Genomic DNA, 113,106 nt, shown 5'->3' on the forward strand with positions numbered 1-113,106 from the left:
ATAACGCGCAGGGCATTTTGGGCTATGTGGTCCGCTGGATCGATCAGGGAATCGGCTGTTCCAAGGTTCCCGACATCAACGATGTCGGCCTGATGGAAGACCGCGCGACACTGCGGATTTCCTCGCAGCATATGGCCAACTGGATGCTGCACGGCGTCTGCTCGGCCGAGCAGGTCGATGCCGCTTTGCTGCGCATGGCAGCCAAGGTCGACGGGCAGAATGCGGGCGATCCTCTCTACCGGCCCATGGCCCCCAATCCGGATGCCAGCCTGGCCTTCCAGGCAGCCCGCGATCTGGTGTTCAAGGGTGTCGAGCAGCCGAGCGGCTATACCGAGCCGTTGCTGCACGCCTATCGGCGGAAGCTGAAAGCGGTCGGTTAGGAGAGCAGCCGGGCAAGTTCGACGAACTCGGACACGGCGAGAGTCTCGGGCCGGCGCTGGCTGTCGATGCCGGCCTGCTCGAGCGCTTCGAGGCCACCGGGAAGCTTTTTCAGGCTTTGCCGCAGCATCTTACGCCGCTGGCTGAAGGCGGTCTGCGTCAGGACTTCCAGCTTGGCGAAATCGACGCCTTCGGGCTGCGCCTCGGGCGTGATATGGACGACCGCCGACATGACCTTGGGCGGCGGCGTGAAGGCTGAGCGGTGGACGGTCATGGCGAGCTTGGCCGTGCTGCGCCACTGGGCCAGGATCGACAGGCGACCATAGGCGCTTGAGCCGGGCTGGGCGATGATCCGGTCGGCAACCTCGCGCTGGAACATCAGGGTCAGCGACTGCCATTGCGGTGGCCATTGCGGAGCGGAGAGCCACTTCACGAGCAGCGCGGAACCGACATTATAGGGCAGGTTGGACAGGATATGGAACGGACCGTCAAACAGGCTGCCATGATCCAGCGCGAGCGCATCGTCGTTGATCAGCGTCAGCTTGTCCGGAAAATGGCCGGACAGTTCGGACAGGGCGGGCAGGCAGCGTTCGTCCCGCTCCACTGCGGTGACATGGGCACCGGCCTGCAACAGGGCGCGGGTCAGGCCGCCGGGGCCGGGACCGACTTCAAAGACGGACTGGCCGTCCAGACTGCCCGGCACCGCAGCGATCCGCTCGAGAAGCTGCATGTCGAACAGGAAATTCTGACCCAGCGCCTTGCTCGCGGTCAGGCCGTGTTTCTTGATTACCTCCCGCAGCGGGGGCAGGGTAATATGCTGGCTCAATGGCCGTGAATCTGTCGGTTGGTTACGGCGGTAGCGGCCATCTGGATCGCGGCGATCATCGATCGCGGATCGGCAATGCCTTGTCCTGCGATGTTGAACGCGGTTCCATGATCGGGTGAAGTCCGGACGATAGGAAGGCCGAGCGTGATATTGACACCATCAAAGAAATGCAGGGTTTTCAACGGGATTAAGGCCTGATCATGATAGGGGCAGAGCGCGACATCATATTTGCCCCGGGCTTCCTCATGAAACATCGTGTCGGCAGGCAGTGGATCGGTAATGTCCATGCCTTCCTCGCGGAGCTCTTTGATCGCCGGTTGCATGATCCGCTGTTCTTCATCGCCAAGATTGCCATTCTCGCCAGCATGAGGATTAAGTCCGGCTATGGCGATCCGGGGCTTTTCTATTCCGAAATTCCGGATTAGCGCTTTCTCAGCGGCGCGTGCGCGGGCGAGGATGAGTTGTTTGGTGATATGCTCCGGCACGTCCTTCAGAGCCATATGAACCGTCATCGGGACAACGCGCAACGATGGACCAGCCAACATCATCAGGGCATTTTCTCGCGCAATGCCGCAGCGTTCCGAGACGAATTCGGTCTGACCAGGGTAGCGGAAGCCAATCTTGTACAGTTGCGATTTGGATATGGGCGCAGTGATAATCGCCCCGGCGTCCCCCGACCGCGTCAGCCCGCAGGCAATCTCCAGAGCGTGAAGCGAGCATTGCGCACCGTCCAGAGTTGCCTTTCCGGGGACTGCCGCCGCTGCCTCATGGATATGGAAAACCGGCAAGGCGTCGTTGAACGTGTCGTCGGTCTGTGCCGGTTGATCAATTTTTCTGGCCGGAACACCGGGAAGGTTCTCAAAATCGGCAAAATTGCCAATAGCAAAAAATGGTCGTAAACCGGCTTGCACTCGCTGTTTCCAACTCTTGCCAATAATCTCCGGCCCGATGCCAGCGGGATCACCGCAAGAAACTGCTAACGGCTTGGCGTTCCAACTAGCCATTAATTATATTCGATGATGGCGTCGCGTCTCAGATCGCGCAGATAAATTTGCGCTCGTTTGTTAACGCGATCATTTTCTAAACGGGACATGATGGCATCAAAAGATGGCGCCGATGCTGTCTGCGGGTCGTCCCGCCCACACAGGATCAGCACGCGAACGCCGTCTTCGACCGAGCCGAAGGGCTGGCTTGCCTGACCAATTTGCAGTTGCTCAATGGTGCCTTGCAAGGGGGTAGGAAGGTCGCGAAGTCTTACCTGGTCATTGTCGACGACGCTGGCACCCAATTGCGCGGCAACTTCATTAGCCGCCCCGCAACCTTTTATTCCTTGAGTAGCCGCAGCAAATTGTGCCGCTTGCGCAGCGGCTTGCGATTCAGTGATCCCTGCGGGGAAACTGATCGCCAATTGTTTGAGGCTGAGCAGAGCGTTGCGGGGATCAGCGGTAAGTACCTGGCGCGAGTCGATCAGATAGAGAATCGAAAAGCCGCCGGGTACTTCGATCGGGCCGACCACCTGACCGACTTGCATTTGCTGGGCTGCATCGGCAAGCGATTGCGGCAGTTGGGCAGGCCGGACCCAGCCCAGGTCACCGCCAGTTGCAGCTGTTGATGCTTCCGAAAACTGGCGGGCGTATGCAACGAAGGAGCCACCGTTGCGGATCTGGTCCAATATCTTGCGCATGTTTTCGGCAACTTGCGCTGCTGTTTCCTGGGACGCAGACATGTAGATTTCACCGATACGGAATTCGCTTGTACCCTTGGACGCGTTCAGGCGCTCGATGATGGCGTTCACTTCCTCATCGCCGACATTGATGAAAGGCTGGATATTACGGCGCAGCAGGCGGCTCCATGCCAATTCACCCTTGATCTGGCGTTTCAGCGTATCAGCAGAAGAACCTTGTGTTCGCAGATATTGATCAAACGCGTCGATGTCCTGTTTGAAATTCTGCTGTGCTACCTGACGGAAAGTGGCTTCAACTTCTTCATTGGCAATGATGATTTCATTGGCTTCCGCTTCCTGAATCTGCAGCGTTTCGTCGATCAGGTTTCTAAGTACCTGCAGCCGCAGCCGCTGTTTCTCTTCATCGGAAACTTCGCCGCCATTGGCAGCGATAATAAGGGCAAGACGATGACTGACATCTGTTCCGGTTATAATATCCCCGTTAACAATCGCTGTCGCGCGTCGAATGTTGGGGTCATTATTGCCAAATATTGTCAATTCGTCGGGAATATTCAATCCGGTTTGCGGCAGCGAACCATCTGCGACCGTTTGGCTGGCAGATGGAGAAGCGCCTGCTACGGCTAGCGCTGCGATCAACGTCACCTTGGTTTTAAAACCCTGAATTTTCATATTCAATAAATTCATTTCTTATATCTTCTCAACTACTAAGAGTAATTTTCGTGCAGTAAATAACAAATATCTGCTGAACCCACTATGAGCGGATCAGCCGGTTTAAAAATCCTCTACACGCCCAAATTGCGCAAGGCCAGCCGGAACAGGAAAGTACTGCCACGCTGGGCATCACCGGTATCTTCATAATCATAGCGCCAGGTGACGCCCATCGAGAGACAGCCGTCGTCGTAAGCCACGCCCAGACGATGCCTCACCGGATCATAACCATCGGCTATCGAAAGAGGATCTTCGCTACGGTCCGTCAGGTCAATGATCGCGGAACCGAAAACCGACCAATATTTATCAATTTGATAGCGTCCCCCGACCCGCACTTCTTCACGGTCTCTGAGATCTTCAAGTTCTGATCCGATATTGCGGTTCAGGCGCAGATAACCGATTTGGGCATAAGTGCTTTTCGATCCAACTGTCGCGTCAATTTCATTGCGGCGAATGGCGAGATTGTCCTTATCCAGCCGGTAGCGATGAGTGAATTTCACAATATCCTTGAACCGGACATTGGTACGACCGACGATATCGGAAAAACGATCCGATAACCCGGTGCCCGAAGGCACGATATTGCTGTTATTCTCCAATCGATAGCTCTGGCCTGCGATCATGTTAACTTGCAGATTGGGGCGATTGATTTCCCATTCCAGCCCGTAGGTCGCGCGGACATTGTCTTCGTAGCGGTCATAGCCCGGGAAACGATTAAGCGCGAAAAGATTGCTGTCTTCCAGATCAACGGCTCGAGAATCTTCATTGGGCAGCGAAAGATTGGCCAAGCCGGGACTAGCCACAATCTGAAAGCGTGGTGTGATCGTCTGGGTTCCACCAAAAGCCTCGCCGATGAGCGGCCATTTCACATCAATTGCAGCCGTAGCAACAGCGCGTGTCTGCCAGCCGCCCAGACCACGATAGATGGCCGTTTCGTTCAGCGCATTATCGTCACTATGATACACATCGCCGCGAACGAAGCCGGTGAAGGTGATTTCCTGACCCCAGTCGGTGAGTTTTCTCAAATCCCAGCGGGCTGATCCGAACGCGCGTTGCGTATCCTGTCCTTCGCTGCGTCCAATTGCCAGGCTGTTCGCCTGTATCTGCAGTCGACCGCCCAATATCGGATCATCAAACCGCTTGCGATAATCGATCACCGGCAGAGCCACTGGGACACGGTTCTGCGGATCGTCGACACGTAGCGTTTGAAAAGCCCAGCCGGCGAGGGAAAAATAGCTGCTATCGCTGATCCGTTCGAGGTTGATCGTCGAGCGAAGGCTATCGTCATCGCTAATGTCGTAGCGTCTCAGAAACGTACGATCGGATACGATGCGGGCCGATTGGGAAACCGTCCATTTCTCGTCAAGGCGGAACCGCCCGCTCGTTGCAAAATAGCCGCGAAAATCGTTCTCGGCATTGGGTAATATATCCGATGCCCCTGCCGGAATGCGCGAACCATAGGTGGCATAGCCGGTAATTTGGAAAGCGCCTTTCTGATCAAGACTGCGAAAAGTCCCGCTGATCAATGGGGCAACATCGGTAAATACTTGCGCGGTTACCGTAGCATCCTGATTGGGCGCGATGCTGATATAATAAGGCAAAGTCACGCCGACGCCGTTCACCGTATCAAATTTGACGTCCGGGACTAGAATACCGCTGCGGTTTTCGTCACTTATAGGGTGTGAGAGGCCGGGTAACGGTATGACCGGCAAACCAAAGATTTCGATGCGGGCGCCTTCATATTTCACGCGCTTTTTTACCGGATCGTAAATTACTTTTACGGCCTTGATCTGCCAGCTAGGCTTCTTCGGGCACCCCTCTTCGGTCGTAACCGCACATGCGGTGTAAGCCGCATTATGAAGTGCAACCGATCCGTCCGTAAAACGCTCGCTGCGCTGGGCAGCCAACCGACTGCCATCGTCGAGGACGAGAAGAAGATTCTCAATAGCGCCATCGCGCAGGCTGTCGGTCAATTCAATACGGTCGCCATAGGCTATGTCCCCATCGGGACTGGTTGACCGGATATTGCCTTCTGCGACAACCTGTCCTGTTTTCCTATCCCACACGACCTGATCTGCCCGCAATTTATAACCATCGCGGTCGAGAATTACATTGCCTTTGGCGGTGACGACGTCGTTTGTGAAATCATAGTCGAGCGTATCGGCCTTGAATTCAATTTCCTCATTTTGCTGATCTGAGGCTATCGGCGCGTCTGTTTGCGTTTGGCCGATGGCCGAAGCCGGCATTACAGCAGCCAAGAATAGGGTGAAAAGGGCGGGTGAAGATTTCATCGACTGGCTTAACCTGCTTTTGGACCCACTTTGGACAGTGTTGAATATCTCACTGTCCAGCTTCCGAACGCCTATTGCACCTGTGCGCTTAGTCTGCAAATTTTCTTTGACAGATTCTGATGAACAGATGCTTGACCAAAAAACCCAGACGGTGCAGCAACGGCCTTCGATAGGATAAAAGTCGGTCTATTGAACAACGAGTCGGATCGACGAGTGGATCATCGCAGCTATCCACTTCTCTCCTCCAAAACACAAAAAAGGACAGTTTTCCGATGAATTTCAATTTTGCCAATGAGCGGCCTGCCGATGCGGATACGATCATATTTGCGATTTCCAAAGATGGCTTGCAGAATTTTGACCCTGCCCTGGAACAGGCCAACACGGTGAAAGCCGCCGCAAAAGTCGCGCGTTTTGCGGGGAAGCTGGGTGATCTTTTTGAAACCTTTGTAACCGAATCCGGCAAAACATTGCGGATTGTGCTGACTGGTCTGGGCAAAGGTAAGGCGAAAGATGCGGAATCTGCGGGTGGTTCTGCGATCGCCAAGATTCTGACGTCAGGCGCCAAGCATGCGGTCATTGATCCATCCGGTCTTGACGATGAACATCTGGCAAAACTGCTCTTTGGCGCGAAATTGCGCAGCTGGCGTCACGACAAATATCGCACGACCATGCCTGAGAAGCAGAAGGTTACCCTTGAGGATATCACGGTGCTTGATCAGGATTTGGAAAGCGCAAAAATCTGGCAGGATCTGTCCGCAGTCGCCGATGGCGTTGCTCTAACCCGCGAACTGGTCGCGGAACCGGCCAACGCCATCTATCCCGAGAGCTTTGTCGCCCGATGCGAAGAACTGAAAGATCTCGGCGTGGAATTCACTGTGCTCGGCTGGGACGAGATGGAGAAGCTGGGCATGGGCGCGCTGCTTGGCGTCTCTCAAGGCTCCGAGCGCCCGCCGCGCTTGCTAGCGATGCGCTGGGACGGCACCAATGGCGAGCAGAAGACACCGCTCGCTCTGGTCGGCAAGGGCGTCACCTTTGATACCGGCGGTATTTCGCTGAAACCCGGTGCTGGCATGGAAGAGATGAAATGGGATATGGGCGGCGCTGGCGCCGTCGCCGGTACCATGAAGGCATTGGCCGGTCGCAAGGCCAAAGCGCATGTTGTCGGCGTTTGCGGACTGGTCGAGAATATGCCGGACGGTAAAGCCCAGCGCCCTGGTGATGTCGTGACCAGCATGAATGGCCAGACCATCGAAGTGATCAACACCGACGCCGAAGGGCGGCTGGTCTTGTGTGACGCGATGGAGTGGACGCAGGAGACGTTCAAGCCGGAAGTGCTGATCGATCTGGCGACCCTGACCGGCGCAATGATCATTGCGCTCGGCAACGAACATGCCGGTTGTTTCAGCAATGATGATGATCTCGCCGAAGACCTGATCGATGCCGGGAAAGACGCCGGCGATCCGCTCTGGCGGCTGCCGGTTGGTCCGGCTTATGACAAGCTGATCAACTCGCCGATTGCCGACATGAAAAACGTGGGACCCCGCGGTGCCGGATCGATTACGGCGGCGCAGTTTCTCAAGCGGTTTGTCAAGGATGGGGTGAAATGGGCGCATCTTGATATTGCCGGAATGGTCTGGGCCGACAAGCCGAGTCCGGTCTGGGACAAGGGCGCAACCGGCTATGGTGTTCGCCTGCTTAATCAATATGTTGCCGACCATTTCGAAGATTGATTGCGTTGACAGGATGCGTTGCGGTCTGATCGGAAGTTTGCGAAAGTGCCGCGGTGCGTGTTGATTTCTACCATTTGACTCGCGATCCGGCGGAAAAGCTGGTGTCGATGCTGGCCAGCAAGTCTCTGGAAGTTGGCAAAAGAGTGCTTCTGGTGACGCAAAGCGAGGCACAATGTGTCGCGTTCGGCAATGCCTTGTGGAGCGATGACCCGGCCAGCTTCCTCGCTCATGACTTCGCCGGATCGGAGCGGCAGGCGGATCAGCCGATCCTGATCTCCGATCAGTGTGATGCGGCAAACGGCGCATCCTATATCCTGCTGTCCGACGGTCAGTGGCGGGACGAGGCGCTGGCGTTCGAGCGGGCGTTCTTTCTTTTCACCGCCGACCATATCGATCAGGCGCGCCAGGCCTGGCGCGCATTGGCCGCCAGGGAAGACGTAACCCCGCGTTACTGGAAACAGGATGGCGGGCGATGGGTAGAGGGGCCCTGATCCGGCGCACGGAATGGGGGCCGTTAATGTGCCTCGATCCGCGTCGTCGAATTTGCACTGGCCCCGATTGTCCGATATGTCCCCAACCGGTCGTGCCACCCTTTCCGGAGCTTTCCCGATGCACAAATATATTGTCCTGCCACTGAGCCTGGCGATTGTTGCCTGCGGGAGCAGCGGCGAAGAAATGGCCGCGAGTTCGTTCGATAACGGCGACGCTGGCACGGGCAGCTATGCCCCGACCCGAGAGGAAGCACATAGTTCAACCGTCGCGGAAGCCGACCAGAGCATTGTGCGGATCGCAATGGGCGACAAGGCCGTCGAGGATTTACCGATGGATATCAAACTCTATCCCGGCGCTGATATCCAGACCAGCATGGCGGGCATAGGGGAACAAAAGTCCGGCGCAATGATCGTTTTTACGACCAGTGATAGCGTAGAAGATGTCATAGACTTCTATCGCAAGGAATTGGAAAGCAAGGAAATTGGGTTTAAAAAAGAGATCCGGTCCGGCGACAAGCAGACGATCAGCGGTGAGCGGACGAGCGGTGAGGGGGTCCATGTCACCGTCACCCAATCGCCCGATGGTATCACGACTGCGACGATTGTAGCCAGCGGCACCAGCTAGCTTTCAATCGAAACCTTGCCTTGCTCCGGTGCAGCGGCTAAGGGCGGCGCAACTTTTGAATATCCCTAAATCATTGGAGCAATATCATGGCCGTGACACGGACATTTTCAATCATCAAACCTGACGCTACCCGCCGCAATATCACCGGTGCTGTAACCAAGATGCTGGAAGACGCCGGCTTGCGCATTGTCGCCTCCAAGCGCATCCGCATGACCAAGGAACAGGCCGAAGGCTTTTATGCTGTGCATAAGGAACGGCCCTTTTTTGGCGAACTGGTTGAGTTCATGACCAGTGGCCCTTGCGTCGTTCAGGTGCTCGAAGGTGAAAATGCCATGCAGGCCAACCGCGACATCATGGGCGCGACCAATCCCGCCGATGCCGCTCCCGGCACGATCCGCAAGGAACTGGGCGAAAGCCTCGAAGCCAACACGGTTCACGGCAGCGACAGCGAAGAAAATGCCGCGATCGAAATTGCCTATTTCTTCAACGACGATGAAATCGTCGGCTAAGCCTCCCGTTTGTTTTTAGCGTTTCAAACGCCCGGTTGCAGAAATGCAGCCGGGCTTTTTTTCTGCGTTCGTTTGGGAAGGCGAAGGCAGGACTGGTATCTGCCTTTGGCACCGAGCCATTCAACTGCGAAATCAGATGTCTTTGGCCGAAGCCGGTTCCTGCGGAAGCCACAAATTTACCGCGGTGCCACCATCATCCGGATTTTCGATTGTCAGAATCCCGTTCAAAATCGCGGCGCGTTGATGCATGAATTCCAATCCCTTTCGGCCTTCATTCTCCTCCGCGTTAAACCCGATCCCGTCATCAATGATGCTGATCAGAACGCCGGATTTGCCGTGCAGCCGGCTTGATTTGCACGAGAGAATTACCGTGCGTGCGCCGGCATGTTGAAGGACATTGCTGAGGGCTTCCTGCAACAACCGCAGCAGGTGAAGGCTATGTCCGGCGTCCATCCACGCAAGCGGAGCGCTATCCTCAACTTTCCAGATGCTTTTTATGCCGGCCTGGGCAAGCTCCTGTTCCATCCGGTGGCGCAGATTGGCGAGCAGGGTGACCACGTCGCCTTCAATCGGTGCCAGCGAGTCGACCGTGATCTTGAGATCGCTGATCGCCCTTTGAAGCGTGGTAATGGTTGATGCCGGGTCTTTACGCTGGCGCGCGACAGCCAGTGCGGTCACAAGACTGGAGCCGATTCCGTCATGCATTTCCCGCATCAAACGCTCGCGCTCGGTTTCCAGCGCCCGCTCCACTTCCATTTGCCGTTGCGCCTGCTGGCTGTCTGCCAGCGCGTCGGTTGCTTCCCTTACGCGCTTTTCCAGATGGACATTTGTCTCTTCAACCAGGCTGAGCGCCCGGAGAAAGCGGCGGGCGAGCGACAGTAGGAACACCAGAAACAGGAAGAAACCGATATAGGGCTGGAAATGAAATCCGACACCGTTCCACCAGTCGATATTGGGAATCCGTCCAATGTCGTGCACGCCGGTAAGCGCCGCAAGAGATAGGAGAATGAGAAGCAACCAGCTTTCCGGCGATTGGGTTTTCACTGCGTGATGTGCCAAAATTAGCAGGAAGGAACCAAAGAGAGCGACCGTCAGCAGGCTGCTCACCATGTCGGTACGGTCGGTTATCGTCAGGAAAAGCCGCGACAGGCTCAGAAACACGCCGATGCCGAACATCGTGACAATGATCGCCTTGCGATGGCGCAATTTCAGGAATTCGGCGCAAAAGGACAGGGTGACAGCAACCGCAAAATAAATCGAATAATAGGTGATTTGCTGAAATAGCAGCGGTTTCACAGGGACAGCCGCGGCGAAAAAATGGTAATTTCGGACAAACCAGAACAGGCCGGTGAGGGATAGCCACAGCAGTTCCATTTCCTGCCTGCGTCCCAACCACATGACGAAGATAAAAACGGACAGCAGCAGCATCGTCCAGTTCAGCGTCTTGGGCGCGTCGATTCGGAAAAAATACTGGCTTTCGAAGTGCGGGCCCAAGGCGTTGTGGCTGCCCACGGCGATGGTGCCGATACCGAGAGAATGGTGACGACCCGATTCCGTGCGGATGATGATTTCGTTTGTGCCCGGTTTCAGCAACGAACCGGATAGCGGTATCAAATAGGGATGGTTCCAGCCCAGTATCGATTGCCTGTCATCGGCAAAATTTCTGAAAATATCGATTCCGTTGATCGAAACGGAAATGCGTTCGCGATTATTCTCCGTGAATATGGAAACAGCATCCTGTTCCAAAGCCGAGCGATCGAACCTTACTCTCGCCCGGACCGACAAATCGCCACTTTGCGTCATGCGGGCCTCGTCTGACAGCCACAGCGCCGGAAGCGTACGATGATGCCAGTCAGTATCGGGAATTTCGCTGTGTTCCGAAAAGGAAAAATCCGCGTCTACAAAACGGATGATTTTCCCGGCGTCTGTTGTTTGCACGTCAAAGCGATTGTTGGACAATTCATCCTGCGCCTCGACTGGTTGTGATGTCGCCAAGAAGCCGATGAGCCAGAACAACCATAAAATGCGAACCATCAAATCGCTAGGCTCCCAATATTCCGCGGTTGGATGCTTCGAATACGGCCTCGGCACGGGAATTGACTTCAAGCTTCCGGTAGATATGTTTGACGTAGGTTGCCACCGTATGCGCTGAAATATCCATGATTTCGGCCGATTCAGAATAGGAAAACCCGCGCGACAATAGATTGAGTGTCTCCAACTCCCGTTTGGACAGGGCTTCTGCCAATTGCTCCACGGGTTCGGATGCGGGTTGCAGTTGTTTCAGTACCAGTCGGGCGATGATCGGGCTGATCGGGGAGCCACCAGTCCGGATTTCCCGTATCGCGTTGACGCAATTTTCAAGCGGCTGCTCCTTGAGCAAATAACCCCGCGCACCGGCCCGGATTGCGTTCAGGACCTTCTGGTGATCGGCAAACATGGTCAGCACCATGATATCGATTTCATGCTGCCGTTTGGATGCCATCCGGATAAGATCCGTTCCATCACCGTCCGGGAGTCCAAGATCGCACACCAGAACATCAAACCCGCCATTGGCCACCAGTTTTTTTCCGGTAGCGAAATTGGTGGCAGACGCGACAAGCTCCATGTCTTCGGCCAATGCAATTGCGGCGCAGATATCGGCGAGAACAGGGGGGTCATCCTCCACAACGGCAACTTTGGAATATCCGGGTCGCATAAAATACCTCCCAAGCGGCTCATTTGCGGAGAATGACCTGTCGCAGGGAATAAATCAAATCGTCCGTGAATGGCCATCCCATGAACTGGGGATGGCGCTCGACCCTCGCATCCTTCATTTTCCGGTTGATGGGCAAATGCTTGGGTCGGGCCATGCCTTTTAGTGTGAAGGGATCTTCGATGAAGACATGGATGAAAGTCGTTTTGGGCATATTTGCGGCGATTGCCCTTCTGGTTGGCTTTATATTCTGGCTGACCAGTGATGTGACCAAAACCGGAGACGATTTTTTTGCCGCAGTGCAAAATGAAGATATAGACGCCGCCTATGCATTGCTGTCGGACGATTTCAAGGCGGGAACAAGCAAAGACGGTCTGGTTTCCTATCTTGCCGCCAATGCTCTGAATAATCCCAGGGAGATATCCTGGGGGAGCCGGATGATGACGGGGGGTGTCGCGGAGTTAAAGGGCACGATCACGACGCAAGGCGGGAGCAAGATACCCTTGAAACTGGGCCTGATTGACTCCGACGCGGGATGGCGCATCAACACGATCGAAAAGGAAATTGCGGGGTTCAGGAATAGCAGCGGTGACGATGTCAGGGCCGTTCCATCCGCTGAGAAGCAACAACAAATGTTCCGGAAGACGATCCGTGTCTATGCCGATTCGCTGGCTGACAAGAGCATGAAAAAATTATGGGATTTTTCGTCGCCCACGTTGCGCCGGCAGATTTCCCTGGATAAATTCAACGAAGCCTACAAATATAATTTCCAATTTTCTAAAGATTATGCGCAAATCAGCCAGTTCTCGCCGATAATCGACAGCAGCGAAGTCACGGAAGACGGATTGCTGCATATCTGGGGCCATTATACGACAAAACCCAAACCCGTCCACTTTCATCAGGTCTACATATATCAAGGCATCGGCTGGAAGCTGAGTGGACTGATCAGTCGGGTAGGAGCTCCGCCGACATGACCGGACACCGCAGGCGCTGGAACAGGAAGAGGCTGGATTGTCGAATGACGCCGGTGCAGGCTTCTGCGATCCTTAACCAGCCGTCGCGTGATGCCCTTCGGTTATCGCTGCCCCGGTTGCCTCTTCCGAGCGTTCCCAGTCGTGGACGGCGTTGCGGCGGACAATGATCCAGCTGCCGTCGCGTTTTTCCAGCGTATCGCAATAGCGGCCGGCGACGATCCAGTCGGTGGCCTTGCTGCTGCCGTTGCAAGCATGAAAATCCGGATTGCCCGCCTCGATATAGTGATAGGCGACAAAATTGGCCTCGGTGGTGGCGCTGTTGCCGTCTTCCGATAGCGTGATATGGATATTCGCGAGTGAGTGGTGGGTGCCGGGGATATTTTTCAGCGTTTCACTGGCAAAACCGATAAATTCGTCCGGCGGCCCTTCGTAATCGCCATGTTTGTGGACATGGTCATCGGCAAAGCAGGAGCGGACCAGCGCCCAGTCGCGACGATCGATGCCCTTGCAATAGCGATGCAGGACATCGCGGATTTCCTCGCGGGCCGACAGTTGCTCCAATGTGTACATTTCTGATCTCTCCTAATTTTGTCAGTCGTTATTATTTGACTCCGGTCCTAGCCTGAAACCAGTATCTGATGAGGAGATAAAGCATGGGCAGACTGCAAGGCAAAGTGGCAATAATAACAGGAGCAGCCAAGGGACTGGGCGAGGCCGATGCGCGGATATTCGCGCGCGAGGGTGCGACCGTGATCCTGACCGACATGGATGCCGATAACGGCAACCGCGTGGCCGCAGAAATTGGCGGTTCTGCGGAATTCCAGCTCCAGGATGTTGCCGATGAGCAGGGGTGGGAGGATCTGGTGGCCGATGTCGTTTCCCGTCATGGCAAGCTCGACATATTGGTCAATAACGCCGGTGTGGTTGAGCCGGGAACGATCGAGACGCAGACTGCGGAAGAATATCGCTTCGTCATGTCGGTAAGCGCTGATGGTGCCTTTTTTGGCTGCAAATATGCCGTTCCTGCGATGAGGGCATCGGGTGGCGGCGCGATCATCAACATGTGCTCGATCGCCTCGATCATCGGCGAACCGATCGTGGTCGCTTATGCCATGGCCAAGGGGGCGATCGAGAGCCTGACCCGCAGCGTCGCCGTGCACTGCGCGAACAACCAGTATAATGTCCGTTGCAACAGCGTTCATCCCGCAGGCATCCTGACTCCGATGGTGGAGGGGATTGGGCCCAAGGTCATGGGCCGCGACGATCTGCGGCCGGCGAGTGAGGGGCCTGCGCCAAGCGCGCTGGGTGAACCGGACGACATTGCCAATACGGTGCTGTTTCTGGCCTCTGATGAAAGCAAATTCATCAATGGTGCGGCAATCCGCGTCGACAATGCGAAGTCGGTGGTCGAGGGCGTGGTGCCGTGATGTTCCGGGGCGGGAGGTCTCTGACGGCGGGACCTCAGTGCCTCTTGCGCATATTATCAATAAAACGATTAATGTAATTGTATAATTGAATTTGTGTAAGTGTAATTTTCAAGCTAGACGTTCCTGACAATCAGAAAGGAACAATCATGAGCTTGCATATTGGTGACATCGCCCCCGACTTCACCGTCGATACCCAGAACGGAGAAATCAGCCTGCACGAATGGGCGGGGGACAGCTGGATATTCTTTTTCAGCCATCCGGCCGACTTTACCCCTGTCTGTACCACGGAAATGGGCCGCACGGCGCAGCTTGCCGGCGAATTCGAGAAGCGGAATACCAAGCCGCTTGGTCTGTCGACCGACACGGCAGAAGAGCACCGGAAATGGATCGAGGATGTTAACGACACGCAGAATACGGATCTGAAATTCCCAATCGTTGCCGATGCCGATCTGTCGATCGCCAAATTATATGACATGATCCACCCCGACGAGAGCGCGACCGCTGCGGTCCGGTCGGTGTTCATCATAGATCCCGACAAGAAGATTCGCCTGACGATGACCTATCCGATGAGCGTAGGCCGCAATTTCGATGAAATCCTGCGGGTTATCGACGCGCTGCAACTGAGCGATGAGAAGCGTATCGCTACGCCGGCCGACTGGCAGGTTGGCAAGGATGTGATCATCCCCCCTTCGATCAGCAATGAAGAAGCGAAAGGGCTGTTCCCGCAAGGATGGACCGAGCACCGGCCCTATCTGCGGACAACCGATGTAAGCGGGTAATTTCCGCTTTCGCTCCAGTCCGGCGAGACGCTGTTCCGTTTGTCGGAGCACCATCTCGCCTTTGGGCCGGGTCGATCCCGATTTGAACAGCAGATACAGCTGACACAGCAGAAACAAGGGCACGTGATGGCTTTGATCGAAAATAAGGAAGAAAAATGCCAGGCGATCCAGAAGCGGATCGAGGAGGGGCAGGGCGTCTGCGAAAGTTGCCGCGAGATCGGCGTTTCGGAGAAGACATTCTATCGCTGGCGCCGCGCCAGGGAAGATGCCGGCCAAGGCTGACTGGCCCGCGCCCTAGCGATTTCAATATCGCGCCAGGGCTGGAACTTCACAATCCATATTTGTGAGGGAACATCATGCGATTTCTGAAATCCGCCATCCTGTGCACGAGCGTGCTTGCTCCATTGCCGGCGATAGCCGGTTTGCGCGATTGCTTGCCTTCAACCATAGATGTCGGGTAGCCTGACGATATGGCGCGTAAGCAAAATCAGAATACAGAACAGCTTGTCATCGAGCAATCGAGCATGCCGAAAGCTTCGGTCATGGCCTTGATCGAAAAAAGCCCCATCGCCTCGGTGGTCAGCAATCCGCGATTGCCCGATAATCCGATTGTCGCCATCAACGACGCTTTTGAGGACCTGACCGGCTATGACCGGTCGTTCATTATCGGCCGAAATTGCCGGTTTCTGGCGGGAGAGGCAACCGAATCCTGGCTGACGGATGAAATCCGGCGTGGACTGCAGCAACATAAATCGGTTTTGGTCGAAATCCTGAATTACAAGAAGGACGGCACGCCCTTTCAAAATGCCGTTCTGGTCGCGCCGTTATTCGACGAAGCTGGCGAACTGGAATATTTTCTCGGATCACAGGTTGAAATAGATGCCGATGTGCCAAGCCTCGCGAAGGCGCGCCGGATGCGGGCCATTGCGATTGTGAAGGATCTTTCAAAACGGCAGAGGGAGGTGCTGCAATTGATTGCCAAGGGACTGCTCAACAAGCAGATCGCCCACGAACTGGGGCTTAGCGAGCGGACCATAAAAATGCACCGGTCGATCCTGATGAAGCGGCTCGACGTGCCGAGCGCGGCGGATATGGTGCGGCTGGCCGTTGAAGCCGGGATGTAGGATTGTCGTGCATACGGCCAAAGGGCCGTATCGATAATATGGGGATGTTGGCCTATCCGCCCACCCGTATCACGGGTCGGAATTTCTTTCTCCCGGCCGGCTCATATATATTTTTGGGCAACATCACTCCCTCCTACATGTTGTCCAAGGAGTTTCGGCCCGTGGTGCATTCTTCCCTAAAATTGATCCGCAATGGCGATCAGTCTGGTGAGCCGTTTGGGTGCGACCAAGCACCAGCTCTTGTACAGCCATTGTTCGATATGCTCCCAGTCCGTGCGACCGGTATTCAGGCGAATAGCGATCCAGCCTGACGGACCGTAAAATTTCGGGGAATAATAAAGTTCCGGATCAGCATCGATCAGCGCGGCCTGCTCATCCGGGCCACTGGTCTTGACCAGCAAGCCGACGCCAGCTTCGCCGTGCAATTTCTGGGTGAAATAGGCGAAATATTTTCCGTTCTTTTCACTTCCGACCCGCCAGCCGGGTGAACCGAAACTTTCCCGTTCATGGGTTTCGGCCAAATCCAGAGCGCGCTGACGGACCTGATTCAAAATCCATTCGGGATCGGCCTCGCGGGTGACATAGCGGGCGACAGTCGCTGGATAGAGCTGATGTTCGGCAATAAGGGTCCGGCTTGCCAATGTGTCAGCATCATCACCGGGCAGGATTGCCACCTCGGTCTGGGCGAGTACCGGCCCGTCGTCCAGTTCAGCCGTTACCAGATGCACGCTGCAACCCGCGACCTTGTCACCGGCATCAATCGCGCGCTGATAAGTGTCGAGACCCTTGTATTTTGGCAGCAGGCTCGGATGGATGTTGAGCATCCTGTCGGTCCATTTATTGACAAATCCATCGCTCAGGATCCGCATGTAACCGGCCAGCACGACATATTCTGCACCGGAACGGACGATGGCTTCGTGCATGATCTGATCATGCGCTTCGCGTGACAGGCCCTTGTGCGGATGGGCGAAGGTGGTGATGTTCTCTGCTGCGGCGAGTTGCAGGCCGGGGGCCGCGGGATCATTGGAGGCCACGAGCATGATGTCATAAGGGCAGTCGGATGATTTGGCAGCGTAGACGAAGGCCGCCATATTGGATCCTCGTCCGGAAATCAGAATCGCGATTTTGGCTTTGTCAGCCATTATAGGTGGCTGTCCAGTTGTCCGTTGCCGACCAAGTTCCGCGATTGCCGGTTACGGAACAGCCTTTGATCCCGTCACGGACATCGCCGATTCGGTGGACTTTTTCGCCCGCTGCGGCGAGGTCCGTGGACAGGGCGTCCGCTTCTGCGGAAGAAACAGCCAATACCATCCCGATTCCGCAATTGAATGTCCGTGCCATTTCCTCCGGCTCGATATTGCCCTGCGCCTGCAGAAAGGCCATCAGCCGGGGCTGGTCCCAGCTTGTCGCATCGACATGGGCGTGCAGTCCGCCCGGCAATACGCGGGGGATATTCTCCAGCAAGCCGCCGCCGGTGATATGGGCAAGCGCCTTGATTCGTCCGGATTGCATCAGCGGCAGCAAGGACTTCACATAGATTCGCGTCGGAGCGATCAGCGCTTCGATCAACAATATGTCCGGGTTGAACAGGGCAGGGCGATCCATTTTCCAGCCCTTGTCCGCTGCCAGCCGGCGAACCAGCGAAAAGCCGTTGGAGTGAACGCCGGAGGATTCGAGGCCGAGCAGGACATCGCCGGATTCGACATTCGCTCCGGTCACGACTTTGTCACGCTCCACGGCACCGACGCAGAAACCGGCCAGATCATAATCGCCTTCGGCATACATGCCGGGCATTTCCGCGGTTTCGCCGCCAATCAGTGCGCAGCCGGACATCTTGCAGCCATCGGCGATTCCGGCGACAACCCGTTCGGCAATGCCGTTTTCCAGCTTGCCGGTGGCAAAATAGTCGAGGAAGAACAAGGGCTCTGCGCCTTGCACGATCAGGTCGTTGACGCACATTGCCACGAGATCGATTCCGACCGTGTCATGGCGGTTATAGTCAATCGCCAGCTTGAGCTTCGTGCCCACGCCATCATTGGCGGCGACCAGAAGCGGGTCGTCATAGCCCGCTGCCTTCAGATCAAAAAATCCGCCGAAGCCGCCGAGTTCCGCGTTGGCGCCCGCGCGCGCCGTGGCTTTGGCCAGTGGCGCAATCGCCTTGATCAGGGCGTTGCCCGCGTCAATGGATACACCGGCTTTCGCATAGGTGTAGTTATCTGGCTCATTTTGCTTTTCACTCATAACTTGAGCGATTAGACAACTCCCGGCTGGATTTCCACGCCATAATCGTCAAAAGGGCGCAAATGAGTATTTTGACTGACTTCAGGATCAAGATTGCTGCGACCATCGCGGTTGTGACTATGCTCGCGGCAGCGGTTGTCTATGCCCAGCTGGAGGGCACAGAACGCGGCGTCGCACCGCTTGCGAGCACCGGTGACTTTGAGGTCACGGGCATAAAAGTAGACGTTCATGGCGACAATGCCTTTGATGCCCGGAAAAAAGGCTGGGAAGAAGCACAGCGCAAAGCCTGGAAGATGTTGTACAAGAACAAGCAGGGCGGCGATAGCGCCGGTCTGTCGGATAGCACGCTGAATACGATCGTATCTGCGATCATCGTCGAGCAGGAGCAGATTGGACCAAAACGCTATATCGCAACGCTCGGCGTGATGTTTGATCGGGCCAGAGCAGGATCCATTCTGGGCGTTAGCGGAAGGCGTTTGCGGTCTCCGCCGATGCTGGTCCTGCCGATCATGTGGAGCGGAGGCTCCCCGCAGGTATTCGAAAACCGCACCGAATGGCAAAAGGCATGGGCCCGTTTCCGCTCGGGCGAAAGCGCGATTGATTATGTCCGGCCTTATGGATCGGACAGCGAATCGCTGGTGATGACCGCCGGGCAGGCCAATCGCCCGAGTCGCCGCTGGTGGCGCAACATATTGGATCAATTCGGCGCGGCGGATGTCATCATCCCTATCGTCCGGCTGACCTACGAATATCCCGGTGGTCCGGTCAAAGCGCGGTTTACCGCCCGCTATGGTCCTGACAACAAATATATCGACAGCTTCGCGCTGAAAGTGGACCGTAGCGAAGATATTCCCAAGATGCTGGATCAAGGCATCGCAAGACTGGACAATATCTATGCAAGCGCCCTGTCGCGCGGTATCTTGAAAACCGACAAGTCGCTGATCATCGAGGATCCGTTCAATATTGATGATCTGGATCTTGCCGATTTCGATCTCGATGACGATTCCGAGACCGGAAGCGCATCCAGCGAATCACCGGAAACAGCTGTCACCGCCGGCGGCACCGAAACCACCAGTGAAACGCCAGCGGCGACGCAGGCGGCGGTAACCAGTATTTCCTTGCAGTTTGATACGCCGGATGTCGGAGCGGTGAGCCGCGGCGAATCGTCTGTGCGCTCGATTCCCGGGGTTGCCTCGGCTTCAACATCAAGCCTCGCGCTGGGTGGTGTTTCCGTCATGAGCGTATCCTATCGGGGTGACATTTCCACTCTTGCCCAGGCGCTTCGGGCGCAGGGCTGGCAGGTGCAACAAGGAGCGGGCGCCTTGCGCATCAGTCGTTCCGGCCAGTAGGTAACAAGATCGTGAGTCAGATTGCTCTCCCTCTTGAACAAAGCCCATCGGCGGAACAGGGCGGATATCTGGTGACCGCTGCCAATGCCGAGGTGCACCGGCAACTACAGTGCTGGCGCGACTGGTCGCATCACACGATGATTTTAATTGGTCCCGAAGCTTCCGGCAAAACGACCATGGCGACGGTGTTTGAAACGGAGAGTCAGGGGCTGTATCTCGACGATGCTGCCGAACAAGAAGATACTGACATATTCCATCTCTGGAATCGCGCCAACAGTGAGAAAAAGCCGCTGCTACTGGTGTCGGAAAAGCCGGTTGCCGATTGGGGGGTTTTGCTTCCCGACCTGAAATCCCGTCTCGCCGCATCGCTGTATCGGGAAATCGGTCCGCCTGATCAGGCGATGATCGACGGACTATTCCAGAAATATTTCGCCCTGCGCGGATTAACCATATCCGAAGACGTTTTGCGCTATCTCGAAAAGCGGATGACCCGGTCCTACGCAATGGTAAGACAGTTGGCGAAAAAAATGGATGCCCTTGCGATCGAGACCAAAAAACCGATAAATCTGGCTATCGCGAAATCTGCGCTCGGATTTCTGGATGCCAGCGATGCAAAGATGGAAATATAGCCGATGGATAATCCTGCTGCAGCGTCGCCCGACGCGGACATGGTAACCCGACGTGACGGTGCCGGCGCTTTGCTGGAAGATGGTAACAAACGCTATTTCAATCGCGAAATAAGCTGGCTGGGGTTCAACGAACGGGTTATCGAAGAGGCTGAAAATACCGCGCATCCATTGCTCGAACGGCTGCGCTTCCTGTCCATTTCCGGTAGCAATCTGGATGAGTTTTTCATGGTTCGCCTGGCCGGACTGGTGGGGCAATATCGTCAGAAAATCGAAGAACGTTCGGTGGATGGCCTGACTCCGACACAGCAGCTGGAGGCTATCGCGACCCGCGTCGACGGATTGTTGGAACATCAGCAGCGAGTCTGGTCGGCCTTGTCAAAAATCTTGGCGGACGAGGATATTCTCGTTTCGCCCATCGATGAGCTTGCCGATGATTCAAAAGCCTGGCTCCGGCAACATTTTCTCGACCAGATATTTCCGGTACTGACTCCACAAGCGCTCGACCCGGCCCATCCCTTTCCTTTCATCCCCAACAAGGGATTGAGTCTGGTTTTCGATCTGGTCCGGGAATCGGATAATCAGGGGATCCGGGAACTGGTGATGATTCCATCCGGTCTCCCGCGCTTCATTCGGCTGCCCGGTGAAGCGGCGATCTACGTTTCTATCGAGACCGCCATCCAGGAATTCTCCGACATTCTTTTTCCTGGCTATGCGGTGAAAAGCAGCGGCCTGTTCCGGATCATCCGCGACAGCGATATAGAAGTGGAAGAAGAGGCAGAAGACCTCGTGCGCTATTTTCGCAGCGCAATCAAACGTCGTCGTCGTGGCGATGTGATCCGGCTCGAAATGGGGCCGAAACTCACGGAACCGGTCGTAGCGATGCTACGCGAAAACCTTCTGCATAATGGCGCGACCGAAAGTCGGATCAACGGGCTGGTTGGCATCAGTGATCTTGAGATTCTGGTCGACGAAGACCGTCCGGATCTGAAATTCACGCCTTATAGCCCGCGTTTTCCGGAGCGTATTCGCGAACATGGGGGGGACTGTTTTGCGGCTATCCGGGACAAGGATATCCTTGTCCATCACCCTTATGAATCATTCGAGGTGGTGATTGAATTTCTGCGGCAAGCGGCCGCTGATCCGGATGTCGTCGCCATCAAGCAGACCCTTTATCGGGCTGGCAAGCAATCCGCTGTTATCCGGGCGCTGATCGACGCTGCCGAAGCCGGCAAATCGGTAACCGCAATTGTCGAACTCAAGGCGCGTTTTGACGAAGAACAGAATCTGTACTGGGCGAGCGCGCTGGAACGGGCGGGCGTGCAGGTGGTATACGGATTTATCGAGTGGAAAACCCACGCGAAAATATCGATGGTCGTGCGCAAGGAGCAGGAAGGCTATCGCACCTATTGCCATTTCGGTACCGGAAATTATCATCCGATCACCGCCAAAATCTATACCGATCTCAGCTTCTTCACCGCTGATCCGCGTGCCGCGCGCGATGCGGCACAATTGTTCAACTATATCACCGGTTATGTCGAGCCCAAGGAACTGGAACTGATCTCCATGTCGCCGCGCAACATGCGCAAGGATTTGATGGCACTGATTGATCAGGAAATTACCAATGCCCGTGATGGCAAGCCGGCCATGATCTGGGCGAAGATGAATTCGCTGGTAGACCCGGCGCTGATCGAAAAGCTGTATCAGGCGAGCAATGCCGGGGTAGAAATTGATCTGGTGGTCCGGGGAATCTGCTGTCTGCGGCCGCATGTGCCGGGCATGTCCGACCATATCCGGGTGAAATCGGTGGTTGGCCGTTTTCTGGAACACAGCCGCATCTGGGCCTTTGGCAATGGCAAGGATTTGCCCAATGATGGCGCAAAACTCTATATTTCGTCGGCCGACTGGATGCCGCGCAATCTTGACCGGCGGGTCGAATATATGATGCCGATTACCAACCCGACCGTCCATGACCAGATACTCGACCAGGTCATGGTCGCCAATTTGATCGATGACGAGCAGAGCTGGGAACTGAATGCGGACGGCGGCTACACGAGGGTCGAGCCGTCAGACAAGCCGTTCAACCTGCACCGCTATTTCATGACCAACCCGTCGCTCTCCGGACGTGGCAAGGCGCTCAAGAAGAGCAACGCCGTTCCCCGCCTCAGTTTGCGGCGCCGCAAGGAAAAAGCGTGACCGACATATTCGTCCAAACACCGCCGTTTTCCGATTTGGTGCCCAAGAAAAGGAGGCAATCCAACCGGCGTACGGCTATTGTTGATATTGGTTCAAACTCTATCCGTTTGGTAGTTTATCAGGGGCCGGCAAGGGTCCCCGCCATCCTGTTCAACGAGAAGGTCATGGCAGGGCTGGGGAAGGAATTGGCGACCACCGGCGCGATTGGCGAGGATTCGATGCAGCTTGCGGTGCGTGGTCTGAAGCGCTTCCATCGCCTTTGCACGGATATGGAAGTCGATAGCATCATGAGCTTCGCCACCGCGGCGGTGCGTGACGCCAGCAATGGCGGCGACCTGCTGAGGGTCGCGCGCGAGATCGGCTATGACGTTGCGGTGCTGCAGGGCGAGGAAGAGGCGGAACTAGCCGCGCTGGGGGTTATTTCCGGCATACCGGATGCAAACGGCATTGTGGGCGATCTGGGGGGCGGCAGTCTGGAACTGGCGATGATTGAACGGGGCGAGGTGAAGGAGCGTTTTTCCTTTCCCTTGGGGGTGCTCCGGGTCGCGGACCTGCGCGCCAAGGGCAACGACAATTTGAAAGCGCAGATGCGCAAGATGCTCAAGAAGACCGGATGGGAGAAACAGGCGCAGCAACTGCCATTCTATCTGGTTGGCGGTTCGTGGCGTTCGCTCGCCCGGCTTGATATGTCCGACAGCAATTACCCGCTCCCGGTCATCCACAATTACGAGATGGAACCGCGTCGCGCCCAGCGGCTGGTCAGCCGACTGGCACATTTGAACAAAGACAAGCTCAAGAGCGTGCCCGGTCTTTCCACGTCGCGCATCCCGACGCTGAATGATGCCGCGTGGCTTTTGTCGATGCTGGTGCGTTATCTGAACAGCAGCAAGATGGTCATTTCCGCTTATGGTGTGCGCGAAGGCGTATTGTTCCAGAATATCAGCAAGCAGGAAGCGGCGAAGGATCCGCTGTTGCTGGCGACGGAAGACGCCGGAACCGCGCAGGCACGATTTCCCGCAAACAGCAGATTGCTCGGCGAATGGATCGGCGATATTTTTTCCGACGATCCGGTCGAGTGGCACCGTATTCGTCAGGCCGCCTGCAATCTGGGCGATGTTGCGTGGCGGGCGAATCCCAATTTTCGGGCAGAGCGGGGACTGGAAATCGGATTGCATGGCAACTGGGTTGCGATCAGCGGACCGGAACGCGAAATGCTGGGGCAGGCGCTGTTTACCAGTTTCGGGGGCGGCAATCGTATCTTCCTTGGCGGGGGAAAGCTGGCGGACGAAAAGGCGACGAAGCGCGCCATCTGTTGGGGGCTTGCGATGCGTTTGGGACAGCGGCTCAGCGGTGGAACCCGCAACCCGCTGGAACAGACCGCCATCCGGAAAAGCGGCAAAAAGCTGGAGCTGACCATTGCCCGTGATTTGGTCGATCTTTACGGGGATGCGGTGGCCAAACGGCACGGGCATCTCGCGAACATGATGGGTCTGGAACCGGTGATGACCGCCGTTTGACAGGTAATGACGCCGGGCTATTCTGGTGCGACGTCGCCTTCCTGCTGGTGAGTCATTTTCAATTTGCCATCCTTCACCGTGAAGCTCACCCGGCCTTCGATCAGATCGAGGGCATCGCGACCAAATTCTTCGTAGCGCCAGCCCTCGAGCAGGGGCACATCTTCCCGTTCTCCGGCGACGATGCTTTCCAGATCGTCGGCACGGGCGAGCAGGCGAGAGGCGACATTCATTTCGGCTGAACGGATTTTGAGCAACAGCTTGAGCAGGTCCGTCACCAGCGCGTTGGATTTTCCATTTTTGGGACGCCGGCCGGTTTTGATCGGCAGATCGTCCCGCGACAGCGGCTTTGCCTGCTTGATGACTTCCATCAGGCGGGCGCCGATATCATTGTTTTTCCAGCCTGCCGAGAGGCCGCGAACCTGTCCCAGCTTGTTCTGATCCTGCGGCGGGTGGGCCGCGATATCCGCCAGCGTTTCGTCACGCATGATCCGTCCACGCGGAAGATCCTTGGACTGCGCTTCGATTTCCCGCCACGCGGCTATCGCCTTCAGTCGCCCAAGCATCTCCAGGTTTCGGCCCTGCGATTTGATCCGCAGCCAAGACTTTTCCGGATCATTGACATAATTGTCGGGATCGGCGAGCTTTTCCATCTCGGCATTGATCCACATGCCCCTACCGGTTTCACGTAATTTTTCCAGCATCATCGGGAAAATTGTGGCGAGATGGGTGACGTCGGCGATGGCATATTCCAGCTGGCGTGCGTTCAGCGGCCGTCGCGACCAGTCGGTGAACCGCGCGCCCTTGTCGAGCGTGATGCCGAGCCAGCTGTCGACGAGATTTGCATAGCCAATCTGTTCGCTCTGACCGATGGCCATCGCCGCAATCTGAGTGTCGAAAATGGGATGCGGGGTCTTACCGGTCATATTGTGGATGATTTCCACGTCCTGGCCGCCGGCGTGAAAAATCTTGAGGACATTTTCGTTGTTGACCAGCAGATTGAGAAGAGGATCAAGATCGACGCCCTTGGCCAGCGGATCGATCGCCGCCGCTTCCTTTCCGTCGGAAATCTGGATGAGGCAGAGAATAGGCCAATAGGTATTCTCGCGCATGAATTCTGTATCAACTGTTACGAAATCCGCAGTCGCAAAGCGTGCGCAGATGTCAGCGATGTCCTGATTGTCAGTCAGCAAATTATGGATGTGCATTTTTGTCCTATACATCGGGCAGGTCATCCCGCAAACAATTCGTCGATACCGGATAAAAATGGGGGGATAAATCATGACATTTTGGTCACTGATTCCAATCGTCATATTGGCGCTGCTGTTGCTCGGACAGGTGATGGCACTGTGCGGCGATGCCTGTCTGGCGATCGCCGATCCGCGGCCGATTGGCGGAAAGACTATCGAAATCACGATATTGGCCTGGGGCTTCGCGTCCCGGCGCGGGCGATCCCTCCAAGCTGATGACTGTTCGCGGCTGGGTATCAACGATATGCGGTTTTTCATGACCCGAAAGGCGATTTTCGTCTGCCTGCTGACCTTCGGATTCGTCCGTACGGTGAGCATTGCCTATCGCTGTTACGCGGGCGATTTCGATGTGGGAGAGGCCTGATGGCACGAATCGTTCATCTCGGCCACCAGATCTGGAACAACTATCACCAGACCGCTGCTTGCAATCTGAAGGACCGGATTGAGCTGTCCAACAGCGATGAGGTCAATGGCCGGGCGCATCTCAAAGGGGTTGCCGAAACGGTTCGGGAGCTACTTTCCGAAGCGAAACAATATCAGATTCCGGTGCGCCCTATTGGTGCGGGCTGGTCGCCAGCTCCGATTAATGTGGTCGAGGATGGCTGGCTGGTCGAGACCTTGCGCCTCAACCGGACCTTCAAGCTGTCGGCCAGTGACGTGCACGCCGATAGCGAATTCGGTGCCGAAGCCTTGCTGCTGGTGCAGGCCGGCGCGACCGTCGATGAAGTCTATGAAAGCGCCGAGGAATTGGGGCGGTCGCTACGCACAGGCGGAGCGAGCAATGGCCAGAGCTTTGCCGGGGCCTGTGCCACCGGCACTCATGGCAGTGTCTGGCAGGCGGGTGGTATTCAGGATCATGTCCGGGCTATTCAACTGGTGACGCCGGAGCGGATATTGTGGATATCGCCGAAGAAGGCGGTGCTGTCGGATGATTTCATCGCCCAGACCGGATCGGAGATCATCCGCGATGACCGGATATTTGCCGCTGCGCAGATCCATGTTGGCGCGATGGGTTTTGTTACGGCAATGCTGATCGAGACGGATCCCATCTATATGGTGCAGAATATCCAGAAGGCCGCAAAGATAAAGCGTGAGCATATCGACTGGCTGTGCCGTGGCGAGTTCAGGAAATTCTCCTGCGAGTTTGGATTGAATGAAGTGCCCTATTTTCAGCAGCTTATAATAAATCCCTTCGACCCTTTCGATAAAAGGAGCCTGCTGCGTTTTCTCTACAAGCGCCCCTTCGATGCCAGCATCCCGCCACCTCCCCCCGGAGATATGGGCGCCGGCTATGACGCCTTGACCCTCCTCGGTCGGGCGATGGCAGAGAGCGACTGGTTCAAGGCAGAAATTTTACAACTGGCGATGGAGCAAGCCTATCCTGATAATCGCGATGTCGATGATCCTCCGGCGATCGCCACCTGGGGGCATACGACGGAAGAACATTCCCCAATTGCCAGTCTGTTCAACGGGTCAGTGACAATGGACCGTAGAAAGCTGAGCGAAGCCTTTGATTTAATTATCGATAGTTTCAGGCGCGGGGGAGGGGGCACAGTTGTCACCCTGCGCTTCGTTCGCCAAGCCCAGGGTCTGCTCGCGCCCGCGCATTGGCCGGACAATGTCGTGATCGACTTTGACGGCCCCAATGTCGAAACCAGTCACAATGGCTACAAGAAAGTCGTCGAGGCGCTCGATGATGCCGGGATTGCTTTCACTCGTCACTGGGGCAAAACCAACAATCTCGACGAGCAACGCGTGAAGCGGGATTATGAACAGAATTTCGCCAACTGGAAATGGGCGCAGGCCCAGGTGATGCCCGACCCGGCCGACCGGCGGGTCTTTGCCAATGACGAATTGGTGAAGCTCGGGTTGATCTGATGTTCTCGTCAAACGATGTGCCAAAAGCGCAAATATTTGGCCAGGTCGAGAAGTCCGACCGGCAGGTCATATCTGTGAATCGGGTCCAGAACTGAAGGTTTCCTTGATTTCTGCGCCATGTCCGGCAAAGTGTCAGTGATATGGTATTTGAGAGCTGCGCTGATGAATTTCCTTCCCGCTGCCGCATTGGCGGCATTCGTAATGGCCTGTCAGACGAGCGCTACTGCAGACGAGTTCGTAGATACTGACGTAGCCCATGAGGAGCAGCAACAAGCTCTCACAAACAACGACGCTGATTTCGGCTGGCTTGACGGTATGTGGTATGACGATTGCGATCAAAAAACTCCACTGATCATCATCTCCGTCAACGCCGATAATATCTACGCGATCATGAACCCGAATGACGGGGAGCATATTGATCCCGCTCGCACAAAAACGGGGAGAATCGAACGGCGTGCAGACGGATTCATCGACATTATACCTGGCGAAGCGAGCAACATTTTTCTTCGTGTCAGGCGAGATATCAATGGCCATATTGTCGGTGAACTGATTGAACGTTTTCAGGATACCGCTGTTGCCATGGAGGCAATTGCCGCGACCCAGTGTCCGACCCCGATCAAGCGAAGGTAGATGGCTGTCATGATGACCAGATATTCCCCATGAGCGATCATATTTCCTCTGTTCACCCGCAAGAGGTGAGTCGAAAGCATGTCTGACCGGAAAATGATGATCGAGCGGGTGCTCGCCGGCGCAAGATTGCTCATATTTGGTGCCGCGCTTTCTGGTGGAGCGGTGACGGCTGGCGAGCATGCGGAGCTCGACTGGGAAACCGCCATCGCCGCTTTTGCCGTCGGAGAACAGCAATCGCCAATGGTATTCAACATGAAGGACGCTGCGCGCTGCAGAGGGCGCTGGATGCTCCATGCCGATGCGGTGGATGACGGCGCTTTTCCAGAAGCAGCTATCGACGCCATGATAGACCAGTTACGGCTCCCGGCCGCTGTGAATGCGATCGATTTTTTCCTCACGGAGGATCGCGACCATCCCGCCGCTCGCGATGCTGCCAGTGAGGCTGAGCGCCTGCTGACACGTACATTGGCAGGTGATCCGGCGGCGGCCCGCACCTATTTCGAAAATCTCGGCCTGTGCTCCACTCTACCCGAAGCGGTGCAGGATGGCCCCGCAGTGGCCACGGACGCGGAAGCGACGGCCCAACAACCGGTGGAACCGCCGCTAATCGAGCCTGCAGCGAGCGATTTCGATGAGCCTGTAAACCAGCAAAGGCTCGCCTTTGTCGAATTTTTCGCACAGCGATTACGCAACGGCGCGCCAGTTGCCGACCTTTTCAAGCCCAGGCTCGCCTTCTTCTACATGGACGAAAGCGATCGTGCGGCGCTCACCACCGGCTATGTCGACGGGCTACCCGCCAGTGATGTCGATAACGGGATCACGTTTGAGGCGACATACTCTTGGAAAAATCCTGATTGTTCCGTGCCCTCCGAGCTTGTTTCCGTGGAAGGTTTCAATCTGGCCGCAGTCATATCGCGGTGGGATGCGATAGAGGTTGCTGTGGACGATCACAATTTCGCCGATTTCGTATTCCAGGATGAAGCGAGAAACGACTATCTGCTCATAAGCATCGAACCTTATCGCAAAGGCTATGCCGTCTCGCGGATCGAATATCATCTCAAGCCGTTCTGACGACAGAGATGTACGCATAGCGGCTGGCAAGGAGCGCCAGTGTCCGCTCTTGGCCAGTGTCCGCTTTAGGCCAGTGTCCATTTTAGGGTTGCCGCTGACGTCCAAAAACATTCAATGACCGGTTGCTAGTCGGGCGATGGATGCGATTTGGGGTTGCGGACTCCCCGGACCGAAATTTTATGGGAATCGCTTGATGGGGCGTCATGAACGACGATAGCGTTGCCCCCAGCCAAAACTCCGTATCCAGTGCGGCACACAGCCTGTTCCGGCAATCTCTGGCCTTGACAAATGGCGCGCAGACCTGTGTTACGCCTGCAATCTTTCCATAAGGGAAAGCACCCAATTCCAAAGGTCCATCATGCACGCATATCGCTCCCATAATTGTTCCGAACTTCGCTCTTCGCACGTCGGCGAGGAAGTCCGTCTGTCCGGCTGGATCCATCGCAAGCGCGATCACGGCAATCTGCTGTTTGTCGATCTGCGCGATCATTTCGGCCTGACCCAGATCGTCAGCGAAACCGGCAGCGAGGCTTTCAAGACGCTCGACGGCGCACGGGTTGAATCAGTCGTCACGGTGACCGGCAAGGTTGTTGCCCGCGACGCCGAAACGGTGAACAAGAATCTGCCGACCGGCGATGTCGAGTTGGTCGCCGATACGGTCAGCATGCAGGGCCCGGCCGACGAATTGCCGATGCCGGTGTTCGGCGAACAGGAATATCCCGAGGATATCCGTCTGCGCTACCGTTTCCTAGATCTGCGGCGCGAAAGCGTTCACGCCAATATGATGCTGCGCTCGAAGGTTATCGCCAGCCTGCGCAACCGGATGACCGAACAAGGCTTCACCGAATTCCAGACGCCGATCCTGACCGCGTCCTCACCGGAAGGCGCGCGCGACTATCTCGTGCCGAGCCGCGTCCATCCCGGCAAATTCTACGCGCTGCCGCAGGCGCCGCAGATGTTCAAGCAGATGTTGATGGTCGCCGGTTTCGACCGCTATTTCCAGATCGCGCCCTGTTTCCGCGACGAGGATGCCCGCGCCGACCGTTCGCCGGGCGAATTTTACCAGCTCGATTTCGAGATGAGCTTTGTCACCCAGGAAGATGTGTTCCAGACGTTGGAACCGGTTCTGGCAGGCGTGTTTGAAGAATTTGCCAACGGCCGCTCGGTCACCCCGGCCGGTGAATTTCCGCGCATTCCCTATAAGGAATCGATGCTGAAATATGGCAATGACAAGCCGGATCTGCGCAACCCGATCATCATCCAGGACGTCAGCGAGCATTTCAAGGGCTCGGGCTTCGGTCTGTTCGACAAGATCACCTCGACCGGCGGCACGGTGCGCGCCTTTGTCGCGCCGGAAGCCGGCAAGAACAGCCGCAAATTCTTTGACGCGATGAATGACTGGGCGCGCAGCGAAGGGTTCGCGGGCCTCGGTTATATCAATATGAAGGATGGCGCGGCTGGCGGGCCGATTGCCAAGAACCACGGCGAAGAAGGCACCGCCAAGCTGCTCGCCGATCTCGGCTGTGGTCCCGATGACGGGGTGTTCTTTGCCGCTGGCAAGGAAGCCGAAGCGGCAAGGCTGGCCGGTCTGGCGCGCACGCGTGCTGCCGAGCAGCTCGGCCTGATCGATGAAAATGCGTTTAAATTCTGCTGGATCGTCGACTATCCTATGTTCGAATATGACGAAGAGCTGAAGAAACTGGATTTCTCGCACAATCCATTCTCGATGCCGCAGGGCGAGCTGGATGCGCTGGAAAACAAGGATCCGCTCGACATATTGGCGTGGCAATATGATATTGTCTGCAACGGCATCGAGCTGTCCTCCGGCGCGATCCGGAACCACCGGCCCGACATCATGTACAAGGCGTTTGAAATCGCCGGTTATACCAAGGATCAGGTCGACACCGAATTTTCCGGCATGATCAACGCGCTGAAATATGGCGCGCCGCCGCATGGCGGGTCTGCGCCGGGCGTTGACCGGATCGTGATGATGCTGGCGAATGAACCGAATATCCGCGAGGTTGTCTTGTTCCCGATGAATCAGAAGGCCGAAGACCTGATGATGAACGCGCCAAGCCCGGTTGCCGCAAAGCAATTGCGTGAATTGCACATCCGCGTGGTCGAGCCACCAAAGGAAGGATAGAATCAACATTATAGCCAGTTCCGTTCGTGTCCAGCGTAGTCGAGACACGCTGGGAAGATGGCGATCTCTCCCGATGGCGCTCGAAACGAACGGAGTTATGAATTGACCAGTTTCATCCCCGAACAACATCATTTCGCATCCTCCCACGGCGAAATCTGCTATTTCGAATGGGGCAGGGCTGGCGAGGGTCCTTCGATACTCCTGCTTCATGCGACCGGCTTTCATGCGCGCTGCTGGGATCAGGTCGTTGATGCGTTTCCCGATGGTGTTCATGTTATTGCCGTTGATCAACTGGGGCACGGACGCAGCGCCAAGCCGGAGATCACCGACTGGTCAATGATTTCCGGCGCGACGGCAGAGTTGCTGAAATCGCTTGGAACGAATTTCACGAGGGCGGCGGGGCACAGCATGGGCGGTTGTTGTCTGGTGCAGGTCGTCGACCGGTTGCCCGATCTTGCTGGGCAGCTGGTGCTGATCGACCCGGTGATTATGGAACCGGAGGCCTACCAAAATCCGGCAGATTTTAGCGCCACGTACGAGATGGTTGCCAAGCGTCGGAACAGCTGGACCGGACCGGATGCCATGTTCGAGCGGTTCAGGGACCGTCACCCGTATAATCTCTGGGATCCGCAAGTGCTGCGGGATTATTGTGAATATGGCCTGTTGCCCGATGGCAAAGGCGGGTTCGAACTGGCCTGTCCGCCTCAAATCGAAGCGTCGATCTATGCGACCAGTACATCGGTTGATCCCTGGCCGATGATCGAGAAGATCACCCAGCCGGTGACCGTCCTGCGGGCAGCACAGATCAAGCAGGATGGTGCCTTCGATTTCGCTTCGTCACCGACACCGCCGGGCCTTGCAGAGAATTTCGCCCATGGCACCGATATCTATCTGCCTGACCTGACCCATTTCATGCCGATGCAGGACCCCGGCCGGATTGCAGGATTGATCATCGGTGATTAATGTTACACGCGGATAATATTGGATATTTTTGACGAACGAACATCGGGGGGATGGACATGAACAGATTTTTGACCGCCGCGATTGGTGCATTTATCGCACTATCCGGCTTTTCTACCCTGGCCCGGGCGGAAGTGTTGACCATAGACGGAATGTCACCGGCTCAATCTCCCGAATTTACCGAAATTCAGTCGATTGCCATCGAATACTTCGGTGGCCGTGACGGGCGGGCGCTGGCGTTTGAGCTGGAAGACCGGCTTTCAGCGATCCGGGTTTTCGACCAACCCTATTTTGACATCATCGGGGGACGCTCTGCGGTACAATCCGATGCGATAATGTCGGGGAATGTGACGGCAGGAGTCGAGCAATATGACTCGGTCGCGAAGCGGCGGCGCTGTGTAAAGCGTGACGAGAAGGACAAATGCATCACCTACAAGAATATCAAGGTCGATTGTCTGACCCGTCGCATCGATTTCCGCGCCCAGGTGCGGGCAACGCGATATAGTGATGGCCGCAGCATCTATACCGAAAGCTTTCCGCACCAGAATGAACAGATGATATGTGCCGGCGATGACGAGGATTTTGTAAGCAGTGAATCCGTGATCCGGACGATGTTGTCCGACACCGCCAGCGCTGTCCGCAACGATCTGGCCCCGAGAGTATATCGTATCGATGTCCGCATCCTTGAAAGCCGCAAGGGGATGACGAAAGTGGAAGGAAATTTCTTCAAGGCAGCGATCAAGATGACCAAGAGCGATGCCGAGGAAGCTTGCCGGATGTGGGATGACGCGGCGCAGAACGGACAGGTCCATATCTCGCTGGCATTCAACCGCGCGTTGTGCGCGGAGCAGCGCGGTGATCTCGAGTCAGCGCTGGTGCTTTATGAAAAAGCAGACGCATTGTCGCCCGGGAAATTCGAAGTGACCCAGGCGATCGAACGCGCAAACGGGCATCGACAGGCGCTGGATGAGTGGGAATTGCGGCAGTCCGGACGACGCGACAGGTAAAGTTCGCGAACAGGGTTAACCGGTTGGTCCATTTTACGATATTATAGTATATCGTCAGGCTGAACGTGGCGTGGCGCACCGAGCGTCTGGCAGCGACGGATAGAGCCAACAACCCAGGACCCGGGGATCAATTGCGGGATGATGGAGCATAAATGACGATAGATCTGTCCGACTATGAATCCGGCGACAAATTTGACTGCGATTATGGTGACGAGCTGAAAGCGCTGCAGGATCGGCTCGCGCATATTCATTTCAAGCATATCATCCACGGCAGCCGGTCGATCATTGTGTTCGAGGGCTGGGATGCGGCAGGCAAGGGGGGGACGATTCGCCGGATGACGGGCGAATGGGATCCGCGCTATTATGATGTCTGGCCGATTGGCGCCCCGACCAAGGAGGAGAAAGACCGCCATTTCCTCTGGCGCTTCTGGAAGAAACTGCCGGGTAGCCGCGAAATCGGTGTATTTGATCGCAGCTGGTATGGGCGCGTCCTGGTCGAACGGGTCGAGAGTTTCTGCACCAAGGTCGAATGGAAACGCGGCTACGACGAGATCAACGAATTTGAAGCGCAGCAGATTGACGGGGGCACCAATCTGGTGAAGCTCTTTTTTCACACCACGCAAGAAGAACAGGACAAGCGTCTCGCCAAGCGGCTCGACACGCCGCACAAGCGCTGGAAAATTACCGCCGAGGATTTCCGCAACCGCGAAAAGCGCGATGACTATCTCGAGGCGATGCGTGACATGTTCGAAAATACCAACACGCGCTGGGCACCGTGGCAGGTGATCGATGGCAATGACAAGAAATCCGCGCGCATCGCCGCCATGACCCATGTCGCCGATACACTGGAAGCGGCATTGCCAAGGGATTTGCCAGAGGCCGATCCCGAACTGGTGAAACTGGCAGAAAAGGCATTTGGCTATGAGGCCAAGGATTAGTCCTTTTTTGCGTCGATATCAGCGACTGGCGGGGTAGCCGCTTTTCTGTCCGGTTTGGACGCGAAAAGCGGGCGTAAATCTGGCAAGCAGCGGTTCGAGATTATATCTGGCTGGCTTCCTGCAACGCGGCGTCACGCAATTCCTTTGCCAATTTCTTGTCCGGCAGGGTTCGTGCCAGTGTCATTCCGCCGACGCAGAGAGCGGAGAGCGTCAGCGCGCGCTGTCTGCTTCCGGGCTTGCCTTCACCCAAACATTGCTCGAACAACCATAGCATCGACTCGAGCAAGCCCTGATAGGCAGTTCGTACACTGTCATCCGCACGCGCCGCGTCCGATGGGAGCGCAATCATTGGACATTGGCCGTCAACATCACCCAGATGTTCGTCGGACAGGTAACTTTTGACCATATTCTGGACCATTTCAGGGGAGGGCGATTGCATGTTGACGCCGGCCTCGGTTCGTCATTGAGCGCCGCGCCCCATCAAAAAACTGGCGACTGCCTCGCCATAAAGAGCCTGTTTGTTCTTGAAATGATTGTAAAATCCGCCACGGGTTAGTCCTGCGGCATCCATGATCTGGTCTATCGTAACATTTTCAAAACCATGACGATTGAACAATATCCGTGCCGCCTCGACAATCTTTGTCCGCGTCCGGCGTTTATGTTCTGCGCTATATGGCATGGCTGATGTCTCCTGCTTTCAGGAGAATAGCATAATGTAAAATATGTTCTTTAACATATTAAAAGTCATGTCAGTTTGTTGCTTGTCGTAAAAATCGAACTCAATGAAAGGACTATGGAATGCCGAAATTTGTGTTTGCCTATCATGGTGGACCTTCTTCTCTCTCTCCCGAGGAAGGCCAGGCGCATATGGGAGAATGGGTGGCCTGGATTGAAAGCATGGGCGACGGGGTTGTTGATCGTGGTCTGGCTGTCGGCCAGTCCAGAACGGCAGGTCCGGATGGTATCACCCGGGATGGCGGCGCGAATCCCCTGTCGGGATATACGGTTATCGAAGCGGCAGACATGGATGTCGCGCTGCAGATGGCAAGTGCGTCTCCGCACATCAAAGTCGGGGGGACGATAGAGGTCGCGCCGGTAATGGATATGGCAATGTAAGGGCAGGACAGCCCGGCCCGTCATTCTGACGCCTGCTTTCTCGTGAGCAGATATTATATTTGCGGGACCAACCAAGCTTGCTGCCGGTTAGGCCGGAGCCCTTCGTTGTTGTGATTCTCGCATAACCATCGCCGCAGAGTGTTGCGTATCACCCGCGTGCAATATTCTGCGGCTCGCTTTGCCCCACCGGGCCGGTGCAGCCCCATTCGGACATCAATCCTTTTTCGTAATGCTTTTTCAGGAGTCTCAGATATGAATTTGCCAATCACCACCATTTTCGCTGCCATCTTTGTGCTCGCATTGATACCTCTCACGATTCAGGTCGGTCTGAAAAGGTTAGCCATCCGGATGTTCTTCGGGGACGGCGGTGATCTGGCGCTCGCGCAACGTCGTGCAGCGCAAAGCAATTATCTGGAGCATGTGCCGATCTTCCTGGTCGCGCTCGCCATTTGCGAGATCACCGGCGCGCCTGCGCTGCTCTTGTGGAGCGCAGGCGGATGCATGCTTGTTGCCCGGACGGTCCACGCTTATTGCATGTTGTTTACCAACGGGATCGGCGATAGCCGTGCCGTCGGCATGATGCTGACATTTGCTGCCCATTTAGCCCTCGGCGGTTTTTTGGTCGCGAGAGCATTGGGCTGATTATCGCGGTCTCTCATTCCGATCGATGAGCAGAAAGCCAGATCGTGCAACCGGCAAATAATGTCGCAACAGAGCCGCTTGCTCCGGAAAATGGCACTGACCCGAACCCCAAATGGACGGCTGCGATATTCAGGGCCATGGCTATCACGCCGGCAAGCATGCTGAGGACCCCGACCGCTCGGCCAATGGCATTGCCGTTGCGAAACAGCGCTAATCCGAAAATCAACGCGGCGAGGCCGAGGATGGCCTTGGCGAGATTGTAGAACAGAAATGATCCGGCCAGCAATGTGCCCATAAGTGGTGCAAATTCGGCACCGGCTTTGGCGGCTGGCAGGAACATCGAAAGGCCGATGCCCGACTGAACCACGTTTATCAGTCCGGATACCAGCAGCGCGGCCCAACCCCATTGCATGTCCGAAGACCGGATCAGGCCGACGAGCGACGCAATGGAAATGCCGGTAAACAACATGAGTTCCATGGTCCAGATCGTGGATCGCAGAGGCCAGCCTTCGACGATTCCGACGCCGCTGAGCGTCGCCACATATAGCGACTGGGTCGCCACGGTAAGCAGAAGCATGATCGATACTGATATCGCTATATTGCGCGTGGACTGTGGCATAAATTCTCCGGAATTCTCAACGATTCAAAGGCCATTCAGGGCGGATGGGCAGATTCGTTACAGTCCCGACAAAAAAATTCGGATTGCCGTCTTAAGCGGAGCCCGGTTTCGCCGTTAACGGAAGGTGATAAGGAGGGAATCGAAGGAATTGGGAGATGCTGCGTAAAATCCAGACCAGCCAACTCGAGTTGGGAATGTTCATTCATTCCATGGAAGGCTCGTGGTTCGACCACCCATTTTGGCGATCACGGTTTTTGCTGGATGACCAAGCGCAGATAGAGCAGATTCTATCGAGTGACGTGACCCGGGTTACGATTGATGAATCGCGAGGCAAGAAATTGTCGCCATCGCCAAAGTCCGAAGCGCTTCTCGAACCCGGTGAAGCCAAAGTTTATTCGCCAAAACTGGCGAAGGCGCTCGAATTGTCGGCCAGCGACCGACCCCGCTCCTATTTGCGGGACGTTACGGAACCGGTCTTCAATCGGCTGTCTCCGCGCGAGCATGCGGCGGAGGTCCGCAAGGCCACTGCCACGATCAAACGGTCGCGGAAGGTGGTTATGGCGTTGTTTGAAGACGCGCGCCTCGGCAAGCCGGTCAAGTCGCGCAAATTGGTCCCTCTGATTGAGCAGATATCGCGGTCGGTCAATATCGATCCGACCATCATCCTCAACATCGCCCGTATAAAAACCAAGGCTGAATATACTTATTTGCATTCCGTCTCGGTATGCGCGCTGATGATCAATCTGGCCCGCAAAATGGGTTTTCCCGAGTGGCAGATGCAGGATATCGGTATGGCCGGTCTTCTACATGATATCGGCAAGATGACTATTCCGGAAAATATCCTGTCCAAGCCAGGTAAACTTGACGAGAGCGAATGGGAGGTGATTCGCAGCCATCCCCAGCGGGGGCATGACATATTGTCAGCATCAAAAAGCCTGAGCGATATCGTGCTCGAGGTCTGTCTGCAGCATCATGAGAAAATGGACGGAACCGGGTATCCGGCGGGGATATCCGGTGATGAGCTCAGTATCTTTACCCGGATGGCGAGCATCTGTGATGTCTATGACGCGATTACATCCCGGCGGCCCTATAACGATCCCCTGTCGACGTCGGAAGCGCTCGCAGAAATGATGTCGTGGTCGGGCCATTTTGACCAGCTCATTTTTTACGATTTTGTCGAAAGCCTTGGCATATTGCCTGTCGGAACGCTGGTTCGTTTGGATCACGATGAACTGGCGATCGTGATTGGGGAATCACCGTCCAACTATTCCGCGCCGATTGTGCGAAGCTTTCACTCTCTCGACAAAGATACCCCTATTGCTCCCAAAAATATCGATCTTGGTAGCGAAAGATCAAGACAATTGATCGCGGTGGAAGACCCGATAGACAGGGGCTTTTCTGACTGGGCGGACTTTTCCGCAGCGCTGCTGAGCAACGCGTCCGCCTGATCATCGCTTGAACGCAATCGTTCTGGTCAAGCCGATCTGACGTGCCACAATCGAGCACCGGTCGTGCCGGCACCTTCCTGCCGCCGCTTGCCTGAAGCGACCTTTACCCCCGACTGTTTTTCCCGATATAGCGCGACAGGGGCGTTTCGCTGCGAATGGTTGGGCCATGCGGGTTCTTGGTGTCATAGACCACCGCATTTTCAAGCACGCGTTTGACATAGTTGCGGGTTTCCGAAATCGGAATGTCCTCAATCCACTGAATCCAGTCGATGCCGCCCATGCGCGGGTCGCCGTTGGCGCGGAGCCATTTGTTCACATTGCCGGGGCCAGCATTATAGGCCGCGACGGCGAGCGGGTAGCTGCCGCCATAATAATCCATCATCCGCTGGATATAGCCGCTGCCGAGACGGATATTATATTGCGGGTCGTCGGTCAGAGACGAAAGGTTATAGGACAGGTTCGCCTTGCCGGACTGTTCGCGGGCGGTGCCGGGCATTAACTGCATCAGGCCGCGCGCGCCGGCATGGCTGATTGCGCCTTCGGCGAACTGGCTTTCCTGCCGGGTGATCGCGTGGATGAGTGTCCAGCTGCTTTCATGGCCGGAAGGAACCTCCATGGTCGGGAAGGTGGTTTCGTCGATCGCACCGACACCGGCACCAAGCGCGCTGATTCCCTTGATGACGCCGAGATCGCGCGCACCGATGCGGGTGGCAAGGTCGCTGATCAGCATATAATCTTTCGCGGTCTTGGCATTATAGGCGAGAGCGCGGTGGAAGCGGATTTGTTCCTTCCAGGGGCCGGTACGGACCGATGCCTTGGTCGCTATAACCAGCGGTTCCTTGTCAAAGGCGCTGCGTTCGGCGTCCGTGATTTCCACGGCTGGCTTGCGATTGAACACCGGCAGCGGGCGTCCGAGCCGCTCCAGCGATAACTGGCCGTAGAAATAATCAGGATAGACCGCCGCTTTTTCGAAATAGGCATTGGCCTGTGCCGTCTGGCCGGCTGCTGCCGCCGCTCTGCCGGCCCAATAATAGCCCTTCGACGTGATATTGGGCGAATCATAGGATTGCGCATAGAGATCGAACATCGCGATGGCCTTGGCTGGCTGGCGCATGCCGTTGAGCGCAGACGTGCCTGCTATCCATGCAAGATCGGAATATTTATCGCGCACGCGGCTATTCTGATCGGCGATCCTGGTTGGCCTATCATAGGCATCCTCAATTTTCGACGCGATATCATAGGCCGTCGTCCATTGCCGGTCATTGGCCGCGGCTTCTGCATTGAGAAGCAGGGATTCAAACCATGTTTCGGGGAGGGCGGGCTTGACCCGCAACGGCAATCTGGTCGCCAGCAACTGGCGCGCCGCATAGCTTTGGCCCTGGTTTCGCAAATAGCGAGCGCGGTCCGCCAGATAGCCTGCATCGTCACGGGCAATCGCGCCGACGGCGCTGGCCTGTGCATTGGCGTCGGACGATTCCGTCAACTGGGCCAGACGCGCAGCAAAAACGGGTCGTCTGGCAGGCGAAGTGAAGCTTAACTGGCCAGCAGCGTCGCGCGTTGCACGGGCCCAGAGCAGCGCGTCCATTCGCGCATCATGATCGTCGATCGTCAGGACCGAACTGAACCGCGAGATCAGGGCCGCTTCGTCCTCATCGGTCAGCGTGCCGCCACGCCAGGCCTGTTTCGCCATGGCATTGGCTTCTTCGCGCTGTCCTGACGCTTGCAGAGCAACCGCATATTTGGCGGCACCGGCGTTGATGGTTGGTGGAAATTTTTCAAAATAGGCAAGCACGCGACTGGGCGAGAAACTGTTGATGTTGATCGCTTGCTCGGCATTGCGCTGCATCCGCGTGTCTTCCGGCCAGCCCGGATAGGTTACCAGAAAACCGGCATAATCCTCGAAGGAATAATTGTCTGACTGGGTCAGTACCCGCCAGCGTTGCAGGCCAAGGATGGCATTGCCACCGGTTGGATCGGACAGGCCGCTATCGGCACTTTGCCAGCCAACTTGTTCGGCTGCCATACAGGTGACAGGTGATAAAAGCAGCGCTCCAATGAGAAATCTTGATACCATGCTGGACATTATGGGGCTAGGCTCCTTATCAGGCGCTGAACGGCGCACTATATCGCTGTTAATAATGCAAATGACTTGGTAACGGCTTTGCCCATTTCCGAGGTAAATATAAAGGATTATTCCATGTTTTCCGGCTCAATTCCGGCTCTGGCGACGCCCTTTCGCGACGGATCGTTTGCTGAGGACCAGTTTCGCGCTCTGGTGGACTGGCAGATTGACCAGGGCAGCAGTGCCCTGGTGCCCTGCGGGACCACGGGAGAAGCATCGACATTGTCCAATGCCGAGCATCATCGGGTCATCGAAGTCTGTATCGAACAGGCTGCCGGCCGGGTGCCGGTCATCGCCGGTTGTGGGTCCAATGATACCACCAATGCCTTGCTCCATCTTACCTTCTCGAAAAAATGCGGAGCAGCAGCGGGTCTGGTCGTGGCGCCTTATTATAACCGTCCGAATCAGGAGGGCATCACTGCCCATTTCACAACCCTGACGCAGAATATCGATTTGCCTCTGGTGCTTTATAATGTGCCGGCCCGCACGGTCACCGATATCTTGCCTGATACGGTTGCGGCATTGTCCGAGCTGCCCGGGATCGTCGCAATCAAGGATGCCAGTGGTGACCTCGACCGTGTCACCGAACATCGGCTCAATTGTGCAGAAGATTTTGTCATGCTTTCGGGAGTCGACGAACTGTCGCTGGCGTTTAATGCGGCGGGTGGTGTTGGCTGTATTTCAGTCACTGCCAATGTCGCGCCGAAATTATGCGCGGAATTTCAGGCGGCCTGTGCTGCGGGCGATTACGCCAGAGCGCGCGAGCTGAACGATGTGCTCTATCCATTGCACAAGTCGCTATTCTCCGACGCTTCGCCGGGGCCGATCAAATATGCGTTGTCCCGGGTCTTGCCCGACTTTTCAACCGACCTGCGCTTGCCGATGACGCCGCCGTCCGAAGCCAGCCGTAAAGCCGTGGATGCTGCTCTGGAAGGGGCAGGCCTGGTCTGATGGCAAAACCGCGTCCGGAAGAATTCGACAAGCAGAAGGTCGTCGCTGAAAACCGGCGCGCGCGCTACGACTATTTTCTGGATGACAAGTTTGAAGCCGGAATCATGCTGACCGGCACCGAAGTGAAATCACTGCGCTTTGGGTCGGGGACGATCGCCGAAAGCTATGCCGAGGTGAAGGACGGCGAGGTCTGGCTGATCAATGCCAATATTCCGGAATGGAGCCATGGCAACCGGTATAACCATACCCCTACACGACCACGCAAATTGCTGCTCAGCCGGCGCCAGATAAACAAGTTGCACGGAGCGGTAATGCGCAAGGGCATGACGATTGTGCCGCTGTCGATCTATTTCAACAGCAAGGGCCGGGCGAAACTGGAACTGGCCCTGGCCAAGGGCAAGAAGGCGCCGGACAAGCGCCAGACCGAAAAGGATCGTGACTGGAAACGGCAGCAGGGCCGGCTAATGCGCGAACATGGATAATTCGGATTCTAACCCTCCACCAAAAGATTGGGGCGCGCGAACGATCAAGCGTTTTTCGGTCTGGATGGATAAAAAAATGCCGACCCGCGCGAGCATGGCCAAGAATAAATATCTGAAGCCCATCGCGCACCGGTTTTTGCGATCTGATCTGTGGCATTTTAATCGTCGTTCTGTTCCGCGTGGGGTTGCTCTGGGCATGTTGGCCGGGTTTCTGGTTCCTTTGGGAGGCCAGACTTTTGTTGCGCTTTTTCTGGCTTTGCCGATGCGCGCCAATGTACCGATTGCAGCAGTAGCCACATTCATTACCAATCCATTCACCTATCCGTTCTGGATCGCTATCGCCAATCAGATCGGGAAGTCGATGCTGCAAGTCGAACCGGGGACAACCCGTTCGACCGTTCACGAAGTGGTCGATACGCAATTTGTGAGCGAAGTGGCCCAATGGCTGGGCTGGCTCGGGCGAGAAGCGGCGGTTACATTTTTTGGATTTGCCGTGTTGGCCATCGTGTTTGCTGCGGTCGGATATGTCGTGAGCAGCTTTGGCTGGCGTTGGTGGATCGGTCGAAAACGACAGGCAGAATTGGCAAAAAGGGAATCGGAATGGCTAGGCGATGGCGAGTAAATCTCCGCAAGGCAGCGGGTTGTTGAATTCCAGTCCCCGCAAGGCGCAAATCAGTGTGCAGGTCAGGGGCGCATTGATGGTTATGGCGGTGTTTGCATCTGCCGGTCTGCTCTACTGGCAAGTGCAGAATATTGCCTTGATCACCGCTTTTCTCGCTCTGGTGATCAGCATGGCGGGTGTCGCCTTTTTCCTGCGTCCGCAAGCGGACGATTTCGATCAGGACCAGTCAGATCCCGGGGACTGGGCGGTCACACGGATGGTCGCGGACCAGGCGGACATCGGTCTGGCGATTACCGATCGCGCGGGACGCCTTGTCTGCGCGAATGAACTTTTTACCAAATGGTTTAACGGCCCGGCGGTCCCTCCTGAATTGCCGTTGCAGGCAGGGGGTAATGAACTGCTTGCGACGGCGGGCCGGACCGCCTGGCGGGATGGACGCGGCTATGCCGAAGGCCTGAAACGCGGTGTCGCCGAATATAGCGCAAAAGTCGTCCGCGCGGGACAGGGCGACGAATATCTGCTGTGGCAGATGATACCGCAAATTCAGGCTGACATATTGGATGACATGGTTCGTCTGATTAGCGGTGGCGGCGGTCGCGCCTTTTCCGAAGCGGGTATATTGGCCAGCGTGATTGGCGGCGAAGGACGGATCCGGGCTTCAAATCAGGCTTTTGCGTTGCGTGCAACCGGCCGGGTTGACGCCAATATATCGGGTCGCAATTTTATCAATTTCCTGCGGTCCGATGACAAGGGCACGATCTTTTTCGAACGCGAAGGCCGTCATGGCACGCCGGTCCGCCTTTTCCACATCCCGCTGGACCGGGAAAAGGAAAAAGCCCCTGCGCTGATCCTGCTGATTGACGACGATGGCGGAATGGTCGAGCGCGGCAAGGCGCTGGAACAGGTGGAATCGATGCTATCGCTGCTTCCTCTGGGCCTCGCGCTGACCGATCGTGACGGTCGTTTTCTCTTCTTCAACGAAGCCTTTGCCAAGACGGCAGGCATCGGGGAAAATGAACAGCCTCTCTATCCCGGTGACCTGGTGATCCGGGATGACAAGTCGGCGGTCGCCGATGCTGTGCGCCGCCACGCCAGCGGTCCGCCACTGGCGGGTGATCTGGCGGTGCGTCTGCGCAACGGCGGTGAAGAGTCGGTCGCGCTGGGGATTGCCGGCGTTCGCGGACTGGGGGAAGCCGCGGTATTATTGTCGATCCGCGACAATAGGGAAGAATCGAAATTGAAGAGCCAGGTGGCCCAGGCGACCAAAATGCAGGCGGTTGGCCAGCTGGCCGGGGGCGTTGCCCATGATTTTAACAATATTCTCACCGCCATCATCGGTCATTGCGACCTGATGTTGCTGCGTCATGCGCCGGGTGACAGCGACTATGACGACATTCAGCAGGTCAAGAATAACAGCAATCGTGCTGCCGGTCTGACCCGGCAGTTGCTTGCCTTCTCGCGGCAACAGACCCTGCGGCCGCAAGTGCTCCAGTTGCCGGACGTGGTGGCGGATGTCTCGAACCTGCTCAAGCGATTGCTTGATGAAACCATTGAGCTGGAAGTGCGCCATGGTCGCAATCTCGGACTGGTTCGCGCGGACCCCGGACAGCTTGAACAAGTGATCATCAATCTGGGCGTCAACGCCCGTGACGCCATGCCCAATGGTGGCAAGATCTCGATTTCGACCCAGGCGGTGGTCGCCGCTGATGTCCGCGCGCTGAAAAGCGAGATTCTGCCGATTGGTGACTATACGGCGTTGATATTTTCCGACTCGGGCAAAGGTATTCCGCCGCATATTATCGGCAAGATTTTTGAACCGTTTTTCACCACCAAGGAAGTCGGCAAGGGCACTGGTCTGGGGCTTTCCACGGTCTACGGGATCATCAAACAGTCCGGCGGTTATATTTTTGCCGATTCCAAAGTCGGCGAGGGTACGACCTTCTCGATCTATTTTCCGGTGCATCATCCCACCGCAGAAGATGCTGCGCGCGCGACATTGGGGTCACCGCCGGTGAAGGCGACGGCACGAAAGGAATTGTGGGGAAGCGCCCATATCCTGTTGGTCGAGGACGAGGATATGGTGCGGGCGGTCGCGGAGCGAGCGCTAACCCGGCAAGGCTATACGGTGGTGACCGCCGGTGAAGGCGAGGAAGCTTTGGGATTGCTCGCCGCTCAGGCGGACGGCGAACAGCAGTTCGACATGATCGTGTCCGATGTCGTGATGCCCAATATGGATGGTCCGACCATGGCCAAACATGTGCGCAAACATTATCCGGAATTGCCGATATTGTTCATGTCCGGCTATGCTGAAGAGCAATTGCGCAAGTCGATCAATCTAGACAAGGTCAATTTCCTTCCCAAACCGTTTTCTGTCGCGCAAATAGCGGAAGCGGTCGGAGCGACATTGGCCGAACATGCCAAATCAAATTAGAATCTGGCAGAAATTCAATTTATTTTCAGATAAGTAACCCAAGTATAAAATATTTTCGTTCCCCTCTTGTTCTATGAGAACAAATGCGGTACATCATCACAATCATTGATTGATGGTGGTTAAGCATTTAGCGAAGGGGACAGGCAAATGGCCGGCAATTTAAAAGTCGTAGAATCGGATAATCAGTTGAACTCATCAGACAGACAAAAAGCGTTGGACGCCGCATTGGCGCAGATCGATCGTGCCTTTGGCAAAGGCTCGGCCATGAAACTGGGTCAGCGCAAGGCATTGGAAGTAGAGGCTATCTCGACCGGTAGCCTGGGGCTGGATATCGCGTTGGGAATCGGGGGATTACCAAAGGGACGCGTGATCGAAGTCTATGGACCGGAAAGCTCGGGCAAGACCACGCTTGCGCTGCACGTTATCGCCGAAGCACAGAAAAATGGTGGCACCGCTGCCTTTGTCGACGCGGAACATGCGCTCGATCCTGTCTATGCCAAGGCACTGGGCGTCAATACCGATGAACTCATCATCTCTCAGCCGGATACCGGTGAGCAGGCGCTGGAAATTACCGACACATTGGTCCGCTCCAATGCGATCGACATATTGGTGGTCGATTCTGTTGCCGCTCTGGTGCCGCGTGCTGAAATCGAGGGCGAGATGGGTGATACTCATGTCGGTCTGCAAGCGCGCCTGATGAGCCAGGCTTTGCGCAAGCTGACCGGTTCGATCTCCCGTTCGAAGTGCATGGTGATCTTCATCAACCAGATCCGTATGAAAATCGGTGTGATGTACGGCAATCCGGAAACCACTTCGGGTGGTAATGCGCTGAAATTCTATGCATCGGTCCGGCTCGACATCCGGCGGACCGGCCAGATCAAGGAACGCGATGATATTGTCGGCAACAGCACTCGCGTCAAAGTGGTCAAGAACAAGGTCGCACCGCCGTTCAAGCAGGTCGAGTTTGACATCATGTACGGTCAGGGCATTTCCAAGGTTGGCGAGATTATCGATCTCGGCGTGAAGGCCGGCGTTGTTGAAAAATCGGGCGCCTGGTTCTCCTATGACTCGGTGCGGATCGGGCAGGGGCGTGAGAATTCGAAACGCTTTCTTCTGGAAAATCCCGAAATGATGGCCAAGCTGGAAAATCAGATTCGCGGCAAGCAGGAAGAAGTGGCCGAGGAAATGATGACGGGCCCGATTGGCAAAGCCGATGACGGTGATGACGAAAAATAGGGGAATGGATCATCAAGGTGGTGACTGAAGCCGCCGCTTTGATGATTGTCCCTTTCGTTTGAACATCGCCTCTGGCGACCCGTCGGGCGATGCGGCGAATATATGAAAATATTACAAGTTTTGCCGGATCACTCTCCCCCGAGGCGATCCCTGGCATAGGGCCGTCCTTTTGTCCCCCGACTGCAGGACGGCCCATTTTTTCGCGGTCTTCTAAACATTTGACAAATTTCACAATTGTGGGATGCCTTGGTCAGGCAGCAAGGCTCAACCAGTTTGGAAATCGATATGACGATCATTGTTCATCATCTAGAAAACAGCCGTTCCCAGCGTATTATCTGGCTGCTCGAGGAACTGGGCCTCCCATACGAAATTAAACGCTATGAACGGGATTCCAAAACACAGAAAGCGCCCGACAGTCTGAAAGCCATACACCCGCTCGGCAAATCGCCGATGATCGAGGATGACGGGGATATTATTATCGAGACCGCTGTGATCGCCGAATATCTCGTCGCCAAGGCTGATGGCAGGCTTGGCGCGCCGGATGATGCCAGAGATGCTCGCCTCTATAAGCAATATCTCCACTTTGCAGAAGGATCGATGATGCCGCCACTCTATGGATTGCTGGTGGTCGGTCGCCTCGGTCTGCTCGGTCTGCCGGCACGCAAGCCGGTTGGCCAGATGGTCACTGATTTGCTCGTCTGGCTCGAAACCGAGCTCGCGGATCGCGATTATTTTGCCGGTAATCAGCTTACCGCTGCCGACATCATGATGAGCTTCCCGCTCGAAGCCTGCCAGTCGCGGGCCGGGCTGGACGAACGCTATCCCAATCTGCTGGCATGGCTGAAGCGCATTCACGCCCGACCGCAATATCAGACGGCGCTCGAAAAAGGCGGACCTTATGCCTATGCCTGACAGCCTTCTGGCTATCCCACCGGCTACCAATCGAGCGATTATCGTGAGGCAGCTTGCGTTACATGCTGGCGGGACCAAGTTTTGATCCATTCTCGGGATTGTCAACGGGAGATCGCTCGCCTAAGTCGAATTCATGCAAACCACCAATGATATAAGACGGTCTTTTCTGGACTATTTCGCCGCTGAAGGTCACGAGATCATTCCGTCTTCGCCGCTCATTCCCTATAATGATCCGACGCTGATGTTCATCAATGCGGGGATGGTGCCGTTCAAGAATATCTTTACCGGCGCGGAGAAGAGTCCCTATTCAACCGCGACTTCCAGCCAGAAATGTGTTCGGGCAGGAGGGAAGCACAATGATCTCGACAATGTCGGTTATACCGCGCGTCATCATACTTTCTTCGAAATGCTCGGCAATTTTTCCTTCGGCGATTATTTCAAGGAGCAGGCGATTGTCCACGCGTGGGCGCTGGTCACAAAGGTCTGGGGCATCTCGCCCGACCGGTTGACGGTGACCGTTTATCACACCGATGACGAAGCCTTTGACCTGTGGAAGAAAATTGCCGGACTGCCCGACGAGCGGATCATCCGTATCGCGACCAATGACAATTTCTGGTCGATGGGCGATACCGGACCTTGCGGGCCGTGCAGCGAGATATTCTACGATCATGGCGAGCATATCGCGGGAGGCCCTCCGGGCAGTCCCGATGAAGACGGCGATCGCTTTGTCGAAATCTGGAACCTGGTGTTCATGCAATATGACCAGCGCGGCGAAGGCGATCGTGTCGATCTGCCCAAACCGTCGATCGATACCGGCATGGGACTCGAACGGGTCGCCGCTGTCATGCAGGGCGTGCACGACAATTATGACATCGACCTGTTCAAGGCGCTGATCGCCGAGTCCGGGTCGCTGACCGGGACCGCGACAACCGGTGATAATCAGGCGAGCCACCGGGTGATTGCCGACCATCTGCGCGCGTCATCGTTTCTGGTCGCCGACGGTGTTCTGCCATCCAACGAAGGACGCGGCTATGTGCTGCGCCGGATCATGCGGCGGGCGATGCGCCATGCCCATCTGCTCGGCGCGAAGGATCCGCTGATGCACCGGATGGTTGGCTCGCTGACCGGTGAGATGGGCAATGCCTTTCCGGAGTTGATCCGGGCCCAGCCGCTGATCGAGGAAACCCTGCTGCGTGAGGAAACCAATTTCCGGCAGACGCTGGCCAATGGTCTGAAATTGCTTGATGCAGAAATCGAGGGCATGGGCGAGGGCGACATATTGCCCGGTGAGACCGCATTCAAACTCTATGATACATATGGTTTCCCTTACGACCTGACCGAAGATGCCTTGCGCGCCCAGTCGCTTGGTGTTGACCGGGAAGGTTTTGACAAGGCGATGGCGGAACAGAAAGCCGCTGCCCGTGCGGCATGGAAAGGTTCCGGCGATCAGGCCTCGGATTCGGTCTGGTTCGATATTGCCGAGCGCGAAGGCAGCACCGAGTTTACCGGCTATACGTCCGAAGAAGGTGAGGGCGTCGTCGTTGCACTGGTCAAGGACGGCGTCGAAATCGAAACGGCTGCTTCCGGCGATACGCTCACGCTGCTGACCAACCAGACACCTTTCTATGGCGAAAGCGGTGGCCAGATGGGCGACGCTGGCCAGATTTCCGATGCGGATGGTTTTGCGGCCACTGTGACCGATACAAGAAAGCCGCTGGGACGGCTTCACGCCCACCAGATTGAAATCCAGTCGGGCTCGGTGTCGGTCGGGGATATGGTGCATCTGCAGGTAGATAAAGACCGGCGCACAGCACTTCGTGCCAATCACAGCGCGACTCACTTGCTGCACAAGGCGCTTCGCCATCATCTCGGCGACCATGTCACACAAAAGGGCAGTCTGGTCGCCCCCGATCGTCTGCGGTTCGATTTCTCGCATTTGTCCGCTTTGACCGAGGCTGAAATACAGGCTGTTGAGGCCGATGTGAACGCGCAGATTCGCGGCAACAGTCCGGTGACAACACGCCTGATGAGTCCGGATGACGCGGTGGAAGCCGGAGCGCTGGCACTGTTTGGCGAAAAATATGGTGACGAAGTCCGCGTATTGTCGATGGGCCGCGAAGCGGATCTCGATTATTCGGTCGAGCTATGCGGCGGCACCCATGTCCGTGCACTGGGTGATATTGGACTGATGGTGATCATTTCCGAATCTGCGGTCTCCAGCGGAGTCAGGCGGATCGAAGCGCTGACCGGGGAAGCGGCGCGACTATGGCTTGTTGATCGCGATGCCAAACTCAAATCTATCGCCGCAACACTCAAGGCTTCACCCGAAGAAGCGGCGGATCGAGTCGCGACATTGGTGGAAGAACGCAAGAAGCTGGATCGTGAATTGGCTGAAGCGAAAAAGGCATTGGCTTTGGCAGGAGAAGGTGGCGGATCACAATCAGCAGCACCGGAAACCGTTGGTGACGTGGCCTTTAGCGGCCAGGTTATCCAGGGCCTGAACCCCAAGGAATTGCGTGGTCTGGTGGATCAGGCGAAGAAAGGGCTGTCCAGTGGTATCTGTGCGCTGGTTGCGGTCAATGATGGCCGGGCAACCGTTGCAGTCGGCGTTACCGACGACCTGACCGACCGATTTAACGCCGTCGATCTGGTTCAGGCGGGGGTTGCTGCTGTCGGTGGCAAGGGCGGCGGCGGTCGCCCGGACATGGCGCAGGGCGGTGGACCCGATGGCGCCAAAGCCGATGACGCGATTGTCGCTATCAAGGCTGTTCTTGCGGGCTGAGGTCATCCGGCAGCAAATCGGTAGCCGTCGCCTGTGCTGTTGAAGTGGACATGGATTTGAGCTTGGGTTCCTCCTCAAGATCGCCCTTTTCCCGAATTTGCTTGCGGTAAATATCGCGCAGTTCGTGGATCGATGCGATGACCGGACCCATGGCAACGCCATTTTCGACGAGCACTGCTTCTGACAATTGCAGGGATCCTTCCAGCGCTTCCGGCACCGCATTGGTCGCGCCAGCCTGATAGAGCTCGGCGGCATGTTCGATATCACGCGCCCTTGCAATGATCGGGAGGTCCGGCACCCAGGCGCGGACCTTCTTGACGATCTGTACCGACAAGACCGGCTCATCCATCGTCAGCACCAGTGCCTTGGCATGCCCCAGTCGCAACCGGTCGAGCATTTCGTTGCGTGATACATTGCCGAAAATCACCGAATAGCCCTCGCGGCGAGCTTTCGCGACTGTGTCGATATCGGTTTCCACCGCCAGATATTTTTGATCATGGGTCGTCAGAAGATCGGCGATCAGCTTCCCGACCCGGCCCAAGCCGATGATGATCGTTTGCTGGGGTTCAACGGGTTGTTGATCCAGTGCCGATCCACCGCTGCGCATTTCCATTCGCCGGGCGATGTCATGGCCGAAACGGGCCAGCAATGGCGTGATGGTCAGGCCAATTGCGGTGACGATTTGCCAGAATGCGGCGGTTTGTGGCTGGATCAGCTGGGCCTGCAAGGCTGCGGCCAGTACGATCAGCGTGGTTTCAGAGGGACTCGACATCAGGACGCCGGCTTCGGTGGCCGTCCCCGGACGGGCCCCGGCAAAGCGAAGCAGGCCGCCGGTAACGGCCGCCTTCACCACAACCACGCCGACAACCGCGGTGATCAGGCTTGCCCAATTCTCAAGGACAACGCGAATATCGACCTGCATGCCAACGGTGATCAGAAATACACCCAGAGCAAGGCCTTTGAACGGTTGGGTGATCACCTCGACTTCGCCGTGATATTCGGTTTCGGCGATCAGGAGACCGGCGAGCAGGGCGCCTACGATCGGTGACAGGCCGGTTGCCGCCGTCGCCAGGCTGGCCAGGATGATGACCAGCAAGCTGACCGCAAGAAACAGTTCCGGGCTCTTGGTTCGCGCCGCCTGTGCAAAAATCCGCGGCAGCATGAGGCGTCCGAGCACCAACATACCGAAAATGACGGCGCCACCAAGCAGCAGCGTCCGCCACAGGTCACCCCAGCCGCCATCGGCGGTTAGCGTCGGGGAAATCGCCCCGAGCAGGAAAATGATCGGGACAATCGCAACATCTTCGAACAATAGCATGGCCAGTGCCGCGCGTCCGACCGGACTTTTCGTGCCGGACATCGGCAGAACCAGAGCGGTCGAGGACAGCGCCAGAGCCAGTCCGAGACCCAGGGCACCGGCCGGATTTTGTCCGAGAAGATATAAAACCGAGGCAATGATCAGCCCTGACACCAACAATTCCGCTGCACCAACGCGAAAGACGAGGCGCCGTAAGGACCAGAGGCGTTTGAACGACAATTCCAGTCCGATTGAGAAGAGCAGCAGGATGATGCCCATTTCGGCGAACGGTTCGATGGCTTCGCGGTCATTGATCGTAACAAATTGCAGCCATCCATATTGACCCTGAAGCGAGCCAAGTCCCGACGGTCCCAGCAATATTCCGACGAGAATGAAGCCGATGATCGGGGTGATACGGAACCGGGCAAAGGCAGGAATGATGATCCCTGCCGCGCCAAGGATCACGATGGCGTCAATGACGGCGGGATTTCCGAGCGGACTGTGCATGGAGCGACTCTATACGCGAACAATGCTATTTGTCAGCAGGTTACATGAGCTAGATCAGAAATGATCGCCGTCGGCGGTGCTGTGCGCATGAATTCACCGGCGATGCGGTCGATCGCAATCGTCAAGCGTTTAAGCCGGAGGCCAATATTGCGGCGCATTCCCGGCCGGATTATCGGATTGGGTAAACGGACAGGGGGGCGGGCGAGAGGATATTCAATCGCCCGAATCTCCCATCATTCCGTTATGACTATTTCCAGTTTGCCATTTCCGTTTCCAGATTGGACCGGATCGCTTCAAAAAACTGTTCGGTCGTCATCCAGGATTGATCCGGCCCGATAAGGATCGCGAGATCCTTGGTCATATTGCCATTTTCGACCGTCTGGATGCACACCCGCTCCAGTGTTTCGGCGAAGCGCGTCACATCAGGCGTATCGTCAAACTTGCCACGATAGATCAGGCCACGTGTCCACGCGAAGATCGAGGCAATCGGATTGGTGGATGTTGCCTTGCCTTGCTGATGCTGGCGATAATGGCGGGTAACCGTACCATGCGCCGCTTCCGCTTCGACACAATCGCCGCTCGGTGTCATCAATACCGAGGTCATAAGGCCGAGCGAGCCAAAGCCCTGTGCAACTGTATCCGATTGAACATCGCCATCGTAATTTTTGCAGGCCCAGACGAACTTGCCGCTCCATTTCAGAGCCGAAGCAACCATGTCATCGATCAGGCGGTGTTCATAGGTGATGCCCGCCTTGTCAAACTTGTCCTTGAATTCGTCCTGAAACACTTCCTCAAACAGATCCTTGAAGCGGCCATCATAGGCTTTCATGATCGTATTCTTGGTCGACAGATAGACCGGCCATTCGCGGTTCAGGCCATAGTTCATCGAAGCGCGCGCAAAATCGCGGATAGAATCGTCGAGATTATACATGGCCATGGCGATACCGGGGGACGGGAACTGGAATACTTCCTCGTCGATTTTCGTGCCATCATCCCCATCGAAGACCAGCCGCAACTTGCCGGGTCCCGGAACCTTGAAGTCCGTGCAACGATATTGATCGCCAAAGGCATGACGACCGACCACAATGGGATCGGTCCAGCCCGGTACAAGACGGGGTACATTGTCGATAACAATCGGCTCACGGAAGACAACGCCGCCCAGAATGTTCCGGATGGTGCCATTCGGTGATTTCCACATCCGCTTCAGGCCAAATTCTTCCACCCGGGCTTCGTCCGGGGTGATCGTCGCGCATTTTACACCAACGCCATGTTTTTTGATCGCATTGGCTGCATCGACAGTGATCTTGTCATTGGTTTCATCGCGCACCTGGATCGAGAGATCATAATAATGCAAGTCAATGTCGAGATAGGGTTCAATCAGTCGTTCACGAATCCATTGCCAGATGATGCGTGTCATTTCGTCGCCGTCAATTTCGACGACAGGGTTTTTGACCTTGATTTTCGACATATTTCTTGAGTCTTTCCTGATACGGGAACCAAAGGGAGGAATGATGTTGCGAGCCTCTTAGCAAAGATTGTCATTTGTTCAACCTTGAGTTGCGGACGGGTACCCAAAACCCCGACAAGGAATTGTCGATTCATCAACGGGAGTGTTGTCAGAACAATGGGCCGTCTCTAAGTAACATCCATGGCAATTGAGAAATATTCAAACAAAGGGCTGGGAGAAGCCAAATGGGCTTTTCCTCCGATTCATCCCGAAGGCCGTAAATTTGCGGTCATCGCTGGTGTCATCACTGCGTTTTTTGCCATCATGGCATGGGAAACACTGGCTTGGCCAATGGCGGCTATTACCGTGTGGGTTTTGGCCTTTTTCCGTGATCCCAAGCGGGTTACGCCGCTCGACGAAAAATATATTATCGCACCGGCAGATGGTCTGGTGAACCTGATCATGCCGGTGAAGCCGCCCGTGGAATTGCAGGGCGAAGGCGGGCTCGCTAATGAAGAGATGATCCGTGTTTCTATTTTCATGAGCGTATTCGACGTTCACATCAACCGGACACCGATCGAGGGAACGGTGAAGCGTCAGGCCTATATCTCCGGAAAATTCCTCAACGCGGACCTTGATAAGGCGAGCGAAGAAAATGAGCGGCAACATTTTCTGGTCGAACGCAACGACGGTCTGAAGGTTGGTTTTACGCAAATCGCCGGTCTTGTGGCGCGGCGGATCATGGCGTTCGTCAAGGAAGGCGATTTTGTCGCCGCCGGACAGCGAATCGGTTTGATCCGATTTGGTAGCCGTGTTGACGTCTATTTGCCCAAGGGTACTGAACCCAATGTCGTGCTGGGACAGCGAACCATCGCCGGTGAGACCGTTATAGCGGTCATCGGGCAGATGAAAGAGATTGAAGGCGTTGGCCAATGATCATGAGGGCGGTCGTTAGCAGGCTGGTTTCGCTCTGATGGCGAATAATGGCTCCCTGAAGAGACCCGAGAGAGGGATATCGCTGAGGGCTTTTGTCCCGAATGCGGTGACGGCGCTGGCCCTTTGTGTAGGTTTGAGCGGTGTGCGTTTCGCTTATATGGACAATTGGGTGCTGGCCGCCGGAGCGATTGTTCTGGCCGGCATATTGGATGGTCTGGATGGACGGATTGCCCGTCTGCTGAATGCGCAGAGCCGGTTTGGCGCGGAACTGGACTCGCTTTCAGACGTGATCGCTTTCGGTGTCTCTCCAGCGCTGGTGATGTTTCTCTGGTCTACCCAATATATGCCGCAATTTGGCTGGGTGCTGGCGCTCACCATGGCGGTCGGCTGCGCGCTCCGGCTGGCGCGCTTCAATGCCTTGATTGATGACGAGGACCAGCCTCATAAATCGGCCGGGTTTCTGACCGGTATTCCCGCCCCGGTGGGAGCCGGACTGGCGATGTTGCCCCTATATTTGTGGATGATCACCGGTCAGGAAATTTTCCGTCACTATGCGCTGGTAGCACCCTGGATTGTCCTGATTGCCTTTCTGATGATCTCCAATACGGCGACGTTCAGCTGGTCATCGCTGCGTTTGCGGAAAAATATCAGGCTGGAAGGCATAGCCGTGGTCGCGTTGGTTGGCGTTGCCCTGATCAATTCCCCGTGGATCATGCTGGCCGCCATCAGTATCGGCTATCTGATATTGATACCCTTCAGCATCAGAAGCTACGCCAAAGTCAGGCGGCAACGCGCAACGGAGCAGGTTTCACCGCACGATTCTGAGTCATAGGCTGGGACGATTTGACTGTCCGGCGGCGATAGCTCGTCGTCTGCCGTATCGCTTCGGCCTGTCTGGCTTCCATCCCGTTTTGGATGACGTTTACAATCCTGTCACGATATTGAGAAAACATCATCGCGATGACCATTGCAGCACCGAAAAGGGCAAGAGCGAAAAAAGTGGAAATAGCGATACTGAGCATGTGATCATCCCGTTTGTTCTTCCAATAGACGCTTATTGTTCTATTTATGTTCTCCTTGTCAAGTGTTATGTGAAACATGCCGATGATAAGCATCGGAAGACGGTGCCCTGCGTGCCTCGGGATCGCACTGCGCGGCTTCGGTTGAACCGGCTGCTTATGCTTGTACCAATTCGCGACGCGCTTGCATGAACACGTCGATGCTGCCCCAGATGGCAAGGGTTGCCATGATTGCGGCGACCAGGAGATCGGGCCATGCCCGCCCTGTGCCGAGCACACCCAGTGCGGCCGCAAGAACGGCAATATTGCCGACGGCGTCGTTGCGCGAACAGATCCACGCCGAACGCATATTTGCATCCCCATCGCGAAAACCCATTAGCAACAGCGCGACGATGATATTGACGATCAGTGCCAGCGTTCCGACCAGACCCATCGTTTGCGGCTCGGGAGAGGCGCCGGCGTAAAATCCGTAAATTGCGCTGCCGATCACCCATAGTCCGAAGGCGAGCATCGTCGCGCTCTTGGCCAGTGCCGCACGTGCTCGCCAGGTGAGGGCCATTCCGGCAACAAACAGACTGACGGCGTAATTTGCCGAATCGCCAAAAAAGTCCAGTGCATCGGCCTGTAGGGCACGGGAATCAGCGGACATGCCTGCAACAATCTCTACCCCGAACATCAACGCATTGGCGATCAGGGCGAACCACAGTACCCGCCGCCAGCGCGGATCATTGTTATTGCCAGTGTCTGACGGAACATTGCAGCAGGATTTTGCCATAAGGCTTGCCTCTTGTGATTTCGAGTCGCTCACTTATATGAACCCTGTAGCTACTAAAGGGTCAAGCGATGCGTATTGGTGAACTGGCGAAGGCAACGGGTGCGAAGGTAGAGACAATACGCTATTATGAGCGAGAGGGCATCCTTCCGGCTGCGGACCGGACGGATGGGAATTACCGGGACTATTCCGCCAGCGACCTCGCTTTGTTGACCTTCATCCGGCGCGCGCGAAACCTCGGTTTTAGCATGGTGCAGGTTCGTGCACTGATAGATTTGGCGGCAGACGGTGACCAGCCTTGTGACGAGGTGGATGGCATGGCGCGCGAGCATATCGTCGAAATCGATCAGAAGATCGCCGATTTGACCGCGTTGCGCGGGGAATTATCCCGGCTGGTTAACGACTGTGATGGTGAGCGCATTGGTGAGTGTCTGATTGTCGAGGCTCTTGGAGGACGCGGTCGCTAGATGATTGCAAGTGCGTCAGGAAGGGAAGGGGGATGCCCGTCCCGAAGTGCCGCACTCCTGATATTGCCGGGCATCAGTTTGTGGTTGCATTTTTCTTCTCTTCGCCCTAACGGCACGCTCATTCCACATGGAAAGCACTCATACCGGTGCCAATGGCGGCCTTTCAGGTCGTTTGAGGTTATCAGCTTTCCAGAGGCATAACCGGATAAGGAGAAATATTATGGCGGCCCCTGTCGTCACCCTACAGCAATTGATTGAAGCCGGAGCGCATTTCGGCCACCAGACCCACCGCTGGAACCCGAAGATGAAACCATATATCTTCGGCGCCCGCAACAGCGTCCACATTCTTGACCTTTCGCAGAGCGTGCCCTTGTTTGCACGGGCTCTCGATTTTATCGCCAATGCGGTATCGGCAGGCGGCAAGGTCCTGTTCGTCGGTACCAAGCGTCAGGCGCAAGAGCCGATCGCCGAAGCAGCACGCGCCAGCGGCCAGCATTTCGTAAACCATCGCTGGCTCGGTGGTATGCTGACCAACTGGAAAACCATTTCCAATTCGATCCGCCGGATGAAAACTTTGGAAGAGCAACTCGGTGGTGATACCGCTGGCTTTACCAAGAAAGAAGTCCTGCAGATGACGCGCGAGCACAACAAGCTGGAACTCTCGCTTGGTGGTATCCGCGACATGGGCGGTATTCCTGACGTCATGTTCGTAATCGACGCCAACAAGGAAGAACTTGCCATCAAGGAAGCCAATGTTCTGGGTATTCCGGTTGTAGCGATTCTCGATTCCAATGTTGATCCCAGCAACATCGCATTCCCGGTTCCCGGCAATGACGATGCGGCGCGGGCTATTCGCCTCTATTGCGAATCCGTCGCGGCGGCGGCTACCAAGGGCGGTCAGGACGCTTCGGTTGCCGCTGGTGCCGACCTGGGGGCCGCGGTTGCTCCACCGGTTGAGCAGATTGTATCGAGCGAAGCCAATGCCAGTGCAATGGCTTCCGGCGAAGAAGCAGCGGTTGCCGACATTGCTGAAATAGCGGCGGAAATGGTACCTGCTGAAGCGGCAGTTGCCGAAACACCGGCAGAAGAGCCGAAAGCCGAAGAAAAAGCAGCTCCGAAAAAAGTCGCTGCAAAGAAACCGGCTGCCGAAAAGAAAGATGACGCAAAGACGGACGAAAAGGCCTGAACTTGAAGCGTCTTTCTGTGGTCATATATTGACTGCAAATGAAAATAACCGGGGCGGCATTATTGTCGCCCCAATTTCACATTTCCCGATCAAGAAATTGAGGAACAAATTATGGCTATTACAGCAGCAGCAGTGAAGGAACTGCGCGAGCGCACCGGTGCCGGCATGATGGATTGCAAAAAGGCGCTGAACGAAACCAATGGCGACGTGGAAGCCGCTGTCGATCTGTTGCGGACCAAGGGGCTTGCTGCCGCACAGAAAAAATCAAGCCGTACTGCAGCTGAAGGCCTTGTCGGTGTTTCGGTCAAAGGAACTCGTGGCGTTGCGGTTGAAGTCAACAGCGAAACCGATTTCGTTGCCAAGAATGACCAGTTTCAGGACTTTGTTGCCAAGGTAACCGATGTCGCGCTTGGTCTGAACGAAGATGATGTCGAAGCGCTGGCTGCTGCCGAATATCCCTCGGGCGGAACGGTGCAAGACGTGCTGACCAACAATATTGCAACTATTGGCGAAAACCAGACGATCCGCCGGATGAAAACAGTTGCCGTATCAAACGGTCTGATTGTTCCCTATGTCCATAATGCGGTCACACCGACGATGGGCAAGATCGGCGTACTGGTTGCGCTGGAAAGCACGGTTGGTGCAGATGTTCTGGAACCGCTGGGCAAGCAGATTGCGATGCACATCGCGGCTGCATTCCCGCTGGCTCTGAACGCTGAAGATCTTGATCAGGACATGCTGGCCCGTGAACGTGCCATTGCGACCGAAAAGGCCGCCGAGTCCGGCAAACCGGAAAATATCGTCGAGAAGATGGTCGACGGCGCGATGGCAAAATTTGCCAAGGAAAATGCATTGCTCAGCCAGATTTTCGTGATGGACAACAAAACTCCGATTGCGAAAGTTGTCGAGCAGGCGGGCAAGGAAGCCGGCGCGGAAATCAAACTGACAGAATATGTTCGTTTCCAGCTTGGTGAAGGCATCGAGAAGAAAGAAGATGATTTTGCAGCGGAAGTCGCCGCCGCAGTTGCTGGCTAATCGAGCAACAGATTGAATATTTCAGGCGGTAACGCTTGGCAGCATGGCGCGGACTATCTATGGTCTGCGCCATATTTGTTTTTGGGGCCGGACATTGATTCCGGCAGGATAGGATTTGCATGAAACGACCGGCGTTCAAACGAATTTTGCTGAAGCTTTCTGGCGAGGCCCTGATGGGCTCTGGCGAATTCGGGATCGACGCGGAAACGGTTAACCGCATCGCGGCTGAAGTGAAATCTGCCAAGGAGGCAGGTTATGAACTTTGTCTGGTCGTTGGTGGCGGCAATATTTTCCGCGGTCTGGCTGCGGCTGCAAAGGGTTTTGAACGTACCAGTGCCGATTATATGGGGATGCTGGCAACGGTGATGAACGCTCTGGCCGTCCAGAATGCGCTTGAGCAGATGGGCTGTGACACGCGGGTTCTGTCTGCCATTCCGATGGCGAGCGTTTGCGAACCCTATATTCGCCGCAAGGCGGTGCGCCATCTGGAAAAGGGTCGCATCGTTATTTTTGCGGCTGGTACAGGCAATCCCTATTTTACAACCGACACGGCGGCGGCACTGCGCGCGGCCGAAATGGGCTGCGAGGCGTTGTTCAAGGGGACCAGCGTTGATGGTGTCTATAATGCCGATCCAAAAATCGATCCTGACGCGACGCGCTATGAACAGCTGGGCTTCGATCAGGTATTGAGCGATAATCTCAAGGTTATGGACGCCAGTGCGGTCGCGCTTTGCCGCGAGAACAAGATACCGATCGTCGTCTTCTCAATCCGCGAGCAGGGCAATCTGGCGACCATATTGGGCGGCGGTGGAACTGCCACCATGGTCGGAACAACCGAATAAAGCTTAGAGGAAACAGCAATGGCAAAATATAACAAGGCCGATCTCGAAAGGCGGATGAACAGCACGCTGGAGGCGCTCAAACACGATTTGAGCGGCCTGCGCACTGGTCGTGCCAATATCGCCCTTCTCGATACGATCACGGTTGAGGTCTATGGTTCGAATATGCCGCTTAATCAGATTGCGACCGTATCTGTACCCGAGCCGCGCATGCTGTCGGTACAGGTCTGGGACAAGAGCAATATTCAGCCGGTGGAAAAGGCGATCCGATCGGCCAATCTGGGGCTCAACCCGATGGTCGATGGCTCCAATATCAGGCTTCCTATTCCGGATTTGACCGAAGAGCGCCGCAAGGACCTGGCGAAGCTGACCGGCCAGTTCGCTGAAAAAGCGCGCATCGCCATTCGCAATGTTCGTCGGGATGGCATGGATGACCTGAAGGCCGACGAGAACAAAAAGGAAATCAGCGAGGACGACAAGAAGCGGCTCGAGACCGAAGTCCAGAAACTGACTGATGAAATGATCGCCGAGGCTGACAAGCTTGCTGACGCAAAAGAGCAGGAAATCCTGACCCAGTGAAGCTCGCAGGTTTCAAGAATGGTGCCGAAGATTCGGCGTCAGGCGCGGCAGGGAAATCCGACCCCACTTGTGGTGTCCGTCACATTGCGATCATCATGGATGGTAACGGACGATGGGCAAAGCGCAAGCATCTGCCGCGGGCTCTTGGCCACAAAAAGGGTGTCGAAGCGGTCCGTAATATCGTGCGGGTGGCCGGCGAGATGGGCATAGAGGCGATGACGCTCTATGCCTTTTCATCGGAAAACTGGAGCCGGCCAGAAGATGAAATCAGTGATCTCATGGGATTACTGCGGCAATATATACAATCGGATATCAACGAATTTGTGGAAAATGGTGTTCGGTTGAAGGTTATCGGCAATTACAGGGCGCTCGATGCCGATATCGTCGCGATGATCGATGATGCGATTGAAAAAACGGCCAATAATGAAAATATGACGCTGGCTGTTGCGCTTAACTATGGGGCACAGGACGAAATGCTCCGGGCGGTGCGGGATATTGCGGCGACGGTCAAACGGGGCGACCTGGAGCCCGAAGAGATTCGGATTGATGATATTTCCGCTGGTCTGGATACCGCCGATTTGCCGCCGCTCGATTTGCTGGTCCGAACCTCGGGTGAATTGCGCCTGTCCAATTTTCTGCTATGGCAAGCCGCCTATTCGGAACTCTATTTTACCGATACGCTGTGGCCGGATTTCGACAAGGAAGAGCTGGAAAAGGCGCTGAAATCATTTGGATGCCGCGAACGACGGTTCGGTGGGCGCTGAACATGGATGATCGCGCTGGCTCCAAGCCCGGCAAAGCCAGTGAATTGCAAAAGCGCGTCATTGTGGGCGTGCTTCTGATTGCGGTGGCTTTGCTGGCGGGATATTTTGGCGGGATATTGATGTGGTTGCTGGTCGTGCTGATGGCGCTCGGCATAATGAGCGAGTGGGCGTTGCTGACCCGACGCGATAACAATCGCCTGCTTGCGATGTATGCACTGTCCGTGCCTTTGGCGATCATGTCCCCCTGGGCTGCCGGTGCTTCATTTCTCGCGCTTGGCCTGATCATGGGCGCAGCGATGTTTGTTGCGGTATTCGACCGTTCGCTGAAACTCGCCGCGGGCGTATTCTACGCTGGTCTTCCGGCTCTCGCGGTCCTCTATTTGCGCGATATCGAGAACGGTATCTTGATCATGCTCTGGACACTGGCGCTGGTATGGGCCACCGATATCGGAGCCTATTTCTCCGGCCGCGCGATTGGCGGGCCAAAGCTGGCACCGCAAATCAGTCCCAATAAAACCTGGGCTGGCCTGATTGGCGGTGTTGCCCTCACGACCGTGGTCAGCTTCGTGCTCCATGTCTATTGGGGACTATCTTTCTATCTGGTGTTGCTCAGCATGCCCCTCGCGGTGCTGGCGCAAATGGGTGACCTTTTCGAAAGTTGGCTCAAGCGCAAAGCAGGGGCGAAGGATAGTGGTACAATCTTCCCAGGCCATGGTGGTGTGATGGATCGCCTCGATGGTTTGATTCCGGTGGCACCGGTCGTCGCCATGATCATGCTGACAGATAGTCTGGGCGCCTTGTCATGACGAAATCGGTCTCCATTTTTGGCGCAACCGGATCGGTTGGCCAGTCGACGCTGGACCTTATTCGCCAGCAACCGGATGAATATGAAATCATTGCGCTGACCGCAAACGGCAACGCCTCCCAGCTTGCCGCGCTCGCCAAGGAGTTTTCCGCACGGGTCGCGGTCGTCGCCGATGATTCCGCTTATGATGAGCTCAGGGAGCAACTGGCGGGGACGTCGATTGAGGCCGCAAGCGGTGCTGACGCGCTGGTAGCCGCCGCTGCTCTGGGTGCAGACTGGACGATGGCGGCGATCGTCGGTTGCGCTGGACTGCCGCCAACGCTCGAAGCCTTGCGTTGTGGGAAAACGGTCGCTTTGGCCAACAAGGAAGCTTTGGTTTCTGCTGGCGCTCTGATGATCACCGAGGCGGGAAAGGCGGGTGCGACCCTGTTGCCGGTTGATTCGGAACATAATGCGATATTCCAGGCGCTGCAGGGCGGGACAATTGAACAGGTCCACAAGATTACCCTGACCGCCAGCGGTGGTCCGTTCCGGGGCTGGACAAGAGAGCAGATGGCGAGTGTGACCCCGGAGCAGGCGGTGGCCCACCCCAATTGGGATATGGGTGCCAAGATTTCGGTCGATAGCGCAACGATGATGAACAAAGGGCTGGAACTGATCGAAGCCCATTATCTGTTTCCGGTCGGTCTCGCGAATATCGAGATACTGGTGCATCCCCAGTCGGTCATTCATTCGATGGTTGAATATCATGATCGCTCGACGTTGGCGCAGCTCGGTTCTCCGGATATGCGGATACCGATTGCCAGCGCTTTGGCCTGGCCGGACCGGATGATCACCAATTCCGAGCCTCTCGATTTGGCGGAAATCGGCAGGCTCGACTTCGAACGACCCGATGAAAGCCGTTTTCCGGCGACCAGAATTGCGAGGGAGGCGATCATGGCAGGCGGCGCCAAACCGGCGATGCTCAATGCCGCCAATGAAGTAGCCGTTGCTGCCTTTCTCAACCACGCGGTTCAGTTTCTGGACATCACGGAGATTGTAACACGGCTCTTAGATAGTTATAGCCCACCGGCGCCGACCGCATTGGCGGATATTTTTGCGATAGACAAAGAATCCCGCGTTCGGACCGAGCAACTGGTCGAGGAATTGAAAGTTTGACGGATAATCCCGGTATTTTGATATATTTGCTAGCATTTCTGATTGTTATTGGTGTGCTCGTATTCGTGCACGAGATGGGTCATTATCTTGTCGGCCGCTGGTGCGGCGTGAAGGCGGAAACCTTTTCAATCGGCTTTGGCAAAGAGATTGCCGGATGGACGGACAAGCGCGGGACCCGTTGGAAAGTCTGCATGTTGCCGCTGGGAGGTTATGTCCAGTTTGCCGGGGACATGGATCCCTCGGGCATGAAGAGCAAAGAATGGCTCAATCTGCCGGCAGCCGAACGCAATCAGACCTTCCAGTCCAAATCCCTCTGGAAGCGCGCGGCGATCGTATTTGCCGGGCCAGCGATCAATTTCCTTTTTGCCATATTGATCATCACCGGTTTTGTGATCGCTTACGGAACCAGCTCAACCTTGCCGGTTGCGAGCGCTATTTCGGAAAATTCGACAGCCGCCGCGATTGGGATGAAGCCCGGCGACCGGGTGGTTTCTGTCGACGGCGAAAAAATCGAGCTGTTTGAAGATCTTCAACAGAAAATAATATTGATCCCCGATCAAAAAGTAGAAATTATATACGAGCGGGACGGCCAGCCTATTGCAAAGCAGGGCACGATTGGCGTCAACATAATGAAGGACCGTTTCGGAAACGAATATCGCCTTGGTTTGTTGGGAATGGCCTCCAGCGAAGTGGAATGGCGGGAAGTCAGTCCGATAGAAGCTCCTGTTATAGCGGTTGAGAAAACGATCGGTATAGTGGATCAGATCACGACAACGCTTGGGCAGGTCATCACCGGCAAACGTTCAATAAAGGATCTCGGTGGCCCGCTTAAAATTGCTCAGGTCTCGGGCGAACAGTTCAAATTGGGGCTGGAAGCTTTCATTCTCTTTGTGGCGTTAATCTCAATTAACTTGGGGTTCATCAACCTGCTGCCAATCCCGATGCTCGATGGAGGGCATCTGATGTTCTATGCAATTGAAGCGGTTCGGAGAAAACCGGCTAGCCCAAAAGTCCAGGAATGGGCGTTCCGTTCCGGGCTCGCCTTGGTCATGGTGTTCATGTTGGTGGTGACATTCAACGATTTGACGTCTTTTGGTCTGTTCCGATCTGTCACTGGCTGATTGACCATTGATTGATTCGCTGCATTGGGGCAGGGGGTTCGCGAAGTCGGTGCGTCGGCGCCGGTTTCATTTTATTTTTTGGTTTATGGTGTGAAAGCGAGTTTGTCTGTGGATCATAAAAAGCGGCTTCTACCCTTGTTAATGTGCGGTACCATTTTGGGTGGCACAGCTCTTCCTCTTCAGGCGCAAACACAAGAAGCGGCTTCAGCCGCACCAGCCACGCCGGCAGTGTCTGCCGATCAAACCATAAGTTCCATCGTGGTTAACGGCGCCCAGCGGCTGGAGCCGACCACGGTCTTGTCCTATATGCAATTGCGCGTCGGTCAGCCCTATACGCAGGAAGCAGCCGATCAGGCCTTGAAGGATCTTTTTGAAACAGAATTGTTCAAAGATGTCAGTATCCGGAACAATGACGGTGCTGTCATTATCGAGGTGGTCGAAAATCCGGTGATCAACCGGATTTTGCTTGAGGGCAACAAGCGGATCAAGGAAGATAAAATCTATCCTGAGATCCGGCTGGCCCCACGACAGATATTCACGCGTTCGAAGGTCCGGGCCGATGTCGCCCGCATCGTCGAGCTCTATAAACGCAAAGGTCGTTTTGCGGCCAATGTTGAACCCAAGATGGTTCAACTGGACCAAAATCGCGTCGACATCGTTTTCGAGATCAATGAAGGGCCAAAATCCAAGGTCCAGCAGATCAACATCATCGGTAATGAAGTATTTTCTGACGGCAAGTTGCGCGGTGAAATGGTTACCAAGCAATCACGCTTCTATCGTTTCTTCAGTTCGAGCGACACTTATGATCCGGACCGGCTGGCATTTGACCAGCAGAAACTCCGCCAGTTCTATCTGACGGAAGGCTATGCCGATTTTCGGGTCATTTCAGCGGTGGCTGAACTGACACCGGACAAGAAGGACTTCATCATCACCTATGTGGTTGAAGAAGGTGATCGTTACAAGTTCGGTGACGTGACGGTGGAAAGCGATATTCGCGATTTTACACCTGAATTCCTGACCCCTCAGCTGCCGATGAAGACTGGGGATTATTATGACGCCAAGCAGGTTGAAGATACGGTCGAGCGCCTGTCGGAAACCGCCGGATTGTTCGGTTATGCCTTTGCTGACGTCCGTCCGCAATTTACGCGGAACAAAGAAACGCTAACCATGGATATCCTGTTCCAGGTGGCGGAAAGTGATCGTGTGTATGTCGAGCGGATCGACATTAACGGCAATACACTGACGCAGGACAAGGTGGTGCGTCGGGAATTCCGTTTGAATGAGGGTGATGCCTTTAACAGCTTCATGGTCAAACGTTCCGCCAACCGCATAAAATCACTAGGTTTTTTCCAGGAAGATCTGGAAATCGAACAAAAGCAGGGCAGTGCTCCTGATCGGATCATTCTGGAAGCCAATGTTGAAGAAAGGGCGACCGGCGAGTTGCAGCTTTCGGCAGGTTTTTCCAGCGTCGAGAATTTTATTCTTCAGGCCTCCGTCAGACAACGAAATTTTCGCGGTAAAGGACAGGAGTTGCGTGCCAGCGTCAGCTATTCCAGCTATTCGCAGTCGATTGAACTTGGCTTTACGGAGCCCTATTTGTTCGACCGGAATATTGCCGTGGGCGCGGATGTGTTCCGACGTGATTTGAACAGCTTCAATTACGTCAACAGCGATCGCCAAACCACTTTCGAACAGCTGACCACGGGTTTCCAGATCCGCGCCGGTGTGCCGATTACCGAATATCTGTCGGCATCGCTTCGTTATGGCCTCAGTCAGGATGATGTGACGCTGGAGCCAACGCTGTTCTTTACGGACAGCAACGATGACGGCATTCGCGGTAACAGCGCCGCCGATGTTTGTGACCCGCTGCTTGCCGGACGCTATTTGTGCGATGCTCTGGGCAAGCGCACAACATCCTCGATCGGCGCATCGCTAATTTATGATGACAGGGATAATCGCATCCGCCCAACCCGGGGGCAATCAATCGTCGGTAGTCTCGATTTTGCCGGATTGGGGGGTAGTGTCAAATATCTCCGTGGCCGTCTGAATGCATCCAAGCACTGGCGTGTCTTTGGCGACTTTATTTTCACGGTTAGTGGTGAGGGTGGATATATCCATCCCTTGGAAGATCGCGGCAGCGCGGCCGACGGGATTGATGATGTTCGCCTGACCGACCGCTTCTTCCTCGGTGAACCGCAAATCCGCGGTTTTGATATTCGCGGTGTCGGTCCCCGTGTCGTGCGTTCTTCGACCATTCCCGGGCTCGATGCCAACGGCAATCCGATCAACGAGATTGTGGAAGTAACCAACGGTACGCAGACAGACGATGCTATCGGCGGGCGCGCTTATTATCTGGGGCGCGCAGAGCTGGAAATTCCACTTGGTTCCGGTGCTCGCGAACTGGGTTTGAGACCTTCCATTTTTGTTGATGTGGGTGCCGTTTTCAACGTAGTTCAACCGTTACTCTTGACGGACTTGCAAACGCAAGCGTCGGGAACAGTCGCGACGCGTGATGCTTCTGGCGCCGCAATTACTGATAGTACCGGCGCTATCGTTACCGCTACCGGGCCGCTATATTTGAGCCTCGACGATACAGGACAAGCTGTACAAGTCGTGGATGCCGTCAACAGCAGCGGCATAGCCAATCCGATTGCGACCAGCTTCACGGAGCGTTTCTTTGGTGATACAATGAGCCCTCGGCTATCTGTAGGCTTTGGCGTGAACTGGAATTCACCATTCGGTCCGTTCCGGATCGATATAGCCAAAGCGCTGTTAAAAGAGCCTGGTGATGACACCAAATTATTCACATTTAACGTAGGAACACAATTCTGATGACACGTTTATTAAACAAAGCATTGACGATCTTTGCAATTTCGACCCTGCCTCTGGCTTTTAGTTCGGCTGCGACAGCACAGGTTTCCGGCATTGCCACAGCTGATCCGATGATTGCCATCGCCAAGACCAAGGCATTCTCGGCTGCATATTCGCAAATTGGGACTCAGTATAAGGCCTCTTTTGACCAGATTGACGCGCATAATAGAACGCTCAACGGCTTGCGGGCGCAGCTGGATACAGACAATAACAAGCAACTGACCCAGGAAGAGCTGGACGCGGCGGTCAAGGCGAATAACCCGGTTTTGAAGAGTATCGAAACCGAAGAAACAGCAATTCAGAAACTGCAAACGCCGGCGATCAAGGCGCAAATGTATGCGGTTGAGAATATTTTTAACGAATATTCCAATGCCCAGCAGCAGGTTGTTTCGGACAAGAAAATCGGTGTTATTCTGAGCCAGGATGCATTTCTTTATGCGCCGCCACAGGTAGACGTGACCAACGCTATCACAGCGGTGCTGGATACAAGGGTTCCGTCGGTCAGCACGACCCCGCCAGCGGATTGGCAGCCACAGCGCAACACGGTTGCTCTTCACCAGCAGCTGCAGCAATTGCTGGTAGCCAGTGCCCGTAACCAGGCCGCGCAACAGCAGCAAACCCCGGCGGCCGCTCAGCCAGCCAGCCGTTAGTTGACCATTGATGACGACCGAATCGCTGAACTATGATGTAACCAAGGTGATGGCGGTGCTGCCGCACCGCTATCCCATGCTGTTGGTTGATCGGGTGGAAGAACTCGTGAAGGATGAATCGATCCGGGCGATCAAGGCCGTCACCATGAATGAAGGATTTTTTCAGGGTCATTTCCCTGGACGCCCGATCATGCCTGGTGTCTTGATTGTCGAAGCGCTGGCGCAAGCTGCCGGTGTTTTGGCGATGGAGAGTTTCGATTTGGTTGGATCGGGCAAACTGGTTTTATTCATGGCAATTGACGGCGCGAAATTCCGTCAACCCGTGGAACCGGGTTGCTTGCTGTCGCTGAACGTGAAATTTGCACAAAAACGCGCGCGTGTGTGCAAATTTTCCGGGCAGGCGATGATCGGCGACAAGCTCGCGGCCGAAGCGACCTTCACCGCGATGATCGCCGACCCACCTTCTGCATAAGCTTTTGCAAAAGAATCTTGCCCTTTTCCCATTCGGCGGTTAATGCGCCGCTTCCGTTAAATTTATTCGCTTTGGGTCTGGTCGGTAACCAGCCTGTTTAGGAGCCGAAAATGAAACCAGATACGCATCCCGATTACCACATGATCAAGGTCCAGATGACCGATGGTACAACGTTTGAAACCCGCTCCACATGGGGCAAAGAGGGTGATACGTTGCAGCTCGACATTGATCCTTCATCGCACCCAGCATGGACCGGCGGCAATCAGCGCCTTCTCGATCAGGGTGGCCAGGTGGCTCGCTTCAACAAGCGTTTCGGTGGACTGTCGCTTAAAAAGAGCTGATCGTTATCGGGACTATGCAATAGTCCCGATATTCTACCACAGATCGATCTGGCCCAGCCAGGAAGACAGCAGGGAGAGTTTCTCCCGATGGATTTCTGTCGCTCGCTCCGTTGTGGTTTGCACAAACTGAACTTTTGATCCCGGTCCCAGTTGTCCTATCAAGTGGCGATCGGCGCGGATTACCTGTCCGATCCGGGGGTAACCTCCGGTCGTCTGTGCATCGGGGCCCAGCAGATAGGGTTGCCCGCTCGGGGGCATCTGAATTGTTCCGGGAAAGACGGCCGCACTCTGCATATCTGCCGATTTTCTTGCGCTGAGAGGGTTGCCTTCCAGTGCGATGCCCATCCGGTTGGCGCGTGCACTGACTGTATAGGGACTGAGACACAGGTCATCCAACACCCCGTCGGTCGGTTTGCGGGCTTCCGGTCCGGGGGTAACCCGCAGCACATGGTCGTTGCTATAGTGCGGTCTGAGATTTTCTGGTGTGACCCGCTCCACCTCGCGGACCAGTGAAACCTGCGAGAAGGCGATGACATCACCGCTCTTGAGCGCACGACCGTGGTAGCCGCCGAGACCCGCGGCAAGATAGGTTGATTGACCATCCAGCAGCTTCTCCGCCTCAATCCCAGAAGAAACAGACAAATAGGTACGGCACCCCGGGCGGCTGGGGCCAATGTGGAGCGTGTCTCCGGCATTGATCCTCAAGCTCTGATGCTGGGGATGGTCCTCGTCATTGATACGGACATATTCCGCGGCCCCCACTACAGCGATCGAACAGGGTTCGTTCATTTGGAAAATCGCGTCTGTAAGCGTGTTTTCCAACGCGATTTCGCCGAATGATTTGCCGACGAGAATATTCGCCAGCGCCAGTGAAAGGCAATCGGCGGCACCGGTGGTGGGCATCCCTAGATGCCGATGTCCGGCATAGGGTGCCCCCTGCAAGCTGGTTTGCAGTCCGGCCTTCAATACCGTCATGCTCACGGGTTCGGTTCCTGTTGCCAGCTATCAAATGCGTCCTTCGAGATCGATTCGAAGTGAATATTCTGCCCGGCCGACAGCAGAGCTGGTCGTTTTCTTGATGGATCGAACAACCGGAGCGGCGTGCGGCCGATGATAGGCCAGCCACCCGGACTGTCGAAGGAATATATACAGCTCTGTCGCCCGATGACGCCGATTGAGCCGGCTGGGACCAATTGTCTTGGGCTGTCGAGCCGTCCAATCGTGGGCGTGTCATCCATGCTGTCGAGATAGGCAAAGCCGGGCATGAATCCCAGCATGGCGACGCGATGCCTTTGCATTATGTGCCAGGACGGTAACGCTTCGGTAGCGATCCCTAGCCTGTCGGCGATATGGTCGCGGTCAGGCGCAAATTCCGGAGCATAGCAGACAGGAATGGTCAGCGTGTCGCCGGAAATGCTTGTCACCCCCCGCAGATCGGCGAGCTGGTCCAATATGGTCTTGGCGGCGTCCTTCGGCCAAATAACAGCCGGGTCGAACTGGACGGCGATACTGTCGAGACCCGGTACAATCTCGGTCCAATATTTGCTGGAAGACAACGCGTGTTGTGCCGCAATGACCGAATCCCAGTCGGGTAATGTGACGCTGACCCAGTCATCGCAGATGTGGATCGTCGGATCATGCTCAGCCACTATCCCGCCGGTCCGATCACGATTCCGGCCTTCTCCAGCGCCAGCCGCATTCGTCTCGCGGTACCGAGCGCGCCATCGCTGTCGGAGTGGAGGCACAGGCTTTCGGCTTTCAGGATAAGGCTGTTGCCGCTTTGCGCTGAAAACGCTGTGCCTTGTGCTAGGCAGATACCTTGGGAAATTCGGTCGTCTTCATCTGTAATCACTGCGCCTGCCTGACTACGGGGAACCAGTCGGCCATTGTCGGTATAGCGCCGATCGATGAAGGCTTCGGCGATAAAGGCAATGTCGTTCTCACCAGCCTTTTTCTGGATCAGCGATCCGGGCATTCCGACCAAAGCAAGATTTTCCCGCGCCGCGATGTCGACCAGCAGAGTGGCAAGTATCGGGTCATCCTGTGCGTCATTATACAAGGCACCATGCGGCTTGATATGGGTCAGCAATATATCGACTTCCGCCGCAATCGCGGCGATTTCATGTAATTGCCGCGTCAGGCTGATCTCCAGATTCTCCAGCGATATATCCATCGTTTGGCGACCGAAGCCGGTACGATCCGGATAGGATGGGTGGGCCCCCGGGGCAATGGACCGGGCCTTTGCAGCTTTTAGCATGCGCCGCATGGTATCGGGCGATCCGGCGTGGCCACCGCAAGCGATATTGCAACTGGAGACGATATCCATGATCCCGACATCGCGGGCAATGCCCGCTGGTTCTTCATCTTCGCCAAGATCAGCATTCAGGTCGATCATGGATGTCATGGCCAGAATCCCAACGCTCTGGCGATCAATCGGAAGCCCAATGCCGTAGTGATCAGCAAAATGGCTGCACCCAGAAGATTGGCCTTGAGACCATTGGCATGTGGGCCGAGAAGATTCTTGTCATTGGCCAGTTTTAGAAGAAAAATCGCGACGATGGGCAGCAACAGTCCGTTGGCAATCTGGGCCACGAAGATCAGTTCAACCGGACGATATCCCAACAGCGAAGCGAATGTACCGGACAGGATCACGATCAGCGCGCCGATTTTAAACGGTGCCCGCGAGCGGGAGGATTTGAAAATCTCCTGCACGATATAACCGGTCGCCAAGGGCGCCGTGATCGCAGAAGTCAATCCCGCTGCGAACAATCCTGTGCCCAGCGTAACAGTGGCCATGCTGCCAAACAGGGGGCTGAGCTGCTGCGCCATATCAACCGCATTTTCAATTGTCTTGCCGCTACCGAACAGGCTGGCCGCCGCAGTCGCCAATATGGTCATCGATACCAAGCCGCCGATGCCAATTGAAACGGTCGTGTCCAGCTGCGCTTCGGGCAGTTGCTCCTTGTCCCAGCGCTCGCGCACGCTGGCCGCATGAAGAAACAGATTATAGGGGACAATTGTCGTGCCAATCAACGCGATTGCGGTCATCAAGCCTTCATCCGGTATGGTGGGAACGAAGCCTTGCAATACGGCCCCAAGGTCCGGACGGATCAGCAGAAAGGTCAGAATGAAGGCTGCGCTCATCAGCATCACCAGCAGGATCAGGATATTTTCTATCCACTTTGGTTTTGTGAAAACCAGCATGGTAGAAGCGAACAGGCCTATGGTGATGATCACCGGCGCTATGCCAAAGGCCAGAGGCGCGCCGTTGATGGCTTCCAGTCCCAGCGCGGCGCCGGACATATTGCCGGCCTCATAAGCGGCATTGCCCAAAACGAGTGCGGAAATCAGAAGCAGGGCCGCGAGAGCGCGTAGAATTGGCGACGCGACAGATTTTAGCATTGCCTCCGCCAGTCCCAATTGGGTAACCAATGCGATGCGGACGGCAAAGGACTGAAGAATGATCGTCGTCAACGTTGCAAATACGAGAGCCCAGAGCAGGGCGAAGCCGAAATTCGCTCCTGCCAAAGTGCATGCGGTGACGGTTCCCGGGCCGATGAAGGCCGCCGAAACCATCATGCCCGGGCCGGGACGGTAGCGACTGAGTTTCATTGATTTTTCTGCAACTGTTTCAACCATTCCATGGCCACGGTTTCTCGCGGTACCATTTTGTAATGACATATTTTGTACCACTTCGAACCTTCATGCCGTGGTGCAGCGTCCAGTTGTTGACGCTACCATCGATATTGCGGTTATTCCAGCACAGCATGGTTCCGGTTTCCGGAGCAAAATTCTTTTTGAAATGTGTGAAGCGTGTGTTCCCACCCGCTGCCGGCTTGTTGAGGTAAATCATGAAGGTCCATGATCGTTGTCCGGAGACCGAACAATATTTTTTATAATCCTGTCCGCCCGGATCGAAAAAGTCCGTGTGTGCCTTGAATTCTTGCCCGACTGCATAGCGTTGTCCCTGCAGCGGTTCGCCAAACTTCTTGTCGATATCCGCAAAGGCGCAGATTTTTGCATCAATCTCGGCGACAAAATCATCCTCATGGTCGAGATCGCAGGTCTCACTGGTGCGAAAATAATCGTCACCATTGGGGTCGGCGATATCGGACGGCCGCCGTTTCTGGTCGATCATGTCCATAAGCCTGATGCATTCTTCGGGATTGAGGAAGTTTTTGACGATACATAATTCTATTTCCTTGCGGGGAAAACGCTGCACCTTGCCCAATGACACGAGATAGCCAGCCGATGTATTATTGGCTTCTGTCATATCAACGTCCAAAACTGTTCCTAACGACCTCATGGTACGATAAATGAATCCCTGTTGATCGCAACCGCTGTTTGCGGCTCGGGCCAATCTGAATATAAGCGAGGCTGATGGAAAAAACTCCTGCCGAATCCCGCAATCGCAACGGCTTCACTCTGGTCGAGATGATGGTCGCGCTGTTCATTTTTGCGATGTTGTCGGTGGCAGGGGTGGTCATGTTGCGGTCAGCGGTCGATAGTGACGAGGCGACCGCCGAAAAGCTCGGCGAGATGGCAGAAATGCAGCGTTTCGTTTCCTTGATGGAAGCAGATTTGAGCCAGACGTTGCCGCGTACATACAGGGATGATCGCGGTGACCGTATGCCGGCCTTTGCGAGCGAGACCGGAGGGACAGAGAAAGCGCTCCTGAAATTCACCAGGGGTGGACAAAGCAACATCAACGGTCAGGCCCGTTCCAATCTGGAACGGGTCGAATATCGGCTGCAGGATGGAAATCTCGAACGCTGGCGTTATCGGATGACCGATGGTGGATCCATCGATCAGCCAGCGGTCCTGATCGCGAACATAGGTTCATTTGAATTGCGCTTTCGTGACAAGCGAGGCCAGTGGTCGAGTCGCTGGGAAACCGAGAGATTGACCGACCTGCCGCGGGCGATCGAAATACAGTTTGAGCAGGATGGGCGGCGTTATCGTCACCTGTTTCTGGTCGGAACAGGTTATCTGTGAGCAAATTCCAGGAAATTGGGACCGAAAAGGAACGCGGCGCGGCTCTGTTGACGGTCTTGCTTCTGGTGGCGGTGATCGCGATACTCGCGTCGCACGGGATTGACCGGTTGGCGGGGGCTACCAAGCTCGCTTCCAACGCACGGGAACTATCACAGGCCAAGGCCTATCTGATTGCTGCCGAATCCATCGGAATCCAGACCGCTGAAGAGATTGTGTCGGCTTCTCCCGGGCGGACGATCAATGTTGGTGGTTGGAACGGTCGGGAGCAGAGGTTCCCGGTGCCCGGCGGGATAGTGTCTGCGACACTTGCTGACGGTGGCAATTGTTTCAACATCAACAGCCTTGTCACGCAGCAAGAGGCACTGTTGCTGGCAAGGCCGGAAGGTATGGCGCAATTCTCCCGCCTGATGGTCATGCTGGGCATATTGGATGGCGATGCCGCCGATATTGCGCAATCGGTCGCTGACTGGATCGACAGCGATACGGTAGCAGCACCACGCGGGGCGGAAGATCAATATTATCTCCAACAGGAAGAACCCTATCGAACGGCCAACACGCTGATCGTCGATGTCAGCGAATTGCGCACGATCAAGGGCGTGACCGAAGAGCTGTTCGTTGCCCTTGCGCCGTGGATATGTGCCTTGCCGACCACCGACCTTTCACCGATCAACATAAACACGCTGCGGCCGGAGCAGGCAATATTGCTGGCGATGCTGGGAGCGGTTCCTTCCGATCTTACAGCGGCGCGCCAATTTCTCGGGCGCAGGCCGGAGCTTGGATATGGCAGCCTGAATGACTTCTGGGCGCAATCCTATCCGGCCAGCCTGGGAGCAACATCCGAAGTCCAAAGTCAGGTCAAACTAACAACGCGCTGGTTCCGGGCCGACCTGACCGTCGAGATGCAAAGTGCGCTGGTCGAGGAACGGGCGTTGATCGATGCGGCGCGCCGACCGGGCCGCCTTGTCCATCGCCAGCGCGGAGATGTGCTTTAATTCATTATTGCCCCGCTAAACGCTTGACGATTGCTACACGCTAACTCTATGGACCGCGGCGCAATGCGGCTATATAGTGCGCGGCTTGTGGCGATCGTAGCTCAGTTGGTTAGAGCGCCGGTTTGTGGTACCGGAGGTCGGGGGTTCGAGACCCCTCGATCGCCCCATTTTCCCCAGAGAATCATGAAAGCATGAGGTCAGCACCACTGGGCCTTGGGGAAAAGACTTGCTTTATTTGTAATTAAGTTGCGTCTATACGATATTTAATTACTTCAATTTGTTGGGGATGACAGCCATGAGCGTGATGTGGGATTTGCCGGATTTTGATGACCATGAAGCGGTCCATTTTTTCCATGATGCAGACACTGGCCTCAGCGCGATTATTGCCCTCCACAGCACCCATCTTGGCCCCGGCGCGGGCGGAACCCGTTTCTGGCACTATGAAAACCGCGAAACCGCGGTGACCGACGCGCTGCGTCTGTCGCGCGGCATGAGCTTCAAGAATGCGATGGCCGGTCTGCCGCTGGGTGGCGGTAAAGCAGTTATCCTGGCCGACCGCAACCGAACCAAGACACCCGAAATGCTCGCCGCTTTCGGCCGGATGATCGAATCGCTCGGCGGCCAATATGTCACCGCGGAAGATGTCGGAATCACCGCAGCGGACATGGTCGCTTTGACCAAGGAAACCAAATATGTCTCCGGCCTGCCGGTCAGCAACAGCGGCGAAGCTGGCGGCGATCCCGGGCCCTTTACCGCGATGGGCGTCTATCTCGGCGTGAAGGCCGCAGTGACCTACAAGCTTGGCCGCGAATCCATGGCCGGCGTCCATGTCGCGATCCAGGGCGTCGGCAGCGTCGGCGGTGGTCTTGCCCGTTTGCTGGCCAAGGATGGCGCGAAGCTGAGCATCGCCGATATCAACAAGGACCATGCGGCCGCGCTGGCGAAGGAAATCGGCGCGACGGTCGTCGGCCTCGACGAGGTCATGCGGATCGAGGCGGATGTCTTTAGTCCCAATGCCTTGGGCGCGATACTGGATAAAGTCTCTATCGCTCATCTCAATGTTCCGATCGTTGCCGGTGGTGCCAATAACCAGCTGGCGACCCCCGAAGACGGACAACGGATTTTCGACCGCAACATCCTGTTCGCGCCGGATTATGTGATAAACTCCGGCGGTATCATCAGCGTCGGTCTGGAATATCTCGGTGAAGGCGATGTTCAGGAAGTCAATCGTCGGGTCGGTATGATCCCGCAGCGTCTGACCGAAATCTGGCAGCAGAGCGCGGCCCAAAAATTGCCTGACTCCGATGTTGCCGACAATATGGCGATGGCCCTGATCGGACGGGGTTGAGCATAGCGCGAACCTTACACCATCTGGTCGTTTTATTTTGTGTGACCTTTGCGTGACAAGCCCGGTTTTCTGACATTGTCCGATCGCCAGTCCGGTTCCTAGTGTGACTTTTTAGTCTCGCGGGGTTCTGAAGGGCCGGCGAACTATTTCATCTCGTTCAAATGTCAAAGAGCCTGTCCTGCGCATGGCGAAGGGCAGGCCGGAGGATAAGGGATCGGGGCGGCTGTAGGAAAGAATTTTCGATGGGAAGGCGGAAGAGAGGCCCGCAAAAGCACTCCCTTCCATTCCAATCTTCAGGATCAAGGCGCAACCGCAGCCTTGATCTTCGACCAGCTTACCAGCTTGAAATTCTGCGTGCCGCCTTCGTTGGCACCATCCTGCATAACCATCAGGCCTTCGGGATAGGCCGGACCGAAATCACCCAAGATGACTTCAATGCCGTCTGTTTCCGAGGTGCCGTCGATGGCGCCGTCGACGAGACGGAAGCGGTTTACATAGGCGCCTGTGGTCAGGTCATAGAGCACATAGGCATTGTCGCCCTGGCTGGAGGCGACCAGATAGCCGCCATTCTCGCCTTGGGGAGCCAGCGCCAGCCCTTCGACATCAGCGACCAGTTCGCGGCCGTTGATATTGGCAAAGCGCTGTGGCGCGAAATTGTCGGCATTCAGATCGAACAGCCATATGCCGGCATTTTCCTCGCCGACATAGAGGCGTCCGGTGCGATCATCGACAACGCAGCCTTCCGGCTGGGTGGCCAGCTTATATTCGCGGGTGAGGCGGGCGCTCGGCGTGCCATTGTCAAAGGCCAGAGTGATCTCGCGGACGAACCCGCTTTTCTCGATCATATAGGCGAAGACTTCGCCGCCGTGATCCTGGCCAAAACAAAAGCCGTAAGCTTCGCCGGGACCGGCTGGATATTTGCCCAAAAGCGACAATTCAGCGGTTTCCGTGTCGAGCTTGTAGAGACCGACATGGGCATTGACCGGGTCATTGCGGATGCTTGCGCCGACAAGCACAGTCTTTTTCCCGTCAATCATGATTTCGCGCAGATCGACATTGTTGAGCTCGCCTTCGGGGAGGAAGGATTTCTTCGATCCGTCCAGCCCGTAAACATACAAACCGGCCCGCTTGTCCGTCCCGATGATTAGACTGTTCGCCGGATCAGCGGCGTTGCGCCAAATGGCCGGATCATCCGCCGCATCACGGTTGACAGTGCCGACCGGAACGGTTTCTGCGTCAGCGGTCAGTTCGAGCGTCGGCACTGAAGAGACAGTACCAGACGGGGTTGTGCAACTGGAGAGAGCGAGGCTGCCGAGCAGCAGCGGGGAGAGTATATTTTTCATCACATTGTTATCTTTGCGCCGAATTTGAATGTCGAGCCATATTCTTCATATTGCAGCAGTCTCTGGGTCGATTCGAAATTCTGATAGGCGAAATATTTGGCATTGTTGATGTTGATCCATTCCGCAAACAGCCGCACATTCTTGTTCAGTTTGAATTTCACGCTGGCGTCCAGCTGGAAATGATTGTCGACATAGCGGTCCGCGCTGGCTTCCGCACCGAGCTCGTCGAGATAGCGATCCCGATAGGTGCCCGCCAGCCGGAAATCAAACGGGCCTTTCTCGTAACCGAGTACCGCGTTGAACGTGTGTTTGGAACTGCTCGGCAGAGCGATGCTGCGCAGATCATTGATGTCACCATCTGTCGGCACTGTGCCAGTGGCGTCGGTGAACGTATAGTTGAAATTGAACAGCAATCCGTCAAACGGGTCAGGCAGGAAATTGAAGGCCTGCGCGTAGCCCAGTTCTATGCCGAAGACTTCGGCGCTGCTGCCGTTGATCGGGATGGTTGCCTCGTCAAAGGCGATTCCGAAACGGGTGCCATCTTCCTCGAGTGAATCGACGATGAAATTCTTGATGTCCTTGTAGAAGACATTGGCCGTGAGCGCGCCGTTCGAGCTGAAGTAAAATTCGGCAGAAGCGTCGAAGTTCCAGGCTTCATAAGGCTGGAGGTCCGGATTGCCGAATTCTCCTTCGCGCTCGTCGTCGTCATTTTGCTCGACAGCGAAGCGGGGGGCGAGATCGGACAAATTGGGTCTCACGACGCTGCGGTAGCCAGCAGCACGCAACACCAGATTGCGCTGCGGTTCGAAGCGGATATTCAGGCTTGGCAACCAGTCATCATAGCTGCGCGAGAAGCTGTTGGGAGCGACAACGACCGTATCCTCGGTAAACAGTACGCCACCGAAGGTCGCATCTTCCTCGACCAGAGTCACCGTGTTCGCGGAAATGACATTCTCGGTCCGTTCGAAACGGAGACCGCCGATGACGCGCAGCTTGTCGCTGTCCCAGCGACCAAGCAGATAGCCGGCGTAAATATCTTCCTGATTCACATAGTCGGAAACAGCGGAATCGAACTGGCTATCGATTTCCTGCAGCTCGAAATCGCCGAAATTGGCGCGGAAATATTCCGTTGGTCCTGTGTGGCTGGCGACCGGGCCGAGATCGGTGATGCGATAGGTTTGCGTGCCGAGCACATCGGCCAATGTATAGTTGCCGGTGCCATCCTCATAAAATTCTACATTATTGTCGTGGCTTTTTTCGCGCCAGCGGCCCTTGAAGCCGCCTTGAACGGTGAAGTCGCCGCCACCCATTGCAAAAATATGCGAGATATCCAGTCGGGCCGAATATTCTTCGTCCTGCGCGTCCGACAATGTGGTCAGTTCGACATCGTCCAGCTCATAGCTGCTGGGATCATTGGCGAGGGCCGCGCCGGAAACGATGCTGTAAAGCGGTACCCGGGGGTCGCTATAGTCGAACAGGACGCCAACGCCGTCGCCTTCGAAATTGTTGGAAAAGGTGCTCGGATCGAGCGAACCGTTTTCATATTCACTCGATTTTGACCAGCTGCCCGAATATTCGATTTTCCAGGGACCGGTCTCGGTCTTGCCGCCGAGCACGACGGACCGGATCTTCTGGGTCTCGAACCGGTCTTTTACATCGCGCTCGATCTCGATTTCGCCATCGGCGTCGTCAAACAGGGCGCTATTGGCGTCGCCGCTGCTGGCTTCCTCGTCGAGCTTGAAGGTGGTGCGGGTACGAAATTCCTGATCGTCAAACTGGCTGTAGACACCGCGAGCATATAATTCCGTGCTGTCGCTGGCGCGGAAATCGAAAGACAGCGACGCGCTGATCCGTTCCCGTTCGACATCATAGTCGCGATACTGGAGCTCTTCGGCATAGACGACGCCATCGTCATTGATGTCCCAGCCGTCGGCCTCGATATTGTCGGTCTCAAACTTGCGCTTGTAGTAAGAGAAGCCGCCCGCGACACCGATATTATCGGTAAGTCGGGTAGAAAAATCGATGCTGCCCTTTGGTGACACATGGTCGGCATAGTCGTTGTAACTGCCCTCGATCTTGCCGGTCAGAAGATCTTTCTTGCGGTCAAAGGCGCTTACGGTCTTGATTTCGATCGAAGCGCCGATCGTGTCCGCATCCATGTCGGGGGTCAGCGATTTCTTGATTTCGATCGATTCAATGAGGTCGCTCGAAATCACGTCGAGCGCGACCGACCGGACATCGCTTTCGGGGGAGGGGATACGGACGCCGTTCAGGGAGGAAGCATTGAGATTGGGATCAAGGCCACGCACCGAAACAAACCGGCCTTCACCCTGATCGTTGAGGATATTGATACCGGCAACCCGGCGGAGCGATTCAGCAACATTCTGGTCAGGAAACTGACCGATTGAATCGCGGGTGATGACGGAGGTTACGCCGTCCGCCTCGCGTTTGCGGGAGAGCGAACTGGCCTGATTGGCGCTTTGACCGATGACGAGAATTTCCATGCCGGATCCGGTCTGCAACAAGATGTTGGCGACGGTGGTGCCGGCTTCGGTCACCGTTACGCTGTTTCGACCGGTGTCTGCACCGACATAGCGCGTTTCCAGAGTATAGGTGCCGGCGGGAACTTCGGGAAATCGGTAGCTGCCATCGCGACTGGTGGTGACCACACGGTCCAGTTCGACAATGCGAACCTGTGCCGATTGCAAGCCTCTGGTTTCGCTCGGATCGCTGACCACGCCACTGACCGTACCTGCTGATGCGATGCCAGGAAGGGTCAGCAAAATGCTGGCTGATCCGATTAGTAACTCTTTGCGAAATCTAGATATTCTGGCCATGGCGCCCTCCGGTAAATCTGATGTACCGGGCCTCTAGGCGCTAATTGTGAAGGGGAATGACCGTTTTGAAGACTCCGGGATGAATCTTTGATGACGGTTCGGTTACAGGCCGGAAATTGGCAAAATCAGGGTGCCGGGTTGAGCGTTCATTCCGGGAATTCCGGCTATCGATGATCCTGGACATTGTCGGCTGATTCGGCCGGAGCGGGCCGCGCGGGCTTGTCAAAGCCGTGCAATCCCATCCACCACTGCATGGCAATGATTGCGCCTTTTGCCGGCTGCAGCAACGAACCCAAGAGAATAAGTCCCAGCACTATAATGATCGCCAGATTGGTCCACATGGAGAAATCGGTTTCGCTGATCATGTAGATGATGATCGGTGCCAGGATATGGCCGGTGAGGATGATCGCGACATAGGCGGGGAAATCATCCGCCTGTTGAGCCGTCCAGTCCTGACCACAGACGGGGCAACGCGCAATTGGCTTGAGAAGTTTGGGAAACATCTGGCCCTTGCCGCAGCTCGGGCAATGACCACGCATGCCGCGAACGGCAGCCTGAAATGCGGTCTTCGGCAAGTCGGGGGTGATATATCCATCTTCCTTGGCGGTGATATTCAACTCAGCCTTATCCTCACCGGGCATGCCGTCGACAATTCTGTCCAGTAATGTTTCAAATCCGGCCATCAATTTTATCCTGTCCAATTGTCATTGGAAATATGGGCTGACCTTGTGCCAGCCGCTTGCATTTGACAGTCGCGGGACGTGCTGTCCGCAACCGTGATGGCGATGATCGTTCCGGTCAAAGCGCGGATATCACCACCAATGTGAATGTCACCATGTTTGTTTTCTTGTCCGGATCGCTGCTTCCGAGTCACCGTCAACGATGAAAGGTCACTATACAGACTCAGAATAAATTGTTAATACTGATATTTGATGTTTTATATATGATAATGGATAGATAAATGATCACCTCTCAACAAATGCGGGCATCGCGGGCCTTATTGGGCATCGATCAGCGGCAACTGGCGGAGCTCGCCGGGCTTTCGCTGCCGACCATTCAGCGCATGGAAGCATCGGACGGACAAGTGCGCGGTGTTGTTGATACGCTGGTCAAGGTGATCGGCGCGCTTGAAAACAGCGGAATCGAATTGATTGGCGAAAATGCGCCCAGCATCGGGATCGGGCGCGGCGTGCGTTTGCGCGAAACAGTGGATGGCGAGGGGGCAAATGCCGTCGGATCCTTATTGTTCGACAAGACAAAGTCCGACGTGGAAACGGAGTGATAATTGGTCCGATGAACAGTTTTACCCCCAAAATCTTCACAACCATGCGTGAAGGCTATGATCTTAAACTTTTTAAAGCCGACTCTGTCGCCGGACTTACCGTAGCGATTGTTGCGTTGCCGCTGTCGATGGCGCTGGCTATTGCCAGCGGGGCTTCGCCGGACAAAGGCCTGATTACCGCCGTCATTGCCGGATTCCTGATTTCCTTCTTGGGTGGCTCCCGCGTTCAGGTCGGTGGTCCCACTGGCGCCTTTGTCGTCGTTGTGTTCAATGTTATTGCCCAGCACGGCTATGATGGTCTGCTGATCGCCACCTTCATGGCCGGGCTGATCCTGATTGCGGCTGGGGCGTTCAAGATCGGGCGCCTGATCAAGTTCATCCCGCATCCGGTGGTGACGGGTTTCACCGCCGGGATTGCGGTGATCATCGCCTCCAGCCAGGTGAAGGATTTTCTGGGGCTTTCGCTCGACAATGTTCCCGCCGACTTTCTGCCCAAATGGCAGGCCTATTTCGGTGCGATGACGTCGGTGCATCTTGCGACCCTGCTCGTCGGGGGCGGCGCGCTTGCCGTGATCGTCGTGCTCAGAAAATTCGCGCCGAAACTGCCGGGTTTTTTGATCGCCCTGATACTGGCTGCTGTGGTGGTCGCGGTGCTCAAACTTCCGGTCGATACGATCGGGACGCGGTTTCCAGATATGCCTACATCGATTCCGACGCCGTCGCTGCCGGATGTGTCCTGGGCAAGAATAGGTGAACTTTTACCGTCGGCATTTACGATCGCCTTTCTGGCAGGGATTGAGGCGCTGCTCTCCGCCGTCGTCGCGGACGGGATGACGGGCACCCGCCATCGTTCCAATCAGGAATTGATCGGCCAGGGCGTGGCCAATCTTGGCTCGGTCATGTTCGGTGGCTTGCCCGCAACCGGAGCGATCGCGCGAACCGCGACGAATATCAAGGCCGGCGCAAAAACGCCGGTGGCAGGTATGATGCACGCTTTGTTCATTCTGGCATTTGTCATGTTTGGCAGCAGTCTGATGGCCTATGTGCCGATGGCGGCGCTGGCGGCGATCCTGTTTGTTGTCGCTTGGGGAATGGGTGAGATCGACCGGTTCATTGCCCTGCTGCGCATGCCCAATAGTGATCGTGCGGTATTGCTGCTCACTTTTGGTTTGACGATATTGGTCGATTTGACCGTTGCGATTGGCGTTGGTGTAACATTGGCGTCGCTGCTGTTCATGGCACGAATGAGCGAGACCGTGCAGCTCGATAACGGTAATTCGCTGGATCATGATGGTGACTATGATGTCGATGACCTGACCCAGCGCGATGACCTTCCGAAAGGCGTTGAAGTGTTCCGGATTAACGGCCCGGTATTTTTCGGGGTGGCGGGTGAATTGCTGGATGCGATGCGCAGGATTGGCCGCACGCCCAAGGTCATCATCCTGCGTATGCGGCTGGTACCGATGCTTGATGCCAGCGGGGTGACGATGATCGAGGAATTTATCGAACAGGCGAGACTGTCTGGTGCCAGAATCATTCTGTCCGGTGTCCAGCCCCAGCCGCAAAAAATGCTGGCGCGCATCGGCTTGTCCGATGATCAGCCGGGGATATATTTTGAAACTGACTATGCGGCCGCGTTGCAACTCGCCGAACAATTGACAAGCGTCACGGTGCATTAGCCCGATCTGTTACGGCGGATGAAGACGGCCTTCCCGATAGCGCTCGGCGGTGGAGCGGTGATTTGTCTAGACATTGCAAATCGGAAAAACACTTGTCGCCCCGCTCTGCTTCTGCCATCGAACCCTCCTATTGATGTTGATCATCCGTAACCGAGGCAATATCGCTTTACCCATGCACGCCTATGCCAATCCCACCCGTTTCCTGTCGCTTGCCAGACCGCTGACGCCGTTTCTGTTGTTCGGGGGCATCGCCATGGTGTTGATCGCATGCATATGGGGGCTGCTGGCCACGCCGGCCGAGCGGTTGCAGGGTGATACCGTAAAGATCATCTTCTTGCATGTGCCGATGGCTTGGCTCGGCATGGCTGGATGGACGGGCATTGCAATTGCCAGTTTGTCGGAACTGATTTGGCGTCATCCGCTGGCCTCCCATGCGGCGCGCGCAATTGCCGTGCCCGGGGCGCTATTTTCCCTGCTCTGTTTGATTACGGGATCGATCTGGGGCCGTCCGGCATGGGGAACCTGGTGGGTATGGGATGGTCGCCTGACTTCGATGCTGGTGCTGTTCTTTCTCTATCTTGCCTATATCGTGCTCGCCAACGAGACGCGAAAAACCGGCGGCCAGAGCAGAATCGCCGCAATTTTCGGGGTCGTTGGTATCGTCAATCTTCCGATCATTCGCTTTTCGGTCGAATGGTGGGAGACCCAGCACCAGGGCACCAGCATCAGCCTCATGGGGAAATCCACCGTCGATGCGGTATATTTATGGCCTCTATTGGTTTCGGCGATAGGTTTTTCTCTGCTATTTGGTGCGATTGTGCTTATGCGGATGCGCGCCAGCCTGGCGCAAACCAAAGTTGATGCCCGCTTGAAAAGAATGGCCGCCGAATGAACCATGGATCTTTTGTCTTCGCCGCTTATGCCATAGTGCTGATTTGCACGGCAGCGGTTGTCGTGAACAGCTTTGTCGCGATGCGCAGGGCAGAACGCAAGGCGGATCAGTTGAGCAAGCGCAAATGAAAGCAAAACACCAAAGAATGACGCTGGCGGTGTTGGCGCTGGTTGCGCTGGTCGGTGCCGGGTTGCTCGGCACCTATGCGTTGCAGGATCAGGCCAGCTATTTCTATACGCCGTCCGATATTGTCGCGAAAAAGCCGGAAGCGGGTACGCCGATCCGGCTCGGCGGGATGGTCGAGGAAGGCTCGATCGAGCCTTCAGCCGATGGTGTGACCGTGCAATTCATCGTGCAGGACGGCACCGCGCGGCAAAAAGTCACCTATACCGGCATTACACCCGATCTGTTTGTCGAGGGTTCCGGGGTGGTTGCCGATGGCCGGCTGGACGCAAATGGCATGTTTGTGGCCGAGACCTTGCTCGCCAAACATGATGAAAATTATATTCCGCGCGAGCTGGAAGGCATTGATATGACATCCGGCAAGCACAAGACGGAGACGCTGGTCCAATGATTGCCGAAACAGGCCTGATCGCGCTCTGGCTCGCGGCTGCGCTGGCGCTCCTCCAATTTGCTCTGGGCGCGATTGGGATGCGGACGGAGCGGACCGACTATTTTGCCGCAATCCGGTCGGTTGCTGTTGCGCAGGGCGTGTTTGTCACCTTGTCCTTTCTGCTGCTGATCTGGTTATTCCTGCGATCCGACATGTCGGTCAAGCTGGTGGTCATGAACAGCGCTTCGGTGAAGCCCCTGATTTACAAATTCTCCGGAACCTGGGGCAATCACGAAGGATCGATGCTGCTCTGGGTGACGGTGATGGGCTTGGCCGGCGCGTTTATCGCGATGTTCGAGCGTTCGTTGAAGCAGAGAACTTTGGTGGCGACATTGGCGGCGCAAGCGTTCATCAGCCTGGGTTTTTACGCATTTCTGCTCGTATCCTCCAATCCGTTTGAACGGATGTTTCCGGTGCCGGCGGACGGGCAGGGACTCAATCCTCTGCTGCAGGATCCCGGTCTCGCCTTTCATCCACCGACGCTTTATTTCGGCTATGTCGGACTTTCGGTGGCTTTTTCCTTCGCCGTTGGCGCGATGATCACCCGCGATGTTGGTGCGGCTTTTGCCAAGGCGATGCGGCCATGGGTGCTGGGCGCCTGGATATTCCTGACGATTGGCATCACTGCTGGCAGCTATTGGGCTTATTACGAACTGGGCTGGGGCGGCTGGTGGTTCTGGGACCCGGTCGAGAATGCGGCGCTCATGCCCTGGCTGGCAGCAACAGCGTTGCTCCACTCCGTCACCGTTCTGGCGACTCGGGACGGATTGCGTGCTTGGACGCTGATGCTCGCCGTGGTCGCTTTCTCGATGTCGATGATCGGGACATTTCTCGTCCGCTCGGGCATTCTGACCAGCGTCCATGCCTTTGCCGTCGATCCCGAAAGAGGCAGTTTCATCCTGGCTTTGCTCGCCATCTATATCGGTGGCGCCATGGCTCTGTTCGCGCTCCGCGTCGGCACGGTCAAAGAAGGTTCGCGGTTCGAACTGGTCAGCCGGGAAGGGGCGCTGGTTGCCAATAATCTTCTGCTTTCGGTCATCCTGGGGCTGGTGTTCATCGGCACGCTCTATCCGTTGCTGGTCGAAGCGGTAACCGGGGACAAGCTGTCTGTCGGTCCGCCCTATTTCAATCTGGCGACCGGACCGCTGGCGCTGATGCTGGTCGCGGTTATGGCGGCCGGCCCGCTACTCCGCTGGCGACGCGACAATCCGAAGGCTTTGTTGAACCGCATTTCGATACCGATCCTGATTACCGCCGCCGCTCTGTTTGTGCTCGCATTGTTCACCACCGGCATGTCGGTTCTCGCCCTGCTCGGCCTTGCGCTGGCGATTGGTGTAGGTGTTGCCAGTTTCGCACCGTTGTGGAAACGCAATTTGCGGCGGACACCGCTGCACACCTATGGCATGGTAATCGCCCATTTCGGGATCGCGGTGGCGCTGGCCGGAATGGCTTGTGAAAGCAGTTTCACCGAAGAAAAACTGGTCGCGGCCAAGCCGGGCGATGAGATTGTGGTGAACGACTGGAAATTGAAATTTGAAGCGATAGAGCCGGTCGCGGGTCCCAATTGGACCGCACTCGAAGCCCGGATAACCGCGCAATATGGTGACGGTGTGTTGCATGAAATCACCCCGCAAAATCGTATGTTTGCCGCTGCCCAGACGCAAACCAGCGAAGCCGCCTTGCTGACTCGCTGGAACGGGCAGCTCTACGTTGTCCTCGGAGATGGCGACAGCGAAGGCCGCTGGCAGGTGCGGGTCTGGTGGAAGCCGTTTGTGACCTGGATCTGGTACGGTGGAATATTGGTAGCGCTGGGCGGGTTTCTGGCCATGATCGGCCGGTTGCGGCGCGGCTACAAGCAGCGCAAGCAGCGGGAATATGCCGAGGCGATAGTATGAACCGCTGGTTGCTCTGGTTGCCGCTCGTTCTTTTCGGTCTGTTCTTTGCCGCGGTCGCGACCGGCCTGATCATGCCGAAGGACAATATCATCGAGAGCAAGATGATCGGCAAGCCCATGCCGGAATTTTCACTGCCAGCAGCGATCGAGCAGCGACCGGCCTTGAGCAGTGCCGATCTTGCCGAGGGTAAGCCGACCTTGCTCAATATCTTCGCCAGTTGGTGTCTGCCCTGCATTGCGGAGGCCCCGCAATTGCTCGAGTTGCAGCAAGCCGGTGTCGAAATTAATGCAATAGCCAGCCGCGATACGCCAGAAGATATTGCCAATTTCCTCAATCGCTGGGGCAATCCCTATGCGCGGATCGGTAGCGACACGACGAGCAAGGTTCAGCTGGAACTGGGATCATCCGGCGTTCCGGAGACTTTTATCATCGATGGTAAAGGCATTATCGTCTATCAGCATATCGGCGATATCCGGGAAGAAGACGTCCCCAAGATTCTGAAATTGCTTGAGGAAGCGAAATGAAGCGCCTCCTTGCCTTGCTGTTGATGTGGGTTGCGGTCCCGCTCGCCGCCCAAACCGGTCTGCCGCCCGCGCCTTATGCTGATCGGCAGTTGCCTGATGCGCAACAGGAGGCCGCTGCGCGTGACCTGATGGAAGAATTGCGCTGTCTGAAATGCCAGAGCCAGTCTATCGCCGACAGCAATGCGCCGATGGCCGGGGATATGCGCAGTCAGGTCCGGGAAAGAATTGCCGCTGGTGAAACGCCCGAAGAGGTCAGAAGCTGGCTGATTGAACGCTATGGCAATTGGGTGTCTTATAACCCGCCAATAGCATCGGCTGTCACCTGGCCGCTGTGGATCGCGCCGATCCTGCTGTTGCTCGCCGCCTTGTGGCTGGCACGCGGGCGTTTTCGCAAAACAAAGGATGGTGAATGATGGGCTGGATCATACTTTTCCTTTTGGTGCTGATCTGTGCGGGTGGTCTGATCTGGTTCGGCAAATTGTCCCGCAGTACTTATGAAATCACCGCCGCTGCCCTGTTGATCGGTGTTGCCGGCTACGCCTGGCAGGGGCATCCCGGCATGGCGGGCGTGTCGGTCGTGCCGATCGAAAAGCCCAATAGCTTTGACGATGACCTGATCGATGCGCGCAACGATCTGGGTGAGCGGTTCGGCACCGCGCAGGAATGGCTGATTTTTTCCGACTCGCTGAATCGGGCCGGAAAGCACGGGGCTGCGGCCAATTATTTGCGGAACGGTGTGAAAGAACATCCCGACGACCCCGATCTCTGGGTCGGTCTGGGCAATGCTTTGGTCGTCCATGCTGACGGGGTGATCACACCCGCCGCGCAATTTGCCTTCCAGAAAGCGGCCGATCTGTCCCCCGAACATCCCGGTCCACCGTTTTTTCTCGGACTGGCTTATGCCCAGTCGGGCAAAATTGATCAGGCCCGGGCGATCTGGACCGAATTGCTGGCCAGAAGCAGTACGGATGCGCCTTGGCGGGAAGATCTCGAGTCGCGCTTGGCGGCCATAGAAAAGATACAACCGTCTCTCCCGGTCGAGCCAGAGGCTCCGGCAGAGCAGTAAAAACCTCATGTTATGAATGATTTGGCTTTCGCAGCCCGTCGATTTGTTGCACCTGTCAAAAGCCGGTGCTAAGCGCTCGCGCTTGCTGAAATGAATGTCAGTAAATGACTGTTGTGTCCAAATTGATCGGGGTATCCCTTAGCGGCTAACCAATGTCCGTAGAATCAACCGAAAGCGCAGGCGCGCAGGGCAGCACGGTGCAAACCCATGGCTCGCCCCAGCGTAATACAGCCATTGCCAAACTGGCCGCGGGCGCGATTGGAATCGTGTTTGGCGATATTGGTACGAGTCCGCTATACGCGTTTCGCGAGACATTTATCGGGGCGCATCCGCTGGAACTGGACCGCATCCATGTTCTCGGTGTGGTCAGTCTGATCTTCTGGTCGATGACGCTGGTGGTGACAATTCAATATGTCAGCATCACCATGCGCGCGGACAATAAGGGGCAGGGCGGCAGCCTGGCACTAGTGGCGCTGATATCCGGGGTGATGCGACGATCGAAATATGGCTGGCTGGCGATATTGCTTGGCGTATTTGCGACGGCGCTGTTCTATGGCGACAGCATGATCACGCCGGCGATTTCGGTCCTTTCCGCAGTCGAAGGATTAACCGTTGTCCAGCCCGGACTGGGCCATCTGGTCATCCCTATCGCGCTGACCCTGCTGGTATTTCTGTTCCTGATCCAGTCTCGCGGGACCGCCAAAATCGGGGCGCTGTTTGCGCCCGTGATGTTCGTCTATTTTGCCGTGATCGGGACGCTCGGGATCATTCAGATTATCGAGCATCCCTCGATACTTTTTGCCTTCAACCCCTGGTATGCAGTCCAGTTTTTTATCACGGACGGGGTAAAGGCTTTCCTTGCCCTCGGCTCTGTCGTTCTCGCGGTGACGGGCTCCGAAGCCCTGTTTGCTGACATGGGCCATTTCGGCAAGAAGCCGATGCGGGTTGCCTGGTATGGTTTCGTGATGCCGGCTTTGCTGTGCAATTATTTCGGTCAGGGCGCGATGATCCTGTCGCTTGATGCAGCTGGCGCGGCTGCCGCGATCGAAAGTCCGTTCTTCATCATGGCGCCGGAAGTGCTTCGTCTGCCGCTGGTTATCCTGGCGACCATGGCGACATTCATTGCCAGTCAGGCTGTTATTTCGGGCTCTTTCTCGGTGACGCATCAGGCGATCCAGCTCGGCTTCATTCCCCGTCTGACGATCAAGCACACCAGCGCGTCGGAAGCGGGGCAAATCTATATTCCCTTCGTCAATTGGGCGATCATGATTGCGGTCATCCTGCTGGTGCTGACCTTCCAGAGTTCGAGCAACCTGGCCTCGGCTTACGGGATTGCGGTTACCGGCGCGATGTTCATCGATACCTGCCTGCTGGCCATCGTGATGGTGGTTCTTTGGAAATGGAAATTGTGGATCACCATTCCGTTGCTGGCCGTTTTCTTCATCGTCGACGGTGCTTATTTCGCGGCCAACCTGACCAAGGTTCCCGATGGCGGCTGGTTCCCGCTGGCCGTTGGTGGCGTCGCTTTCATCATCCTGACGACATGGGCCAAAGGACGTCAGATCATGCGGAAAAACATGGCGGAAGCGGCCATGCCGATCGAGATCTTCACCAAATCAGCCGCCAACAGCGCCACCCGGGTTCCCGGAACGGCCATTTTCATGGCTTCCTCTTCGGCTGGTGTCCCATCGGCGCTGCTGCACAATATCAAGCATAACAAGGTCATCCACGAACGGGTGGTCATTCTCACCGTCAACATCAACGATGTTCCGACGGTCGATGCCGACAAACGCTGCGAGGTGAAGGATCTGGGCAACGGTTTCTACCGGCTCATTCTCCATTTCGGCTTCATGCAGGAAACCGATGTGCCCGAGGCGCTGAAAGCGGTGAAGGGCTGCGGCATGGAATTCGACATGATGACCACCAGCTTCTTCCTGTCGCGGCAGACATTGTTGCCGTCGAAAAAACCGGAGATGATGATCTGGCGGGAGAAGCTTTTTTCCTGGCTGCTGCGCAACGCGGCGACGGCGATGGAATTTTTCAAGCTGCCGACCAACCGGGTGGTGGAACTGGGCAGCCAGATGGAAATTTGACGGCGACGCGAACCGCCCTCCATCCGGCTTTTCTCCGGGTCAAATATTTGGTGGCCTATCCGGGCGCTGTCTACTAAATAGCGGCCATCTGATTCTCGCTACAGGAATTGCTCATGCGCATCGCCATTGCCTCCGATCATGCCGCCATTGATATGAAAGCCGCTCTGGTAGACTGGTTGAATGAGGCAGGCCATGATGTCACGGATCTTGGTCCGATGACCGGCGACAGCGTTGATTATCCCGACTATGGTTACAAGCTGGCCGACGAAGTGGCCTCAGGCCGCGTCGAGCGAGGCGTGGCGCTGTGCGGTTCCGGTATCGGCATTTCGATGGCGGTCAATCGCAATCCGGCCTGTCGCTGCGCCCTGGTGTCCGAAGGCTTGTCGGCGAGACTGTCTCGCGAACATAATGACGCGAATGTCATCGCCATGGGCGCAAGGCTGGTCGGCATCGAAATCGCCAAAGACTGTCTCGACATCTTTTTGAAAACCCCATTTGGCGGCGACCGGCATCAGCGCCGTGTCGACAAATTGTCCGCACCACAAGCCCAAGGAGTAAGCGCATGAGCAACGTCGCAGATATACAGGATATCAGGCAGACCGGTTTCTTCGATTTTTCGGTCGAGGAAAGTGATCCTGCGGTTGCCGGTGCCATCAACGCGGAATTGTCGCGCCAGCAGAACCAGATCGAACTGATCGCATCGGAAAATATCGTTTCTAAGGCGGTGCTGCAGGCGCAGGGCTCTGTCTTCACCAACAAATATGCCGAAGGCTATCCCGGCCGTCGCTATTATCAGGGTTGTGCGCCGTCGGATGACGTCGAAACTCTCGCGATAGAACGCGCCAAGCAATTGTTCGATTGTGGCTTTGCCAATGTCCAGCCGCATTCCGGCGCGCAGGCCAATGGCGCGGTAATGCTGGCGCTGGTCAAGCCGGGTGATACCATTCTGGGCATGTCGCTCGATGCAGGCGGCCACCTGACCCATGGTGCGAAGCCGGCCCAGTCGGGCAAATGGTTCAATGCGGTCCAATATGGCGTGAATGATGACGATCATCTGATCAATTATGAAGAAGTTGAAGCCTTGGCCAAGGAGCATCAGCCGAAATTGATCATCGCCGGTGGTTCTGCCTATCCGCGTGAAATCGATTTTGCCAAATTCCGCGCGATCGCCGATTCCGTCGGTGCCTTGTTCATGGTCGACATGGCGCATTTCGCCGGACTGGTTGCCGCCGGATTGCATCCAAGTCCCCTTGGCTATGCAGACGTCGTGACCACCACGACCCACAAGACCCTGCGCGGACCGCGCGGCGGGATGATTTTGACCAATGACGAAGCCATTGCCAAGAAAATCAATTCCGCGGTTTTCCCGGGTCTGCAAGGTGGGCCGCTGATGCACGTGATTGCCGCCAAAGCGGTGGCATTTGGCGAGGCACTGCGTCCAGAGTTCACAAGCTATTGCGCTGCCGTGATTGAAAACGCGAAAATTCTGGCAGCTACGCTCAAGGAACGCGGCGCCGATGTGGTTGCTGGCGGTACCGATACCCATCTTGCGCTGATCGATCTGTCGCCTCTTGGGGTTACCGGGCGCGACGCCGATGAAGCGCTTGAACGGGCCGGCATCACCTGCAACAAGAACAGCATCCCCAATGATCCGCAGCCTCCGATGAAGACGAGCGGCATTCGGGTTGGATCTCCTGCCGGTACGACCCGCGGCTTCGGTCCGGCAGAGTTCAGACTGATTGGAGATATGGTGGCCGATGTGCTGGACGGGCTGCGCGAAAAAGGTGAGGGCGGTGATCCCGCCGTGGAATCGGACGTGCGGGAGCGGGTTCAGGCACTGTGTGATCGTTTCCCGATATACCCGACCTAAGTAGAAAGCTCGAACATGCGTTGCCCCTTTTGTGCCCATGACGACAGTCAGGTCAAGGACAGCCGTCCGACCGAGGACAATACGACGATCAGACGCCGGCGGCAGTGCGAAGGCTGCGGCGCGCGGTTCACGACCTTTGAACGCGTGCAATTGCGCGAGATAACGGTGGTCAAGAGCGAGGACCGCAAGGAACCGTTTGACCGGTCGAAGATTGACCTGTCGGTGTCCCTCGCTTGCCGCAAGCGTGGTCTGGCGCAGGAACAGATGGATCAGCTGGTTTCGGGCATCCAGCGCCAGCTGGAAACCAGTGGCGAAACCGAAATCCCTTCCCAGAAAATCGGCGAGATGGTGATGGACGGCCTGAAGGCGCTCGACAGTGTTGCCTATATCCGTTTCGCTTCGGTCTACAAGGATTTTACCGAAGCCAAGGATTTCAAGGAATTTGCAGGCACGCTGAAAGATGTCGGCGGGGCGTGAGCAGTCATCCCGCCATCATATTGGTGAACCCGCAACTTGGCCAGAATATCGGCAAAGCGGCACGGGCAATGCTGAATTTCGGCCTGACCGAAATGCGCATTGTCAAGCCACGGGATGGCTGGCCCAATCCGGATGCCGGTCCATCGGCTTCGGGCGCAGACCAGGTTCTTGAGCAGGCGCAGGTGTTTGAAACCACGGCTGAGGCGGTGGCGGATTGTGCACATGTCTATGCCACCACCGTCCGCAAGCGCGGGATGACCAAGCCGGTGCTAACGCCCTGGGAAGCCGCCGAAGACATGGCGCAGGCAAGCGGGCAATCCGCGATCTTGTTCGGACCGGAACGGGCCGGTCTGGAAATTGTTGATGTCGAATTGGCGCGCAAGATCATTACCGTTCCGATCAACCCCGAATTTGGATCACTCAATCTGGCGCAGGCGGTCATTCTGGTGGCCTATGAAATATCCAAAATGGATAGTGCGGCCAATGTCCAGCCGACGCTGGAAAAGAAAATGGCCGAACCGGCTCCGCAGAGAGAGCTGGATATGTTTTACGAGCATCTCGAGCGTGCGTTGGACAAGAACGGCTATTTCTATCCCGCTGAACGGGCTGCAGCGACAAAAGTCACGCTTCGCAATATGCTGACCAAGCCGGCCTGGACGAATGAAGAGGTCAAGACGTGGCGCGGTGTTATATCTTCGCTGGAACGGCCGCCGCGCAAGGACAAGGCCGGAAAATAGCCACGGAAGCGTCTATTTGCGCAGCTGGTCCCATTTTTGCAATTCGTAGCTGATCGATGATTCGATCAGCATCTCCCAGATGGCCGCCATGGTTGGCACCGGAACGCCCGCTTCTTCCGCCCGTTGCTTGACGTGCTGCAAAACCGCTGCCTTGCGGTCTTCATCACGCACGATATTCCGGTCCTGCTTGATCCGCGCGGCGGCATCCATGCAGGCAAAGCGCTGCGCCATTAAAGCAATAATTTCCGCGTCGATACGGTCGACCTGCTCGCGGACATCGGTCATGGTTTCCATGGGTGGCAATGGCTGGCTATCATTCATGCTCGCGCATTAATCACCGCTCGACGGAGAGTCGAGGCTTCTGTTCCATAAATGCAAGTTTTTCGAGACCCGCTTTGCTGCTCCAAGAGTGTTGACATTGGCCGGTTTGCTCGCCATAGGCGCGCTCTTGCAATTGGCCCCGTACCCCGGTGAAGCGGCGGCCGCATCAGGACGAGTGTTTTGATGGTGCGCTCCGGGAAGACTATGAAACAGCAAATCAGGAGTCATTGATATGACCAAACGTACCAGTTCCAAGTATAAGCTCGATCGCCGTATGGGCGAGAATATCTGGGGCCGCCCCAAATCTCCCGTCAATCGTCGCGACTATGGTCCTGGCCAGCACGGTCAGCGCCGCAAGGGCAAGCTCTCCGACTATGGTATCCAGCTGCGCGCCAAGCAGAAGCTGAAAGGCTATTATGGCGACGTGACGGAAAAGCAGTTCCGTCGTGCCTATAAAGAAGCCGCAGCGATGAAAGGCGATACCAGCCAGAACCTGATCGGTTTGCTCGAACAGCGCCTCGACATGGTTGTCTATCGCGCCAAGTTTGCCCCGACCATTTTTGCTGCCCGTCAGCTCGTCAGCCATGGCCATATCCGCGTGAACGGCGTTAAATGTAATGTCGCATCGCGCAAAGTTGTACCGGGTGACGAGGTTTCGCTTAGCGACAAGGCCAAAGAAATGCTGCTGGTTATCGAAGCCCAGAGCCTGCCAGAACGCGATATTCCGGAATATGTCAATCCAGACGGCACCGACAAGGTGACCTATGTCCGTATCCCGACACTGGACGAAGTGCCTTATCCGGTGACCATGGAACCCAATCTGGTCGTCGAATTCTATTCGCGCTGATTGATTATAACGATATTTACAAAAAGGGCGGCCCCGATGGAGCCGCCCTTTTTTTTCATGCTCCGGTTATTTGGGTAGGAAATCTGAGGATTTTTGCAACATTTCGGCGCGTACACGGGCATCATGAAGGCCGTGTGTAAGCTTTGGATATTCGTAAAAGGTCACAGATTTGCCAGCGCCTTTTAGCTTTGATTCCATCAGTCGGCTCTGCGCGACATCCACATTCTGATCGTAATCGCCGTGGAAGAGCAACACCGGCGCCGTTATTTTCTCTACATTCTGCGCAGGAGATCCCTCCTTGATATGTGGCCCGCTGCCAATGAAATCCCGCTCCACAGCGCCACTGTAATAGCCTTTTGATTCCGACTTGAGTTGAGACAAATCCGTAACCGGAGCGATCGCGACGACGGCCTTGAATAGGTCCGGGGCCAGAACGGCCGATTGCAGCGCGGCATAGCCACCATAAGACCAGCCGACGATAGAGAGCGCCGAAGGTTTTGCAATCCCCTCTGCTACAAGCCAACGTCCCGCATCGGTAATATCTCCAATGGACGTTCTCCATCCCTGAAAACCGTTTTTCTGATACCAGGCATCGCCATAGCCTGAAGATCCACGGAAATTCGGTTGCAGAACCGCATAGCCCTGACTGGCAAAATATTGCGATAGCCAGTCGAATCCCCACTCATCCCGGGCTTCCGGTCCGCCATGGGGCATTACGATGGCCGGAATATTCTTGCCGGCCCCTTGCGGTGGCAGCGTCAGATAGGCAGGAACTCGGGTGCCATCCGCGGCAGAATAAACGACCGGTTTGACGATTGCCAACTTTTGCGATTCAACCAACGGGCGTATACCCAGAAGGGGCCGCATCTGTTTGCTGGTCCGGTCAAACAGATAATATTGTCCCGGATCGGTGTCGGATGCCGCCAAGAGCAGCAACTTGCTCTCATCCTGACTTGAGTCGATGAAATTGATCGATTTCGATCCACCGAGCGCTTTGCTCAATGCACTCGCCAGAGCTGCAAGTTCGGTGTCAAAATATTCACCGATGCGCTTTTCCTTGGCGTAGCTGACGCCGACCACCCGATTGGCTCGACCAATTCTAATCAGCTGGTCCACATCGACTTCCTCATCGGAAAAAATAACGTCCTCTTTGCCGATTCCATCAAGGGATTTGGCCACCAAAGCGAGTCTTCCATTGACGGGAGCAAATCCAAGGGCACGGTTTTTATCTTTTTCAACGGCATAGGGATTGAAGCCCTTGCGTTTGGCGAAATTATATTCGCCAAGAGAGAACCATTTCCCGTTAGCCTGATAAAAATATTTGATCTCGCCACTGTCCAGTTCGGTCCTGCCCAGCTTGGTCCGCATACCCTTTATCCGGACATTGCCCTGGCCATCGGTGATGAACTCCACGGCTTCTTCGGTGGGGCGCTCGACAAATTTGGATCGCCCTGTTTTGGTATCGATTTTTTCGACTGCGAGCCCCTCATCCTTGTTCCCGATCCGCGAACCGATGCGAACCTCTTCCAGATGATATCGCGTCATCAGGACCTGATTTTCTTCCTGTGGAAGCCAGTCGATCACCCGGCCACCGCTAAGGCTCAGTCCGAGAGCGGTGGAATCATGCCGTTTCGACAGTAAAACCGGATTGCTGCCATCGCTGTTTATCGCGATCATTCTGCTGAACCCGTAAAGATCGCCAGAATTTTCCTCGACGCCACCGATCTGGCACGCCATCCGTTCGTTCGATACCCAGTTGCACCATTGCAGACCTTCCGGATCACCTGATGCGCGTGTCACTCTTTTCGGATTGCTCTGTGCCGCGTTCAGATCGATTGCGAATAAATCTGTCATGGTTCCAGGACCGGGCGCAATGAAGGAAACTTTCGTGCCATCCGGTGAAAGGCTGATGTCATAAACAGCCGGCACAGCGCCGAATATCTGCGCTGCACTACGCTGTTTTTCAGCATCCTGAGCAAACGTCGCTGTTGAAATAGCGCCCAGACTAAAAATTAGAAGACGTGAAATATTACGCATGACCCCCCCATTATTTTGCAATTTCGATAAATTTACACCCTCTGTAAAATTCAATCTGAACGAAGATTGCCTGTCTGACAATCGCAGTTTTCTGAACGGCGGTTTTCGTTGGATGGCTTTTCTTGCTTCCCGCGCGCCGCTCTGCCAGAGTAAGGCATATATTTTTTATCGGGAACCGCATCGAAATGAAAAAACTTCCAGTCTTGATCATGGCCGCGACAGCATTGTCGCTGTCTGCCTGCAAAAAAATAGATGATGTAGGCGAGCAATCTGCCTTGCCCGACATCGCAGCGCCCGAACTCTCCGTCGAAACCATGAAATCGATTACCGAGGAGCTTTCCTCCGATGCTTATGAAGGCCGCGCACCCGGCACACCGGGCGAGGAGAAGACGCTTGCGCTGCTGACCAAGAAATTTGCCGAAGCCGGACTGGAGCCCGGCAATGGCGATAGCTGGTTACAGGACGTACCGCTGGTCGGGATTACCGCGAAGAACATGACGCCCCTGAAAATCAGCGGCGGCACGAGCGATCTGTCATTCAATTATGGCAGCGATTATGTCGTGGCGAGCTATCAGGAACAGCCAAAGATTGATTTGGCCGATAGCGATATGGTGTTTGTCGGCTATGGCATAAACGCGCCCGAGCGAGGCTGGAATGATTATGACGGCGTTGATGTGAAGGGCAAGACCGTGGTCGTGCTCGTCAATGATCCGGATTTTGGCACAGAGAGCCTCGAAGGCGAATTTGGTGGCCGGGCGATGACCTATTATGGTCGCTGGACCTATAAATATGAGGAAGCGGCCCGGCAGGGTGCGGCAGCGACTCTGATCATTCACGATACCGATCCCGCAGCCTATGGCTGGAATGTCGTCGAATCGAGCTGGACGGGCGAACAATTCTACCCCCAGTCAGCCAATGGCGGCGCTGACCAGACGAAATTGAACGGCTGGATCCAGAAAGATGCGGCTGCCAAGATATTTGCAGCGGCTGGTCAGGATTTGACCGCGCAAATGGCGGCGGCGAAGAAAAAGGGGTTCAAGGCGATTGACCTGAAGCAGAAAGCCTCGGCTTCGCTGGAGAATGACATCAAGAAAACCGACAGCAAGAATGTCGTCGGCATTTTGAAGGGCAAAACCCGCCCGGATGAATATGTAATCTACACGGCGCATTGGGACCATCTGGGTCGCTGCAAGCCGGCGCCGGATGGCGATGATATCTGCAATGGTGCTGTCGATAACGCGACCGGTACCGCCGCACTGGTTGCTCTGGCGGAAGCCTATGCCAAGGCAGGCGCGCCAGATCGCAGTGTTATTTTTCTCGCTGTAACGGCGGAGGAGTCCGGTCTGCTCGGGTCCAAATATTATGCCGACAATCCAATCTATCCGCTGAGCCAGACGGTTGGTGGCGTGAATATGGATGCCTTCGGCATGGCCGGGCCCGCGAAAAATGTGATTGTTGTTGGCAAGGGCAAGTCCGGGCTCGACCGCTATCTCGAAGCGGCGCTGACGGTTGATGGTCGTGTCGCCAAAGCCGAGCCGACACCGGAGAAGGGCTATTATTATCGGTCCGATCATTTCAGTTTTGCCAAGCTTGGCGTGCCGATGATCTATTTCGAGGGTGGAGAAGATCTCGTCGATGGCGGCCGCGAGGCGGGTGAAGCCCTGGCCAAGGACTATACTGAAAACCGTTATCACGGCCCCAAGGATGAATATGATCCGAACTGGGACTGGACCGGCGTGATGGGCGATCTGAAAGTCTATTATACCGTCGGCCGGATGCTGGCGATGACCGAAGACTGGCCCAACTGGAACGAGGGTGACGAATTCCGCGCGGCGCGGGACAAAAGCCGCGCAGGCAGTTAAACGCGGACGCCCCGCATGACCAGATGGCCCGCAGAATGGGAGCCGCATCAGGCGGTCTGGATCGGCTTTCCCGGTAATCCCGCGGAATGGCCGGTGGACCGGGAAGGGGCGCAGCATGAGGTCGCCGCCTTTGCCAATTCGATAGCCGATGACGGTGCGGGAGAGAGCGTCATATTGGTGTGCCGCTCTGCTGCCGACGAGGCCATCGCCCGCGCACTGGTCGGGCCTTGTGTGACTATTGTCGTCGAATCTTTCGGAGACATCTGGTTGCGTGATAGCGCGCCTGTATTTGTCAGCACGGCGCAGGGGCTGCTTGGCCGGAATTTCAGGTTCAACGGCTGGGGCGGAAAATTTCGCATGGCCGGTGATCAGGATATCGGCGAGCGACTGGCGAAGCGTTTTGATCTGCCGTTAAGCGATCAGGACTGGATCCTGGAAGGCGGCGCTATTGACGGGGATGGTGCCGGTCGACTGGTGACGACGGAGCAATGCGTCCTCAACCCCAATCGCAATGACGGACTTGACAGGGAGCAGATTTCTACGCGCCTGCGCGATGCCTTTGCTGTACAGGATATATGCTGGCTGGGGGACGGGCTGGTCGCAGACCATACTGATGGCCATGTCGACAATCTTGCCCGCTTTGTGGCACCTGCTACCGTCGCAATCCCGCAAGCCGAAGGGCGGGATGATCCCAATGCCGAGATTTTCGAAGATGCGGCCGCGAGTGCAATCGCTGCGGGTTTGCAAGTCGTCCGCTTGCCATCGGCGGGCCAATATAGAATCGATGGCGCGATAGCGCCGGCAAGCTATATGAATTTCTATATCGGGAATACCGTGGTAGCGGTGCCGCAATATGGGACCGAAAATGATGCTGCCGCAGTTGATCGGATCACCGCGCTTTTCCCCAACCGCAAGGTGGTCGGACTATCCAGCCGGTCGCTGTTGCGCGGTGGCGGCAGTTTCCATTGCATCTCGCAACAGATTCCGCTGCAGGCCTAGTGCGCTCTCGCCTGTTCCGCCAATTTAGCCAGTCTATCGCAATTGCCCGAAAATTGATATTGTATCGCCCAAGACGTCCCGTAGTGATAGCGTCAGGAGAAATGACCGTGGCAAGTTTGAGAGGAAAACGAACATGAGAAATTTACTGATCGCGAGTGCGTCGCTGGCCATGTTGGGGATGACCGTTCCCGCCGCCGCTCAGCACTACCAACAAGACGGTAGCAAAATGGTCGACAGCACCCTCACAGCGGTTCTGGCCAATGATCGTCGTTCTGGTGACAAAGCGCGGGATGTCTATCGCCATCCGGCAGAGACGCTCGGTTTCTTTGGCGTCAAACCTGGGCAGACAGTCGTCGAATATGGGCCGGGCGGTGGCTGGTACACGCGTATATTGGTGCCATATATCGCCGGTAGCGGACAATATGTTGCGGTCAACGCGGACAGTTCGAAAAGCAGCTTTCCAAACCGTGCCCGTGAGGCGCGAATCAAGGGGTGGCCTGAAAGTTTTCCCGAGACAGCGGCGAAATGGACCGGTGTCGACGCCGACAAGATTTTGGCTTTCGAAAGCGACGAGATGCCCGATGAGATGAAGGGCAAAGTCGACCGGATTTTGATCTTCCGGTCGTTGCACGGCATGTTGAACAATAATCAGGCGGACTCCGAATTGCGCGCTTTACGGGATATGCTGACCGACGATGGCATGGTTGGGATTGTCCAGCATCGTGCCAAGAAGGATGCACCCTATGCGATGTCAAACGGCAGCAAGGGCTATCTGAAACAGGAATCGGTCGTGGCCCTGTTCGAACTGAACGGTTTTGAACTGGTCAGCGAGTCCGAAATCAATGCCAATCCGGCCGACACGTCCGACTATGAGCGCGGCGTCTGGACCTTGCCTCCGGTGCTGGCGTCAGGCGACACGGACAAAGCAAAATATCAGGCGATCGGTGAATCCGACCGGATGACATTATTGTTTAAGAAGCGCCCTTAAGCCGCTAATGGGGCTGCTATGACCAAATTATCCGTAGCAGTCCTGCAGCTTCCTCTGGGCGGCGATGAACAGGCGAACATCTTTGCCGTCAGCGGCCTGATTGCCGAAGCCGCGGAGCAGGGGGCCCAGATCATTCTGCCACCCGAACTGTTTGCCGGACCTTATTTCTGCAAAACCGAGGATGAAGCGCTTTTCGCTCTGGCCCAGCCAGTGGGCGAAAGCACGCCGGTGCTCGCCATGCAGAAGCTTGCCAAACAATATGGCGTGGCGATCCCCGCCAGTTTCTTCGAACGCGACGGCCAGCATCATTATAACAGTCTTGCGATGATCGGTCCCGATGGCGAGATCATGGGCGTCTATCGCAAAAGCCATATTCCCGATGGCCCCGGCTATGAGGAAAAATATTATTTCCGCCCCGGCAATTCGCGGTTCAAGGTCTGGGACCTGTTCGGCACCCGGATCGGCGTCGGGATTTGCTGGGATCAATGGTATCCGGAGACCGCCCGGGCGATGGCGCTGATGGGCGCGGAAGTGCTCTTCTATCCCACCGCGATCGGATCGGAGCCCTATGACGCGGACCTCGACACCAGCCGCATGTGGCGCCGCGCTATGCAGGGCCACGCGGTGAGCAATTGCATGCCGGTGGTTGCCAGCAACCGCATCGGCGTCGAAGAGGGGCAGGCTTTCTACGGCCACAGTTTCATCACCAATGAATGGGGCGATCTGGTGACCGAATATGGCTCGCAGGAAACTGGCGTGTTGACGGCTTCACTCGATCTTGAACAGGCGCGCAAGCACCGCGCCGGCATGGGTTTTTTCAGAGACCGGCGGCCGGAGCTTTATGGGCGGCTGGCCGAGGATATATAGGCCGCCTGCTCGAACACGTCCTCGAACATCTCTACCGTCAATCGCCGGGTATTCACATTGTACCGGCTGCAGTGATAACTGTCGATCAGGGTGCGTCCGTCGGGTAGCGCGTGCTGTGCGCCGTGGGCGAATTTGTGATCGGCGAGTTTTGCGCCGGACAGGCGAATGATGCTCTCGTGAGCGATCCTGCCTAGTGCCAGGATGATTTTCAGGTCAGGCAATCCGTCGAGCGCCTTGGCAAGATAGGGGCGGCAATTGTTGATCTCTGCGCCGGTCGGCTTGTTCTCCGGCGGCAGGCATTTGACCGCGTTGAGGATGATCGCGCCGTTCAGGGTGATCCCGTCTGCCGGGTCATTGGCGAACACACCATCGACAAAGCCATATTTGGTGAGAGTGGCGAACAGCATCTCGCCAGAGGCGTCGCCGGTGAATGGCCTGCCGGTCCGGTTTGCGCCTTCTGTACCGGGAGCGAGCCCCACGACAGCCAGCCATGCCTTCGGGTCACCAAAGGCGGGCACGGGTGCGTTCCACCAGTCTGGATGGTCTTGGCGCAAGGATTTGCGCAGGCCAACCAGTCGCGGACAGCGGCGGCAACCCTTCGGGGCTTCTGCAACAGGAAGAGGGGTAAAAAGAAGGGGGCCATGATCGCTCACAGCCCCCGCCTAATTTCAAACGGACATATCGTCCAGATGATTAGTCTTTCAGTTCAGCCGGAACGATGCCACCAGCAGCGGCAATCTTGTTCATCACCTGCTTGTGCAGCAGGATATTGTCTTCGGCCGAACCGCTATAGTCGCTGTTGCCGAGTTCCTGTGCCAGTTCCTTGCGGTTGCCATAGCTGGCGTCAATCTGGACCAGCTTCATCAGGTCGACAATCGAAGTCCGCCAATTGAGCTTGTCCGAACCCGGGATATTGTCGAGACGGGCCTCAACGTCCACTTCGCTTATCGCGGTACGAGTGGCCGGTGCGTCGGCGACGGGTGCCGACGTCACTTCGGGGGCTGCTGCCTTGGCTTCACCGCCGAAAATGGCGTTCTTGATTTTTCCGAAAATACTCATCTGTTGTTCCTCTATATATTAGGGGCCTTATAGTTCCATGATCGTCTAAACCTGCCCTTGACTGAATATCTCGGAGCTAGGGGTCGCTGAGTCAATTGCCGTTCTCCGGCAACGGCGCATATCCGCCACACCAAAGGTGTAAACACTGGTAAACCCGCGGATTGGCCGGTTTCTACCGCGAAAATATGCTAAGGACCTGACAAGGAAAGAATCGAACCATGCCGTCACGGCAATGAAGGAGAGCGACGATGAATATTATGGATATGCTGCAGCAGTCGGGCGGCATTGGAACGATGGCGAAGGAACTGGGTGTCAACGAAAGCGTCGCACAAGCGGGCGCCGCAGCATTGTTGCCTGCCATATTGGGCGGTTTCAAGAAAACCACGCAGGCGCAGCCCAGCGGTCTCGACGGACTGGGTGGATTGCTTGGCCAACTGGGCGGCGGCGGACTGCTGGACAGTGTGCTTGGCTCGGAGCCGACTCCGGTTGAACAGGGCAATGAAGTGCTCGGTCAGATATTCGGTTCGAAGGAAGTCAGCCGTACGGTCGCAGCGGGCGCGGAGCAACAGACCGGGATCAGCAGCGATCTGCTAAAGAAAATGCTGCCGGTGGTTGCAATGATGGTCGCCGGATATATGGCCAAGCAGAGTACGGATAGCGCCGGCAACGGTGGCGGCTTGGGCGGCCTGCTCGGCGGGTTGCTTGGTGGCGGCAACAACGCTCCATCTGGCTCCATGGGTGGGCTGGGTTCGCTTCTCGACCTGAATGGTGATGGTAATCCGCTCGACGATATCATCGGCATGGCCGGAAAACTTGTGCGCTAAACCAACCCCTGTTGAAGGATGAAGACTATGAATATGTTCGAAAAAGTCATGGATATGTTGCCGGAAAATTTCAGCATTGACGAAATTGCCGAAAAAGCAGGCATGACGGCCGACGAAGCGAAAAAAGGTGGTGAAGCACTATTTGCAAAGTTGCGGGATGGCAGCACCGATAAAATGACCGCTGTCAAGGAAGCTGCTGCCGAAGCCGGTGTAGACGCCGAAAAGCTCAAGGGACTTTTGCCAGCATTGGCCGAGAAATCAGGCCTTGATGGCGAAGGGAGCCTGATGGACAAGCTGACCGGTGATGATGGCCTTCTGGGCAAGGTTACCGGGTTTCTTGATCGTGATGGCGACGGCAATCCGATCAATGACATCACCAATATGGCGAAGGGCTTCTTCAAGAAATAGGTTTGGATTCCCGTTGAACGGGGTCCGCTAGCGCTTCCAGTCTGAGTATCCCGCCTTCTACGGCGGCGACCTTTGCAATCGCGCCTTTTTCCATATCGGGACCTTTTGCAGGCCATTCGCCATCACCGACTTTCACCCGCCCGCTGGTCGAGGAAACTGTCTCGACAACGGTTACGGTTGTTCCGATCAACTGTGCCGCGCGATTGTTGAGCAGCGGATTTTCGCTTTCGACCTTGTGCGTCAGATACCATCGCCGCCCGCCGAGCACAGCGGCTATGGTGGCAAGCCCGAATACGGTAAGCTGACCGGCAAAAGTCATGTCGATAAACAGCGACAGGACTCCGGTTACCGCTGCGGCGGCGGCCACCCAGATCAGAAAGACGCCCGGCACGAACAGTTCGGCCAGCGCCAGCAAGGCGGCCAGCCCCAGCCAGAGATATTCCGGATTGTTCAATGTGAGATCATCCATGGCTCATGCTCCGCCCTTTGCGGGTCCCGCTAATCCTGATTGTCAAAAGGCCCCTTTCGCCGGGGCGGGGGCGTGATCGCGTGTCCATCTTCGCCCAGCGCCTCTTTGGCGAGGGCGCCGATACCGCCGAGCGATCCGATCAGCTGGGTTGCCTCTACCGGGAACAATATGGTTTTCGCGTTCGGGGATGTTGCGAATTTCTCGACCGCCTTCACATAATCCTGGGCGACAAAATAGTTGATCGCCTGCGCATTTCCGCTGGCAATCGCTTCGGATACCATCTGGGTTGCTTTCGCTTCGGCCTCGGCTTCGCGTTCACGGGCCTCGGCATCGAGGAAGGCCGATTCCTTGCGGCCTTCTGCCTGCAGGATCTGACCCTGCTTCTCGCCTTCGGACCGTAGGATTTCGGAGGCGCGAGCGCCTTCCGCATCGAGAATATTGGCGCGTTTCTCACGCTCGGCCTTCATCTGCCGCGCCATTGCATTGACGATATCCTGCGGCGGACGGATGTCCTTGATTTCGACCCGGGTGATCTTGATGCCCCAGGGCGTGGTCGCGTCGTCGATCACGGTCAGTAACCGGGCATTGATCTCGTCGCGCTTGGAAAGTGTTTCATCAAGGTCCATCGAACCCATGACTGTGCGCAGGTTCGTGGTGACAAGATTGAGGATCGCATTGTAGAGATCATTGACCTCATAGGCGGCCTTGGCTGCATCGAGCACCTGGAAGAACACCACGCCGTCGGTGGAGATCATCGCGTTGTCCTTGGTGATGATTTCCTGGCCCGGAATATCGAGCACCTGTTCCATCATGTTGACCTTGCGACCGACGCGATAGAGAAACGCCGGATAGAAATTGAACCCGGGCTGGGCGGTCGTTGTGAAACGGCCAAAATATTCGATTGTGTAGTGATAGCCCTGCCGGACGATTTTGATGCTCGCAAAAAGATAGATGATGGTGACCAATAGCACCAGTAAAAGCAGCGGAACTCCCATATTCATTCTCCCAACCGAACCATCTCATTATCATTGATTATTTGTCGAATAATGCCAAGGAAAAAGCATATTATCTGTATTAACAGAAAGGTTATAACCGCAATGCGTATCCTTGCCCTATTGCTCTTTTCGGGTCTGGTTTTTTCCGGCGGCGCACGTGCCGAGGTGATTGGCGAGGCGGACCTGCTTAAGCATATCGAGGTTCTGGCGAGTGACGCATTCGAAGGACGAGAACCCGGTACCATCGGCGAAAACAAGACCGTCAACTATATCGCCACGCAATGGGCACAGGCGGGGCTGAGGCCCGCGGGCGAAAAAGATAGCTGGTACGCGCCGGTGACGTTGGTGGAGCGTGTTCCCCAAAGTTGGCTGATAGGCTTTCATGCGGGGAACCTGGGCAAGGCCGTCCGGGTGCGTCAGGACGAGATCATCTTGCGGGGGCGTGGTCCGTCCGTCCGGCTATCCGGTGTGCCGGTGGTCTTCGCCGGTTATAGCGATCCCGGGCACGGGACACTGACGGTGGCAGGGAAACTTGTTCTTTTGCCCAGCGAGCCGCCAGAAGATAGCGATAGCCTGTGGGCCTTTCGCAATCGCAAACTTCAGCTGATCGAGAATGGAGCGGTCGGAGTGATATCCATCATTGAAGAGGAAGGTCGCTGGCCCCGATATCAGCGCTTCTACCAGCGAGGGGCGACGAGTTTATCTGATCCTGAAAACCACGCGCTGCTCGAAGGCGCGATGAGCTACGGCCAGTTCAGGAATCTGGTAGAGCAATTCGGCCTGGATGCAGAAAAAATGCTGTATGACAGCGAGTCCCTTTCTATTGTCGATCTTGGCCTGAGCGCGGACGCGAACGCGACAACCGATGTCCGGTCCTATCTGTCTCACAATGTGGTCGGGAAGCTTCCCGGTATTGATCCCGCCAGCGGTGCTGTGCTCTTCGTGGGGCATTGGGATCATTTTGGTATATGCCGCGTCGAAGATCCGCAGGAACCTGACAAGGACCGGATTTGCAATGGAGCGGTTGACAATGCCAGCGGTATATCCTTGCTGATCGAAGCCGCCAAAGTCTTGGCCGGCGAAGATCATGACCGCGATATATATTTTCTGGCTACCACCGCCGAGGAGAAAGGCCTGCTTGGCGCCCGCGCTTTTGCGGCGCATCCACCGATCGCGCTGGAACAATTTATTGCAGTGTTCAACGTCGATACGATCGCGCTTTCGGATGACGGCAAGAAAATCGCGGCCGTTGGCATAGGCGAGTCGAGTCTCGATCAGGATATCGAGCTCGTCGCCGAGCAGGAAGGGCGTGAAATTGACCGCAGCGGCAAGGCGGATGCCTATCTTGTACGGCAGGATGGCTATGTTTTTCTCGAACGCGACATCCCAGCCTATATGATTACCAGCGCTTTTGCTGATGAGGAACGACTTCAAGCTTATATAAATGGTCCCTATCATTATGTCGGTGACGAGGTGGGAGGCGCTTTGTTGCTGACTGGTGCAGCGGCAGACGCCAATTTCCACGTCGCGCTGGGCCGTTATTTTTCCTCCACCGCGACATATCCCGGAAAAGCCACTAGCGGTTCCGGCGATAACTGATTACATGGGCCGCCACAGAATCAAATTCACGACAGCGGAAAGTGGCGACAATGAGCAGCTCAGGCAAATATAAAGAAATCCGGTTGGGGCTGACCTTTGACGACGTCCTGTTGCGACCGGCTGCATCCGATATCGTGCCGAGCCAGGCCAATACCAAGACCAATCTGACCAAGCTGATCGGGCTGAATATTCCGATATTGTCTTCTGCCATGGATACGGTGACGGAATCCGACATGGCCATTGTGATGGCCCAGATGGGTGGCATCGGTGTCTTGCATCGCAATCTTACCCTTGAGCAACAGACCGCTGCCGTGCGGCAGGTGAAACGCTTCGAGTCGGGCATGGTGGTCAATCCGATCACCATCGCACCCGATGCCACTCTGGCAGAAGCGCAGGCGACCATGGAGCAGAACCGGATATCCGGTATTCCGGTGGTCGAGAAGTCGGGCAAGCTGGTCGGCATATTGACCAACCGCGACGTCCGCTTTGCCGAAAACCCCAAGCAGCTGATCTCCGAATTGATGACAAAGGATAATCTGGCGACGGTTCCGGCGGGTGTGAATCAGGAAGAAGCGCGGCGTACCCTGCACCAGCGGCGGATCGAGAAATTGCTGGTGGTCGATAATGACTATCGCTGCGTCGGCCTGATCACGGTCAAGGATATTGAGAAAGCCGTCACTTATCCCAACGCCACGAAAGACGAAACGGGACGTTTGCGCGTTGCGGCGGCATCGACCGTCGGCGAAAGCGGACTCGAACGGACCCAGGCGCTGATCGACGCGGAATGTGATCTGATCGTGGTTGATACCGCTCATGGTCATAGCGCCATGGTCGCTCGCGCCGTGGAAGATATCAAAAAGCGCTCGAACAATACCCAGATCATTGCCGGCAATGTGGCGACCGCAGCGGCGACCCGCGCGCTGATTGATGCAGGGGCGGACGGTATCAAGGTCGGCATCGGACCGGGTTCGATCTGTACCACGCGAGTCGTCGCCGGCGTCGGTGTTCCGCAGCTTACCGCGATCATGGAATGTGCGGAAGAAGCGGAAAAATCCGGCATTCCGGTCATCGCCGATGGTGGATTGCGGACATCGGGCGATGTTGCCAAGGCGCTGGCCGCCGGTGCATCAGCCGTAATGATCGGGTCATTGCTTGCCGGCACCGAGGAAGCGCCGGGCGAGACCTTTCTCTATCAGGGCCGTGCTTACAAAAGCTATCGCGGCATGGGTTCCGTCGGCGCTATGGCGCGGGGATCGGCAGACCGCTATTTCCAGCAGGATATCAAGGACCAGATGAAGCTGGTGCCGGAAGGTATCGAAGGGCAGGTGCCGTTCAAGGGACCGGCGCGCGATGTTATTCATCAGCTGGTCGGCGGCGTGAAAGCGGCCATGGGTTATACCGGTTCGGCGACGCTGGAAGATTTGCGGGAGCGGGCCGAATTTATCCGCATTACCAACGCCGGATTGCAGGAAAGCCACGTCCATGACGTCGCGATCACCAGAGAAGCGCCAAATTATCCCACGCGTTAGGACCTTTGCATGGATCTCGTAATCGAGGCGAAGATATTGCTGCTGATGTTTGTCTGGCCTGCGGGGCAGGCGGACAACACTCCGCTTTGGACAAATGATGTCTATTCGACGTTCGAAAGTTGTGAAGAAGCGGCTTCCGAGCGGAAGGCGATGGTCGAGACGGAATATGGATCGGATGCGCGGATAGTATATTATTGTTTCGACGCCGACGATCGCATGGACAAGTGACCCCTTCGGCAAGGCTGCAAGCCGCGATAGAGATGCTCGACTGGATCATTGCCGCGGCGCGCGACAATGGGGCGTCTGCGGACAATATCGCCAAGAAATTCTTCAAGGAACGCCGCTATGCCGGATCAGGTGATCGCCGCGCCATTCGCGAACTGGTCTATTCCGCCATCCGGCGCTGGGGCGACCGGCCGGAAAGCGGCCGGCAGGCCTTGCTCGGACTGGTGGAAGAACGCCCCGAATTGCGCGAGCTTTTTAGCGGTTCCAACTATGGCCCTGCGGCGATCGCAGAAGGGGAACCGGTCGCCAGCGGAGCGCAGGTTCCGGACTGGCTGGTGGACAGGTTCGCCAGTTTGATCGACGAAACCGAACGGACAGCATTGTTCGATCGTGCGCCGCTGCATGTCCGGGTCAATGGGCATCGTTCAACGGATATGGAAGTCAAATCGGCATGGCCCGAAGCCATCGCTCTTGCCTTGCCGCACGGCTATGAACTGCCTGCCGGCAGCCAGCTGGAAGACAAGGCGCTCTTTCGCGAAGGCGCCATCGAGATTCAGGATCTCGGCAGTCAGGCCATTGCCATGGCAGGCGCCGCTGCCAGGCCGCAGCTTGTTCTGGACCTATGTGCAGGTGCCGGTGGAAAGACCCTGGCATTGGCGGCCATGCTGCCTCCGGAAAGCAAGATTATCGCGGCGGACACGGATCGCGGCCGGTTGAGCCGGATAGAGCCCCGCAAGCGCAGGGCTAGTGCCCGTAATATCGAGACGATTTTGCTCGCACCGGGCAATGAAATGGAAGCGCTTGACCATCTGAAAGCCAGTTGCGATCTGGTGTTGATCGATGCACCCTGCAGCGGGACGGGAACCTGGCGGCGCAACCCCGAGCTGCGCTGGCGGATGACGCCAAAGCGGCTCGATCACACGACGGAACTGCAGCAAAGACTTATGGAACTCGGCAGCGACATGGTAAAGCCGGGGGGAAATCTGATATATGCGGTTTGTTCGTTGCTCGACGCGGAGGGTGGTGACCAGACTGACAAGTTTCTTGAAAACCATCCGCAATGGCGGGAAATATCGATTGATTTGCCGGTTGGCCGCCCATATCGTAAAGGTACACTTCTCTCACCGCATCATGACGGAACGGATGGCTTTTATTTTACGTGCCTCGAAAAATTGTGATAGCAAATCATGTTAAGCCAGCATGCAGGTGAATCTGGCTATGGTCGCGAGAGTTTAATGGAGCTGATTATGCGTTTTTCACCGGCAGTTATTGCCTTGTCCCTCGTTTTCGTCACGGTTTCCAGCGCCAGTTTCGGCCAGTCTGCCGACGTAGAAATCAAGCCACGCTCGGTTGAATATATGCAATTGGGTGAAGCGGCGCAGAAACGCGGTGAACTGGACCTTGCTGCGGACCTCTACGAAACGGCGCTTGTCGTCGATCCGCGCAACGGTTCGGCTTTCATAGCCTTGGCGCAAATCGCCCGGGTGCAGAAATTGCCCGGCAAGGCGATCCGTCTGTATCGCGAGGCGCTCATATTGGACCCCAACAATCTCGACGCCTTGGCAGGGCAGGGTGAGGCCCTTATCCAGCGGGGCGCATTGGAAAAGGCTCGGGTTAACCTGTCGCGGATTGAAACCCTGTGCCGGTCACGCTGTTCGCAAAATGATCAACTCGCTAGTGCCATCAAGCTAGCGGAGAAAAAGCCGGTCCTGTCTGCCGAAGCGGTTACGCCAAAGCCCAAAGTTGGTGATGAGGAGCCAGCAGCCGACACGCCCTGATAGCGGCCAGTTCAATCGTTCAGAAATCATAGACCAGCGTTGCACGGCTGAGTGTATCGGTTTTGATACTGCCCGCTGCAGGGTTGGTTTCATGTTCTATCGTATAGGATAAACGTGCTGAAAGAGAGCCGAGAAGCTTTGCGTCAAGCGCTGAGGTCGCCGTGAACGTTGTATTGTCACTATCTATGACGGCAGCGGCCGAAGTAAATCCTTTTGCGTCACTGGCATAGGTCCCTCCTGCATCCTGAGAAAATTTCAGATGGTCGGAAATTTTCCAGTCCAGATCCAGTCCGACCAAAGCGGCAAGGCTGCTTTTGGTTTCACCCTCGACGAAATCGGTTATCCGAATTGCGGGCCCTGCCTTGATCGTGATGCGCAGGTCCTTGTTTTTGACCAGTTCATAACCGAGTCCGCCTGACACGGTGTAGCGGGCAGAAAATCCCTGAAAACGGTCCCGCTCAAATTGCGCCAGACCATAAGCGTAAAGGCTTTTGTCGAACTTGTAATTGGGCTCGATCGTCGCGCTCAACTGATCGCGGGTCGTTACACCGGCACTGCGTTGATAGTCGGCGCGCGCCTGAAAATTCAAACGCCATTTTATGGCGTCCTTGGCCAGTTTGACGCCGCCGGAAAGACCCAGATTGCTGGTATTCCCGGTTGAACGAAAACCTCCCAGTTCCCCCTGGCCTTTCCAATGTTCAAAGAAACCGGCCTCCTGTTTCTCGCGCAGCTCGGCTTCGGCTTTCGCTGCCAGTTGCGCATTATAGCTCGACATGATGGCATCGATTTCAGCGTGATCATCCGGATTGGTGGCTTTGGCCAGTTTTGCAACAGCCTGCACATCCTGTTTGTTGCCGGACGCAATGGCCGCGTCGATCATTGCTTTAACCGGTTCCGGTAGTGCTGCACTGGCGGGCGCGGAAATGCTGGCCGCAATGATGATTACGGCTGCGGAGGCTGATCGGGGCATAGGGAATCTCGCTTACTCGAACTAAATCAGCGGCAAAAACTCTTTCAACACCGCACGATACAGATCTCTTTTGAAGGGAACGATGATATCTGGCAAGCCTTGGGGATCAGTCCATTTCCAGTTTTTGAATTCGGGATGCTCGGTCTGGATATTGATATTATCATCCTGACCGGTGAAACGCATCAGGAACCAGTTTTGCCGCTGGCCACGATATTTCCCTTTCCATATCTTGCCGAGCAGCTCGTCCGGCAGGTCGTAGAGATATTCTTCGTTGCTGCGACCGATGATCTTGACAAGATCGGTAACAATGCCGGTTTCCTCCCGAAGTTCGCGCAAGGCAGCAGCTTCGGCGTCCTCGCCTTTATCGATTCCGCCCTGAGGCATTTGCCAGGCATCGGGATATTGACTGTCAGCCGCGTCCAGCCGCTGGCCAACGAACACCCGGCCGTCCCGGTTTGCGAGCATGATACCGGCACAGGGACGGTAGGGGAGACTGCTAAAATCGATTTTACTATACCTTTCTGAAACGATGTATCGCCCTGAAAATCGGGCAAGCCGCCGACGAGTCTGCGGTCAAGTCAAACCATCGGGAGGCTCGAGCGCGATTATAGCGCATTAATCCGTACCGGTTCTAGCGATTCTTGTTTTTGAATTGAAGCTTTTGTCGAGACAGCAGATTGGTTGGATAACGCGTGGATATTTCTGGAGTATCTCCTGGCGGGGGCAGATTTATGAATCGAGAGACGACAGCAACGTTTTCCACGCTGCGATCATCTTGTCGACATCGCGTGCTGCGGATGGCACAGCTTTGCGAATGTTGATGAAGCCGTGCACAATGCCGGGCATTTCGATGAAATTGGTGTTCACGCCATTCCGGACCAGATCAGCGGCATATTCACGACCTTGGTCGCGAAGGGGGTCGAGACCCGCGGTGACGAGCACCGTCGGCGGGGATTTGGCAAGATCGCCCAAATAAGGCGAGACATAAATATCATCATCCTTTGGCGCATAATGGCGGTCAAAATATTCCATGCTTTCTTTGGTGAGCAGAAAACCTTCCGCAAATTCATTCATGGATCCGCCTTCTGCATCCATGCGGGTTGCAGGATAGATCGGAAATTGGGCGATGATCGGAACGGCAGCCGGCTCGGTTGCCAGCACTTGCCCGACCACCAAGGCAAGATTTCCACCAGCGCTATCGCCGCATGGAACCATGCCGCTGATGTTGAGCTTGAGCTTGTCCTGATTGGCAGCAACCCACCTCGTCGCCGCAAGACTGTCGAGCGGAGCGGCGGGGAATGGCGCTTCCGGCGCGAGCCGATAGTCTACCGCGACGACCGGAATATCCATTTCGCGTGCGATATAAGTGCAGAAACTATGGTGGGACTCGAGGTCACCGATTACAAAGCCACCGCCATGATAGAAGATGATGACGGGAGTTTTCGCGCTGCGCTCGGCCTGACTATCATATAGCCGCAGTGCTATGTCGCCGGCAGGACCAGGGCAGGAAAAATCTTGTATCCGCGGGAGATCGACTGGGTCGGCTTCCAGCATTGTCGCCATCATATTGTACATTTCGCGGGCTGCAGCGGGCTCGACCTCGGACATCAGCGGCTGGTCTGATTGCGCCATCATAGTCAAAACCATCTGCACATCAGGGCGCACAAAAGCATCGGTCATCTATCATCTCCAGCCATTTAATTAACCGATTAGATCAGCCTGCATTGATTAGGCAAGTGCCAATCGCGCCTGGCGTCCCAAACAAATGCTTTATCCCTATTAGTTTTTGTGGTTTGAAGGATGACGCATTGCTGCTCTAGAGCGGGTTGCGTAATAATGATAAAGGCACGGAAAATCCATTATGGCCACCGCATTGAAGCAGGAAGAATCAAATAGTCCCAACCCCGATGGCTCCGAAAATGTTGTCGTTCGTTTTGCCGGTGATAGCGGCGACGGGATGCAGTTGACGGGGGGGCAATTTACCCTGTCGACCGCGCTCGCGGGCAGTGATCTGGCGACTTTCCCCGATTTTCCAGCCGAAATTCGTGCTCCGCAAGGCACATTATTCGGCGTGTCCGCCTTCCAGATCAACTTCGGCAGTCGAGCGATTGAAACCGCAGGTGATCAACCGGATGTGCTGATCGCGATGAACCCGGCGGCTTTGAAGACCAATGTCGAAGTCTTGCGCCCCGGCGGTCTGATCATCGCGGACTCCGGCGAGTTCGGAAAACGGAATCTCGACAAGGCGAAATATGAAAACAACCCGTTGGAAGACGGTTCCCTGGCGAAATGGAAATTGCTCAAACTGGATATTTCCGCGCTGACGCTCGAAGCGGTGAAGCCGTTCGGTCTGGGTAACAAGGAAGCCCTGCGCTGCAAGAATATGTGGACGCTGGGACTTGCGCTCTGGATGTTCGAACGCGACCGGCAGCCGATCATCGACTGGCTGAAGAGCAAATTTGCGAAATTGCCGGACGTGGCGGAAGCCAATATTGCGGCGCTTAACGCCGGCCACGCTTATGGCGAAACGGCGGAATTGTCCGGTGACGGCCTTGGCAGTGGCCATCTGACGTCGCGCACGGTCGGCGCCGCTCCCTCGGCACCGGGCAAATATCGCACGGTGACAGGTGCAGAGGCGCTGTCGCTCGGCCTGGTCGCTGGCGCGCAGCTGGCTGGCCTGCCGATGTTCTTCGGCGGTTATCCCATCACCCCGGCCTCGGCGATCCTGCACCATTTGTCGCGTCTGAAAGAATTTGGCGTGACCACATTCCAGGCGGAAGACGAGATTGCGGCCATCGCAGCAGCGATTGGCGCGAGCTATGCCGGTAAGCTCGGTATTACCTCATCATCCGGCCCCGGCATTGCGCTGAAAGGCGAGGCGATGGGGCTGGCAATTATGACCGAGCTTCCGCTGGTCATCGTCAATTCGCAGCGCGGCGGGCCTTCCACGGGCCTTCCGACCAAGACCGAACAATCGGATCTCTATCAGGCCGTCTATGGCCGCAACGGCGATGCGCCG

111 protein-coding genes, 1 tRNA gene and 1 pseudogene (1 of these 113 only partly in view) are annotated in these 113,106 nt (G+C 56.0%); 78 read left to right on the top strand and 35 right to left on the bottom strand.

Features of this window, described 5'->3' with window-relative positions; all coding sequences use genetic code 11:
* A pseudogene (locus tag ACN0VD_RS09550) lies at positions 1–380 on the top strand (malate synthase G); the annotation flags it as partial.
* Here the strand turns inward: ACN0VD_RS09550 and rsmA are convergent.
* From rsmA to ACN0VD_RS09570, 4 genes are all read right to left on the bottom strand, one after another.
* A complete protein-coding gene (gene rsmA, locus ACN0VD_RS09555) occupies positions 377–1,204 on the bottom strand; it encodes a 16S rRNA (adenine(1518)-N(6)/adenine(1519)-N(6))-dimethyltransferase RsmA (protein WP_417593718.1) in 828 nt (275 codons plus the stop codon). The pseudogene ACN0VD_RS09550 and the gene rsmA sit on opposite strands and share 4 nt — an antisense overlap.
* On the bottom strand, positions 1,201–2,208 hold the full coding sequence (pdxA, locus tag ACN0VD_RS09560; protein ID WP_417593719.1) for a 4-hydroxythreonine-4-phosphate dehydrogenase PdxA: 1,008 nt from the start codon (positions 2,206–2,208) through the stop codon (positions 1,201–1,203). Before pdxA ends, rsmA begins: the two co-directional genes overlap by 4 nt.
* Positions 2,208–3,572, bottom strand: coding sequence for a foldase protein PrsA (locus ACN0VD_RS09565; RefSeq protein ID WP_417593720.1), 1,365 nt, complete (start codon positions 3,570–3,572; stop codon positions 2,208–2,210). Before ACN0VD_RS09565 ends, pdxA begins: the two co-directional genes overlap by 1 nt.
* 98 nt (positions 3,573–3,670) lie before the next feature.
* A complete protein-coding gene (locus ACN0VD_RS09570) occupies positions 3,671–5,839 on the bottom strand; it encodes an LPS-assembly protein LptD (RefSeq protein WP_417593721.1) in 2,169 nt (722 codons plus the stop codon).
* A gap of 317 nt (positions 5,840–6,156) precedes the next feature.
* On the opposite strand from ACN0VD_RS09570, the gene ACN0VD_RS09575 reads away from it, so the two are divergent.
* The 4 genes from ACN0VD_RS09575 (at position 6,157) to ndk (ending at position 9,239) form a co-directional block, all read left to right on the top strand.
* A complete protein-coding gene (locus ACN0VD_RS09575) occupies positions 6,157–7,614 on the top strand; it encodes a leucyl aminopeptidase (RefSeq protein ID WP_417593722.1) in 1,458 nt (485 codons plus the stop codon).
* 53 nt (positions 7,615–7,667) lie between these two features.
* Positions 7,668–8,105: a DNA polymerase III subunit chi gene (locus tag ACN0VD_RS09580; RefSeq protein ID WP_417593723.1), complete on the top strand. Its 438-nt coding sequence runs from the start codon at positions 7,668–7,670 to the stop codon at positions 8,103–8,105.
* 118 nt (positions 8,106–8,223) lie between these two features.
* The gene (locus ACN0VD_RS09585) at positions 8,224–8,730 is read left to right on the top strand and encodes a hypothetical protein (protein ID WP_417593724.1); all 507 of its coding nucleotides are present in this window, start codon (positions 8,224–8,226) and stop codon (positions 8,728–8,730) included.
* Between the two features lie 86 nt (positions 8,731–8,816).
* Positions 8,817–9,239 (top strand): nucleoside-diphosphate kinase, encoded by a 423-nt coding sequence (ndk, locus tag ACN0VD_RS09590; protein ID WP_417593725.1) that lies wholly within the window; start codon positions 8,817–8,819, stop codon positions 9,237–9,239.
* A 132-nt stretch (positions 9,240–9,371) separates the two neighbouring features.
* Here ndk and ACN0VD_RS09595 read toward each other — a convergent pair whose 3' ends face one another.
* Together ACN0VD_RS09595 and ACN0VD_RS09600 are read right to left on the bottom strand one after the other, a co-directional pair.
* Positions 9,372–11,273: an ATP-binding protein gene (locus ACN0VD_RS09595; protein ID WP_417593726.1), complete on the bottom strand. Its 1,902-nt coding sequence runs from the start codon at positions 11,271–11,273 to the stop codon at positions 9,372–9,374.
* Positions 11,274–11,280: 7 nt separating this feature from the next.
* Positions 11,281–11,934, bottom strand: a complete 654-nt coding sequence (locus ACN0VD_RS09600) for a response regulator (RefSeq protein ID WP_417593727.1) — start codon at positions 11,932–11,934, stop codon at positions 11,281–11,283.
* Positions 11,935–12,113: 179 nt separating this feature from the next.
* Between ACN0VD_RS09600 and ACN0VD_RS09605 the strand changes: the two genes are divergently transcribed.
* A complete protein-coding gene (locus ACN0VD_RS09605) occupies positions 12,114–12,905 on the top strand; it encodes a DUF4864 domain-containing protein (RefSeq protein ID WP_417593728.1) in 792 nt (263 codons plus the stop codon).
* A gap of 72 nt (positions 12,906–12,977) precedes the next feature.
* Here ACN0VD_RS09605 and ACN0VD_RS09610 read toward each other — a convergent pair whose 3' ends face one another.
* Positions 12,978–13,475, bottom strand: a complete 498-nt coding sequence (locus ACN0VD_RS09610) for a nuclear transport factor 2 family protein (protein ID WP_417593729.1) — start codon at positions 13,473–13,475, stop codon at positions 12,978–12,980.
* 83 nt (positions 13,476–13,558) lie between these two features.
* On the opposite strand from ACN0VD_RS09610, the gene ACN0VD_RS09615 reads away from it, so the two are divergent.
* The 4 genes from ACN0VD_RS09615 to ACN0VD_RS09630 all read left to right on the top strand — a co-directional run bounded on the left by ACN0VD_RS09615 (position 13,559) and on the right by ACN0VD_RS09630 (position 16,235).
* A complete protein-coding gene (locus tag ACN0VD_RS09615; RefSeq protein ID WP_417593730.1) occupies positions 13,559–14,332 on the top strand; it encodes an SDR family oxidoreductase in 774 nt (257 codons plus the stop codon).
* 146 nt (positions 14,333–14,478) lie between these two features.
* The gene (locus tag ACN0VD_RS09620) at positions 14,479–15,111 is read left to right on the top strand and encodes a peroxiredoxin (RefSeq protein ID WP_417593731.1); all 633 of its coding nucleotides are present in this window, start codon (positions 14,479–14,481) and stop codon (positions 15,109–15,111) included.
* A gap of 126 nt (positions 15,112–15,237) precedes the next feature.
* Positions 15,238–15,393: a transposase gene (locus ACN0VD_RS09625; protein ID WP_417593732.1), complete on the top strand. Its 156-nt coding sequence runs from the start codon at positions 15,238–15,240 to the stop codon at positions 15,391–15,393.
* A 242-nt stretch (positions 15,394–15,635) separates the two neighbouring features.
* Positions 15,636–16,235 (top strand): LuxR C-terminal-related transcriptional regulator, encoded by a 600-nt coding sequence (locus tag ACN0VD_RS09630; protein WP_417593860.1) that lies wholly within the window; start codon positions 15,636–15,638, stop codon positions 16,233–16,235.
* Between the two features lie 176 nt (positions 16,236–16,411).
* On the opposite strand, the gene purN is transcribed toward ACN0VD_RS09630, so the two are convergent.
* Positions 16,412–17,377 carry a phosphoribosylglycinamide formyltransferase gene (gene purN, locus ACN0VD_RS09635; protein ID WP_417593733.1) on the bottom strand — a complete coding sequence of 322 codons (966 nt, stop codon included), beginning with the start codon at positions 17,375–17,377 and terminating at the stop codon, positions 16,412–16,414.
* Complete coding sequence (gene purM, locus ACN0VD_RS09640) at positions 17,370–18,476, bottom strand: phosphoribosylformylglycinamidine cyclo-ligase (protein ID WP_417593734.1); 1,107 nt, start codon at positions 18,474–18,476, stop codon at positions 17,370–17,372. The genes purN and purM overlap by 8 nt, the downstream gene beginning before the upstream one ends.
* 62 nt (positions 18,477–18,538) lie before the next feature.
* Here purM and ACN0VD_RS09645 point away from each other — a divergent pair, with 62 nt between their 5' ends.
* Genes ACN0VD_RS09645 through ACN0VD_RS09660 form a run of 4 tightly spaced genes read left to right on the top strand, consistent with a single transcriptional unit; the run spans position 18,539 to position 24,164 of the window.
* Complete coding sequence (locus tag ACN0VD_RS09645; protein WP_417593735.1) at positions 18,539–19,825, top strand: heavy-metal-associated domain-containing protein; 1,287 nt, start codon at positions 18,539–18,541, stop codon at positions 19,823–19,825.
* 11 nt (positions 19,826–19,836) lie between these two features.
* Positions 19,837–20,454 carry a hypothetical protein gene (locus tag ACN0VD_RS09650; RefSeq protein ID WP_417593736.1) on the top strand — a complete coding sequence of 206 codons (618 nt, stop codon included), beginning with the start codon at positions 19,837–19,839 and terminating at the stop codon, positions 20,452–20,454.
* Between the two features lie 39 nt (positions 20,455–20,493).
* Positions 20,494–22,647 (top strand): RNA degradosome polyphosphate kinase, encoded by a 2,154-nt coding sequence (locus tag ACN0VD_RS09655; protein WP_417593862.1) that lies wholly within the window; start codon positions 20,494–20,496, stop codon positions 22,645–22,647.
* Positions 22,644–24,164: a Ppx/GppA family phosphatase gene (locus tag ACN0VD_RS09660; RefSeq protein ID WP_417593737.1), complete on the top strand. Its 1,521-nt coding sequence runs from the start codon at positions 22,644–22,646 to the stop codon at positions 24,162–24,164. The genes ACN0VD_RS09655 and ACN0VD_RS09660 overlap by 4 nt, the downstream gene beginning before the upstream one ends.
* Positions 24,165–24,181: 17 nt before the next feature.
* Here ACN0VD_RS09660 and rnd read toward each other — a convergent pair whose 3' ends face one another.
* Positions 24,182–25,369: a ribonuclease D gene (rnd, locus tag ACN0VD_RS09665; protein WP_417593738.1), complete on the bottom strand. Its 1,188-nt coding sequence runs from the start codon at positions 25,367–25,369 to the stop codon at positions 24,182–24,184.
* A 73-nt stretch (positions 25,370–25,442) separates the two neighbouring features.
* Here rnd and ACN0VD_RS09670 point away from each other — a divergent pair, with 73 nt between their 5' ends.
* The 8 genes from ACN0VD_RS09670 (at position 25,443) to ACN0VD_RS09705 (ending at position 34,038) form a co-directional block, all read left to right on the top strand.
* On the top strand, positions 25,443–25,775 hold the full coding sequence (locus ACN0VD_RS09670) for a hypothetical protein (protein ID WP_417593739.1): 333 nt from the start codon (positions 25,443–25,445) through the stop codon (positions 25,773–25,775).
* Complete coding sequence (locus ACN0VD_RS09675; protein WP_417593740.1) at positions 25,775–27,289, top strand: FAD-binding protein; 1,515 nt, start codon at positions 25,775–25,777, stop codon at positions 27,287–27,289. The genes ACN0VD_RS09670 and ACN0VD_RS09675 overlap by 1 nt, the downstream gene beginning before the upstream one ends.
* Positions 27,290–27,451: 162 nt before the next feature.
* Entirely contained in the window at positions 27,452–27,919 is a 468-nt protein-coding gene (locus ACN0VD_RS09680) for a hypothetical protein (protein WP_417593741.1), read from the top strand.
* Between the two features lie 78 nt (positions 27,920–27,997).
* Positions 27,998–28,990 carry a hypothetical protein gene (locus ACN0VD_RS09685; RefSeq protein ID WP_417593742.1) on the top strand — a complete coding sequence of 331 codons (993 nt, stop codon included), beginning with the start codon at positions 27,998–28,000 and terminating at the stop codon, positions 28,988–28,990.
* Positions 28,991–29,348: 358 nt separating this feature from the next.
* Entirely contained in the window at positions 29,349–31,133 is a 1,785-nt protein-coding gene (aspS, locus tag ACN0VD_RS09690) for an aspartate--tRNA ligase (RefSeq protein ID WP_417593743.1), read from the top strand.
* A gap of 102 nt (positions 31,134–31,235) precedes the next feature.
* Entirely contained in the window at positions 31,236–32,096 is an 861-nt protein-coding gene (locus ACN0VD_RS09695) for an alpha/beta fold hydrolase (RefSeq protein WP_417593744.1), read from the top strand.
* Between the two features lie 56 nt (positions 32,097–32,152).
* A complete protein-coding gene (locus ACN0VD_RS09700; protein ID WP_417593745.1) occupies positions 32,153–33,100 on the top strand; it encodes a tetratricopeptide repeat protein in 948 nt (315 codons plus the stop codon).
* A gap of 152 nt (positions 33,101–33,252) precedes the next feature.
* On the top strand, positions 33,253–34,038 hold the full coding sequence (locus tag ACN0VD_RS09705) for a polyphosphate kinase 2 family protein (RefSeq protein ID WP_417593746.1): 786 nt from the start codon (positions 33,253–33,255) through the stop codon (positions 34,036–34,038).
* A 100-nt stretch (positions 34,039–34,138) separates the two neighbouring features.
* Here the strand turns inward: ACN0VD_RS09705 and ACN0VD_RS09710 are convergent, their stop codons facing one another.
* Together ACN0VD_RS09710 and ACN0VD_RS09715 are read right to left on the bottom strand one after the other, a co-directional pair.
* Positions 34,139–34,477: a hypothetical protein gene (locus tag ACN0VD_RS09710; protein WP_417593747.1), complete on the bottom strand. Its 339-nt coding sequence runs from the start codon at positions 34,475–34,477 to the stop codon at positions 34,139–34,141.
* A 21-nt stretch (positions 34,478–34,498) separates the two neighbouring features.
* Entirely contained in the window at positions 34,499–34,717 is a 219-nt protein-coding gene (locus tag ACN0VD_RS09715) for a TetR/AcrR family transcriptional regulator (RefSeq protein ID WP_417593748.1), read from the bottom strand.
* 119 nt (positions 34,718–34,836) lie between these two features.
* On the opposite strand from ACN0VD_RS09715, the gene ACN0VD_RS09720 reads away from it, so the two are divergent.
* Positions 34,837–35,154: a YciI family protein gene (locus ACN0VD_RS09720; protein WP_417593749.1), complete on the top strand. Its 318-nt coding sequence runs from the start codon at positions 34,837–34,839 to the stop codon at positions 35,152–35,154.
* Positions 35,155–35,406: 252 nt separating this feature from the next.
* On the top strand, positions 35,407–35,796 hold the full coding sequence (locus tag ACN0VD_RS09725) for an MAPEG family protein (RefSeq protein WP_417593750.1): 390 nt from the start codon (positions 35,407–35,409) through the stop codon (positions 35,794–35,796).
* Positions 35,797–35,809: 13 nt separating this feature from the next.
* On the opposite strand, the gene ACN0VD_RS09730 is transcribed toward ACN0VD_RS09725, so the two are convergent.
* Positions 35,810–36,415, bottom strand: coding sequence for a hypothetical protein (locus ACN0VD_RS09730; protein WP_417593751.1), 606 nt, complete (start codon positions 36,413–36,415; stop codon positions 35,810–35,812).
* Positions 36,416–36,570: 155 nt separating this feature from the next.
* Between ACN0VD_RS09730 and ACN0VD_RS09735 the strand changes: the two genes are divergently transcribed.
* Positions 36,571–37,863 (top strand): HD-GYP domain-containing protein, encoded by a 1,293-nt coding sequence (locus ACN0VD_RS09735; RefSeq protein ID WP_417593752.1) that lies wholly within the window; start codon positions 36,571–36,573, stop codon positions 37,861–37,863.
* Positions 37,864–37,966: 103 nt separating this feature from the next.
* Here the strand turns inward: ACN0VD_RS09735 and ACN0VD_RS09740 are convergent, their stop codons facing one another.
* Positions 37,967–39,946, bottom strand: a complete 1,980-nt coding sequence (locus tag ACN0VD_RS09740; RefSeq protein WP_417593753.1) for a lytic transglycosylase domain-containing protein — start codon at positions 39,944–39,946, stop codon at positions 37,967–37,969.
* 114 nt (positions 39,947–40,060) lie between these two features.
* On the opposite strand from ACN0VD_RS09740, the gene dapA reads away from it, so the two are divergent.
* The 7 genes from dapA to alaS all read left to right on the top strand — a co-directional run bounded on the left by dapA (position 40,061) and on the right by alaS (position 49,401).
* The gene (dapA, locus tag ACN0VD_RS09745; RefSeq protein ID WP_417593754.1) at positions 40,061–40,936 is read left to right on the top strand and encodes a 4-hydroxy-tetrahydrodipicolinate synthase; all 876 of its coding nucleotides are present in this window, start codon (positions 40,061–40,063) and stop codon (positions 40,934–40,936) included.
* Positions 40,936–41,418 carry an SsrA-binding protein SmpB gene (gene smpB, locus ACN0VD_RS09750; RefSeq protein WP_417593755.1) on the top strand — a complete coding sequence of 161 codons (483 nt, stop codon included), beginning with the start codon at positions 40,936–40,938 and terminating at the stop codon, positions 41,416–41,418. Before dapA ends, smpB begins: the two co-directional genes overlap by 1 nt.
* Positions 41,419–41,494: 76 nt before the next feature.
* Complete coding sequence (locus ACN0VD_RS09755) at positions 41,495–42,040, top strand: DUF2062 domain-containing protein (protein ID WP_417593756.1); 546 nt, start codon at positions 41,495–41,497, stop codon at positions 42,038–42,040.
* A gap of 76 nt (positions 42,041–42,116) precedes the next feature.
* Positions 42,117–44,471, top strand: a complete 2,355-nt coding sequence (locus tag ACN0VD_RS09760; protein ID WP_417593864.1) for a response regulator — start codon at positions 42,117–42,119, stop codon at positions 44,469–44,471.
* Between the two features lie 147 nt (positions 44,472–44,618).
* Positions 44,619–45,707 carry a recombinase RecA gene (gene recA / locus ACN0VD_RS09765; RefSeq protein ID WP_417593757.1) on the top strand — a complete coding sequence of 363 codons (1,089 nt, stop codon included), beginning with the start codon at positions 44,619–44,621 and terminating at the stop codon, positions 45,705–45,707.
* Between the two features lie 285 nt (positions 45,708–45,992).
* Positions 45,993–46,619, top strand: a complete 627-nt coding sequence (locus tag ACN0VD_RS09770) for a glutathione S-transferase family protein (RefSeq protein WP_417593758.1) — start codon at positions 45,993–45,995, stop codon at positions 46,617–46,619.
* Between the two features lie 133 nt (positions 46,620–46,752).
* Complete coding sequence (gene alaS / locus ACN0VD_RS09775) at positions 46,753–49,401, top strand: alanine--tRNA ligase (RefSeq protein ID WP_417593759.1); 2,649 nt, start codon at positions 46,753–46,755, stop codon at positions 49,399–49,401.
* Here alaS and ACN0VD_RS09780 read toward each other — a convergent pair.
* Together ACN0VD_RS09780 and ACN0VD_RS09785 are read right to left on the bottom strand one after the other, a co-directional pair.
* Entirely contained in the window at positions 49,379–51,205 is a 1,827-nt protein-coding gene (locus ACN0VD_RS09780) for a cation:proton antiporter (RefSeq protein WP_417593760.1), read from the bottom strand. The genes alaS and ACN0VD_RS09780 overlap by 23 nt on opposite strands.
* A 247-nt stretch (positions 51,206–51,452) precedes the next feature.
* A complete protein-coding gene (locus ACN0VD_RS09785) occupies positions 51,453–52,673 on the bottom strand; it encodes an NADP-dependent isocitrate dehydrogenase (protein WP_417593761.1) in 1,221 nt (406 codons plus the stop codon).
* Between the two features lie 180 nt (positions 52,674–52,853).
* Between ACN0VD_RS09785 and ACN0VD_RS09790 the strand changes: the two genes are divergently transcribed.
* Both ACN0VD_RS09790 and ACN0VD_RS09795 read left to right on the top strand, forming a co-directional pair.
* On the top strand, positions 52,854–53,588 hold the full coding sequence (locus ACN0VD_RS09790; RefSeq protein ID WP_417593762.1) for a phosphatidylserine decarboxylase: 735 nt from the start codon (positions 52,854–52,856) through the stop codon (positions 53,586–53,588).
* 37 nt (positions 53,589–53,625) lie between these two features.
* Positions 53,626–54,420, top strand: coding sequence for a CDP-alcohol phosphatidyltransferase family protein (locus ACN0VD_RS09795; RefSeq protein WP_417593763.1), 795 nt, complete (start codon positions 53,626–53,628; stop codon positions 54,418–54,420).
* Here the strand turns inward: ACN0VD_RS09795 and ACN0VD_RS09800 are convergent.
* Complete coding sequence (locus ACN0VD_RS09800; RefSeq protein ID WP_417593764.1) at positions 54,368–54,703, bottom strand: hypothetical protein; 336 nt, start codon at positions 54,701–54,703, stop codon at positions 54,368–54,370. The two genes, ACN0VD_RS09795 and ACN0VD_RS09800, sit on opposite strands and share 53 nt — an antisense overlap.
* 61 nt (positions 54,704–54,764) lie before the next feature.
* On the bottom strand, positions 54,765–55,382 hold the full coding sequence (locus ACN0VD_RS09805) for a cation transporter (RefSeq protein ID WP_417593765.1): 618 nt from the start codon (positions 55,380–55,382) through the stop codon (positions 54,765–54,767).
* 68 nt (positions 55,383–55,450) lie between these two features.
* Here ACN0VD_RS09805 and ACN0VD_RS09810 point away from each other — a divergent pair, with 68 nt between their 5' ends.
* From ACN0VD_RS09810 to rpmE, 13 genes are all read left to right on the top strand, one after another.
* A complete protein-coding gene (locus tag ACN0VD_RS09810; RefSeq protein ID WP_417593766.1) occupies positions 55,451–55,846 on the top strand; it encodes a MerR family transcriptional regulator in 396 nt (131 codons plus the stop codon).
* A 220-nt stretch (positions 55,847–56,066) separates the two neighbouring features.
* Positions 56,067–57,032, top strand: coding sequence for a 30S ribosomal protein S2 (gene rpsB / locus ACN0VD_RS09815; RefSeq protein WP_417593767.1), 966 nt, complete (start codon positions 56,067–56,069; stop codon positions 57,030–57,032).
* 111 nt (positions 57,033–57,143) lie between these two features.
* Positions 57,144–58,067: a translation elongation factor Ts gene (gene tsf / locus ACN0VD_RS09820; RefSeq protein ID WP_417593768.1), complete on the top strand. Its 924-nt coding sequence runs from the start codon at positions 57,144–57,146 to the stop codon at positions 58,065–58,067.
* 119 nt (positions 58,068–58,186) lie between these two features.
* Entirely contained in the window at positions 58,187–58,909 is a 723-nt protein-coding gene (pyrH, locus tag ACN0VD_RS09825) for a UMP kinase (RefSeq protein WP_417593769.1), read from the top strand.
* Between the two features lie 18 nt (positions 58,910–58,927).
* A complete protein-coding gene (gene frr / locus ACN0VD_RS09830) occupies positions 58,928–59,485 on the top strand; it encodes a ribosome recycling factor (protein WP_417593770.1) in 558 nt (185 codons plus the stop codon).
* Complete coding sequence (locus ACN0VD_RS09835) at positions 59,482–60,249, top strand: isoprenyl transferase (RefSeq protein ID WP_417593771.1); 768 nt, start codon at positions 59,482–59,484, stop codon at positions 60,247–60,249. Before frr ends, ACN0VD_RS09835 begins: the two co-directional genes overlap by 4 nt.
* A gap of 2 nt (positions 60,250–60,251) precedes the next feature.
* Positions 60,252–61,055 (top strand): phosphatidate cytidylyltransferase, encoded by an 804-nt coding sequence (locus ACN0VD_RS09840; protein ID WP_417593772.1) that lies wholly within the window; start codon positions 60,252–60,254, stop codon positions 61,053–61,055.
* Positions 61,052–62,212 (top strand): 1-deoxy-D-xylulose-5-phosphate reductoisomerase, encoded by a 1,161-nt coding sequence (locus ACN0VD_RS09845; protein WP_417593773.1) that lies wholly within the window; start codon positions 61,052–61,054, stop codon positions 62,210–62,212. The genes ACN0VD_RS09840 and ACN0VD_RS09845 overlap by 4 nt, the downstream gene beginning before the upstream one ends.
* The gene (gene rseP, locus ACN0VD_RS09850; protein WP_417593774.1) at positions 62,209–63,333 is read left to right on the top strand and encodes an RIP metalloprotease RseP; all 1,125 of its coding nucleotides are present in this window, start codon (positions 62,209–62,211) and stop codon (positions 63,331–63,333) included. The genes ACN0VD_RS09845 and rseP overlap by 4 nt, the downstream gene beginning before the upstream one ends.
* Before the next feature lie 141 nt (positions 63,334–63,474).
* On the top strand, positions 63,475–66,165 hold the full coding sequence (gene bamA / locus ACN0VD_RS09855) for an outer membrane protein assembly factor BamA (protein WP_417593866.1): 2,691 nt from the start codon (positions 63,475–63,477) through the stop codon (positions 66,163–66,165).
* Positions 66,165–66,854 (top strand): OmpH family outer membrane protein, encoded by a 690-nt coding sequence (locus tag ACN0VD_RS09860; protein WP_417593775.1) that lies wholly within the window; start codon positions 66,165–66,167, stop codon positions 66,852–66,854. The genes bamA and ACN0VD_RS09860 overlap by 1 nt, the downstream gene beginning before the upstream one ends.
* A 10-nt stretch (positions 66,855–66,864) precedes the next feature.
* Positions 66,865–67,326 carry a 3-hydroxyacyl-ACP dehydratase FabZ gene (gene fabZ / locus ACN0VD_RS09865; protein WP_417593776.1) on the top strand — a complete coding sequence of 154 codons (462 nt, stop codon included), beginning with the start codon at positions 66,865–66,867 and terminating at the stop codon, positions 67,324–67,326.
* 110 nt (positions 67,327–67,436) lie between these two features.
* A complete protein-coding gene (rpmE, locus tag ACN0VD_RS09870; protein ID WP_417593777.1) occupies positions 67,437–67,667 on the top strand; it encodes a 50S ribosomal protein L31 in 231 nt (76 codons plus the stop codon).
* 33 nt (positions 67,668–67,700) lie between these two features.
* Here rpmE and ACN0VD_RS09875 read toward each other — a convergent pair whose 3' ends face one another.
* The 5 genes from ACN0VD_RS09875 to ACN0VD_RS09895 are packed head-to-tail and all read right to left on the bottom strand — an operon-like array spanning position 67,701 to position 71,940.
* Positions 67,701–68,642: a biotin-dependent carboxyltransferase family protein gene (locus ACN0VD_RS09875; protein ID WP_417593868.1), complete on the bottom strand. Its 942-nt coding sequence runs from the start codon at positions 68,640–68,642 to the stop codon at positions 67,701–67,703.
* 2 nt (positions 68,643–68,644) lie between these two features.
* On the bottom strand, positions 68,645–69,316 hold the full coding sequence (locus tag ACN0VD_RS09880; protein ID WP_417593778.1) for a 5-oxoprolinase subunit B family protein: 672 nt from the start codon (positions 69,314–69,316) through the stop codon (positions 68,645–68,647).
* Entirely contained in the window at positions 69,316–70,071 is a 756-nt protein-coding gene (gene pxpA, locus ACN0VD_RS09885) for a 5-oxoprolinase subunit PxpA (RefSeq protein ID WP_417593779.1), read from the bottom strand. The genes ACN0VD_RS09880 and pxpA overlap by 1 nt, the downstream gene beginning before the upstream one ends.
* Complete coding sequence (locus tag ACN0VD_RS09890; RefSeq protein ID WP_417593780.1) at positions 70,068–71,306, bottom strand: Nramp family divalent metal transporter; 1,239 nt, start codon at positions 71,304–71,306, stop codon at positions 70,068–70,070. Before ACN0VD_RS09890 ends, pxpA begins: the two co-directional genes overlap by 4 nt.
* The gene (locus ACN0VD_RS09895) at positions 71,299–71,940 is read right to left on the bottom strand and encodes a prolyl hydroxylase family protein (RefSeq protein ID WP_417593781.1); all 642 of its coding nucleotides are present in this window, start codon (positions 71,938–71,940) and stop codon (positions 71,299–71,301) included. Before ACN0VD_RS09895 ends, ACN0VD_RS09890 begins: the two co-directional genes overlap by 8 nt.
* Positions 71,941–72,047: 107 nt before the next feature.
* Here ACN0VD_RS09895 and gspJ point away from each other — a divergent pair, with 107 nt between their 5' ends.
* The 4 genes from gspJ to ACN0VD_RS09915 all read left to right on the top strand — a co-directional run bounded on the left by gspJ (position 72,048) and on the right by ACN0VD_RS09915 (position 75,002).
* Complete coding sequence (gene gspJ, locus ACN0VD_RS09900) at positions 72,048–72,662, top strand: type II secretion system minor pseudopilin GspJ (protein ID WP_417593782.1); 615 nt, start codon at positions 72,048–72,050, stop codon at positions 72,660–72,662.
* Positions 72,659–73,654, top strand: coding sequence for a type II secretion system minor pseudopilin GspK (gspK, locus tag ACN0VD_RS09905; RefSeq protein WP_417593783.1), 996 nt, complete (start codon positions 72,659–72,661; stop codon positions 73,652–73,654). Before gspJ ends, gspK begins: the two co-directional genes overlap by 4 nt.
* Before the next feature lie 90 nt (positions 73,655–73,744).
* Positions 73,745–73,821: transfer RNA gene (locus ACN0VD_RS09910), tRNA-His, on the top strand.
* A gap of 128 nt (positions 73,822–73,949) precedes the next feature.
* Positions 73,950–75,002, top strand: coding sequence for a Leu/Phe/Val dehydrogenase (locus ACN0VD_RS09915; RefSeq protein WP_417593784.1), 1,053 nt, complete (start codon positions 73,950–73,952; stop codon positions 75,000–75,002).
* A 299-nt stretch (positions 75,003–75,301) separates the two neighbouring features.
* On the opposite strand, the gene ACN0VD_RS09920 is transcribed toward ACN0VD_RS09915, so the two are convergent.
* The 3 genes from ACN0VD_RS09920 to ACN0VD_RS09930 all read right to left on the bottom strand — a co-directional run bounded on the left by ACN0VD_RS09920 (position 75,302) and on the right by ACN0VD_RS09930 (position 79,865).
* The gene (locus ACN0VD_RS09920) at positions 75,302–76,345 is read right to left on the bottom strand and encodes a phytase (protein ID WP_417593870.1); all 1,044 of its coding nucleotides are present in this window, start codon (positions 76,343–76,345) and stop codon (positions 75,302–75,304) included.
* Positions 76,345–79,182, bottom strand: a complete 2,838-nt coding sequence (locus tag ACN0VD_RS09925; RefSeq protein WP_417593785.1) for a TonB-dependent receptor — start codon at positions 79,180–79,182, stop codon at positions 76,345–76,347. Before ACN0VD_RS09925 ends, ACN0VD_RS09920 begins: the two co-directional genes overlap by 1 nt.
* A gap of 164 nt (positions 79,183–79,346) precedes the next feature.
* A complete protein-coding gene (locus ACN0VD_RS09930) occupies positions 79,347–79,865 on the bottom strand; it encodes a DUF983 domain-containing protein (RefSeq protein WP_417593786.1) in 519 nt (172 codons plus the stop codon).
* Between the two features lie 278 nt (positions 79,866–80,143).
* On the opposite strand from ACN0VD_RS09930, the gene ACN0VD_RS09935 reads away from it, so the two are divergent.
* The 14 genes from ACN0VD_RS09935 to ACN0VD_RS10000 all read left to right on the top strand — a co-directional run bounded on the left by ACN0VD_RS09935 (position 80,144) and on the right by ACN0VD_RS10000 (position 92,310).
* Entirely contained in the window at positions 80,144–80,464 is a 321-nt protein-coding gene (locus ACN0VD_RS09935) for a helix-turn-helix domain-containing protein (protein WP_417593787.1), read from the top strand.
* Between the two features lie 11 nt (positions 80,465–80,475).
* Complete coding sequence (locus tag ACN0VD_RS09940; protein WP_417593788.1) at positions 80,476–82,143, top strand: SulP family inorganic anion transporter; 1,668 nt, start codon at positions 80,476–80,478, stop codon at positions 82,141–82,143.
* A 172-nt stretch (positions 82,144–82,315) separates the two neighbouring features.
* Entirely contained in the window at positions 82,316–83,035 is a 720-nt protein-coding gene (gene ccmC, locus ACN0VD_RS09945) for a heme ABC transporter permease CcmC (protein ID WP_417593872.1), read from the top strand.
* The gene (ccmD, locus tag ACN0VD_RS09950) at positions 83,032–83,163 is read left to right on the top strand and encodes a heme exporter protein CcmD (protein ID WP_417593789.1); all 132 of its coding nucleotides are present in this window, start codon (positions 83,032–83,034) and stop codon (positions 83,161–83,163) included. Before ccmC ends, ccmD begins: the two co-directional genes overlap by 4 nt.
* A complete protein-coding gene (gene ccmE, locus ACN0VD_RS09955) occupies positions 83,160–83,609 on the top strand; it encodes a cytochrome c maturation protein CcmE (protein ID WP_417593790.1) in 450 nt (149 codons plus the stop codon). Before ccmD ends, ccmE begins: the two co-directional genes overlap by 4 nt.
* On the top strand, positions 83,606–85,543 hold the full coding sequence (locus tag ACN0VD_RS09960) for a heme lyase CcmF/NrfE family subunit (RefSeq protein WP_417593791.1): 1,938 nt from the start codon (positions 83,606–83,608) through the stop codon (positions 85,541–85,543). Before ccmE ends, ACN0VD_RS09960 begins: the two co-directional genes overlap by 4 nt.
* Positions 85,540–86,067: a DsbE family thiol:disulfide interchange protein gene (locus ACN0VD_RS09965; protein ID WP_417593792.1), complete on the top strand. Its 528-nt coding sequence runs from the start codon at positions 85,540–85,542 to the stop codon at positions 86,065–86,067. The genes ACN0VD_RS09960 and ACN0VD_RS09965 overlap by 4 nt, the downstream gene beginning before the upstream one ends.
* Positions 86,064–86,480 carry a cytochrome c-type biogenesis protein CcmH gene (locus ACN0VD_RS09970; protein WP_417593793.1) on the top strand — a complete coding sequence of 139 codons (417 nt, stop codon included), beginning with the start codon at positions 86,064–86,066 and terminating at the stop codon, positions 86,478–86,480. Before ACN0VD_RS09965 ends, ACN0VD_RS09970 begins: the two co-directional genes overlap by 4 nt.
* Positions 86,477–87,133, top strand: a complete 657-nt coding sequence (locus ACN0VD_RS09975) for a tetratricopeptide repeat protein (RefSeq protein ID WP_417593794.1) — start codon at positions 86,477–86,479, stop codon at positions 87,131–87,133. Before ACN0VD_RS09970 ends, ACN0VD_RS09975 begins: the two co-directional genes overlap by 4 nt.
* A gap of 152 nt (positions 87,134–87,285) precedes the next feature.
* On the top strand, positions 87,286–89,226 hold the full coding sequence (locus ACN0VD_RS09980; protein WP_417593795.1) for a potassium transporter Kup: 1,941 nt from the start codon (positions 87,286–87,288) through the stop codon (positions 89,224–89,226).
* A gap of 113 nt (positions 89,227–89,339) precedes the next feature.
* Complete coding sequence (gene rpiB, locus ACN0VD_RS09985) at positions 89,340–89,792, top strand: ribose 5-phosphate isomerase B (RefSeq protein WP_417593796.1); 453 nt, start codon at positions 89,340–89,342, stop codon at positions 89,790–89,792.
* Positions 89,789–91,096 (top strand): serine hydroxymethyltransferase, encoded by a 1,308-nt coding sequence (glyA, locus tag ACN0VD_RS09990; RefSeq protein ID WP_417593797.1) that lies wholly within the window; start codon positions 89,789–89,791, stop codon positions 91,094–91,096. The genes rpiB and glyA overlap by 4 nt, the downstream gene beginning before the upstream one ends.
* A 15-nt stretch (positions 91,097–91,111) precedes the next feature.
* On the top strand, positions 91,112–91,573 hold the full coding sequence (nrdR, locus tag ACN0VD_RS09995; protein ID WP_339689574.1) for a transcriptional regulator NrdR: 462 nt from the start codon (positions 91,112–91,114) through the stop codon (positions 91,571–91,573).
* Positions 91,570–92,310 carry an RNA methyltransferase gene (locus ACN0VD_RS10000; protein ID WP_417593798.1) on the top strand — a complete coding sequence of 247 codons (741 nt, stop codon included), beginning with the start codon at positions 91,570–91,572 and terminating at the stop codon, positions 92,308–92,310. Before nrdR ends, ACN0VD_RS10000 begins: the two co-directional genes overlap by 4 nt.
* A gap of 12 nt (positions 92,311–92,322) precedes the next feature.
* On the opposite strand, the gene ACN0VD_RS10005 is transcribed toward ACN0VD_RS10000, so the two are convergent.
* Positions 92,323–92,631: a chorismate mutase gene (locus ACN0VD_RS10005; protein WP_417593799.1), complete on the bottom strand. Its 309-nt coding sequence runs from the start codon at positions 92,629–92,631 to the stop codon at positions 92,323–92,325.
* Between the two features lie 232 nt (positions 92,632–92,863).
* Between ACN0VD_RS10005 and rpsD the strand changes: the two genes are divergently transcribed.
* Entirely contained in the window at positions 92,864–93,478 is a 615-nt protein-coding gene (gene rpsD / locus ACN0VD_RS10010) for a 30S ribosomal protein S4 (RefSeq protein ID WP_417593800.1), read from the top strand.
* A gap of 66 nt (positions 93,479–93,544) precedes the next feature.
* On the opposite strand, the gene ACN0VD_RS10015 is transcribed toward rpsD, so the two are convergent.
* Positions 93,545–95,515: an alpha/beta hydrolase family protein gene (locus tag ACN0VD_RS10015; protein ID WP_417593801.1), complete on the bottom strand. Its 1,971-nt coding sequence runs from the start codon at positions 95,513–95,515 to the stop codon at positions 93,545–93,547.
* A 185-nt stretch (positions 95,516–95,700) separates the two neighbouring features.
* On the opposite strand from ACN0VD_RS10015, the gene ACN0VD_RS10020 reads away from it, so the two are divergent.
* The 4 genes from ACN0VD_RS10020 to aguB all read left to right on the top strand — a co-directional run bounded on the left by ACN0VD_RS10020 (position 95,701) and on the right by aguB (position 100,231).
* A complete protein-coding gene (locus ACN0VD_RS10020; protein WP_417593802.1) occupies positions 95,701–97,377 on the top strand; it encodes a M28 family metallopeptidase in 1,677 nt (558 codons plus the stop codon).
* A 15-nt stretch (positions 97,378–97,392) separates the two neighbouring features.
* Positions 97,393–98,376 carry an agmatine deiminase family protein gene (locus ACN0VD_RS10025; protein WP_417593803.1) on the top strand — a complete coding sequence of 328 codons (984 nt, stop codon included), beginning with the start codon at positions 97,393–97,395 and terminating at the stop codon, positions 98,374–98,376.
* Positions 98,377–98,509: 133 nt separating this feature from the next.
* Positions 98,510–99,364 (top strand): class I SAM-dependent methyltransferase, encoded by an 855-nt coding sequence (locus tag ACN0VD_RS10030; protein ID WP_417593804.1) that lies wholly within the window; start codon positions 98,510–98,512, stop codon positions 99,362–99,364.
* A gap of 18 nt (positions 99,365–99,382) precedes the next feature.
* Positions 99,383–100,231: an N-carbamoylputrescine amidase gene (gene aguB, locus ACN0VD_RS10035; protein WP_417593805.1), complete on the top strand. Its 849-nt coding sequence runs from the start codon at positions 99,383–99,385 to the stop codon at positions 100,229–100,231.
* Here the strand turns inward: aguB and ACN0VD_RS10040 are convergent.
* A complete protein-coding gene (locus ACN0VD_RS10040; protein ID WP_417593806.1) occupies positions 100,204–100,884 on the bottom strand; it encodes a uracil-DNA glycosylase in 681 nt (226 codons plus the stop codon). The genes aguB and ACN0VD_RS10040 overlap by 28 nt on opposite strands.
* A gap of 40 nt (positions 100,885–100,924) precedes the next feature.
* Positions 100,925–101,290 (bottom strand): DUF3597 domain-containing protein, encoded by a 366-nt coding sequence (locus ACN0VD_RS10045; RefSeq protein ID WP_417593807.1) that lies wholly within the window; start codon positions 101,288–101,290, stop codon positions 100,925–100,927.
* A gap of 248 nt (positions 101,291–101,538) precedes the next feature.
* Between ACN0VD_RS10045 and ACN0VD_RS10050 the strand changes: the two genes are divergently transcribed.
* On the top strand, positions 101,539–102,114 hold the full coding sequence (locus ACN0VD_RS10050; protein WP_417593808.1) for a DUF937 domain-containing protein: 576 nt from the start codon (positions 101,539–101,541) through the stop codon (positions 102,112–102,114).
* Positions 102,115–102,141: 27 nt separating this feature from the next.
* Entirely contained in the window at positions 102,142–102,522 is a 381-nt protein-coding gene (locus ACN0VD_RS10055) for a hypothetical protein (RefSeq protein WP_417593809.1), read from the top strand.
* Here ACN0VD_RS10055 and ACN0VD_RS10060 read toward each other — a convergent pair.
* Both ACN0VD_RS10060 and ACN0VD_RS10065 read right to left on the bottom strand, forming a co-directional pair.
* Positions 102,512–102,991, bottom strand: a complete 480-nt coding sequence (locus ACN0VD_RS10060; RefSeq protein ID WP_417593810.1) for an NfeD family protein — start codon at positions 102,989–102,991, stop codon at positions 102,512–102,514. The two genes, ACN0VD_RS10055 and ACN0VD_RS10060, sit on opposite strands and share 11 nt — an antisense overlap.
* A 29-nt stretch (positions 102,992–103,020) precedes the next feature.
* Positions 103,021–103,986, bottom strand: a complete 966-nt coding sequence (locus ACN0VD_RS10065) for an SPFH domain-containing protein (RefSeq protein ID WP_417593811.1) — start codon at positions 103,984–103,986, stop codon at positions 103,021–103,023.
* Between the two features lie 102 nt (positions 103,987–104,088).
* Here ACN0VD_RS10065 and ACN0VD_RS10070 point away from each other — a divergent pair, with 102 nt between their 5' ends.
* The 5 genes from ACN0VD_RS10070 to ACN0VD_RS10090 all read left to right on the top strand — a co-directional run bounded on the left by ACN0VD_RS10070 (position 104,089) and on the right by ACN0VD_RS10090 (position 109,117).
* A complete protein-coding gene (locus tag ACN0VD_RS10070; RefSeq protein WP_417593812.1) occupies positions 104,089–105,585 on the top strand; it encodes a M28 family peptidase in 1,497 nt (498 codons plus the stop codon).
* A gap of 50 nt (positions 105,586–105,635) precedes the next feature.
* Positions 105,636–107,114, top strand: a complete 1,479-nt coding sequence (guaB, locus tag ACN0VD_RS10075) for an IMP dehydrogenase (RefSeq protein ID WP_417593813.1) — start codon at positions 105,636–105,638, stop codon at positions 107,112–107,114.
* Between the two features lie 9 nt (positions 107,115–107,123).
* On the top strand, positions 107,124–107,342 hold the full coding sequence (locus ACN0VD_RS10080; RefSeq protein WP_417593814.1) for a hypothetical protein: 219 nt from the start codon (positions 107,124–107,126) through the stop codon (positions 107,340–107,342).
* Positions 107,339–108,517 (top strand): RsmB/NOP family class I SAM-dependent RNA methyltransferase, encoded by a 1,179-nt coding sequence (locus tag ACN0VD_RS10085; RefSeq protein ID WP_417593815.1) that lies wholly within the window; start codon positions 107,339–107,341, stop codon positions 108,515–108,517. Before ACN0VD_RS10080 ends, ACN0VD_RS10085 begins: the two co-directional genes overlap by 4 nt.
* Positions 108,518–108,586: 69 nt before the next feature.
* Positions 108,587–109,117, top strand: coding sequence for a tetratricopeptide repeat protein (locus tag ACN0VD_RS10090; RefSeq protein WP_417593816.1), 531 nt, complete (start codon positions 108,587–108,589; stop codon positions 109,115–109,117).
* Positions 109,118–109,136: 19 nt separating this feature from the next.
* Here ACN0VD_RS10090 and ACN0VD_RS10095 read toward each other — a convergent pair whose 3' ends face one another.
* From ACN0VD_RS10095 to ACN0VD_RS10105, 3 genes are all read right to left on the bottom strand, one after another.
* The gene (locus ACN0VD_RS10095; protein ID WP_417593817.1) at positions 109,137–110,087 is read right to left on the bottom strand and encodes a DUF481 domain-containing protein; all 951 of its coding nucleotides are present in this window, start codon (positions 110,085–110,087) and stop codon (positions 109,137–109,139) included.
* A gap of 21 nt (positions 110,088–110,108) precedes the next feature.
* Positions 110,109–110,594, bottom strand: a complete 486-nt coding sequence (locus tag ACN0VD_RS10100; protein WP_417593874.1) for an RNA pyrophosphohydrolase — start codon at positions 110,592–110,594, stop codon at positions 110,109–110,111.
* Positions 110,595–110,816: 222 nt separating this feature from the next.
* A complete protein-coding gene (locus ACN0VD_RS10105) occupies positions 110,817–111,767 on the bottom strand; it encodes an alpha/beta hydrolase (protein ID WP_417593818.1) in 951 nt (316 codons plus the stop codon).
* A 181-nt stretch (positions 111,768–111,948) separates the two neighbouring features.
* Here ACN0VD_RS10105 and ACN0VD_RS10110 point away from each other — a divergent pair, with 181 nt between their 5' ends.
* Positions 111,949–113,106 carry the 5' portion of a 2-oxoacid:acceptor oxidoreductase subunit alpha gene (locus tag ACN0VD_RS10110; protein ID WP_417593819.1) on the top strand. 732 nt of this gene lie beyond the right edge of the window, so 1,158 of the gene's 1,890 nt are visible here — the first part of the coding sequence; its start codon is at positions 111,949–111,951; the stop codon falls past the right edge of the window.

This window comes from Parasphingorhabdus sp. (genome assembly GCF_048267785.1).
Lineage (GTDB): Bacteria > Pseudomonadota > Alphaproteobacteria > Sphingomonadales > Sphingomonadaceae > Parasphingorhabdus.

What these genes read in the sequence shown, in the direction of transcription:
- pdxA (WP_417593719.1), bottom strand. Translation starts at nt 2,208, where the DNA reads ATGGCTAGTTGGAACGCCAAGCCGTTAGCAGTTTCTTGCGGTGATCCC.
- ACN0VD_RS09565 (WP_417593720.1), bottom strand. Translation starts at nt 3,572, where the DNA reads ATGAATTTATTGAATATGAAAATTCAGGGTTTTAAAACCAAGGTGACG.
- ACN0VD_RS09570 (WP_417593721.1), bottom strand. Translation starts at nt 5,839, where the DNA reads ATGCCGGCTTCGGCCATCGGCCAAACGCAAACAGACGCGCCGATAGCC.
- ACN0VD_RS09575 (WP_417593722.1), top strand. Translation starts at nt 6,157, where the DNA reads ATGAATTTCAATTTTGCCAATGAGCGGCCTGCCGATGCGGATACGATC.
- ACN0VD_RS09585 (WP_417593724.1), top strand. Translation starts at nt 8,224, where the DNA reads ATGCACAAATATATTGTCCTGCCACTGAGCCTGGCGATTGTTGCCTGC.
- ndk (WP_417593725.1), top strand. Translation starts at nt 8,817, where the DNA reads ATGGCCGTGACACGGACATTTTCAATCATCAAACCTGACGCTACCCGC.
- ACN0VD_RS09595 (WP_417593726.1), bottom strand. Translation starts at nt 11,273, where the DNA reads ATGGTTCGCATTTTATGGTTGTTCTGGCTCATCGGCTTCTTGGCGACA.
- ACN0VD_RS09600 (WP_417593727.1), bottom strand. Translation starts at nt 11,934, where the DNA reads ATGCGACCCGGATATTCCAAAGTTGCCGTTGTGGAGGATGACCCCCCT.
- ACN0VD_RS09605 (WP_417593728.1), top strand. Translation starts at nt 12,114, where the DNA reads ATGAAGACATGGATGAAAGTCGTTTTGGGCATATTTGCGGCGATTGCC.
- ACN0VD_RS09610 (WP_417593729.1), bottom strand. Translation starts at nt 13,475, where the DNA reads ATGTACACATTGGAGCAACTGTCGGCCCGCGAGGAAATCCGCGATGTC.
- ACN0VD_RS09615 (WP_417593730.1), top strand. Translation starts at nt 13,559, where the DNA reads ATGGGCAGACTGCAAGGCAAAGTGGCAATAATAACAGGAGCAGCCAAG.
- ACN0VD_RS09620 (WP_417593731.1), top strand. Translation starts at nt 14,479, where the DNA reads ATGAGCTTGCATATTGGTGACATCGCCCCCGACTTCACCGTCGATACC.
- ACN0VD_RS09625 (WP_417593732.1), top strand. Translation starts at nt 15,238, where the DNA reads ATGGCTTTGATCGAAAATAAGGAAGAAAAATGCCAGGCGATCCAGAAG.
- ACN0VD_RS09630 (WP_417593860.1), top strand. Translation starts at nt 15,636, where the DNA reads ATGCCGAAAGCTTCGGTCATGGCCTTGATCGAAAAAAGCCCCATCGCC.
- purN (WP_417593733.1), bottom strand. Translation starts at nt 17,377, where the DNA reads ATGGCTGACAAAGCCAAAATCGCGATTCTGATTTCCGGACGAGGATCC.
- purM (WP_417593734.1), bottom strand. Translation starts at nt 18,476, where the DNA reads ATGAGTGAAAAGCAAAATGAGCCAGATAACTACACCTATGCGAAAGCC.
- ACN0VD_RS09645 (WP_417593735.1), top strand. Translation starts at nt 18,539, where the DNA reads ATGAGTATTTTGACTGACTTCAGGATCAAGATTGCTGCGACCATCGCG.
- ACN0VD_RS09655 (WP_417593862.1), top strand. Translation starts at nt 20,494, where the DNA reads ATGGTAACCCGACGTGACGGTGCCGGCGCTTTGCTGGAAGATGGTAAC.
- rnd (WP_417593738.1), bottom strand. Translation starts at nt 25,369, where the DNA reads ATGCACATCCATAATTTGCTGACTGACAATCAGGACATCGCTGACATC.
- ACN0VD_RS09670 (WP_417593739.1), top strand. Translation starts at nt 25,443, where the DNA reads ATGACATTTTGGTCACTGATTCCAATCGTCATATTGGCGCTGCTGTTG.
- ACN0VD_RS09675 (WP_417593740.1), top strand. Translation starts at nt 25,775, where the DNA reads ATGGCACGAATCGTTCATCTCGGCCACCAGATCTGGAACAACTATCAC.
- ACN0VD_RS09680 (WP_417593741.1), top strand. Translation starts at nt 27,452, where the DNA reads ATGAATTTCCTTCCCGCTGCCGCATTGGCGGCATTCGTAATGGCCTGT.
- ACN0VD_RS09685 (WP_417593742.1), top strand. Translation starts at nt 27,998, where the DNA reads ATGTCTGACCGGAAAATGATGATCGAGCGGGTGCTCGCCGGCGCAAGA.
- aspS (WP_417593743.1), top strand. Translation starts at nt 29,349, where the DNA reads ATGCACGCATATCGCTCCCATAATTGTTCCGAACTTCGCTCTTCGCAC.
- ACN0VD_RS09700 (WP_417593745.1), top strand. Translation starts at nt 32,153, where the DNA reads ATGAACAGATTTTTGACCGCCGCGATTGGTGCATTTATCGCACTATCC.
- ACN0VD_RS09705 (WP_417593746.1), top strand. Translation starts at nt 33,253, where the DNA reads ATGACGATAGATCTGTCCGACTATGAATCCGGCGACAAATTTGACTGC.
- ACN0VD_RS09710 (WP_417593747.1), bottom strand. Translation starts at nt 34,477, where the DNA reads ATGCAATCGCCCTCCCCTGAAATGGTCCAGAATATGGTCAAAAGTTAC.
- ACN0VD_RS09715 (WP_417593748.1), bottom strand. Translation starts at nt 34,717, where the DNA reads ATGCCATATAGCGCAGAACATAAACGCCGGACGCGGACAAAGATTGTC.
- ACN0VD_RS09720 (WP_417593749.1), top strand. Translation starts at nt 34,837, where the DNA reads ATGCCGAAATTTGTGTTTGCCTATCATGGTGGACCTTCTTCTCTCTCT.
- ACN0VD_RS09725 (WP_417593750.1), top strand. Translation starts at nt 35,407, where the DNA reads ATGAATTTGCCAATCACCACCATTTTCGCTGCCATCTTTGTGCTCGCA.
- ACN0VD_RS09730 (WP_417593751.1), bottom strand. Translation starts at nt 36,415, where the DNA reads ATGCCACAGTCCACGCGCAATATAGCGATATCAGTATCGATCATGCTT.
- ACN0VD_RS09735 (WP_417593752.1), top strand. Translation starts at nt 36,571, where the DNA reads ATGCTGCGTAAAATCCAGACCAGCCAACTCGAGTTGGGAATGTTCATT.
- ACN0VD_RS09740 (WP_417593753.1), bottom strand. Translation starts at nt 39,946, where the DNA reads ATGTCCAGCATGGTATCAAGATTTCTCATTGGAGCGCTGCTTTTATCA.
- dapA (WP_417593754.1), top strand. Translation starts at nt 40,061, where the DNA reads ATGTTTTCCGGCTCAATTCCGGCTCTGGCGACGCCCTTTCGCGACGGA.
- smpB (WP_417593755.1), top strand. Translation starts at nt 40,936, where the DNA reads ATGGCAAAACCGCGTCCGGAAGAATTCGACAAGCAGAAGGTCGTCGCT.
- ACN0VD_RS09755 (WP_417593756.1), top strand. Translation starts at nt 41,495, where the DNA reads ATGCCGACCCGCGCGAGCATGGCCAAGAATAAATATCTGAAGCCCATC.
- ACN0VD_RS09760 (WP_417593864.1), top strand. Translation starts at nt 42,117, where the DNA reads ATGGTTATGGCGGTGTTTGCATCTGCCGGTCTGCTCTACTGGCAAGTG.
- recA (WP_417593757.1), top strand. Translation starts at nt 44,619, where the DNA reads ATGGCCGGCAATTTAAAAGTCGTAGAATCGGATAATCAGTTGAACTCA.
- ACN0VD_RS09770 (WP_417593758.1), top strand. Translation starts at nt 45,993, where the DNA reads ATGACGATCATTGTTCATCATCTAGAAAACAGCCGTTCCCAGCGTATT.
- alaS (WP_417593759.1), top strand. Translation starts at nt 46,753, where the DNA reads ATGCAAACCACCAATGATATAAGACGGTCTTTTCTGGACTATTTCGCC.
- ACN0VD_RS09780 (WP_417593760.1), bottom strand. Translation starts at nt 51,205, where the DNA reads ATGCACAGTCCGCTCGGAAATCCCGCCGTCATTGACGCCATCGTGATC.
- ACN0VD_RS09785 (WP_417593761.1), bottom strand. Translation starts at nt 52,673, where the DNA reads ATGTCGAAAATCAAGGTCAAAAACCCTGTCGTCGAAATTGACGGCGAC.
- ACN0VD_RS09790 (WP_417593762.1), top strand. Translation starts at nt 52,854, where the DNA reads ATGGCAATTGAGAAATATTCAAACAAAGGGCTGGGAGAAGCCAAATGG.
- ACN0VD_RS09795 (WP_417593763.1), top strand. Translation starts at nt 53,626, where the DNA reads ATGGCGAATAATGGCTCCCTGAAGAGACCCGAGAGAGGGATATCGCTG.
- ACN0VD_RS09800 (WP_417593764.1), bottom strand. Translation starts at nt 54,703, where the DNA reads ATGCTTATCATCGGCATGTTTCACATAACACTTGACAAGGAGAACATA.
- ACN0VD_RS09805 (WP_417593765.1), bottom strand. Translation starts at nt 55,382, where the DNA reads ATGGCAAAATCCTGCTGCAATGTTCCGTCAGACACTGGCAATAACAAT.
- ACN0VD_RS09810 (WP_417593766.1), top strand. Translation starts at nt 55,451, where the DNA reads ATGCGTATTGGTGAACTGGCGAAGGCAACGGGTGCGAAGGTAGAGACA.
- rpsB (WP_417593767.1), top strand. Translation starts at nt 56,067, where the DNA reads ATGGCGGCCCCTGTCGTCACCCTACAGCAATTGATTGAAGCCGGAGCG.
- tsf (WP_417593768.1), top strand. Translation starts at nt 57,144, where the DNA reads ATGGCTATTACAGCAGCAGCAGTGAAGGAACTGCGCGAGCGCACCGGT.
- pyrH (WP_417593769.1), top strand. Translation starts at nt 58,187, where the DNA reads ATGAAACGACCGGCGTTCAAACGAATTTTGCTGAAGCTTTCTGGCGAG.
- frr (WP_417593770.1), top strand. Translation starts at nt 58,928, where the DNA reads ATGGCAAAATATAACAAGGCCGATCTCGAAAGGCGGATGAACAGCACG.
- ACN0VD_RS09840 (WP_417593772.1), top strand. Translation starts at nt 60,252, where the DNA reads ATGGATGATCGCGCTGGCTCCAAGCCCGGCAAAGCCAGTGAATTGCAA.
- ACN0VD_RS09845 (WP_417593773.1), top strand. Translation starts at nt 61,052, where the DNA reads ATGACGAAATCGGTCTCCATTTTTGGCGCAACCGGATCGGTTGGCCAG.
- bamA (WP_417593866.1), top strand. Translation starts at nt 63,475, where the DNA reads ATGTGCGGTACCATTTTGGGTGGCACAGCTCTTCCTCTTCAGGCGCAA.
- ACN0VD_RS09860 (WP_417593775.1), top strand. Translation starts at nt 66,165, where the DNA reads ATGACACGTTTATTAAACAAAGCATTGACGATCTTTGCAATTTCGACC.
- fabZ (WP_417593776.1), top strand. Translation starts at nt 66,865, where the DNA reads ATGACGACCGAATCGCTGAACTATGATGTAACCAAGGTGATGGCGGTG.
- rpmE (WP_417593777.1), top strand. Translation starts at nt 67,437, where the DNA reads ATGAAACCAGATACGCATCCCGATTACCACATGATCAAGGTCCAGATG.
- ACN0VD_RS09875 (WP_417593868.1), bottom strand. Translation starts at nt 68,642, where the DNA reads ATGACGGTATTGAAGGCCGGACTGCAAACCAGCTTGCAGGGGGCACCC.
- pxpA (WP_417593779.1), bottom strand. Translation starts at nt 70,071, where the DNA reads ATGACATCCATGATCGACCTGAATGCTGATCTTGGCGAAGATGAAGAA.
- ACN0VD_RS09890 (WP_417593780.1), bottom strand. Translation starts at nt 71,306, where the DNA reads ATGGTTGAAACAGTTGCAGAAAAATCAATGAAACTCAGTCGCTACCGT.
- ACN0VD_RS09895 (WP_417593781.1), bottom strand. Translation starts at nt 71,940, where the DNA reads ATGACAGAAGCCAATAATACATCGGCTGGCTATCTCGTGTCATTGGGC.
- gspJ (WP_417593782.1), top strand. Translation starts at nt 72,048, where the DNA reads ATGGAAAAAACTCCTGCCGAATCCCGCAATCGCAACGGCTTCACTCTG.
- ACN0VD_RS09915 (WP_417593784.1), top strand. Translation starts at nt 73,950, where the DNA reads ATGAGCGTGATGTGGGATTTGCCGGATTTTGATGACCATGAAGCGGTC.
- ACN0VD_RS09920 (WP_417593870.1), bottom strand. Translation starts at nt 76,345, where the DNA reads ATGAAAAATATACTCTCCCCGCTGCTGCTCGGCAGCCTCGCTCTCTCC.
- ACN0VD_RS09925 (WP_417593785.1), bottom strand. Translation starts at nt 79,182, where the DNA reads ATGGCCAGAATATCTAGATTTCGCAAAGAGTTACTAATCGGATCAGCC.
- ACN0VD_RS09930 (WP_417593786.1), bottom strand. Translation starts at nt 79,865, where the DNA reads ATGGCCGGATTTGAAACATTACTGGACAGAATTGTCGACGGCATGCCC.
- ACN0VD_RS09935 (WP_417593787.1), top strand. Translation starts at nt 80,144, where the DNA reads ATGATCACCTCTCAACAAATGCGGGCATCGCGGGCCTTATTGGGCATC.
- ACN0VD_RS09940 (WP_417593788.1), top strand. Translation starts at nt 80,476, where the DNA reads ATGAACAGTTTTACCCCCAAAATCTTCACAACCATGCGTGAAGGCTAT.
- ccmC (WP_417593872.1), top strand. Translation starts at nt 82,316, where the DNA reads ATGCACGCCTATGCCAATCCCACCCGTTTCCTGTCGCTTGCCAGACCG.
- ccmD (WP_417593789.1), top strand. Translation starts at nt 83,032, where the DNA reads ATGAACCATGGATCTTTTGTCTTCGCCGCTTATGCCATAGTGCTGATT.
- ccmE (WP_417593790.1), top strand. Translation starts at nt 83,160, where the DNA reads ATGAAAGCAAAACACCAAAGAATGACGCTGGCGGTGTTGGCGCTGGTT.
- ACN0VD_RS09960 (WP_417593791.1), top strand. Translation starts at nt 83,606, where the DNA reads ATGATTGCCGAAACAGGCCTGATCGCGCTCTGGCTCGCGGCTGCGCTG.
- ACN0VD_RS09965 (WP_417593792.1), top strand. Translation starts at nt 85,540, where the DNA reads ATGAACCGCTGGTTGCTCTGGTTGCCGCTCGTTCTTTTCGGTCTGTTC.
- ACN0VD_RS09970 (WP_417593793.1), top strand. Translation starts at nt 86,064, where the DNA reads ATGAAGCGCCTCCTTGCCTTGCTGTTGATGTGGGTTGCGGTCCCGCTC.
- ACN0VD_RS09975 (WP_417593794.1), top strand. Translation starts at nt 86,477, where the DNA reads ATGATGGGCTGGATCATACTTTTCCTTTTGGTGCTGATCTGTGCGGGT.
- ACN0VD_RS09980 (WP_417593795.1), top strand. Translation starts at nt 87,286, where the DNA reads ATGTCCGTAGAATCAACCGAAAGCGCAGGCGCGCAGGGCAGCACGGTG.
- rpiB (WP_417593796.1), top strand. Translation starts at nt 89,340, where the DNA reads ATGCGCATCGCCATTGCCTCCGATCATGCCGCCATTGATATGAAAGCC.
- glyA (WP_417593797.1), top strand. Translation starts at nt 89,789, where the DNA reads ATGAGCAACGTCGCAGATATACAGGATATCAGGCAGACCGGTTTCTTC.
- nrdR (WP_339689574.1), top strand. Translation starts at nt 91,112, where the DNA reads ATGCGTTGCCCCTTTTGTGCCCATGACGACAGTCAGGTCAAGGACAGC.
- ACN0VD_RS10005 (WP_417593799.1), bottom strand. Translation starts at nt 92,631, where the DNA reads ATGAATGATAGCCAGCCATTGCCACCCATGGAAACCATGACCGATGTC.
- rpsD (WP_417593800.1), top strand. Translation starts at nt 92,864, where the DNA reads ATGACCAAACGTACCAGTTCCAAGTATAAGCTCGATCGCCGTATGGGC.
- ACN0VD_RS10015 (WP_417593801.1), bottom strand. Translation starts at nt 95,515, where the DNA reads ATGCGTAATATTTCACGTCTTCTAATTTTTAGTCTGGGCGCTATTTCA.
- ACN0VD_RS10020 (WP_417593802.1), top strand. Translation starts at nt 95,701, where the DNA reads ATGAAAAAACTTCCAGTCTTGATCATGGCCGCGACAGCATTGTCGCTG.
- ACN0VD_RS10025 (WP_417593803.1), top strand. Translation starts at nt 97,393, where the DNA reads ATGACCAGATGGCCCGCAGAATGGGAGCCGCATCAGGCGGTCTGGATC.
- ACN0VD_RS10030 (WP_417593804.1), top strand. Translation starts at nt 98,510, where the DNA reads ATGAGAAATTTACTGATCGCGAGTGCGTCGCTGGCCATGTTGGGGATG.
- aguB (WP_417593805.1), top strand. Translation starts at nt 99,383, where the DNA reads ATGACCAAATTATCCGTAGCAGTCCTGCAGCTTCCTCTGGGCGGCGAT.
- ACN0VD_RS10045 (WP_417593807.1), bottom strand. Translation starts at nt 101,290, where the DNA reads ATGAGTATTTTCGGAAAAATCAAGAACGCCATTTTCGGCGGTGAAGCC.
- ACN0VD_RS10050 (WP_417593808.1), top strand. Translation starts at nt 101,539, where the DNA reads ATGAATATTATGGATATGCTGCAGCAGTCGGGCGGCATTGGAACGATG.
- ACN0VD_RS10055 (WP_417593809.1), top strand. Translation starts at nt 102,142, where the DNA reads ATGAATATGTTCGAAAAAGTCATGGATATGTTGCCGGAAAATTTCAGC.
- ACN0VD_RS10060 (WP_417593810.1), bottom strand. Translation starts at nt 102,991, where the DNA reads ATGGATGATCTCACATTGAACAATCCGGAATATCTCTGGCTGGGGCTG.
- ACN0VD_RS10065 (WP_417593811.1), bottom strand. Translation starts at nt 103,986, where the DNA reads ATGGGAGTTCCGCTGCTTTTACTGGTGCTATTGGTCACCATCATCTAT.
- ACN0VD_RS10070 (WP_417593812.1), top strand. Translation starts at nt 104,089, where the DNA reads ATGCGTATCCTTGCCCTATTGCTCTTTTCGGGTCTGGTTTTTTCCGGC.
- guaB (WP_417593813.1), top strand. Translation starts at nt 105,636, where the DNA reads ATGAGCAGCTCAGGCAAATATAAAGAAATCCGGTTGGGGCTGACCTTT.
- ACN0VD_RS10080 (WP_417593814.1), top strand. Translation starts at nt 107,124, where the DNA reads ATGGATCTCGTAATCGAGGCGAAGATATTGCTGCTGATGTTTGTCTGG.
- ACN0VD_RS10090 (WP_417593816.1), top strand. Translation starts at nt 108,587, where the DNA reads ATGCGTTTTTCACCGGCAGTTATTGCCTTGTCCCTCGTTTTCGTCACG.
- ACN0VD_RS10095 (WP_417593817.1), bottom strand. Translation starts at nt 110,087, where the DNA reads ATGCCCCGATCAGCCTCCGCAGCCGTAATCATCATTGCGGCCAGCATT.
- ACN0VD_RS10105 (WP_417593818.1), bottom strand. Translation starts at nt 111,767, where the DNA reads ATGACCGATGCTTTTGTGCGCCCTGATGTGCAGATGGTTTTGACTATG.